The organism is Asanoa sp. WMMD1127, assembly GCF_029626225.1.
Lineage (GTDB): Bacteria > Actinomycetota > Actinomycetes > Mycobacteriales > Micromonosporaceae > Asanoa.
Window position 1 is genome coordinate 3,416,604 of record NZ_JARUBP010000001.1, and the last position, 113,272, is coordinate 3,529,875.

Here is a 113,272-nt window from a genome sequence, read left to right on the forward strand (position 1 = left end):
CGCCGCGACCATGGACACGCTGATCTCGATCGGCACCCTGGCCGCGCTCGGCTGGTCGCTCTGGGCGCTGTTCTTCGGCATGGCCGGCGAGCCCGGCGTACGCCATGGCTTCTCCCTGACCCTCGAACGCGGCGCCGGCACCGACGCGATCTATCTCGAGGTGGCCGCCGGCGTCACGGTCTTCGTGCTCGCCGGCCGTTACTTCGAGGCCCGGGCCAAGCGCCGCGCCGGCGCCGCTCTCGAAGCGCTCGCCGACCTCGGCGCCAAGGAGGTCACGGTCCTCGAAGGCGGCCAGGAGCGCACCCGCCCTGTCGGCGAGCTCAGGAAGGGCGACCGCTTCGTCGTGCGGCCCGGCGAGAAGATCGCCACGGACGGCGTCGTCCACGAGGGCGCCTCGGCCGTCGACCAGAGCCTGCTGACCGGCGAGTCCATGCCGATCGAGGTCGGGCCGGGCGACCCCGTCACGGGCGGCACGGTCAACGCCGACGGCCGCCTGGTCGTCACCGCGACCAAGGTCGGCGCCGCCACGCAGCTCGCGCAGATCGCCCGCCTGGTCAGCCAGGCGCAGAGCGGCAAGGCCGAGGTGCAGCGCCTCGCCGACCGGATCTCCGGGGTGTTCGTCCCGATCGTCCTGGTGCTGGCCGCGGGCACCTTCGGCTACTGGTGGGGGACCGGTGGCGGGCTCGCCGCCGCGTTCACCGCCGGCATCGCCGTCCTGATCATCGCCTGCCCGTGCGCGCTCGGCCTCGCCACGCCGACGGCGCTGCTGGTCGGCACCGGGCGCGGCGCGCAGCGCGGCATCCTGATCAAGGGCCCCGAGGTGCTGGAGTCGACCCGCGCCGTCGACACGATCGTCCTCGACAAGACCGGCACCGTGACCACCGGCAAGCTCGCCGTCGTCGGCGTCGAGGGTCCCACCGAGATCCTGCGGTACGCCGCCGCGGTCGAGGCCGGCTCCGAGCACCCGATCGGCCGGGCCGTCGTCGCCGCCGCCACCGCGCCGCTCCCGCCGGTCACCGACTTCCGGTCCACGCCCGGCCGGGGGGTCCGCGGCATCGTCGAGGGCCGCGAGGTGCTGGTCGGCCGGGCCGACTTCACCGGCACCGAAGCCACCACCGCCGAGCCCGGCCACACCGTGGTCACCGTCGCGATCGACCAGGGAACACGCGGTCAGCTCGTGCTCGCCGACGAGATCCGCCCCAGCAGCCGGGCCGCCGTGGCCACCCTGCGCGGTTTGGGCCTGCGGCCCGTGCTGCTGACCGGTGACGGGGCCGCCGCCGCGGAGACCGTCGCCCGCGAGGTCGGCATCGACGAGGTGATCTCCGAGGTGCTGCCGGCCGACAAGGTCGACACCGTCAAGCGGCTCCAGGACGAGGGTCGCGTGGTCGCGATGGTCGGCGACGGTGTCAACGACGCGGCCGCCCTGGCGCAGGCCGACCTGGGGCTCGCGATGGGCGCGGGCACGGACGTGGCGATCGAGGCCGCCGATCTGACGCTGGTCCGCGACGACCTGACCGCCGCGGCCGACGCGATCCGCCTGTCCCGGCGTACGCTGCGGGTCATCAAGGGCAACCTGTTCTGGGCCCTGGCCTACAACGTCGGCGCGCTACCGTTGGCCGCGGCGGGACTACTCAATCCGATGATCGCGGGTGCCGCTATGGCGCTTTCGTCGGTATTCGTGGTATCCAACAGTCTTCGGCTGCGCAGCTTCCACTGACCCTGGAGGTCCCGGGTGCTCGACACGCGCCTCTACCACCACCTGGTGACCTGGTTGGGTCAATGGCCCAGCCGGCAGGCGCTGCAGATCGTCGGCTCCGAGCGCCGGCTGCGCCCGGCCTGGGACGGCGCGATCCGGCCCGCGGCCGGCGTCGGCACACCCGACGGCGTGCTGCTGTCGGTGCCGCCGCAGCGGGTCGAGACCGTCCGTGCCCTGGCCGATCTGCCGCTGCCCGACCTCCTCGACAAGCTGCCGGGCGCGGTCGGCTACGACGGCTGGCGCGCCTACGGCGCGGTGTTCCGGTGGTCGACCGATCCGGCGCCGCTGCCCGACGCGGGGGAGTGGATCCCGGTCGACGACCCCGTCGTGCCGCCCTGGCTGCGCCCGTTCGGCGGCGACGCGCTGATCGCCCGGGACGACGCCGGCGCCTACCTCGCCGGCGTCGGCGTGAAGCGGCACGACCCGCACGGCCACGAGATCGCGGTCGGCACCGAGCCCGCCGCCCGCGGCCGCGGCCTGGCCCGCCGCCTCGTCGCGCAGGCGGCCCGCCGGATCCTCGACGACGGAGCCGTGCCGACCTACCTGCACGACCCGGCCAACCTGGCCTCCGCCAAGGTGGCCGCCGCGGCCGGTTTCCCGGACCTGGGCTGGGTCGCCTACGGCGTCGCCGGCCCCGACGGGCCCTAACCGGTCGTAGAGCCGAAAACCTCGTCGCGTACGGCGTCCAGGGCGGTCAGCAGCGCCCCGCGCAGCACCGGCTCCTCGTCGACCTGGGTGACGACGACCTTCGGCGAGACCAGCGTGATGGCGGCGACCTCGTGCTGCACCCGTTCGGCGAGCGCGCTGCCACCCGCCTGCCCGACCTCGCCGGCCAGCACCACCAGCGGCGGGTCGAGCACCACGCACGTGCTGGCCACGCCGAGCGCGAGGCGCCGGGCGATCTCGTCGAGCACCGGGCCGCCCTCGGTGCCGGCCGTGATCGCGGCCCGGATCGCGTCGGCGGCCGACGAGCCGCGGAAGCCGTGCTCGCGGGCCACCGCGCGCAGCGCCGCGGCGCCGGCCAGCTGGCCGAACGGCGGCTGGGAGCGGCGCGACTGGTCACGGTTGACCGGCATGCCCGGCACCGGCAGGTAACCGATCTCGCCCGCCGCCCCGCTGCTGCCGTGGTGCAGCCGGCCGCCGATCACGATCGCCAAGCCCACGCCGACGCCGGCCCAGACGAGCACGAAGTCGTCGATGCCGGCGGCCGCGCCGAACTCGGCCTCCGCGCAGGCCGCCAGGTTGACGTCGTTCTCGAAGACGACCGGGGTGTGCAGGTCCTCGCGCAGTGCGGCGAGCAGGCCCCGGTGCCAGCGCGGCAGGTTGAAGGCGAACGTGATGTCGCCGGAGCCCGGGTCGACGAGACCCGGCGTGCCCAGCACGACGCGGCGCACGCTGGCCAGTTGGGCGTGCGCGTTGCTGGCCGCCTGCACCACGGCCTCGTGCACCACGCCGACCGGGTCGTCGTTGTCCTTCGTGGACATCTCGACCTGGCCGATCACCTTGCCGGTGATGTCGGCGCACGCGGCGACCACGCGGTCGGCGGCGACATCCACCCCGACGACGTACGCGCTGCCCGGTCGCACCGCGTAGAGCTGCGCGTTGGGGCCCCGCCCGCCGGCCTGCTCGCCGACCCGGGAGACCAGGCCCCGTTCCTCGAGCCGCTCGACCAGCTGCGAGGCCGTCACCTTGGACAGCCCGGTCAGCTCACCCAGTTGGGCGCGGGTCAGCGGGCCACGCGCGAGCAGCAGCTCGAGCGCCGCGCGGTCGTTGAGCGCGCGCAACAGGCGCGGGGTTCCGGGCAGGCGGGTCGACCCCATACGGCATCCTCTAGCAATAAGGAATCTTTACTAATACATTAGTCGCCTTACGAGTAGGCGTAGCGTACTGGGAAGCGAATGGTGCGACGATCACACAACCCGGCAGCAGCTGGTCACAAGAGGGTGAGAACCGATGGCGATTGATCCCACTCTGCGCCGGCTCGCCCTGCGCACGCTGCTCGCGGCCTACCCCGGCAGCACCCCGCCGCCCTGGGCGCTCGACCTCGTCGGCGAAGGGCTCGCGGGCTACACCCTCTTCGGCTTCAACATCGTCGACCGTGACCAGGTGGCCGCCAGCACAGCCGCGCTGCGCGCCGCCAACCCGCGGGTGATCGTGGCGATCGACGAGGAGGGCGGCGACGTCACCCGCCTCGCGCACCGCACCGGCAGCCCCTATCCCGGCAACGCCGCGCTCGGCGCCCTCGACGACGTCGAGGTGACCCGCGCGGTCTACCGGGCCATCGGGGCGGACCTGGCCGCGGTCGGCGTGACCGTCGACCTCGCGCCGACCGTCGACGTCAACACCGCCGACGACAACCCGATCATCGGCACCCGCTCGTTCGGCGCCGACACCGCGCGCGTCGCCGCGCACACCCGGGCCGCCGTCGAAGGGCTCCAGGAGGCCCGGGTCGCGGCCTGCGCCAAGCATTTCCCGGGCCACGGCGCGACCGTCGCCGACTCGCACCTCGAGCTGCCCACTGTGGACGTTCCGCTGGCGGTCCTGCGGGAGCGCGACCTGCCGCCGTTCGCGGCCGCGGTGGCGGGCGGCACCAAGGCGATGATGACAGCGCACATCCGGGTGCCGGAGCTGACCGGCGACGCGCCCGCCACGTTCAGCCGGGCGGCGCTGCACGACCTGCTCCGCGGCGAGCTCGGCTTCGACGGCACGCTGATCACCGACGCGCTGGAGATGAAGGGCGCCGCCATGGTCGCCGGCGGCACGGCCCAGGCCGCCCCGCTGGCGCTGGCGGCGGGGGCCGACCTGCTGTGCATCGGCGCCGACATCGACGCGGAGCTCGTCGAGGAGACGGCCGCCGAGATCGTGGCGGCGATCCAGGAGGGCCGGCTCGACGTCGCGCGGGTCGAGGAGGCGGCCGAGCGTACGGCCGCGCTCGCCGCCTGGGCCGTGCCCACCGTGCCGGCCGGGTCGGCGCCCGAGAGCCTGGGCTACGACGCGGCCCGGCGGGCGGTCCGGGTCGAGGGCGACCCGCTGGTCGACGGCGCGCCGCTGGTGGTCGAGCTGGCCACCACGTCGACGATCGCCGAGGGTCGGGTGCCGTGGGGCCTGCGGGACCACGTCGACGGCGTCGAGCAGATCCGCGCGGTGGCCGCCACGACCGGCGCCGACGAACTCGTGGCCCGGGCCGGGGGCCGGCCGATCGTGGTGGTCGCACGGCACGCGCACCGGTTGGCCAACGCGACGCGGCTGATCGAGGACCTGGCCGCGCGGCACCCGGTCACGGTGGTGGAGATGGGTTGGCCGTCGAGCTGGCGTCCGGCCGGAGTGCGGGCGTTCGTGACCACCTACGGCGCCAGCCACGCCAACGGGCGAGCGGCTGCGGCGGTGCTCGGACTGCGCTGATTGAACGTGTTCAAGTCTCGCGTACGATGAGGCTCGCGCCAGTAAGTTGAACGTGTTCGACACCGCGGTGCGGAGTCGGTACGGTGTGAACGATGACCGACCGACCCGTTCCGCGGCCCGCCGACGCCGGTGGCGCCGCCGAGCAAACGGGGGTCGGCGGCGCTGCCGGCGCCGAGCCCGCCACCGCCCGGGGTGAGCAGACCCGCCAGCTCATCCTCGACACGGCACTGCGGCTGTTCCGCGAGCGGGGCTACGCGCAGACCACCATGCGGGCCGTCGCCAAGGAAGCGGGTGTGGCGGTCGGCAACGCCTACTACTACTTCGGCTCCAAGGAACACCTGATCCAGGAGTTCTACGCCGAGACGCAGGTGGAGCACCGGGCCAGGGCCGCCGGCGTGCTGGCCACCGAGACCGGGTTCGCCGAGCGGCTGCGTGGCGTGCTGCACGCCGGTGTCGACACGCTCGCGCCGTCGCACGAGTTCGCCGCGACGTTCTTCAAGACCGCGGCCGAGCCCACCTCGCCGCTGAGCCCGTTCTCGGCCGAGTCCTCGGCGCCGCGCGACGCGTCGATCGCGCTGTTCCGCGAGACGCTGGTCGGCTCGACGGCCAAAGTGGACCCCGAGCTGCGCGACGACCTGCCGGAGCTGCTCTGGCTCGCCTACATGGGCGTCATCCTCTACTGGGTGTACGACCGTTCGCCCGACCAGGCCAAGACGCGCGCGCTGATCGACGGCGCGGTGCCGCTGATCGACCGCCTCGTCGGCCTGTCCCGGCTGCGGGTGCTGCGTCCGGTGACCCGTGACGTGCTGGGGCTGATCCGTACCCTCCGTCGATAATGGATTGCTGAGCGTGCCGGTCACCACCGACCATCGATGGCATGGACGTGTTGACGGTCACCGCGCTGCGCAAGCGGTTCGGCGCCGTCGACGCGGTCGACGGGGTCAGCTTCACCGTCGGCGCGGGTGAGGTGGTGGGCCTGCTCGGTCCCAACGGCGCGGGCAAGACCACGACGCTGCACATGGTGCTCGGCCTGACCCGGCCCGACTCGGGCACGGTCGAGATGTTCGGGCACGACATGACCCGCGACCGGGCCCGTGCGTTGGCGCGGGCCAACTTCGCCGCCAGCTACCTGCACCTGCCGGCGGTGCTGCGGGTCGAGGAGATCCTCACCGTCTACGCCTGCCTCTACGGGCTGCGCCGGCCCGCGGCCCGGGTCGCCGAAATGGTCGAGCTGTTCGACCTCGGGTCGCTGCGCCGGCAGCAGTTCGCCCGGCTCTCGTCGGGGCAGCAGACCCGGGTGCTGCTGGCCAAGGCGCTGCTCAACGACCCCGGCCTGCTGATCCTCGACGAGCCGACGGCCAACCTCGACCCCGACGCGGCCGACCGGATCCGGCGGCTGCTGGTCGACCAGGCGGCCGCCGCGGGCCGGGCGATGCTGATCACCTCGCACAACATGCGCGAGGTGGAGCGGATGTGCGACCGCGTGCACTTCGTGGCCGGCGGCCGGATCGTGGCCACCGGCAGCGCGGACGAGCTGGCCGGGGCCTACGGGGTCGACGACCTGGAAGCGGTGTTCCTGCGAGTGGCGCGAGAAGGTGTGCCGGGATGACGCTCGCCTACGACGTCAGCAGCGGCGTCGCCGCCCGCCGCCGGGTGGCCGGGGTCGTGCTCCGCGACTGGTACGCGCTGCACCGCAACGGCGGCCGCCTGCTCGACATCTTCTTCTGGCCCGTGCTGGAGCTGGTGACCTGGGGCTTCGTCTCGGTGTTCCTGCGCGCCAACGACGTCCCGATCGCGGTGTCGATGCTGCTCGGCGCGGTGCTGCTCTGGCACGGGGTGGCCCGCGCCCAGGCCGAGCTCGCGATGGTGTTCATGCAGGACGTGTGGAGCCGCAACCTGCTCAACGTGTTCACCAGCCCGATCTCGCTGGCCGAGTTCCTGGCCGGCCACGTCTCATCTTCGGCGCGGGCCTCATCGTGGCTAGCACAGCGGTGCTGTCGACCCTGGCGTTGCTGCTCTACGGCTTCGGCGTGACCGTGATCGGCCCCGCGCTCGTCCCGTTCCTGCTCGTGCTGATCGTGATGGGCTGGGCCCTGGGCGTCGTCGCGATCGCGGTGGTGATCCGCTTCGGCGAGGGCTCGCAATCGGTGGCCTGGGTCCTCGCGGCCGCCTTCCAACCCTTCGCGGCGGTGTTCTACCCGGTCTCGGTGCTGCCGCCGGTGGCGCAGGCGATCGCCCACGCGGTGCCGGCCAGCTACGTCTTCGAGGGCCTACGCGGCGTGCTCGACGGCCGCGGCGTCGACCTGGCCGGCCTCGCGACGGCGGCCGCGCTCGACGTCGTGCTGGTGGCCGCCGCGCTGGCCTTCCTGGCATACGCGTTGCGGCACGCCCGCCGCACCGGCCGCCTCTCCAAGTTCGGCGAGTGACGGCCGAACCCGGCGAATGCGTGCCGGGAATCGGCCAGCGTGGCCGGGTCCAACCGAGTGTGGGACGGAATTGGCCAGTGCGGCCGGATCCGGCGAGTGCGGGCCGGTTTCTCGCTGGTCCGGGCAGCGATCAGGCGGCGGGCACGGCGAGCAGGGCGACGCCGATGGCCACCGCCACGCTGGCCGCGACCCGTACCCGGCCCATGGGTTCCTTGAAGGCCAGCATGCCGATCACGGCCGCGACCACCACGCTGCTCTCCCGCAGCGCCGCCACCGCGGCCAACGCGCCCCGGGTCTGCGCCCACAGCACCAACCCGTAGGCCATTGTGGACATCACGGTGACGGCGGCCGCGGCCAGCCAGGCCCGGCCGCCGGCCGCCAGGATCGGGACGCCGGCGCCCCGCCGGGTCCGCAGGGCACCCACCAGCACCACCGTGGCGGCGCACTCCAGGCCGACCAGCCAGAGCGTGTAGCCGGCGGCGCTGCCACTGGCCCGCACGCCGACGCCGTCGACCAGGGTGTAGCTGGCGATGGTCAGCCCGGTGAAGAGCGCCGCCAGCACGGCCGGGCGGTTCGCGCGGACGCGGCGCCACGGGGTCAGGCCGAGCACGCCGATCGCGGCCGCGATGACCAGGACGCCCACGGCCGGCACCGGCGCCAGCGGCTCGTGCAGCGCGAGCGCCGCGACCACCGCCACGACCACCGGACCGAGACCACGGGCCAGGGGGTACGTCTGGTTGAAGTCACCGAGCCGGTACGCCGCGAGCAGGCCGAGGTTGTAGCCGACGTGGATGACCACGGAGGCGATCAGCCATGGCCATGAGCCGCCGGCCGGCATCTCGACGAACCACAACCCGGCGGCGCACATGACCACACCGACGAGGCTGGACCGGCCGAAGATGCCGATCTGGTCGCCGGAGCCCTTGACCACCGCGTTCCAGGACGCGTGCAGCACCGCCGCGACCAGGACCGCGACCACCGCCGCGGGCCCGGCCCAGGGACTCATACGACGTTGGCGGCGGCCACCCGGGCCGGATCGGGGTTGGCCCAGCTCCAGTTGGGGTGTGCGCGGTTGGTCAGCAGCACGAAGACCAGCTTGCGGGCCGGGTTGACGACGAACGAGGTGCCGGTGAAGCCGGTGTGCCCGAACGAGCGCGAGCCACCGAGGCGACCCATGAACCACGGTTGGTTGAGCACCACGCCGAGGCCGTGGTCGGCGGTCCGGTGTGGACGCTCCGGGTCGATCGCGGGCTTGCCCTTGTTGGCGTTGGTCAGCATCCGCTTGACGATGTCGGCGGACAGGATCCGCTTGCCGGCGTGCGTACCCCCGTTGAGGAGCAGCTGCCCGATCACCGCGACGTCGGCGGCGGTGCTGAAGACCCCCGCGGACCCGGCGATGCCGCCCATGATGTTGGCGACGTCGTCGTGGACGGTCCCGCGCAGCAGGCCGCGCGAGGTGCGGGCGTCGGTGGCGACGAGGCGGGCCCGGCCGGCCGTGCTCAGCCAACCGGCGGTCAGGGGGTTGAAGCCCGTGTCACGCAGGCCCAACGGGTCGGTGAGATCCCGCTTCAGCGCCGCATCCAGGCGCAGACCGGTGGCCTGCTCGACGAGGTACGCGGCGATCATCAGGCCGACGCTCGAGTAGCGGAACGTGTTGCCCGGCACCGCGCCTTTGACCAGCGGCGTCTGCTGCACGGCGCGGCGGCGGGCCGCGTCGTCGGGCAGCCCGGTCACCGCGGCGCCGACCGGCAGCCCGCTGGTGTGGGTCAGCAACATCTCTACGGTCACCGCGGCCTTGCCGGCGCCGGTGAAGTCCTGCAGATAGGAGGCGACCGGGGCGGCCAGGTCGATCCTGCCCTTGTCGACCTGCTGCAGGAGCAGGATCGAGGTGTAGACCTTGGTGAGCGAGGCCAGGTCGAAGATCGAGTCGGCGCGCATCTTCACGCGCTGCGACGTCGGCAGCTCGACCGGGCCGGCCTTGTAGCGCAGCGCGTCGCCGACCGCGACCTGGGTGGTGACCTTGCCGTCGACGACGACCAGACCGACCGCGCCGGCGTAGGTGGGGTGGTTCGGGTTCGCGCTGGTGGGCTTGAGGTATTGGCTCAGCGTCGCGGTGAGCTTGGGTGGGTCCGGCGGATGCACCACGACGGACTCGCCCGGCCGGCCCGAGGGCTTGACGGGGCCGCCGGCGCCGACGCCCGGGGCGGGCTCACCGCTGCCGGGCCGCCATCGGTTGGTGGACGGGTCGGCGCAACCGGTCACCGCGCCGACTGCGGCGGCCAGGCCACCCGTCAACACCACTCGCCGCGAAACAGACACGGCGCCGATCGTCACACGGATCCGCCCACCGTGCCACCCCGTGCAAAGGAACGGTCCGTTGTTAACGCTATGCGTTAACAACGGACCGTTCCTTGCGCTCAGGTCTCGGCCGCGGTCGGCCAGGTGCCGAAGAAACGGAGTCCGCGGTCCTCGTCGACCAGCCGGGCCGACGCGCCGAGACCCTGCAGCCACGACGGTGCCAGGACGCCGCGGGCCAGGCTCGCGTGGGCCACGGCGGCCGCGCGCAGGGCGGAGAAAGCGGACACGGTGGCCGTACGCCAGACGGGTCGCGCGGCATGGCCGGTCTCCGGGTCGACGATCTGGTGCACCAGCTCCTCGGCGGTGTCCCAGTGCCGGTGGTGGCTGCTCGCCGTGGACACGGCGGCCCCGCCCGGCAGCGCCACGCGGGCGGCCGGGTCGACCGGTCCGTCGCGCACCAGCAGCGGCCAGCCGCTGCGCGGGGCCGGGCCGGCCGTCGCGATGTCGCCGCCGACCGCGACCAGCACGCCCATGTCGAGCGTCGCGGCGACCAGGGACGCGCAGCGGTCGACAGCGCGGGCCCGCATGGTGACCGACAGGTCGAGCGTGACACCCTCCGGGATGGTCAGCCGCCGCCCCTCGAGGCGCACCTCTTCCCAGCTCGGCGCCCGATAGACGGCGAGCGGGCCGACCTGCACGTGCCGGGTGGCGCCGGTGGTGACCAGCGCGCCGAAGTCCGGGTCGTACCCGAGGCTGGTGAGCATCGCGCCGACGGCCGGGTCGACGTCGCCGTCGGTCTCCCGGGCCGCGGTGAGCGCGACCGAGACCAGCTCGGCGAGCAGTGGGCTGACCTCGCTGCCGTCGCCGGCCGAGGCCAGCTCGGAGTCGGGCCGCAGCCGGCTCGCGGCCACGTCGATCGCGCGCAGCTCGCCGTCGACCAGCTGGGCGGCCCGGTCGAGCTGCTCCCGGTCGGTGACCTGGACCCGGACCGGCTCGTCCCAGAGTGTCCACTGTGCAGTGGCCACGGTGGGCGGCGCTTCCGGCGCGACCGACAGCATGGGCCACTGGGTGAACGCGGGCGGTGGCGCCGGCGGCGACGGTGGAGGCGCGGCCCCGGGCGGGGGGCCCTGCCCGGAACCGCGCGCGGACCCCGGCGAGCGGCCGGAGTTGCCGAAGACGCTGGCCACAAGCGCAACAAGCAGCACACCCGTGAACACCATCGCTGCCCCCTCAGTGACGGATCTCTCAGGCTTAGCGCGCTTTCCTGGACGTTTCCTGAGAGTCCGGGGCAGGTGGGACCTAAGCGGCGCGTGCGGTGTAGCGGCCGGCCGTCTGCTCGACGACGAGCAGCTGCCCGAAGGTGTCGGACAGGTGTGGGGCGGTGATGGTCTGCTCCACCGGGCCCTGCGCCACGATCGCGCCCTCGCGCAGCAGCAGCGCGTGGGTGAACCCCGGCGGGATCTCCTCGACGTGGTGGGTGACCAGCACCAGCGCGGGGGCGTCCGGGTCGGCGGCCAGCGCGGTGAGGCGCTTGAGCAGGTCCTCGCGGCCGCCGAGGTCGAGGCCGGCGGCCGGCTCGTCGAGCAGCAGCAGCTCGGGGTCGGTCATCAGCGCCCGGGCGATCTGCACCCGCTTGCGCTCGCCCTCCGAGAGGGTGCCGTAGGTGCGCTCGGCCAGGCCGGCGACGCCGAGCTGGTCGAGCAGGGTGCGGGCGCGGGCCTCGTCCATCGGGTCGTACTGCTCGCGCCAGCGGCCGACCACCGACCAGGCGGCGGTGACGACGGCATCGAGCACCCGCTCCTCGCCCGGCACGCGCTCGGCCAGCTTCGCGGTGGTGATGCCGATGCGGGTACGCAGCTCCCAGACGTCGGTGCGGCCGATCTTCTCGCCGAGCACGATGGCGCTGCCGGTGGTGGGGTGGAGCTGCCCGGCCGCGATCGACAGCAGGGTGGTCTTGCCGGCGCCGTTGGGCCCGAGCACCACCCAGCGCTCGTCCGGGTAGACCGTCCAGGCGACGTCGCGCAGCAGCTGGTTGCGGTCGCGCGTCACCCCGATCCCGTCGAACGAGAGCACCGCGTCGTCGATCATGTCAGTCGGCACGCGGTCATCCAATCACGCAGGCCGCGAGAGGTGCGGTGCGCCCCGCGGCCGGGCGACGGCGCGCACACGTCAGCCACCCAACAGGGCTTCGGCGGCCAACGTGAGGTGCGCGACCGACAGGTCCGCGTCGCGCGGCGGCACGAAGACGACCGCGTCGGCGCCGGCGGCGGCCAGCCGCGAGACCGCAGCCCCGCAGGTGCCGGCGTCGCCGACGACGGCGTAGCGGTCGACGATCTCGTCGGGCAGCGCGGTGGCGAGGGCTTCGAGGTCGCCCCGGGCATCGGCGACCAGCTTGGCCAGGATCTCGGCGTCGGCCGGGTCCGACGGCTGCACCGGCGCGCTGAACTGGGCTGCCAGCTCGGCCCGGGCGCTGCGCGCGGCGTCGTCGAAGTCGAGGTGCGCGTACACCGTTACCCGGTGGGGGTCGGTGCGGCCCGCCTCGGCCCGGCCCTCGTCGATCCGCTCGCGGGCCCACGCGATGTAGGCCGGCGCCGCGCCCTCGGCCAGGATCGTCCCGTCGGCGACGCGGCCGGCCAGCCGCAGCGACTTCTCGTTGCGCACGCCCGCCGACAGCAGCGGCGGCTCGGCGGGCGGGAAGGCCAGCGTGACGCCGTCGAGGTCGACGTGCCGGCCGTGGGTGGTCACCGTCTCGCCGTGCAGGAGTGCGCGTACGGCGGCGATGGTCTCCTCGAGCACCGACAGCGGCGAGGGGTGGTGGGCGCCGACCTGGCGCACCCAGGCCGGCACGCCGTGGCCGAAGCCGGGCAGGATCCGGCCGGGGAACAGCCGGCTGAGGTTGGACAGCTCCATCGCGGCCAGCGCGGGGTTGCGGAAGGCCGCCGGCAGGATGCCGATGCCGATCTTCAGTGACTCGGTGCTCGCCGCGGCGACCGCCGCCGCCGACACCGCGCCGGTGAAGAAACAGTCCTCGACCACCCACAGCTCGTCGTAGCCGAGCCGTTCGGCCAGCTGCGCATAGGCGGGCAGGTTCTCCGGCGGGCTGTCGCAGCGGAACATGACACCGATCGGTGGGTTGTCCATGGCAGCAGCCTGCCAGACGGCCAATAGACTCGCCGACTATGGATCGGGCTGTGGTGGCGGTCGTCGGCAGCGCCAACATGGACCTCGTGGCCAAGGCGGCCGTGCTGCCGAAGCCGGGCGAGACCGTGCTGGGCGACGAGTTCGCGACGATCCCCGGTGGCAAGGGCGCCAACCAGGCGATCGCCGCCGCGCGTGCCGGCGCGACGACCCGGCTGCTCGGCGCGATCGGCTCCGACGCGTTCGGGGTGACGCTCAAGGCCCGGATCGACGCGGCCGGGGTCGACACCGGGTTGGTCCGGGTCGTCTACGGCGCGTCCGGCGTCGCGCTGATCACTGTGGACGCTGCCGGCGAGAACACCATCGTCGTGACGCCCGGCGCCAACGGCAGCTTCACCGACCTGCGCGAGCCGGAACGGGCGGCGCTGGCCGGCGCCGACGTGATGGTCGCCCAGCTGGAGATTCCCGTGGCGACCGTGACGGCGGCCGCGGTCGCCGCCCGGGCCGCCGGCACCCGGGTGGTGCTCAACGCCGCGCCGGCCCGGTCCCTGCCCACCGAGCTGCTCGACGCGGTCGACCTACTCGTGGTCAACGAGACCGAGGCCGAGGCGATCAGCGGCGAGCGCCGCCCCGAGCCGTTGCTCGCCATGGTGCCCCGGGTGGTGCTGACGCTGGGCGCGGCCGGCGCGTGGTACGTCGACCGCGACGGCGCCTCGGTGCGCGTGCCCGGCTTGCGGGTCACCACCGTCGACTCCACCGCCGCCGGCGACGCGTTCACCGGTGCGCTGGCGGTCGCCTGGGCCGAGGGTCGCGAGATCGTCGAGGCCGTCGGGTGGGCGTGCGCCGCCGGGGCCGCCTGCGTGCGCAAGCTGGGCGCGTCGACCGCGCTGCCGACCCGGGCCGAGATCGACGAGCTGTTTCAGTCGTCGAGCTCCTGACCGCGCTTCGTGAGCAGCCGCAGGCCGGGGATGCCCTTGACGGCCAGCCGCAGTTCGCGGGTGACGTCGAGCAGCTCGTGGATGTCGGGACCGACCCGGTCGAGGGTGGCCAGGATCGGCAGGATGTCCTCGTCCATGTGCTTGGTGAACCGGGGCAGCTCGTCGATCAGCTTGATGGCCGCGTCGACCTCGTCCTCGGAGAGCTGCTCGACGAAACGGTGGGCCATGGGGGCGCCCCGGCGCAGCGCCGGGGCGTAGCCGCCGAGCAGCTCGTCGGCCGTGCCCGCGGTGGCCTCGGCCTTGTCGACCACGCCGTTGGCCTTCAGCGCGACGGTCTCCGCCTCGGTGATCACGGCCCGGGCGTCGGTGACCGTGCCGCCGGCCGCGGCGGTCAGCCGCTGCACCTCGTCGACCAGCAGGCCGGCGGCGGTGACCACCCGGGTCACCCGCTCGACCTGCGCGGTCGCGGTGGTGCTGACCGCGCGGGTGCGTTCGAGCACGGCCTCGGCGTCGGTGACGGCCGCGTCGACGCCGTCGATCAGCGCGCCGGCCCGGTCGGCCAGGGTCTCCAGTCGGTCCAGAAACGCCTCGGCCCGGTCGGCGATCCCGCCGACCCGCTTGACCAGCGCCTCGATGTCGTCGATCACGCGCAGGGCGCGGGCGGGCACGGTGACGGCGGACCGGGTCAGGCCGATCACGTCACTGGGCGTCGGGATGGGCAGAGCCATGCCGACCATTGTCACCCGGCGAGGCCAGCCCGGCTTTTCAGGCCAGGTTCGACGAGCGGGGGTACGCGTCCGCGGGGTCGGTGAGCACGTTCACGAGGTAAGGCACGCCGGACGCGAACGCCCGCTCCAGCGCGCCGCCGAGGTCGGCCGCCTTGCTGATCGTCTCGCCGGCGCCGCCGAGCGCCTTGACGACGTCGTCGTAGCGCAGGCCCGGCTGCAGGTCGGCGGCCACGTCGTAGCCGTACATCGCCTGCATGGGGTGCTTCTCCAGGCCCCAGATGCCGTTGTTGCCGACCACGATCACGACGGGCAGCCGCTGGCGCACCAGGGACTCGACGTCCATCAGGGAGAAGCCGGCGGCGCCGTCGCCCATCAGCACGCAGATCTGGCGGTCGGGGTAGGTGACCCGGGCGCCCATCGCGTAGCCCATGCCGGTGCCGAGGCAGCCGTACGGGCCGGGGTCGAGCCAGCTGCCGGGGACGGAGGGCTCGAGGTAGCGGCCGGCGTACGAGACGAAGTCGCCGCCGTCGCCGATGGTCACCGCGTCGGGGGCCAGCACGCGGCTCAGCTCGCCGTAGACCCGGGCCGGCTTGATCGGGTCGGTGTCGGCCGCCATCTCCTGCGCGTCGCGCTCCTTGCCCGCGTCCTCCGCGGTGCGCAGGTCGGTGATCCAGTCCTCGTGGTCGGCCCGCGTGCCGGTGTAGTCGGCCAGCGCCGAGAGGATCAGCCGCAGGTCGCCGGCCGGTGCGACGGTAGGCGTCACGTGGGTGGCCCGCTGGGTCGGCGCGTCGACGATGTGCACGACCTGGGCCGAGCCGAAGTCGCCGAAGCTGAGCCGGAAGTCGAGCGGCGTGCCGATCACCACGACCACGTCGGCGCCCTTGAGCGCGGCGCGGCGGGCCTTGGCGAACGCGAGCGGGTGGGTCGGCGGCAGCGCGCCCCGACCCATGCCATTGGCGATCACGGGGATGCGCAGCGTCTCGGCCGCTTCGCGCAGCGCGGCGACGGCGTCGGAGGCGTAGACGTCGGAGCCCGCGATGATCACCGGGCGGTGGGCCTCGGCGATGAGCTGGGCCGCCCGGGCGACGTCGTCCGGGTCGGGCTCGATGACCGGGACGTCGGGGGCGCTCGGCGCGTCCGCCTCGTCGTGCGAGAACACGATCTCCAGCGGGAGGTCGAGGAAGACCGGGCCGCGATGCGGTGTCAGCGCGATGCCGAGCGCGTTGCGGACCGCGCCCGGGATCTCGCCGGTGGCGAAGACGGTCGCGGCGTGCTTGGTGACCGGGGCGACCAGCGGCACGTGGTCGAGCTCCTGCAGGCTGCCGGCGCCCCACCGCATGGCCGGCGCCCGCCCGCCGATCACCATCACCGGCGAGGCGTTGAAGTGGGCCGAGGTCAGGCCGGAGATGCCGTTGGTGACGCCCGGGCCGGCCGTCAGCACAGCGAGGCCGGGGCGGCGGCGCAGCTTGGCGACCGCCTCGGCGGCGAACACGGCGGACTGCTCGTGGCGCACGTCGTAGATCGGGAAGCCGGTCTTGTGCGCCGCGTCGTAGAGCGGGAAGACGTGGCCACCGGAGAGCGTGAACATCTCCTCGACACCGGCCGCCCGCAGTGCCGCGAGGGCGAGCTCGCCGCCGTGACCCTCGATCCGCTCGCTCATCGCCACTCCTGTCGCTTAGTCCGCTGCGAGCACCTTACTAGCCGGTAGGTGTCAAACGTGAGGCTGGTTCACCTCAGCTCGCTGAGCCAGCGACGGATCCCCTCGATGATGTCGGTGTAGGAGTCCCCGGTCGCGTAGTGGAACGCCACGACGGCCGAGACGATCGGGGTGGCCATGAGCAGGAGGAACATGATCAGCCGGCGGAGGAACCGGCCGAACCCGCTGCCGCTTCTGCCGCGCGTCGGGCGTGGCGTGTCCCAGACGGGTGGGCGGTCGTCACGCGGTCGTTGCGGGGCCGGTTCCCGGTAGACCCGCGGCTCGTCGTGGCCCGAGAGCGCGCGGATGTCGGCGACGAGCGCCGGCTCGGCGAGGGTGTCGCGGCCGAAGCGGGAGGGACGTTGGGCGGGCTTGGCCGGCTTGACCGGGACGGCGGCGCGGCCGGGCGGGAAGGCGGGGGCCGGTTCCGGCAGGGGGTCGGTGGTCGGCTCGCGTTTCGGAGCGTGGCCGTTGCGCGTCGGGGCGTTGGCTACGGCGGCGGCGCCGCGGGCCACGGCAGCCGAACCGGCCGGCGCCGGGTTGGCGGCTGCCTGCGCGGTGCTGTGGGCCACGGCGGCCGAGCCGGGCGGTGTCGGGCTGGCGGCGCTCGGGCCGCCCGGGGTGGCGGCCTCGCGGGCCGCGGCGGCCGCTTGCACGGCGCCGGGATCCTGAGCGGCCGAGGCGGGTTGGTTGGTGCCGGGCGCCGGCGGGCTCGAGGTGGGCCGGATGCCCGCGGGCGCTTCGGCGGTGCTCGGTGTGGCGGCGCCGTTGGGTGCGGGGGAGATGGGGGCGACCGCGGTCGGTGGCGGGATGGCGCCGTTGGCCGGTTCGACGATCTTCGGGAACTGGCCGGTCACCGGGACCGCGCCGGGGGCGCTGGCGAGCAGCGCGGTGGCGGAGAGCACGGCGCCCTCGGCGACCACGAGCTCGGGCTGCTCGATCACGACCGGCGGCTCGCCCAGCTCGCGGTGCAGCAGGGTGGCCAGCAGCGGGATCCGGCTCGAACCGCCGACCAGGAACACGCCGGCCCGGTTGCCGGGCGGCAGGGCCGCGGCGTCGATCACGGCCTTGGTCACCTGCACGGTCTGGGCCAGGATCGGCAGCGCCACCTTTTCCAGCTCGGTGCGGGTCAGGTGGGCCTCGACGTCGCAGATCGGGACGACCAGGTCGGCCGAGGGGGAGCGGGAGAGTCGCTCTTTCGCGACGCGTACGTCGTCCCAGAGTTGACGCTTCGCCCGGCGGTCCTCGACCGTGGCGGGGTTGCGCAGGCGCTCCCAGGCCTCCGGGTGGGTCGGCGCGTAGGTCGCCGCCAGGTGCTCGACCAGCGCCGCGTCGACGTCGAGCCCGCCGAGGTCCGCGCGACCGTCGACGGCCAGCACCTCGAAACCGGTCGACCGGCGCACCACCACGCTCGCGTCGAACGTGCCGGCGCCGAAGTCGTGCACGACCACGGCCGAGCCGATCGGCACGTCGCGGCCCAGCACCTCGGCGAAGTAGGTGGCCGCCGCGACCGGCTCGGCCACCAGCCGCCCGTCGCCCAGCCCCGCGTCGGCCGCGGCCCGGGAGAGCAGCGCCCGCCGGGTCGCGCCCCAGGTCGCGGGGCAGGTCAGGGTCAGCGCCGGCGGGGTCTCGGCGGTGACCTCGCCCGTCGTCAGGTCGCCGATGGTGCGGCGCCACTCCTCGGCCAGGCGGCCCAGCACGGCGCTGACCAGGTCGGCCACCGGCACGTCGCGTTCGCCGAGCAGCACGCTGCCGTCGTCGACCCGGCGCTTCGGGTTGGGCTCGAAGCGGGCGGGGTCGAGCCGGGCGCTGTGCACCGCGTCGCGGCCGGCCACCAGCGGCGCGTCGGCGCCGGGTGGGGCGTAGACCGCGGACGGGAGCAGCGGGGAGCCGTCGACGAGCAGCGGGCGGGCGCGACCGTCGGGCCACCGCACCACGGCCACCGTGTGCGAGGTCCCGAAATCGACCCCCAGCGCGGCCCCCGGCGACATGCGCCGAGCCTACCGGTGTCGCGCCGGTTCCTCAGCGTGCTCGGGCGGCGACGCTCGGTCAGCGACCGGTGAAGTCCGGCTTGCGCTTCTCGACGAACGCGGTCATGCCCTCGCGCCGGTCGTCGGTCGCGAACAGCGCCGCGAAGAGCTGGCTCTCCCAGGCCAGACCGGAGTTGAGGTCCATGTCGAGACCGCCGTCGATGGCCGCCTTGGCCGCGCGGATCGCCTGGGCCGGACCATTGGCGTAGGGGCGGACCAGCGCGACCGCCTCCGCGTAGACGTCGGCGGCCGGCACCACCTTGTCGGCGAGCCCGATCCGCAGCGCCTCGTCGGCGTCGACCATGCGGCCGGAGAGCACGATGTCCTTGGCCCGCGCCGGGCCGACGAGCCGGGCGAGCCGCTGGGTGCCGCCGGCGCCGGGGATGATGCCCAGCTTGATCTCGGGCTGGCCGAGCTTGGCGTCGTCGGCCACGACCCGCCAGTCGCAGGCCAGCGCGAGCTCGCAGCCGCCGCCGAGCGCGTACCCCGTGATCGCCGCGACGACCGGCTTCGGGATGCGGGCCACCGCGCCGAGCGCCGCGGACAGGTTCGCCGCCCGGCCCGCCATGTCCACGTACGACATCGCGGTCATTTCCTTGATGTCGGCGCCCGCGGCGAAGACCTTCTCGCCGCCGTAGACGACGACGGCCCGGACGCTGTCGTCGTCGGCCGCTTCGAGGGCCGCGGCCCGGATCTCCTCCTGCACCTGGGTGTTGAGCGCGTTCATCGGCGGTCGCTCGAGTCGGATCGTGCCGATTCCGTCGTGCTTGTCGAGCCGGACGAGCTCGCCCACGTCACACCTCCATGTGCTTCTGGCGTCCGGCACACATTACGGGGTCCGCGATTGGGTAACTTGGTGATGGGTCCTTTCTGGTGGTAGGGATGATCACTTACTACAACGACCGTGCGGTGCAGGTCACGTCGCAGGCGATCAGGGTCGCCGGGCGCAGCTACCCGCTGGCCACGCTCTCCCGGGTGTGGCACCGGCGGGGCGAGCGCTCGTGGGGCACGATGGCCGGCCGCGGCGCGATCGGTGTCGCCCTCGTGGTCCCGCTGGTCACCGCCGCGTGCGGCATCGCGCTGGCGCTGCGCCTGCACACGTCGACGGCGACCACCGTGCTGATCGTCGGCGTCTCGGTGCTGATCGGCCTCGCCGCGGCGCCGCTGGCCGACTTCCTGCTGGGCCGCCTCGACCTGTCCTATTCCAAGGGCGCGCGGGCGCTCGAGATCTGGGCCGAGGTCGGCGGCCGGCCCACGCTGCTCGTCCGCACGGGCGACGCGCTGACGTTTGGTCAGATTTACCGAGCGCTGCAACGCGCCCTGGAAGCGGCGCCGAGATATTGACCGCAGCGGTTTTCCTGAAGAGGTGACCGTCTACTACCGCGACCAGCACGTGCAGGTGACGTCCGACGCCGTGCGGGTCGACGGGGTGCTCTATCCGGTCGCGGCGCTGGAGATGGTCTGGCACAAGCGCGGCTCGGGTACGACCGGCACCAGGTCCCGCCGCCTCGGCCGGGGTGCCCTCATCCTGATCATCTCGATCCTGCCCCTCGCCGCGATCGTCTGCGCCATCTCGCTGGTCTATTCCGCCGGCGACCGGGCGGCCTGGGGCCTGGCCGCCGCGGTGCTGGGCGCGGGCGTGATCGGCGCGCTGGTGCTGCTGCCCTTCGCGGAGCTGCCGCTGAGCTGGCTGGACCGCTCCTACGACGAAGGCACGGCGGTCAACGAGATCTGGATCCGGTACGCGGGCCACGACCAGCTCCTCCTCCGCACCACCAACACGCTGCGCTTCGGGCAGATCTACCGGGCCGTCCAACGCGCGGTCGAACGGCACGGCTGACTCTCCTCTCTGCGTCAGACGCCGAGCCGCGACTGGGCGTCGACGACCCTGGGGGAGGCGAGGTCGGCGTACAGGTCGCGGGCTTTGATCCACATCTCGGTGCCGGTCTCGATGTCGCCCCACTCGACCAGGACGTCGCCGAGCAGCAGGAGCGCGGCGGCGATGCCCGGCCGGTGGCCGCTGTCGCGGAAGATCTTCAAGGCCGTGCGTACGTCGTGCATGGCGCTGGCCCGGTCCCCACGGTCGTGGGCGCAGCTCGCCAGCACCCACAGCGCGCGGCCTTCGACGATCCGGAAGCCGGCGGCCCGCGCCTGGTCGAGCGCGGTCTCCGCGAGCTCCCGGGCGGCGTCCGGCCGACCCTGCTCGCGACGCACGTCGGCGAGCAGCACGAGAGCGCTCACCTCGGTGTGCGGGTAGGCCGCCCGCCGCGCCAGCCGGATCGCCTCGTCCAACGCGTCGGCGGCCGGACCGAGGTCGCTGTTGGCGGCGTGCGCGACGCCGAGGGCCTTGTGCGCGTCGGCCAGCAGTCGGGCCCGCTCGGTCTCGACGCCGACCTCGATCGCCCGCCGCGCCATCCGCAACGCCTCGGCACCCTCGCCACAGGCGGCGTGCACCTGAGCGATCGCGCAGAGGATGTCACCCTCGGTGCGCCGGTTGGCGTGCCGGACGGCCATCCGCAGGGCGCCGTTGAGCGTGCGCCGGGCCTGCCGGTAACGACCCTGCTCGGCCCGGATGAGCCCGAGCCCGAGGAACGCGATCGCGGACGACTGCGGCCACCCCGCGGCCCGGTGGAGCCGCAGCCCCCGCTGCAGCACGGCGGCCGACTCGTCGAGCCGCCCCAGCGCCCAGTAGAGCCCGGACAGGTTGCCGAGCACGGTCGCCTCGGCCGACGGGTTGGCGTTGCGCTGCGCGACCTCGATGCTGCCCTCGAACAGCTCGACGGCGTCGGTCAGCCGCCCGTTGCGCCAGTGCAGCAGAGCGAGGTTGCCCATGACGCCGCCCTCGCCGGTGCGCCAGCCACTGGACCGCGCGAGCTCCAACGCCCGCAGGTAGTGCGGTTCGGCCGCCGCCGCGTCGGACCGCTGGGCGTGCAGGTCACCCAGGCTGATCTCGGCGGAGGCGGTGCCCATCGGATCACCGTCGGCGGTGGCCGCGGCCAACGCGGCCTCGGCGATCGCCTGCCACTCGGTCGGACTACCGGCCGACCACAGGAACGGCCGCAACGCGTCCGCGAGCCGCACGGCCGCCCACCGCGGCCCATGCTGCGCCGCGGCCGCCACGGCCGGCACGAGGTTGGGCAGCTCAGCCGTGATCCAGTCGACCGCCTCGCCCGCGTCCTGGAAGGTGCCGGTCGTGGGCTCCTCCGCGGGCTCCGGCTGAGCGGGAAGCCCGGGCTCGGGTAGCTCCCCAACCTCCGGACCTATTGGATCCTTCTCACCCGATCCGCCCCTGAGGTCGGACGCTCCGGCCGACTGCTCGGCCGGCACGCCAGAGGACGCGGCGTCGGCCTCGCCGTCCGACTTGGACGCGGTCGACGGCGCGCCAGATAGCCAGCCTCCGCGCGCGAACCGATCGGAGATCGTCCGATGACCGCCGTCGCGCGCGGCCCTCTCAGCCGCGGGCCGCCCGTTCTTGTCCTGGACCGGGTCGCTCGCCGCCTCCGCGTCCGCACTCTCGTCGATGAGAACTGCGACCTTGTGGCCGGCGTGCACCACAAGATCTGGCGCCGCCTGGCCCGAGTTGGTCTTTCCCGTCACGACGTCCTGAACCGGCTTGCCCGCGGCCCCCGCGGCCGCAGGCTGACCGACTGGATCTCGTCCGGCAGCCGCCGACATCGGGCCGGCCCCCGAAAGGCCGACCCGGCCGGTATGGCTCGCCGCTCGGCCGTCGTCGGCGGCGCGGATCGCGTCGGGCGCGGTCCAGCGCATGCCCGGATCCAGGTCGGACGGTGGTGGTAGCCGTGAGAACTCCGGGTAGACGAGGCGGCTCGCGGTGTCGACGTGGTCGAGGTAGTAGCCGTAGAGGCGGTCGCGGGCGGCCTGGTGGTCCGCCTCGTCGGCGACCAGCCGTCCCCGGGCGTATTCCGCGACCAGGTCATGCAACCCATGCCGCCCCGCGCCGCGGTCCGTGACCAGGTTGGCCGCGACCAGCGCGTCCAGGGCCGGCGACACATCCGGCAGGTCGGCCAGCGCCGCCGCCAGCCCCGACCCGAACTCGGCGCCCGGGACCAGCGAGAGCAGGCGGAACAGGCGCCGCGCCGGGTCGGGGAGGGCCGCGTAGCTCAGGTCGAACGCGGCCGAGACGGTGGCGGCCGTGTCGTGTTCGATGCCGAGGCCGGCCAGCCGGTCGCCGTCGCGGAGGCGCTGGTTGTAGGTGGCGATCGGGTCCGGAACCGCCGGGTCGATCTGTGCGGCGGCGATCCGCAGCGCGAGGGGGAGATGGCCGGTCAGCTCGGCGAGCTCGGCGGCCGCTGCCGGCTCCCGCCCCAGCACCTCGGGCCCGAGCAGGCGGCCGAGCAGGGCGCTCGACGTGCTCGGCCGCAGCACGTCGAGCGGCACCGGGACCGCGCCGTCGACCGCGACCAGGCCCGCCAACCTGTTGCGGCTGGTCACCAGCGTCACGCTGCCGTCGCCGGCCGGGAGCAGCGGGCGCACCTGGTCGGCGTGCTCGGCGTTGTCGAGCAGCACGAGCAGCCGCTTGTCGGCGGTGAGCGTGCGGTAGAGCTGGATCGCGTCGTCGAGGTCGACCGGTGTGTTGGCCGTCGGCACGCCGAACGCGGTCAGGAACCGGCCGATCACCTCGACCGGCCGCATCGACCGGCTCTGAGCCCAGCCGCGCAGGTCGACGGCGAGCTGGCCGTCGGGGAAGCGGCGGCGGACCCGATGGCCCCAGTGGACGGCCAGGGTGGTCTTGCCGACGCCGGCCATGCCGGAGACGACGACCACGACGGGGCCGGCGGTTTCGGCGGCGGCCAGCGCGTCGAGCCGGCGCAGCGGCTCGTCACGGCCGAGGAACGTGCGCGCCGGCGGTGGCAGCTGTGCCGGCGCGGTGCGCTCGTGCACGGCGGCCCGCAGGATGCGCCGGTGCAGCTCGCGCAGGTTGTCGCCGGGGTCGACGCCGAGCTCCTCGGCGAGGAGGCGGCGCGTGCGCTCGAAGGCGGCCAGCGCCTCGCCCCGCCGGTCGGCCCGGGCCAGCGCGGTCATCAGCTGGCCCTGCAACCGCTCGCGCAGGGGGTGCTGCTCGGCCAGCGCGCGCAGCTCGCCGCCGATCTCGCGGTGCCGGCCCAGCTCGAGCTCGAGCTCGAAGCAGTCCTCGTAGGCCGCCAGCCGCAGCTCGTGCAGGCGCGCCGCCTCGGCCCGCACCCGGTCGCCGTAGTCGTCGCCGTCGTAGGCGGTGGGCCCACGCCACAAGCCGAGCGCCTTGCGCAGCGCCCGGCGGGCCTCCTCGGTCTGGCCGTCGGACCGCAGCCGACCGGCGCGGACGACCAACGTCTCGAACGTCTCGGCGTCGAGCTGGCCCGGCGTCACGGAGAGCAGGTAGCCGGCCGGCGCCCGGCGGAGCACCTCGTCGCCGAGCGAGCGGCGCAGGTGGTGGATGAGCACGCGGATGGCGCCGCGCCGGCTCTCCTCGACCGCGCTCTTCTCCCACAGCGCCTCGGCGAGCACCGCGACGGAGACCGCGCGGTTGGCCTCGGCCAGGAGGTTGGCGAGCACCACCCGGTGCTGGCGCGCGGCCAGCACGATGGCCTCAGGGTCGGCGCGGTCCGTGCGCAGTGCGCGCAGCGGGCCCAGAACCTCGAACCGCATGGCATCTCCCGTTGTTACCATGGCAAAGACGGTTATTCACGTTAGTGCACGAACGCCATACCTCGCTGGTTCAGCCAACGCAGATCCAACACAGCTTCTGCACAGTAGGCACCGGCCGCAGCCGCCGTGTGCGCAGTCGGCCGCCGAGGGGGGTGAACGCGGCCAACGGGGGGCCGCGTCCTCCCTCCCGTCGGGCCGCTGCCCCGTCAGGCATCGCCGCCGGCGTCAGCCTCGGCCCGGGTCGTCCTTTTCCTTGCGTAGCTCTTCCTCGCGCCGACGTAGGTCGGCCTCCCACTGCTCGAACAGCTCCGCGTCTTCCTTGCGCCGCTGGTTGAGCGACTTGAGGAACTCGGGGTCGTCGTCGGGCGCCTTCTGCCGCGGCCGCTCCGACTCCGGGAAGCCGCTGCCGGGCCGCCACTGACCGGCCGCCCGCCGCGGCTCGGGCCGGCCCGCGACGAACCAGGCCACGCCGCCGACCAGCGGGAAGAACAGGATGATGAGCACCCAGGCGATGCGCGGCAGGGCCCGGATCTCGCCCTCGTCGGCGGACAGGCAGCTGATCAGCGCGGCCACCGCGAGCACGAGTTGGGCCACGAAGAGCAGACCGTAGAGGCGCACCATGCGGACATGATGGACCGTTGGTGCCCGCCGGGGCCACCCCGTGGCGTTGACAAAACGTTGGTCAGAGAGTCAACAGCATCAACAAGCCGAGGATCGCGTACGCCGGAGCGATCAGCGCGGCCGCCATCAGCACCCGCGGCGTGGCCGCCGACACCGGCCGCGAACGGCCCGAGAGCTGCCGCAACCGGCGCATCACCCACAGCCCGGCCACCGCCCAACCGGCCACCGCCACCGCGGCGTACACCCCGCCCAGCAGGCCGTGCCGCACGCCGAACCGGGCGGCCAGCACGGCGACCACCGACAGCGTCAGCACCGTGCGCCCCCACGCCAACCGGGTGCGGATCCACGCGACCCCGGTGTCGGCGACCCGGAAGTCGGGTGGCTCAGCCACGGGCGGCCTGCACCAGCACGGCGGCCACCAGCAGCAGCGCGCCCAGCGCGACCAGAATGGACAGCAGGGCGGGGAACCGCGACGGCGGCAGGTCGCGGCGCTGCCGCATGGCCCGCTCGGCCCGGGCCCAGTGGTCGACGGCCCGCAGCGCCACGACGGCGCCGAGCACCAGCAGCGCCACGGCGATGACCTCGCGCAGATGGGCGACTCCGAGCACCGGCAGGAACTGTGCCGCGGCCAACCCGCCCGCCACCAACGCCAGCGCCGTGCGGATCCAGGCGAGGAACGTGCGTTCGTTGGCCAACGAGAACCGGTAGTCCGGTGTCTCACCGACGTCCTGCGGGTCCCACCACCGCTTGATCACATGCCGATTATCGTTCGACGCGTCGCCTACCCTGGGCCGCATGGGCGACCTGGACATCTCCGCACTGCGTTCCGCGTACGACAGCCAGCTCCGGGCCTATGATCCGGAACTCCCGGGCATCACGGTCGAGTTCGACGGTCCGCTGAAGCGGGCGTCCGGGATGATGGGCGGCGGTTACATCGTCTACGAGTCCCTCGGTGGGCTCGACGGTGCCGACCTCGACGCGCTGATCGCCCGCCAGCGCGACATCTTCCGCGACCGCGGCGAGCAGGTCGAGTGGAAGCTGCACGGCCACGACGAGCCGGCCGACCTGGCGCACCGGCTGACGGCGCACGGCTTCGAGCCGGAGGAGCAGGAGACCGTGGTGATCGGGCCGGTGGCGCCGCTCGCGGCCGCCCTGCCCGTGGTCCCGGCCGGCATCCGCCTGCGCGACGTCACCGACCGCGCCGACTTCGACCGCATCGTGGCGATGGAGGAGGCGGTCTGGAGCGACGACCGCGGCTGGATCGCCGACATGCTGGAGCAGGAGATCACCGCCCACCCGAGCGACATCGTGGTCACCGTCGCCGAGGACGAGCAGACCAACGAGGTCGTCAGCGCCGGCTGGGTGAGGTTCGTCCCGGGTACGGCCTTCGCCACGCTCTGGGGCGGCTCCACCCTCCCGGCCTACCGGCGGCGCGGCATCTATCGCGCCCTGGTCGCGCACCGCGCCCGCATGGCCGACGCCAACGGCTTCACGCTGCTCCAGGTCGACGCGTCCGACGACAGCCGGCCGATTCTCGAGCGGCTGGGCTTCGTGGCGGTCACCACCACGACGCCCTACGTCTACCATCCGTGAGCGTGGCTGTGCTGAACGATCACGAGCGGGCGACCCTGAAACGCGCCGCCTTCGGCGTGGTCTACCTGGTGTCCCACGCCGATCCCGGCTTCCTGTCGATGCTCCGGGAGAGCGCCGCCGCCGCCGAGGCGTTCACCGGCGCCCGCGGCCTGGCCCGCGACGTGCTCACCTCCGGCGCCCTGCCCAAGTTCCCCCGCCGCGACGTCGACGGCGTCGAGGCCGAGGTGTTCCCCGCGCTCGGCCAGTCGCTGGCGATTCTGCGTTCCAAGGCACCCGACGAGGTCGACAACTACCGCGACGCGGTGCTGTCGGCGGCGCAGCGGGCGGCCGAGGCCGCGCACGGCGTCAACGCCTCCGAGGCGGCGGTCCTGGCCAAGGTGCGTGCCGCGCTCGCCTCACCTGCGTGAGCCGTGTCACGCTGACAGTCTGCGGAGCGGAAGCTACTCGCGGGTAAGTTAGCCGTGGGCAACTCCACACCGCCCTGCGATTGACCGGGCGTTAAGGCGCCCGGCAGGCTGCGGCCTGAGTGCGCGTCAACCAACCAGGAGGGTCGTCGAAACGCGATGAACATCGTCGTCCTCGTCAAGCAGGTGCCCGACTCCGGCTCGGAGCGCAACCTCGCTGGCGACAACACGGTCGACCGTCAGTCGGCCAACAACGTCATCAACGAGATGGACGAATACGCCATCGAGGAGGCGTTGCGGATCCAGGAGGCGCACGGCGGCGAGGTCACGGTGCTCACGATGGGCCCCGAGCGCGCCGCGGAGTCGATCCGCAAGGCGCTGTCGATGGGCCCCGACAAGGCCGTCCACGTGATCGACGACGCCCTGCACGGGTCGTGCGCCGTCACCACCTCGAAGGTGCTGGCCGCCGCGCTCGGCACGCTCAACGCCGACCTGGTGCTCGCCGGCGCCGAGTCGACCGACGGCCGCGTCCAGGTCATGCCGCACATGCTCGCCGAGCGGCTCGGCATCGCGGCGCTGACCGGCGCCCGCAAGCTGACCGTCGAGGGCGGCACGCTGACCATCGAGCGGCAGACCGACGAGGGCTACGAGGTGGTCACCGCCGCGACGCCCGCCGTGGTGTCGGTCTGGGACACGATCAACGAGCCGCGCTACCCCTCGTTCAAGGGGATCATGGCCGCCAAGAAGAAGCCGGTGCAGACGCTCGCGCTGAGCGACCTGGGCGTCGAGCCGAGCGAGGTCGGTTTCGCCGGCGCCACCTCCGAGGTGGTCGAGCACGCCAAGCGCCCGCCGCGCTCGGGTGGCCAGAAGGTCACCGACGACGGCAACGGCGGCGTCGCACTGGTCGAGTTCCTGTCGTCCGAGAAGTTCGTCTGAGGAGGCGCAGTCATGGCTGAGGTACTGGTCCTGGTCGAGGCCACCCGCGACTTCACCGTCAAGAAGGTCACGCTCGAGCTGCTCACCCTGGCCCGCCAGATCGGCACGCCGGCGGCGGTGGTCTTCGGCGCCAGCGGCGCCACGGCGGCCCTGACCGACAAGCTCGGCGAGTACGGCGCGGAGAAGATCTACGCCGCCGAGGGTGAGGACATCGACGGTTACCTGGTGTCGCCGAAGGCGACCGCGCTGGCCGAGCTGGTCAAGCGGGTGCAGCCGGCCGCGGTGCTCCTGCCGTCCACCCAGGAGGGCAAGGAGATCGCCGGCCGCCTGGCCGTCAAGCTCGACAACGGCCTGCTCACCGACGCGGTCGAGCTGACCGCCGACGGTGTCGCCACGCAGCCGGCCTTCGCCGGCCAGGTCATCGTCAAGTCGAAGGTGACCCGGGGCATCCCGATCGCCACCATCCGCCCGAACTCGCTCGCGCCGACCCCGGCGCCGGCCACTCCCGCCGTCGAGCAGCTCGAGGTCAGCCTCGGCGCGGCCGACACCCTGGCCAAGGTGGTCGACCGGGTGACCGAGACGAAGGGCTCGCGCCCGGAGCTCACCGAGGCGTCGGTGGTCGTCTCCGGCGGCCGCGGCGTCGGCAGCGGCGACAACTTCAAGCTGGTCGAGGAGCTGGCCGACCTGCTCGGCGGCGCCGTCGGCGCGTCCCGCGCGGCGGTCGACTCGGGTTTCTATCCGCACCAGTTCCAGGTGGGCCAGACGGGCAAGACGGTCTCGCCGCAGCTCTACATCGCACTCGGCATCTCCGGCGCGATCCAGCACCGGGCCGGCATGCAGACCTCGAAGACCATCGTCGCGGTCAACAAGGACGGCGAGGCGCCGATCTTCGAGCTGGCCGACTACGGCGTGGTCGGCGACCTCTTCAAGGTCGTCCCGCAGGCCGCGGAGGAGATCCGCAAGCGCAAGTGAGTGGTCGGGACAGGGGCCCTCGTCGTGACGAGGGTCCCTTTCCGTACGTAAGGACCGCACGGGGCTACGCTGAACCGTGATGGCATACCTGGACCACGCCGCCACGACGCCGATGCTCGACGAGGCCATCGAGGCCTACGCCGCCACGGCCCGGGAGGTCGGCAACCCCTCGTCGCTGCACGCCGCCGGCCGGTGCGCGCGCCGGCACGTCGAAGAGTCGCGTGAGCGCATCGCGGCCGCCCTCGGCGCCCGGCCCTCCGAGGTGATCTTCACCGGTGGCGGGACCGAAGCCGACAACCTGGCCGTCAAGGGCATCTTCTGGGCGCGCCGGGCCGAGCGGCCGGGCCGGGTCCGGGTGATCGCCAGCGCGGTCGAACACCACGCGGTGCTCGACTCCGTCGAGTGGCTGGTCCGGCACGAGGGCGCCGCCGCGACCTGGCTGCCCGTCGACCCCAGCGGGCGGCTCGATCCCGCGAGCCTGGCCGAGGCCCTCGACGACGACGTCGCGGTGGTCACCGCCATGTGGGCCAACAACGAGGTGGGCACGCTCCAGCCGATCGCCGAGCTGGCCGCCCTGGCCGCGGCGAAGCAGGTCCCGTTCCACACCGACGCCGTGCAGGCCGTCGGCCAGGTGCCGGTCGACTTCGCCGCCAGCGGCGCCGCCGCGCTCACCGTCACCGGGCACAAGCTGGGCGGCCCCGTCGGGGTCGGCGCGCTGCTGCTCGGCCGCGACGTGACCGCCACGCCGCTGCTGCACGGCGGCGGCCAGGAGCGCGACGTGCGCTCGGGCACGCTCGACGCCCCCGGCATCGTCGCGTTCGCGGTCGCGGTGGAGACCAGTGTCAAGACCCAGCGGGAATATGCGGCCCGCGTCGCCGCCCTCCGTGACGCGCTGGTCGACGGGGTCCGGGGCGTGGTGCCCGACGTGATCTACAACGGCGACCCGGTCGACCGCCTGCCCAGCAACGCGCACTTCTCCTTCCCCGGCTGCGAGGGCGACGCGCTGCTGCTGCTCCTCGACGCCCAGGGGGTCGCCTGCTCGACGGGCTCCGCCTGTTCGGCCGGAGTGGCCCAGCCGTCGCACGTGCTCCTCGCGATGGGCAACGACGACGACCGCGCGCGCTCGTCGCTGCGCTTCACGCTCGGCCACACCTCGACCCAGGCCGACGTCGACGCGCTGGTCGCGGCGCTGCCGGCGGCGGTGGAGCGGGCCCGGCGGGCGGGCATGATCAAGTCCTCGAGGTGAGGCACCGCGTACCCTTGCGACCGTGAGGGTTCTAGCAGCGATGTCCGGCGGGGTCGACTCCGCCGTCGCGGCCGCGCGCGCCGCGGCGGCCGGGCACGACGTCACCGGCGTGCACCTGGCGCTGTCGCGCAATCCGCAGACCTACCGGTCCGGCGCCCGGGGCTGCTGCACGCTCGAAGACTCGCGCGACGCCCGGCGCGCGGCCGACGTGATCGGCATCCCGTTCTATGTCTGGGACATGGCCGACCGGTTCCACGAGGACGTGGTCGACGACTTCGTCGCGGAATACCGGGCCGGTCGCACCCCCAACCCCTGCCTGCGCTGCAACGAGAAGATCAAGTTCGCGGCGGTGCTCGACCGGGCGATCGCGCTCGGCTTCGACGCGGTGGTCACGGGGCACCACGCCCGGCTGGGCCCCGACGGCCTGCTGCGGCGCAGCGTCGACCTCGCCAAGGACCAGTCCTATGTGCTGGCCGTGCTCAACCGCGAGCAGCTCGACCGGTCGATGTTCCCCCTCGGCGACACGACCAAGGCCCAGGTACGCGAGGAGGCGGCGGCCCGCGGCCTGTCCGTGGCCGACAAGCCCGACTCGCACGACATCTGCTTCATCGCCGACGGCGACACCCGCGGCTTCCTGGCCGACCGGCTGGGGGAGGAGCCCGGCGACATCGTCGACGCGCTGACCGGCGCGGTGGTCGGGTCGCACGCGGGGTCCTACGGCTACACGGTCGGGCAGCGGCGTGGCCTCAACATCGGCGTCCCGGCGCCCGACGGCAAGCCGCGCTACGTGCTGTCGATCACGCCGGTGACCAACACCGTCACGGTCGGCCCGGCCGAGGCGCTGGACGTGTCCACCGTGGCCGGTGAGCGTCCGGTGTGGACGGGCGGCGCGGTGCCGGACGGCCCGGTCGAGTGCGAGGTGCAGCTGCGCGCGCACGGCGCGCCGGTGCCGGCCGTGGTGTCCGTCGCGGGCGGCGAGCTGGTGGCGGAGCTGCGCACGCCGGTCCGCGGTGTGGCCCCGGGCCAGGCGGTCGTCGCCTACCGCCCGGACCCGGCCGGCGACATCGTGCTGGGCTCAGCCACCATCCGCTAGCTACGCCGCGCAGCCGTTACAGGGCCGCCGCCACAGCCGGCCGGCCCGGCCGTACCCCGCCCGCCGGGCGGGCGTTAGCAACGGGCCGTTCCTCCGCGGAAAGCGTCAGCAACGGGCCGTTGCTTGCTCAGTCGCCCGCCAGGGCGAACCTTTCCGCGTGCACCTGGCGCTTGGGGACCCCGATCTGGCGCAGCGACTTCAGCACGCTGTCGGTCATCGCGGGCGGCCCACACACGTACACGTCGCGGTCCATGATGTCGGGCACCAGCGCGGTCAGGTTCTCGGGCGCGAACGGCAGGTTGGGTGGCTGGCCGGCGCCGGTGCGGCCGGTCAGCAGATGCAGCGTCACACCCTGCGTGGTCACGTAGTGCTCGAGCTCCGCCCGCAGCACCGCGTCGGCCTCGGTCGGCACCCGGTAGAGCACCGTGACCGGGCCGGTCAGCTCGCCGAGCAGCGATCGGATCGGGGTGATCCCGACTCCGCCGGCGATCAGCAGCGTCGCGTCGCGGGTGCGGTGCAGGCTGGTGAACGCGCCGTAGGGCCCCTCGACGAAGACCTTCGCCCCGACCGGCAGGTGCCGCAGCCCGGCGCTGGTCTTGCCGACCGCCCGCGCCGTCAACCGGAGCACCTCGCCGTCGGGCGTCGACGAGATCGAGAACGGGTTGGACTGCCACCAGCGCCCGCGGGTCAGGAACCGCCAGATGAAGAACTGCCCGGCCCGCGCCTCCAACCCCGCGAGGTCGCGCCCGGTCACGTAGATCGAGGTCACCGTGTCGGACTCCGGCACGACGGCAGCCACCCGCAGCCGGTGCCGGGCGTTGCGCAGCAGCGGCGTGACCACCCGGCCGTGCAGCAGGGACACGATCACCAGACCCCAGAGTCCCCACCAGTACGCCGTGGTCAGCGCGTTGGCCCGGAACGTGCTGCCCTCGTAGAGCTGGTGCAGGACGGCCAGCGTGACGGCGGCGTAGAGCAGCAGGTGGATGGCGTGCCACAGCTCGTAGGAGAGGCGGCGCCGGGCGAACCGCACCGAGAGCGCCACGACGACCACGATCAGCGTGACGGCCAGCATGCCGAGCAGTGTCGGGAACACTCCGAGGAAGACGTCGATCTGGGCCGGCACCGAGATGTCGGCCAGTTGCGCGTAGCCCGTCAGCACGAAGCTCGCGTGCAGCACCACGGCCCAGAACAGGGCGATGCCGGTCCACCGGTGCCACGCGGTCAGCTTGTCGGTGCCGATCCACGTGTCGAGCCAGGGGAGCCGGGCCACCAGCAGCAGCTGCAACATCATCAGCAGGGCGGCGTGCAGCGCGATGAACTTCGCGATGCCGATCAGGTCGTTCTTGGCCGGGTCGCCGGTGAAGAACAGGATTTCGACGATCAGCACGTTGAACGCCAGCCCGACCCACACCGCCAGCCGGGCGGCGCGGGCCTGGTTGGTGGTGGCGCGGCCGGCCTGGTCCGTCGGTGACGCGGTCGCGGTCATCGGCGCTCTCCCACTTGTCGGTCGTGCTTCCCGATATGACTACGGGATTCCGGCGAGAGTAGTTCAGCTAGGGTCGCTGCATGCTCACCCGCGCGTGGGGAATCGCCCGATCGTTGGTTATCTATCACGGCCAGCCCGGTCGACACCGGCGGCTCGTCCGCTTCTACGGCCAGTTTCTCGGCCCCGGCGACGTCGCCTTCGACATCGGCGCGCACGTCGGCAGCCGGGTCCGGGCCTGGCGGTCGCTCGGCGCCACGGTGATCGCCGTGGAGCCGCAGCCCGACCTGCTGCGCGTACTCCGGGCGTTCTTCGGCCGTGACGACCGCGTGGTGATCGCCCCGATCGCGGTCGGCGCCACCCCCGGCACGGCGCAGCTCGGCATCTCCACGGCCACGCCGACCGTCTCGACGCTGTCGACCGCCTGGCGCGAGACCGTCTCCGGCGACCGCAGCTTCGCCAAGGTCCGCTGGGACCGCTCGGTCGAGGTCCGCGTGACGACCCTCGACGACATGATCAAGGAGTACGGCGAACCGGCGTTCTGCAAGATCGACGTGGAGGGCTTCGAGGCCGAGGTGCTGGCCGGGCTGTCCCGCCCGGTGCGGGCGCTGAGCTTCGAATACCTGCCGATGGCGCACGAGGCCGGGCTGGCGGTGCTGGGCCAGGTCGAGTCGTTGGGCGACTACGAATACAACTACTCGCCGGTGGAGACCATGCGCTGGGCCCGCGAGTCGTGGCTGAGCGCGGCGGAGCTGGTCGCGCTGCTCGGCGAGGTGCGCCCGACGGGCCGTTCCGGCGACGTCTACGCCCGGCTCCGCGCATCGTGAACCAGGCCGTCATCCTGCTGACCGGGGTGCAGGCGGCGGGCAAGTCGACCGTGGCCCAGGCGTTGGCGGAGCGGCTGCCGCGATCGGTGCACGTACGCGGCGACGTGTTCCGCCGGATGGTGGTCGGCGGCCGGGCGGAGATGACGCCCGACCCGTCGGCGGAGGCGCTGGCCCAGCTGCGCCTGCGCTACGGGCTGGCCGCGCAGGTGTCCGACGCCTACTTCGACGCCGGGTTCACCGTCGTGGTCCAGGACGTGATCCTGGGCGAGTTCCTGCCCGAGACGGTCGGCCTGATCCGCAGCCGGCCGCTGCTCGTGGTGGTGCTGGCGCCGTCGCCGGCCGCGATCGCCGATCGGGAGGCGGGCCGGGGCAAGGTCGCCTACGGCACGTTCGGCATCGAGGAGCTCGACCGCGGTCTCCGGGACGGCACGCCGCGGCTCGGGCTGTGGTTGGACACGTCCGGCCAGTCGGTGGCCGAGACGGTCGACGAGATCCTGGCCCGGGCGTGGACCGAGGCCGTGGTGGAATGACGGCGCGTGGCCGCCCGCCGGCGCGCTCGGCAGGCGGCGCCTCACCCCTAGCAGTCGCAACCGCATCCGCATCCGCAGCTCATTCGTCGATCACCTCCGCTCCTGGTCGCTGGGCGGGCACCAGGTGCCCGGCTCGGGTGGCGGGCAGTCGTTCGACGGCAGGGCCTCGATCATCCGGACCATCTCGGCCCGCAGTGCCGCGAGCCGGGCCAGCTCCGCGTCGAGCTCGTCGAGGCGCCGCTTGAGCAGCTCCTCGGCCGGCTCGCAGGGACACACGCCGGTGTCCCGCACGGCCAGCAGCTGAGCGATGTCCCGCAGCCGCAACCCGAGCCGCTGACCGCCCTGGATGAACCGCACCCGGTCGGCCGCGCTCTCGTCGTAGGCCCGGTAACCGGACGCCGTCCGCGGCGGCGGTGGCAGCAGCCCCGCCCGCTCGTAGTACCGCACCGTGTCCGCGGAAACGCCCGCGACCTGCGCCAACTCGGCAACCCGCATGCGATTCACGGTAAACCTTGGAGTGCGCTCCAAAGTCAAGGCTCTGGTCCGCTCTGGTCCGCCGCCGGTACGGTCGGCGCCATGGACCCGCTGCCGCGCACCATGTGGACGCTGTTCGAACCGATCCACGCGGTCACCTACTTCACCCCCGAGGCCCGAGCGGCGTTCGAGGCGGCCAACCTGCGCGGCTTCTGGCGCGGCTACTTCGCCGGACGCGCGGCCCCGCTCGGAGCGGTCGGCGCGGCCCCGGTCGAGGCGCTCTTCTTCGGCTTCGCGCCCGGCATGGTGGCCCGGGCGTTGCCCGACGTCTGGTCGCGGGCGACCCCGGCGGAGGCGCTCGCCGCCCGCCTGGCCGGCGCGCGGTCGGCGCTTTCGTCGCTGCTCGCGGAGGCAGGCCCGATCGACGAGGCCGCGGAACTGCTGCGCGCGGCCGCCTCGGCGGTGCCGACGTCGGGCCGGGCGCTGGGCGCGGCCAACGCGGCGCTGCCCTGGCCCGACGACGCGCTCGGCGTGCTCTGGCAGGCGGCGACGATCCTGCGCGAACACCGCGGCGACGGCCACGTGGCCGCCCTGCTCGTGGCGGGCCTCGACGGGGGTGAGTGCGCGGTCTGGCGCACGGCCATCGACCAGCGGCGCGAATACCTGCAGCCCGCCCGGGGCTGGACCGACGACGACTGGTCCGCCGCGGCAGACCGGCTGCGCGACCGCGGCTGGCTCGACGAGTCGGGCGCGACCAAGGTCGCCCTGGACGCCCGCGACGAGATCGAGGCGATCACCGACCGGTTGGCGGCGGCGCCGTGGGAGTCGCTCGGCGAGGCCCGCACGGCCCGCCTCCGCGAGGTGCTCCGCCCACTCGCCGTCCGCGCCAGAAGCGCCCTGCCGGCCGAGACACCGATCGGCCTGCCAACTTTGAAATGAAGCAGTGCCGCCGTCCCGTGTGAGCGGGGAGACAGCCCCGAAGGGCATGTCTGCGCAGGTCAGGAGGTTTCACAAATCGGGCGCCGCGGATGGTCGCGGGACCCGACGAGCCGTCCCGGGTGCGCCCGTTACGACCCGCCTCACCGCAGCAGTTGGCGTCACGCGGGGGCGTGACGCCGGGAGGTGTCAGTCATGAAGCTCACGCCACGCTTCGCATTGGACATGTCGTACCTGGCCGGGGGTGTCTTCCTGCTGGTCGCCGCGATCGCCTTCGCGCCGGCCACCGCGGGTTGGCTCGCCTTCGGCGTGGCGACCGGCCTGACCGCCGTCGCCGGGCTCAGCGCCATCCGGGCCACCACGCCTGGAGTGAAGCTCGGCCACTCGGCGATCGCGGTCGCCGGCCTCTGGTCCCTGGTCGCCGCGCTGACCTTCACGGGCGCGACCCTGACCTGGCTGGTCTTCGCCAACGCGGCCCTGCTCGCCGCGCTCGCCGTCGCCGACCTGGTCAGCCACGAGGTGACGACCGAGCGGGTGGTCCACGAACTGGTCGTCAAGAACGACCGGCACGCGACCGAGCCACTCCACACGACCTGAACAAACGCGAGCCGAAGGGTGACGGGCTGAGGCCCGCCACCCTCGCGTGCTCCGCCACGACCGTTAGGAACGGACCGTTCCTATGCGGAAAGCGTTAGTAACGGGCCGTTCCTTGCTCCAAGCCGGGCTAGTTCGGGTTGAGGGGGCGGTAGCGGCCCAGCCATTCGACGAGCTCTTCGGCCGGCATCGGGCGGGCGTAGAACCAGCCCTGGGCCACGTGACAACCGACCGAGCGGAGCAGGCGCCAGGTGCGCTCGTCCTCCACGCCCTCGGCGACCACCCGCAAGCCCAGGGCGCCGGCCAGGTCGATGACCGTGCGGACGATGGCGTGGTCGTCGGCGTCGGTGGCCATGCCGAGCACGAACGAGCGGTCGACCTTGACCTCGGTCAGCGGCAGCCGGCGCAGGTGTTGCATCGACGAGTAGCCCGTGCCGAAGTCGTCCAGGGCGATCGCCACTCCCAGCTTCGCCAGCTCGGAGATCGTGGCCAGCACCCGCCGCGGGTCGGCCATCAGCGCGCCCTCGGTGATCTCGAGTTGGAGCTGGTCCGGGGCGACAGCGAAGCGGGTCAGCCGCTCCTTGATCTGGTCGACGATCTCCAGCGTGTGCAGGTCGCGGATGCTGACGTTGACCGCGGCCCGCAGGCAGACGCCGGCCGCCTGCCACTTCGCCAGCTGCTCGACGACGTCGTCGACGACCCTGCGGGTCAGCAGGCGCATCACGGCGCTCTGCTCGGCCACCTTGATCAGTTCTTCGGGGTCGACCATGCCGCGCTTGGGGTGGCGCCAGCGCAGCAGCGCCTCGACGCCGACCACCTCGCCGGTCTGGATCTCGATCTGCGGCTGGTAGTACATCGTGATCTCGCCGGACCCCGGCGCCGCCACGTCGGGGTCGAGGGCCAGGCGCAGGTCGCCCAGCAGGCTCAGGCGCTCGGGCGTGTTGTGGTCGGACTCCGGCGCGTAGACGACGACGGTGTCGCGGCGGTGCTTCGCGTCGTACATGGCGACGTCGGCGTGCCGCATCAGCGTCGCGAAGTCGTCGCCGTGTTCGGGGAACAGCGCGATGCCGATCGAGCCGGCGACGTCGAGCGGCAGGCCGTCGAGGGCGACCGGCTCGGCCAGCGTGGCCACGATGCGGTCGGCCAGGTCGCGGGCGCCGGACGCGTCGGCCAACCGGGGCGTGAGGATGGCGAACTCGTCACCGCCGAGGCGGGCCACGACGTCGTTGGGGCCCACGGCCTCGACCAGGCGGCCGCTCACCTCGATCAGCAGCTGGTCGCCGACGGCGTGCCCGAGGGCGTCGTTGACGTGCTTGAAGCGGTCGAGGTCGAGCAGCAGCAGCGCGAAGTGCCGGTCGGCCGCGCCCGCCGCGGCGCGCTCGGTGTGCAGGGTGGCCTGCTCGTGCACCTCGGCCAGCAGCGCCTTGCGGTTGGCCAGGCCGGTGAGCGGGTCGAGGCGGGCCAGATGCTCCTGTTCGGACGAGAGGCGCGACATCCGGTAGACCGCGAACAGCGGGACGAGCATCAGCGGGATGAGCGCGACGCTGCGCGAGGCCGGGCCGCCGACCAGGAGCGGGGCCAGCAGCAGCAGCGCGCCGATCGACACCGACTCGAACGCCACGCCCTGGCGGAACGTGGCCCACCAGTTGCCGCCGGCGTGCAGCCGGACGGCGATGGTGACCGTGCCGTACTTGACGAGGAACCAGGCCCCGGCGGCCGTCGCCACCGCCACCACGTCGATCCAGCTTGGACTGACACCGGCCGCGAACGCCGTCTCGCCCAGGCCCCGCAGCACCGCTTCGGCCGCGCCCAGCGCCAGCGCGTACTGGGCGACGTTGAACACCGCCCGCCAGGGCGCGTGATGCAGGCGCCACGAGGAGACGGCGACGGCGGCGGCCTGCACCAGCAGCGCCGGGCCGAGACCCCACGCGAGCAGGATGGCGAACGTGAAGCAGATCGAGGGGAAGACGGCGGAGCTCTGGCGGCGACCGGGCGGCGCGAACGGCCGGTAGTCACATAGGACGGCCAGGGCCGCCATCACCCAGAAGGCGAGCGGCAGATCGGGAAGCTGGCCCGGCAACCGGCCGACGGGCACGGCGGACACGAGAGCGGCCACCGCGATGACCGCTCCGACGAAGGTGAAGAACGACGGCGCCCGCTCGGTGGGAACGGAATTACGCCGCACGGCAGCGTCCATCCCACCTCCCCGCTCGCCCCACCACGCCCCCCAGCGCCGGCCCGATCGTCCACTAAAGATCCCACCCTATGGGCGCGATGTGCCAACCGAGCGAAAGGGACAGAGTCGTGATTAAGTTGGTATACACGGCAACCGGGCAGCTTTATGCCGATAGCACTCAGCTCAGGAGTCGTCACTCAGTGCAGCCGCGCGCGCTGCGTCGGGGCCGTCGGAGAGCAGAATCCGCAGGCCAGCCTCGTCGAGGACCGGCACCTTGAGGGACACCGCCTTGTCGTACTTGGAGCCGGGATTGTCGCCTACGACGACAAAGTCCGTCTTCTTGGATACTGAACCGGTGACCTTGCCGCCCCGGCTCGCGACGGCTTCGGTGGCCTGGTCGCGGGAGAACTCGGCCAATGTCCCGGTCACGACGACCGTCAGACCCTCCAGCGGGCGCGGGCCTTCGTCGGTGCGCTCCTCGGCCATCCGTACCCCGGCCGCCCGCCATTTGCGGACCACCTCGCGGTGCCAGTCGACCGCGAACCACTCCTTGAGACTCACCGCGATCGTCGGACCGACGCCCTCGACGGCGGACAGTTCCTCGACCGACGCCTCGTCGATGCGCTCGACCGACTCGAACTGGCGGGCCAGCGCCTGGGCCGCCGTGGGCCCGACGTGGCGGATCGACAGCGCCACGAGCACCCGCCACAACGGACGCTGCTTGACCTCTTCGAGGTTGTCGAGCAGCTTGACCGCGTTGCTGCCGAGCGTGCCGTCCTTGTTGACGAAGAACGGGCAGTCACGCAGGGCGAGCCCGTCGATGTCGAACAGGTCGCCCTCGTCGGTGATCACGCCGCATTCGAGCAGCGCCGTCGCCGCCTTGTAGCCGAGCACCTCGATGTCGAGCGCGCCCCGGCCGGCGAGGGCGAAGACGCGCTCGCGGAGCTGGGCCGGGCACGACCGGGCGTTGGGGCAGCGGATGTCGATGTCGCCCTCTTTGGCCGGGGCGAGCGTCGTGCCGCAGCTCGGGCACTCGGTCGGCATGACGAACGGTCGCGCGTCGTCGGGCCGCAGCCCGATCACCGGGCCGAGCACCTCGGGGATCACGTCGCCGGCCTTGCGCAGCACGATCGTGTCGCCGATCAGCACGCCCTTGCGCTCGACCTCGCGGGCGTTGTGCAGGGTGGCCAGCGCGACCGTCGAACCGGCCACCTTGACCGGCTCCAGCACCGCGAACGGGGTCACCCGGCCGGTGCGCCCGACGTTGACCTGGATGTCGAGCAGCTTGGTGTTGACCTCTTCAGGCGGGTATTTGAAGGCGATCGCCCACCGCGGCGCCTTGCTGGTCGAGCCGAGCCGGCCCTGCAGCGCGATCTCGTCGACCTTGACCACCACGCCGTCGATCTCGTGCTCGACGTCGTGGCGGTGCTCGCCGTAGTAGGCGATGTAGTCGTCGACCCCGGCCAGGTCGTCGACCACCTTCCAGCGCTCGCTGGTCGGCAGCCCCCAGGCGCGCAGTGACTCGTAGGCGTGGGACTGCGACGTGGGCGTGAAGCCCTTGCGGGCGCCGATGCCGTGCACCACCATGCGCAGCGGCCGCGAGGCGGTGATCCGCGGGTCCTTCTGCCGCAGGCTGCCGGCGGCCGCGTTGCGCGGGTTGGCGAACGGCGCCTTGCCCTGCTCGACCAGCCCGGCGTTGAGGTCGGCGAAGGCCGAGACCGGGAAGTAGACCTCGCCGCGCACCTCGAGCAGTTCGGGGACGCCCTTGCCGGTCAGCTTCTCCGGGATGCCGTCGATCGTGCGCACGTTGCCGGTGACGTCTTCGCCGGTGCGCCCGTCGCCCCGGGTCGCGCCGCGGACCAGCTTGCCCTTCTCATAGGTCAGGTTGATCGCCAGGCCGTCGACCTTGAGCTCGCACAGGAACCGCACCGGCCCACCGGCGTCGCGGACCGTGCGCTCGGCCCAGACGGCCAGGCCATCGGCGCTGAACACGTTGTCGAGGCTGAGCAGGCGCTCGAGGTGCTCGACCGGCCGGAACTCGGTGGTGAACCCGCCGACGCGCTGGGTCGGCGACTCCGGCGTGCGCAGGGCGGGATATTCGTCCTCGAGCGCCGTGAGCTCGCGCATCAGCGCGTCGAAGTCGGCGTCGGAGATCGTCGGCGCGTCGAGCACGTAGTAGCGGTAGGTGTGACCGTCGATCTCGTCGGCCAGCGCCGCGTGCCGCTCACGGGCCCGCGCCGGTGGCTCCGCGCCCGCCGCCGCCTCCTGCGCACGCGTCACCCGCTGATCGGGAACGGCTTCTTCGGACACCGCGACGAACCTCCGTGCTAGGCGCTACTAGAGCAACCTAGCCCGGACGTACGACAAAAGCTCAGACCTCGAACACAAGACAGAACGGGTGCCCCGCCGGATCCTCGAACACCCGGAAATCTTCGCCGTCGCCCGGCAACCGCTTCGCCCCGAGCGCGATCGCCGCCGCCTCGGCCGCGTCCACGTCCTCGACCATCACGTCGAGGTGCATCTGCTGCGGCCGCTCGGGGTCGGGCCAGCGGGGCTCGCGCAGGTCGGAGGCCGCCTGGAAGGCGATCCGGACCTGGTCGTCGGAGATCACCACCCAGCCCTCGCGCGAGGTGACGACGGGCATGCCGAGCAGCTGGCTGTAGAACCCCGCCAAGGCGGCAGGATCCGGACAGTCGATCACGACGTTGTAGAGGCGGCCGATCATGCCGGCCATCTTTCCCTACGCGCGTCGCCGCTACTCCTCGACGAGCCGCCGCCCGGCGTCCCGGCACGCGGCGAGCACGTCCCGCGCGTAGGTCGCGGAGGCCCCGGCCAACCCGCAGGTCGGCGTGACCACGACCTGCCGGGTCAGCAGGTCGCGCCCGAAGCCGAGCTGGTTCCAGACCGCCCGTACCCGATCGACCAGCTCTTTCGAACCGGGCGCCCGCGAGCCGGACGTCGGCGCGACCCCCGCGAGCAGCCCGACCCCGGCGTCGATCGCCTCACCCAACGGATCCAGCGACGACACCAGCGACAGGTCGATCGACAACGCCGCGGCGCCGGCCGACACCAGCAGCGCGATCGGTACGTCCGCCGCGCAACAGTGGAACACCACAGGCGCCCCGACGGCGGCGACCAGCGAGCGCAGCGCGTCCGTCGCGTCCGACGACTCGACCGCCCGGTAGGCGCTGAACCCGCTCTCGGTCGGCACCCGCCCGGCCAGCACCGTCGGCAGCGCGGGCTCGTCGACCTGGAGCAGCACGGTCGCGCCGGGCAGCCGCCGCCGCACGTCCTCGACGTGCCCCCGCAGCCCTTCGGCCAGCGACGCGGTCAGGTCCCGGACGGCGCCCTCGTCGCGCAGCAACCGCCCACCGACCGGCAGGTCGACGTTCGCGGCCAGGGTGTACGGCCCGGCCGCCTGCACCTTGACCACGCCGGTGAACCCGTCGCCCTGCTCGGTGAGCTGGTCGAGGTCGCGTTCCAGCAGGTCGAGCGCCCGCCGCAGGTCACGCCCGGGCCGCGCCGCGATCCGCCAGCGGCCGACGTAGAGCTCGACCGGCAGGTCGACGAGGAACGCCGAGGTGCGCCCGATGATGTCGGCGCCGGGGCCACGCTCCGGCAGCTCCGGCAGGTGCGGCAGGTCGGGCAGCTCGCCCAGCACGATCCGTTGCGCCTCGGCGATGTCGGCGCCGGGCATCGAGCCGACGCCGGTCGCGCTGCCGGCCGGCCACGGCCAGCGATCCTGCTCACTCACGAGGGAGGAGCCTACCGATCACCCGGGTACGGGTGACCGGGTGACCGTCCCGCCAGAGCCAGAGCACGTCGCGGCCGAACGACTCGACCAGCAGCGCGAAGGCGACCAGCAGCAGCACGAGGTTGACCCGGAACGGCAGGATGCCGGCGGTCGCGGTGACCAGCGCGACGCCCTGGGTCGCGGCGACCACCTTGCGCCAGTAGCGCGGCGGCAGCGTGCCCCGCATCCAGCGGGTCGACCAGATGCCGAGCATGAACGCGTACCGCATCCCGCCGATCGCCAGCACCCACCAGCCGGCGTCCCGGGCGACATAGAGGCTGAGCACCAGGACCAGGAACGAGTCGGCCTCCATGTCGAACCGCGCGCCGAATGCCGATGTCGTGCCGGTCCGCCGGGCGACCTGCCCGTCCACGCCGTCGAGCAGCAGCGCGACGACCACCAGGCCGACGATCGCGGTGACCGCCGGCGGCTGCCGGAGCGAGTCGACGACGAGCGCCGCGACGACCCCGATCAGGGTCGTCCGAGCGGCCGTCACCCAGTCGGCGGGGCCGTACGTCTTGAGTCCGGATGATGACAGTCCGTGTTGAAGAAGAATCGCCGTGACGATGGCGTACGCCGCGCCGGCGAACCAGCCGACGGCACCGATACCGACCGCGGCCCCCACCGCAGCAAGCACTGTGAACTGGGCAAACATGCCGACCAGGGGGCCGGATCGAACCAGGCGCATCGTTCCTCCGTGTCATGAAGCGGCACCGGGTGGCACGGGAGATGGGATCGTTCGGTTCATGAACATGACGGAGAGCCACGAATGATCCTGTCGGAACGCGCGTTCTGGGTGGTCACACCCGGCGCCGGTGAGATCCGTCCGGCCACCGTGCCCGCGCCCGGCCCGCAGGAGGTCCGGGTCCGCACGATCCGCTCCGGCGTCAGCCGGGGCACCGAGACGCTCGTATTCCGCGGCGCGGTGCCAGCAAGCCAGCATACGGCCATGCGGGCGCCCCACCAGGAGGGTGACTTCCCGGGCCCGGTGAAGTACGGCTACCTCAACGTCGGTGTGGTCGAGGATGGCCCCGACGACCTGCGCGGTCGCACGGTGTTCTGCCTCTACCCACACCAGACGGGGTACGTCGTCCCGGCGTCCGCTGTGGTCCCGGTGCCCGACGACGTGCCACCGTCGCGCGCGGTGCTGGCCGGCACGGTGGAGACCGCGGTCAACGCCCTCTGGGACGCCCCGCCGCTGGTCGGCGACCGGGTCACGGTGGTCGGCGCGGGAATGGTCGGCTGTGGCGTCGCCCGGCTGCTGGCCCGTTTCCCGGGCGTGGCGGTCGAACTGGTCGACGTGGACTCCTCCCGTGCGCGGACGGCCGCCGCGCTGGGCGTGGATTTCGCCCATCCGGACGACGCCGCCGGGAGCCGCGATCTCGTGTTCCACGCGAGCGCGTCGGAGGCGGGGCTGCGTCGAAGTTTGGAGTTGCTGCGTCCAGAGGGCACCGTGGTCGAGCTGAGCTGGTACGGCGACCGCGAGGTCAGCGTCCCGCTCGGTGCGGGGTTCCACTCCGGACGCCTGGCCATCCGGGCGAGCCAGGTCGGCATGGTCGCGCCGGCCCGGCGGTCGACACGGTCCTATTCGGACCGGTTGGCGCTCGCCCTCGACCTGCTCCGCGACCCGGCGTTCGACGCGCTGGTCACCGCGGAGCACCCGTTCGAGCGACTACCGGAGATCCTGCCGGAGCTGGCTTCTGGCAGCCTGGCCGGGTTGTGCCACGTCATCACCTACGGAGAGTAGAGAAACGCATGTTCAGCGTCACGGTGCGCGATCACATGATGGTCGCCCACAGCTTCCGCGGCGAGGTCTTCGGGCCCGCCCAGCAGCTGCACGGAGCGACCTTCCTGGTCGACGCCACCTTCCGTCGCCCGGAGCTCGACGCGGACGGCATCGTCGTCGACATCGCCCGGGCGTCCGAGGAGCTCAAGGCCATCGTCGGGCAGTTCAACCTGCGCAACCTCGACGACGACCCGACGCTGGCCGGCACCAACACGACGACCGAGGTGCTGGCGAAGGTGATCGCCGACCGGCTGGCCGAGAAGGCGGCGGCCGGCGACCTCGGTGACGGGGGCCGTGAGCTGGCCGGCATCACCGTGACACTGCACGAGTCGCACATCGCGTGGGCGAGCTACGAGCGATCGCTGTGAACCATTCGCCGCCGGGCGGCGTACACGTCATCGTGCCGGCCGACATCGACGACCCAGCTTTCCCGAGCGGCGGGAACGCGTACGACCGGCGGGTCCTCGACGGTCTGGCGACGCTGGGCTGGACGGTGCGCGAGCATCCGGTCCCGGTCGGCGCCGCGCTCGGTCCGGTGCTCGACACGCTGCCCGACGGCGCGCTCGTGGTGGTCGACGGTCTGCTCGCGCCGGCCGTCCCGGTCGAGCGGGTCCGCCGGCTGCGGCTCGTCGTGCTGGCGCACATGCTGTTCGGCGTCCCCGGCGAGCGCGAGGTGCTCACCGCCGCCGACGCGGTGCTGACCACCAGCGAGTGGTGTCGCCGCGAGGTGACGCGGCGTTACGGCGTGGCGGCCACGGCGGCCCCGCCCGGCGTCGACCTCGGGCCGCTGGCCGAGCCGAGCGAGACCGGCGAACGGCTGCTCTGCGTGGCGGCGCTGCTGCCGCACAAGGGCCAGGACGTGCTGGCCGACGCGCTGGCGCTGCTGCCGGCCGGCGGTTGGCGCTGCCTGTGCGTCGGCTCGCTCGAGCGGGCGCCGGAGTTCGCCGCCGAGGTGCGGGACCGGGCGCCGGCCGGGATGCGGTTCGCCGGCCCGCGGGTGGGCGCCGACCTCGACGCCGCGTACGCCGATGCCGACCTGCTCGTCCTGCCGTCCCGGGCCGACTCCTACGGGATGGTGGTGACCGAGGCCCTCGCCCGCGGCATCCCCGTGCTGGCCACCACCGCGCAGGGGCTGCCCGAGACGCTGGGCCGCGCGCCCGACGGCAGCCGTCCCGGGATGCTGGTCCCGCCCGGCGACGCGCCCGCCCTCGCCACCGCGCTGCGGCGCTGGCTGGCCGAACCGTCCGCCCGCGCCGCGCTCCGCGCGTCGGCCCGCCGGCGTCGCGAGACGTTGACGGGCTGGCCGGTTACCGCGGCACTGGCCTCCGAAGTCCTGTCCACGGTCGCTACGCGGGAGAGCACGAGCAGATGACGGATGTCCTGATGCCCAGGGTGAGCCCCAACTGGTTGCGTCTGCGGGAGGCCGCCGACGCGGCCGCCCGCTCGGCCGAGCTGGTCGCCGAGCTGCGGGAGCGGTTCGCGGGCGCCGAGCGGTTGGTGATCCACGACCTGGGTTGCGGCACCGGCGCGGCGGCCCGCTGGCTCGCGCCGCAGCTACCGGCGGCCCAGCACTGGATCATGTGGGACCGCGATCCGGACCTGCTGACGGCGGCCATGGTCGGCAAGCCCGACCAGGTCACCGGCGCGGTCCGGCAGCGCGACATCGGCACGCTGAGCGCCGCCGATCTCGCCGGCGCGGACCTGGTCACCGGCTCGGCCCTGATCGACATCCTGACCGTGGACGAGATCGCCGCGATGGCCTCGGCCTGCGCCGACGCCGGCGTGCCGCTGTTGATGACGCTCTCCGTGGTCGGCCGGGTCGAGCTCGGGCCGGCCGACCCGTTCGACGACGAGGTCGCGGCCGCGTTCAACGCCCACCAGCGCCGCACGGTTGGTGGCCGCCGCCTGCTCGGACCCGACGCGGTCGCCGCGCTGGAGGACGCGTTCGCCGAGCGCGGCGTGCCGACCACGCTGCGACCGAGCCCGTGGCGGCTCGGCGCCGACCACCGGGACCTCGTCGCCGCCTGGTTCCAGGACTGGCTGGCGGCCGCGGTCGAGCAGGTGCCCGCGCTGAGCACACCCGCGAGCGGGTACGCCCGGCGCCGGCTGGAGGAGATCGCCGAGGGCCGGCTCACCGCGACCGTTCACCACGTCGACCTGCTGGCGGCGCCGTGACCAAGGCACAGCTGCTGGGCTGGGGCAAGCTCGCGGTCGGCGGCGCGGTGCTGGCCGTGCTGGTCTGGCGGCTGGGCAGCGGCCCCTTCCTCGACGGCCTGCGCGGGGTCGACGCGACGGCGGTCGCCACGGCCTTCGCGATCGGTGTGGTCACCACGGTGGCCTGCGCCTACCGGTGGGCGTTGGTGGCCCGGGCGCTCGGCGTGACGCTGCCGATGCGCGAGGCCGTCGGCGCCTACTACCGGGCCCAGTTCCTCAACACCACGCTGCCGGGCGGGGTGGTCGGCGACGTGCACCGCGCGGTCCGGCACGGCAAGGACATCGGTGACGTGGCCCTCGGCGTACGCGCGGTCGTGGTCGAGCGGATGGCGGGCTTCGTGATTACGATCGCGCTCTCGGTGGTAACGCTGGCCGTGTTCCCTTCACCCGTCCGCCGGCACATGCCGCTCGCGGTGCTGGCGCTGGCGGTGCTCGGCGGCATCGCCTTCCTGGTCAAGGGCCGGCTGCGGCTGCGGACCGGGCTGACCTCGGCGCGCACCGGCGTCGGTGTCGTGCTGACCACCGCGGCCGTGCTGGCCGGCCATCTCATCACGTTCCTGGTGGCCGCCCGGACGGCCGGCGCGACGGCGCCGCTGCATCTGCTCGCCCCGCTGACCCTGCTGGCCCTGCTCGCGATGGCGCTGCCCTGCAACATCGCCGGCTGGGGGCCGCGCGAGGGCGTCGCCGCGTGGGCATTCGGCGCGGCCGGACTGACCTCCGGCCAGGGTGTGGCCACCGCGGTCGTGTTCGGCGTGCTGGCGCTGGTGGCGAGCCTGCCGGGGGCGGTGGTGCTGGTGCTGCGCTGGGCCGACGGTCGACGCGCTGCGCGGGAGCCGGTCATGCTGGACCATGAGCTACGGGACAGCGGCGTCCACCGGCAACCGGAGTACAGCCATGGCTGAGCGACCCTACATCCTGCTGAGCTGCGCGATGTCGATCGACGGCTACGTCAACGACACCGCAGACGAGCGCCTGCTGCTCTCCAACGAGGTCGACTTCGACCGGGTCGACGACGTGCGCGCCGGCTGCGACGCCATCCTCGTGGGCGCCGAGACCGTCCGCCGCGACAACCCGCGCCTCGTGGTGAAGTCGCCGGCCCACCGGGCGGCCCGGGTGGCCCGGGGCCAACACCCCACGCCGCGCAAGGTGACCGTCACCGAGGGTGCGGGCCTCGAACCCGAGGCGGCGTTCTTCCAGTCCGGCGACGCCGAGAAGCTGGTCTACTGCGCCAGCTCCACTGTGGACCAGGCCCGGCGCCGGCTGGGCGCGCACGCCACCGTCGTCGACGGCGGGCAGCCGGTCAACCTGCGCCAGGTCACCGAGGACCTCTACGCTCGCGGTGTCGGCCGGCTGATGGTCGAGGGCGGCGGCACCATCCACACCCAGTTCCTGACCGAACAGCTCGCCGACGAGCTGCACCTCGTGGTGGCACCCTTCTTCGTCGGCGACTCCAAGGCTCCCCGCTTCGTCGGCGACGGGGACTTCCCTTGGAACCAGGAGCGCCGGGCGACGCTGGCCGAGGTCCGCCAGGTCGGCGACGTGGTGCTGCTGCGCTACGCGCTCTCGCCCCGGTGCACCGTCTGATGAGGAGATTGATGGACGACGCGACGATACGCACCGAGGTATCCGTCCCCCTTCGGTTCCCCGACGGCTACGCCACCAAGGCCGAGGTGTTCACCTTCGACGGGTTGGTCGACGGCCGCGAACACATCGCCTTCGGCCTGGGCGAGTGGCGCGACACCCTGGCCCGCGACGAGGCGCCGCTGGTGCGGCCGCACAGCGAGTGCCTGACCGGCGACGTGTTCGGCAGCGAGCGCTGCGACTGCGGGCCACAGCTGCGCGAGGCGGTCGAGCGGATCACCAACGCCGGCGGGATCCTGCTCTACCTCCGGCAGGAGGGGCGGGGCATCGGCCTCTACGCCAAGCTCGACGCCTACGCGTTGCAGGACACGGGAATGGACACGTACGAGGCGAACCTCGCGCTCGGGCATGCGGAGGACGAGCGCGACTACACCGCCGCGGCCCAGATGCTGCGCGCCCTCGGCGTCTCCCGGATCGCGTTGCTGAGCAACAACCCTGACAAGGAGAAACAGCTCACGGAGTTGGGTGTGACGGTCACCGAGCGGGTGCCGACCCGGCTGCACCTGTCGGCCGCCAACGCCGGCTACCTCGCCGCCAAGGCCCGGCACGCCCGGCGCACCGTGGAACCGGACTGGCTCGCGTCGTGAGGAGCCGGATCCTCACCGGCCTCGCCGCGTTCTTCGTGCTCCTACTGCTGCTCGTCCCCGACGACTTCGCCGCGCTGAGCCCGTGGGCGCTCGTGGTGATCCCGCTGGAGGCGCTGGTCGGAGTCGCGGTGGTCGTGCTGCTGCCGGCCCGGGCGCGCACCGTCGTCGGCATCGTCGCCGGCGTGGTGCTCAGCGCGCTCACCCTGCTCAAGCTGCTCGACCTCGGTTTCGGCGTCACGCTGTCGCGGCAGTTCGACCCGCTGTCGGACTGGTCGCTGTTCCGCGCCGCCTCCGAATGGGTGTCGGAGTCGTTCGGCAAGACCGGCGCCGTCGTCGCCGTGGTCGTCGCGATCCTGCTGGCGCTGGCCCTGCCGGTGCTGGCGACGCTGTCGATCCTGCGGCTCTCGAAGGTGGTGGCGGTCCGGCGCGCCCTGGCGTTGCGGGTCGTCGCGGTGCTCGGCGTGGCCTGGGTCGCGCTCGCCCTGCTGGGTGTGCACGTCGTGCCGGGCGTGCCGATCGCGGGCCGGTCGACCACGGCCGCCGCCTACGGGCACGCGGCCCAGTTGCGGGCCGACATCGCCGATCAGGCGGCGTACGACCGGGAGGAGTCCACCGACGCCTTCCGCGACGTGCCGGGATCCCAGCTGTTGCAAGGGTTGAAGGGCAAGGACGTCATCTTCGCGTTCGTGGAGAGCTACGGCCGTGACGCGGTGAACTATCCGCAGACGGCGGCACTCCTGTCGGCCCGGTCCGCGTCGCTGACGGCCGCCGGCTTCCAGACCCGCAGCGGCTGGCTGACGTCGTCGACGATCGGCGGCGGGAGCTGGCTCGCCCACGCGACGTTCCAGTCGGGGCTCTGGATCGACAGCCAGCGGCGCTACGGCAAGTTCGTCGAAGGCTCGCGCTACACGCTGACGACGGCGTTCTCGAAGGCCGGCTGGCGCACGGTCGCGGTGATGCCGGCCAACCGGCGCGACTGGCCCGAGGGCCGGATCTATGGCTTCGACCACGAGTACGACGATCGGACGCTCGGCTACAAGGGCCAGGGCTACGCGTTCTCCTCGATTCCCGACCAGTTCACGCTGCACTCGTTCCGGCGGTCGGAGCTCGCCCGCCCGGTGTCGGCGCGCCAGCCGGTGATGGCCGAGATCGACCTGCTGTCCAGCCACGCGCCGTGGGACCCGGTGCCGCCGATGATGGACTGGGACACCCTGGGCGACGGCTCGACCTATCCCGGCAACGGTGGGCGGGGTGGCAACCCCAACGAGGTCGACGGCGAGGACGTGTCGAAGGTCCGCGACAACTACCGGCGCACGGTCGAATATTCGGTCGACAGCCTGGTGTCCTACATGGAGAAATACGGCGACGCGAACACCGTGCTGGTGATGCTGGGCGACCACCAGCCGTCGCCGGTCATCACCGGGCCGAACCCCAACCGCGACGTGCCGATCACGGTGGTTGCCAAGGACCCGGCGGTCCTGCCGAAGATCGACAGCTGGGGCTGGTCGCCGGGTCTGGCGCCGGCGGCCGACGGTCCGGTCTGGCGCATGGACGCGTTCCGCGACAAGTTCCTGAGCGCCTTCGCGACGCCCTGATTCGGTTGCCGGCCGCTGGGTAACCGGACGGGCATGAGCGATCGACGTGAGCTTTTCGGTGACCAGTACGGCGAGGACGTGCTCGACGAGGTGACAGTGCCCCGGACCGACCCGGTGCGGGAGGCGAAGGACCGCGACCTGGCCGACCCGGTCGACCCGGAGGTGCTGCGCAACGGCGGCCCGACCCGGTCGGGCGGAGCGGTGACCACCACCGGCGGCACGGCCGGGCCGGCGAGCGTGCGCCGGGTGACCAACCCCGACGCGGCGCCCACGACGACCGGCGACGCCACCACCGGCGGCATGGAACCCCCGATCGGTGGCTCGACCAGCGACGCCTCGACTGGCGCCAACGAGGCGGGTCAGTTCACGGAGCGGTGAGGCCATCCGCCAGCAGCCCGGTCAACAGGCTGCGGACGGCGCGCTCGAAGAGATCGGTTCCCGGCGGCGGTCCTGGCTCGGCCAGGGCCGCCGCCAGGTTCTGGTGGCGGGCCGGTTCGAAGGCCGCGAACGAGGCCGCGCCGCCGCCGGCGCCGCTGGTGCTGAACAGGATCACCGTGCCCGTCATGACGGCGATCGCCTCGAACCTGGTCGCGGTGGGCGCCTTCAGCGGCGCCAGGACGCCCAGGCAGTGGTCGAACCAGTCGAGGGTCTGTGGGCCGATGCCGGTGGGTCGCTGACTGACCTCGCCGAGCCAGCGGTGCCGGCGGTGCAGGTCGAGCTGCTGCCGGGCCAGCTCGACCATCTGGTCGAGCCAGTCGCCCTTCGTCGCCGGATAGGGCTTCAGCGTGCCGACCGCGCGGTCGGTCATCAGGTCGAGCAGGTCGTCCCGCGACGAGAGGTAGCGGTAGAGCGAGCCCGCCGTGGTGCCCAGCCGGGCGGCGACGGCGCGCATCGAGACCGCGGCGAGTCCCTCGGTGTCGGCCAGCGCGATCGCCGCGCTCACGATCTCCTCGCGGCTGTGGCTCGGCGCCGGGCCGCGCCGGCCGCGTTCCGGCCGGGTCCAGATGGGTTGTGCGTCGCTCACCGATCTACTGTAAACTGCAAACGGCGTTCGCAGTTATGGGAGGGGTCGGGACATGGAGCGGGTCAACGACATCGCGGTGCACTCGATGGGGGTCGGGCCGGGCATCGTCGTGGTGCACGGCGGCGGGGTGACGATCGACGTCTACCGGCGGTTCGCGACCGCGCTGGCCGACCGGTTCACGGTGCACCTCTACAACCGCCGCGGCCGGGCCGACGCGCCGCCGCGGCTGCTGCCCTACACGTTCGAGCAGGAGATCGACGACCTCGCCGCGATCCTGGCGCATACCGGCGCCACCAACGTGATCGGTCACAGCAGCGGCGGCTTCATCGCGCTGTCGGCGGCGCTCCGGCTGCCGATCGCTCGCCTGGCCCTCTACGACGCGGCCATCTCGGTCGACGGCAGCGCGCCCGCCGGGTGGCTCCCCGCCGCCCAGGCGGCGGCCCGGGCCGGCGACCTCCCGCGCGCCCTGGCCATCACGGCCGGCGGCATCAACACCCACCAGGCGTCGTCGCGCTGGCCGCTGTCGGTGCGGGTGGCGATCGTGCGGCTGTTCATGCGCACCCCGATCGGCCGCACGATGGGCGACCTGGTCCCGATGACCCTCGACGAGACGGCCCTCATCGAGGCGGCCGACGGCCCCGCCGAGGCCTGGTCCGGGGTGACCGCCGAGGTGCTGCTGGCCTGCGGGGCGAAGGGCCCGCGCCACTACGCGGTCGCGGACGAGGCCCTGGCCGCGGCGCTCCCGCACGCCCGCGCGGTCGAGATCGCCAACTGCGCCCACGACGGCATCAACCGTGCGCCGCGACACCTGGTCGACGAGTTCGCCGACTTCTTCGCGTCCCCCATCACGCAACGCCCCGGCGAACCGGCCCGCTGACGCGGGCAAACGCCCGTTGCGCGCCAGCCCTACCGGTGACTTCTAAGGTCGGGGCATGGCGACCACGCACGAACTGCGCATCGTGGGCGGCCTGGTGGCCAAGCGCTACACGTCGTGGGGGCGCGGCGAGCATCGGCGTGAGTGGGCGACCCTGCGCCGGATCCACCGGGACGCGGCCGGCTTGGCCCCGCAGCCGGTCCACGCGGCGCTCGCCGCGACACCGCCGACGGTCACGATGACGTTCGTGCCGGGAGAGCCGCTGGCGGGCCGCCCCAGCGATCCGCAACTGACCACGCTGGCGACGGCTCTCCACACACTGTGGACGGTGGGCATCGACGGCGGCGTCGACGGCTGGGCGGACGACCTGGCCTTCGGCAATGCGCTGCGCGATGTCGACTGGCCGAACCCACCCCGCGAAGTGGCCGCGGCGCTCGCGGCCGCGGCCCGCTGGTGGGACGGGCCCGACCCGGACCTGCTCCGCGAGCGGCCGTCGCGCCTGGTGCTGGGCCACCGGGACCCGAACCTGGCGAACTACCTGTGGGACGGGCGCCGGATCCGGATCGTCGACTTCGAAGACGCCCGGGCCAGCGATCCGGCCACCGAGGTGGCACTCCTCGCCGAGCACCTGTCGGCCCGCGACCTCGACTTCGACCGCCTGGCAGCACTTTTCGAGGTCGACGAGCGCCGACTGCGAGCCGCCCGCCGTTTGTGGGCCATGTTCTGGCTCGCATTGCTGCGACCCGGCGGTCCGGCGAGCGCGCGCAACCCGGCGGACAGCGCCCGGCGCCAAGCCGACCGACTGCTAGATCTCCTGCGCTAGTCCCAGCAGAGGCAGAACGGTTTGCCGGCCGAGTCGGCATAGACCCGCCAGCCGTCGCCGCCGGCATTCAGCGACGTGGCGCCGAGTTTCAGCACCGCGGCCTCGGCCGCCTCGACGTCGTCGACCGTGACGTCGAGGTGGAACTGCTGCGGGTAGGCCGGGTCGGGCCACCGCGGCGCGCGATAGTCGGCGACCTGCTGGAACAGCACGGGTCGCGCCCCGTCCTCGCCGAGCAGCTCCGCATAGAACGCGCTCAACGACCGCGCGTCCGGGCAGTCGAGCACCACGGCCATCAGCGACGGCTCCGCCGGAGACAGGCACAGGTCGAACGGGTGCCCGGCCGGGTCGGCCAGCGTGTGCCAGTGCTCGTGCTCGCGCAGCGGCGTCGCGCCGAGGGCGATCGCCTTCGCCGCGCCGGCGGCCAGGTCGGGGACGCGCAGGTCGAGATGGGCCTGCTGCGGGTACGCCGGATCGGGCCACCGCGGCGCCACATGGTCGGGACTGTTCTGGACGGCGACACGCCAACCGCCCCCGGCGTCCAGCGCGATGAAGTCGTCCTCGGCGTAGAGCTCCGTCCAGCCGGCGAGGGCCCGGTAGAAGGCGGCCAGCCGCCGGGCGTCGGGCGCGTCCAGCACCACGGCGCGCAAGGTCCCGATCAAGCGCAGCTCCTTCCCGCGGACCTGGCAGCGAAGCGGAGCGAGCGGTCCCCGGCGGGAGCGACGGTCGTGCCCCCGACGGGCCCGGGAACCGCTCTTCGCGCTCCTAGGATTCGACGCCCAGGCGCTGCAGGATCAGCTCCCGGACGGCCTTCGCGTCCGCCTGGCCCTTGGTGGTCTTCATGACCGCGCCGACCAGCGCGCCGGCCGCGGCCACCTTGCCGTCGCGGACCTTGGCGGCCACGTCCGGGTTGGCGGCGATGGCCTCGTCGACCGCGGCCGTGAGCGCGCCCGTGTCGGAGACCACCGCGAGCCCGCGGGCCTCCATCACGTCAGCGGGTGAGCCCTCGCCTGCGACGACGCCCTCGAGCACCACGCGGGCCAGCTTGTCGTTGAGCTTGCCGCTGTCGACCAGCGTCTGCAGCTCGGCGACCTGGGCCGGCGTCGCGCCGACGGCGGCCAGCTCGATGCCGGCCTCGTTGGCGCGCCGGGCCAGCTCGCCCAGCCACCACTTGCGGGCGGCCGCGGCCGTGGCGCCCGCCGCGACCGTCTCCTCGATCAGCTCGACGGCGCCGGCGTTGACCACCGACTGCATGTCCAGATCGGACAGACCCCAGGCGTCCTGGAGGCGCTTGCGGTGGACGCGCGGCGGCTCGGGCAACGCGTCGCGCAGCGCCGAGACCCACTCCGGGTCCGGTGCGAGCGGCACCAGGTCGGGCTCGGGGAAGTAGCGGTAGTCGGTCGCCGTCTCCTTCGAGCGGCCCGGGCGGGTGTCGCCGGTCTCCTCGGAGAAGTGCCGGGTCTCCTGCACGATCCGGCCGCCGGCCTCGAGCACCGACGCCTGCCGGATGATCTCGGAGCGGACGGCCCGCTCGACGGAGCGCAGCGAGTTGACGTTCTTGGTCTCGGTGCGGGTGCCCCATTCCTCGCCGGCGCGGTTGAGCGACGTGTTGACGTCGCAGCGCAGCGAGCCCTCCTCCATGCGGACGTCGGACACGCCCAGGCCGCGGATCACGTCGCGGAGCTCGGTGACGTAGGCGCGGGCGACCTCGGGCGCGAGCGCGCCGGCGCCGGGGACCGGCTTGGTGACGATCTCGACGAGCGGGATGCCGGCGCGGTTGTAGTCGACCAGCGACTCGGTCGCGCCGTGGATCCGGCCGGTGGCCCCGCCCACGTGCAGCGTCTTGCCGGTGTCCTCCTCCAGGTGGACCCGCTCGATGCCGATGCGCACCGTGCGACCGTCGACCTCCACGTCGAGGTAGCCGTCCACGCACAGCGGCTCGTCGTACTGGCTGATCTGGAAGTTCTTCGGCATGTCCGGGTAGAAGTAGTTCTTCCGGGCGAACCGGCACCAGCTCGCGATCGAGCAGTTGAGCGCCAGGCCGATCCGGATCGTCGCCTCGATCGCGGCCTTGTTGGCCACCGGCAGCGAACCGGGCAGGCCGAGGCAGACCGGGCAGACCCGGGTGTTGGGCTCGCCGCCGAAGTCGGTGCGGCAGCCGCAGAACATCTTGGTCCTGGTGCCGAGCTCGACGTGGGTCTCGAGGCCGATCACCGGCTCGAAGGCGGCGATCGCCGCGTCGTAGGTCGGCAGCGTCGTGGTGGTCATCAGCCCTCCAGGGACGGCGGGGTCAGCGTGCCGACGGCGGACTCGAGGGCGGCGGCGACCCGGTACATGCGGTCGTCGGCCATGGTCGGCGCCATGATCTGGAAGCCGACCGGCAGCCCGTCGGAGAGCCCGCAGGGCACCGAGATGCCCGGACCGCCGTACAGGTTGGTGGGGATGGTGAAGAGGTCGGCGAGGTACATCTGGTAGGGGTCCGAGGTGCGGGACCCGAACGGGAACGCCACGAACGGGGTCGTCGGCGAGACCAGCACGTCGACCTGCTCGAAGGCGCTGGCGAAGTCCTGCGTGATCAGCGTGCGGACCTTCTGCGCCTGGCCGTAGTAGGCGTCGTAGTAGCCACTGGACAGCGCGTACGTGCCGAGCATGATCCGGCGCTTGACCTCGGGGCCGAAACCGGCCTCGCGGGTCAGCGACATGACCTCCTCCAGCGACCGGGTGCCGTCGTCGCCGACCCGCAGGCCGTAGCGGACGCCGTCGAACCGCGCCAGGTTGGAGGAGCACTCGCTCGGCGCGATCAGGTAGTAGGCCGGCAGCGCGTACTGGAAGTGCGGGCAGGAGACCTCGACGACCTCCGCGCCGAGCTTGGTCAGCGCGGCGAGGGCGTCGCGGAAGGCGGCCATCACGCCCGGCTCGGCGCCGTCGCCGGCGTCGAACTCGGTGACCAGGCCCAGCTTGACGCCGGTCAGGTCGCCGGTCATGCCGCGCCGGGCGGCCTCGACGACCGGCGGCACCGGCTGGGGGATCGAGGTGGAGTCGCGCGGGTCGTGGCCGGCCATCACCTCGTGCAGCAGGGCGGCGTCGAGGACCGTGCGGGCACACGGCCCCGGGGTGTCGAGGCTCGACGAGAACGCGATCAGGCCGTAGCGGGACGTGCCACCGTAGGTCGGCTTGGCGCCCACGGTGCCGGTCACCGCGCCCGGCTGGCGGATCGAGCCGCCGGTGTCGGTGCCGATCGCCAGCGGCGCCTCGTAGCCGGCGACCGCCGCGGCGCTGCCACCGCCGGACCCGCCGGGGATCCGGCCGAGGTCCCACGGGTTGTTGGTCGGCCCGTAGGCGGAGTATTCCGTCGACGAGCCCATCGCGAACTCGTCCATGTTGGTCTTGCCGAGAATCACGGTGCCGGCGCGCCTCAACCGCTCGACGACCGTCGAGTCGTACGGCGGCCGCCAGCCCTCGAGGATCTTGGAGCCGGCCGTGGTCGGCACGCCGCGGGTGGTCAGCACGTCCTTGACGGCGATCGGCACGCCGGCGAGCGGGCCGAGCTCCTCGCCGGCGGCGCGCTTGGCGTCGACCGCCCGCGCGGCCTCGAGCGCCCCGTCGGCGTCGACGTGCAGGAAGGCGTGGACCTTGCCGTCGACGGCGGCGATCCGGTCGAGGTGCGCCCGGGTCACCTCCTCGGCGGAGGCGTCGCCGTCACTGATCCGCTTCGCGATCTCGCTGGCGGTCAGCTGGGTGAGCTCGCTGGACATCACGCCTCCTCGTCCAGGATGCGCGGCACCCGGAACCGGTCTTCGGCGACATCGGGCGCGCCCGCGAGGGCCTCTTCCCGAGTCAGGCAGGGGGTTTCGACGTCTTCCCGCAGGACATTGGTCAACGGCACGGAGTGCGAGGTCGGCGGGATGTCCGCCGCCGCGACCTCACCCACCCGTGCCACGGCCTGGAGAATCACGTCCAGCTGGCCGGCGAACGTGTCGAGCTCCTGCTCGGTCACGGCGAGCCGCGACAGCCGCGCGAGATGCGCGACCTCATCGCGGGAAATGGCAGCCATCAGTGCCCCCTTGCGTCGTGTGGGCGATTCCCATTGCGCTCCGCCGGCGAGCGTGACACGCCCACGGCGACCCGAGCGAGTCTATTTGTCCCGCCGAGGTGGCCCGCCGCGGGCCCTCTGGCTGTAAGCCATTCATTTCTACGCCCGAGACGTTTCTTCCCGGGTCCGTCGTGGGCGCGACCGTCGCTCCCGCCGGAGACCGGGCCGGGCCCCGGGGGGCCCGTCCCTGCCAGGTCCGCGGCCGCGCGCGGTCAGGGCCGATCGTCCGGTTGTTCGGCGCCGCCCGAGAGGTTCGGACTCGGACGGCGCCGTCCGCGGGACTCTCTCCGCGAGCCGACATGCTTTCGCACGTACGCACATGCCGAGGCATGTGCGGCCGCAGAAACACCCCCCACCGCTGCCGGGAGCCGCGCGCCGTTCGATGGGTGACCCAGGGCGGACCTGGCAGTGAAGCGGAGCGAGCGGTCCCCGGCGGGAGCGACGGTCGTGCCCACCGCGTACCCGGGACAGCTTGATCGGCTCTTAGTTCGGTTGGGTGAGGCGTTCGGCGAGGAAGGCCTCGAAGCGTTCGGCCGGCGCCGGGTGGGCGAGGGCGAAGCCTTGCCCGAGTTGGCAGCCGGCGGTGCGGGCCTGTTCGATCTGGGTGCCCGATTCGAGGCCTTCGGCGATGATCTCCATGCCGAGCCGGCGGCCCACGCTGACCACGACGTCGATCAGCGGCTTGGAGATGCCGCCGTTCTGCCGGCTGGTGCCGTGTTCGCCGACCAGCGCCCGGTCGACCTTGAGGATGTCGATCGGCAGGCGGCGCAGGTGGGCCAGGCTCGCCTGGGCGGCGCCGAAGTCGTCGAGGGCGGTGCGTACGCCCAGTGCCCGCAAACCGGCCAGCTGCGTCACGACCGTCGGGGTGTCGGCGCCGACGCGGCCCTCGGCGATCTCGATGACCAGGCGTTCGGGGGAGAGGCGGCTGCTGACCAGCGTGGAGGCCACATTGTTGACGAAGTCGGGGGCGGCCAGCTCGGCCGGGGAGACGTTGATCGACATCCAGAGTCGCGGGTCCCAGCCGGCCATGCGGCGGCACGACTCCTGCAGCACCCACTGGCCGATCTCGCAGATGACGCCGAGGTCCTCCGCGACCGGGAGCAGCTCGCTGGGCAGCACCGTGCCGAGTGCGGGGCTGCGCCAGCGGAGCAGGGCCTCCGCGCCGACCGGTTGGCCGTCGTGCAGGCCGAGGATCGGCTGGAAGACCAGGTCGAGCTCGCCCCGGTTGGCGGCGCCGGGGAGTTCGCGCTCGAGGTCCATGCGGCGGACGAGCTGCTCTTCGAGGTAGGCGTCGTACCACTCGATGCGGTTGCGGCCCAGCTGGCCGGCGCGGCGGCGGGCCAGGTCGGCGCGGCGCAGCACGTCGTCGACGCCGTCGCCGCCCGCGAGTTCGGCCAGGCCGACGCTGACATAGAGGTGCACGGTGGCGCCGGGCAGCAGGTAGGGCTCGGTGAGCGCGGTCAGCAGCCGGGTGCCCAGGGCGTAGGCGACGACCGGGCCCTCGACGGTGACCACCGCGAACTCGTCGCCCGCCAGCCGGGCCGCCACGTCATCGGCGCCCACCGTCGCCCGCAGGCGGCGGCCCACCTCGATCAGAACGGCGTCGCCGACCTCGCGCCCGCGGGCGTCGTTGACGCCGGCGATGCCGTGCACGTCGATCACGAGCAGGGCGCCGGTGTGCCCCTCGACGGAACGCTGGGTGGCGATCGTGCGCATGAGCTCGCGGCGGTTGGCCAGGCCGGTCAGCTGGTCGGTGAACGCCAGCTTGTGCAGCGTGCGCTCCAGGCGGCGGCGCTCGCCGACGTCGCGGATGTGCACGACGAGCGCGGACACCTCGGGGACGCCGCGCTGGTCGCTGACCGTCGACTCGGTGTCGCGCCAGGCGCCGTGGCCGTCGCGCAGCCGGGCCGGCACGAGGGTGGGACGGGCGCCGTCGGGATCGTCCTGTTCGGACAGTGTCTGGTTGAGCACCGCGAGCACGTCGGCCGCGTCCTCCGGGTGCATGAGATCCGGGAACGGGCGGCCGACGACGTCCGCATCGGACAGACCGAAGAGGCGCGCGGCGGCGGGCGACTGCCACCGCACGAGCAGGTCCTCGCCGACCACCATGGTGAGGTCGCCGGCGCCCGACACCAGCGAGCGGAAGTGTGCCTCCTGTGTGGACAATCGCTTGGCGTAGCGCCGGACGTCGGAGACCGCGAACACCTCGCGCGCGACGACGGTCGGGATCACCGACAGGCCCAGCACGATCGACGTCTTGTCGAACTGCCCGACGGTGACCAGGTGCCACGCGGCGGCCAGGGTGGCGACGACGGCGGGGATGGTCAGCAACGGGTACGCCGACAGGTGCGACTCCGGCTCGCCGGTGGCCGGTGGGTCCACGCCCGCCTCCGTGAGCGCCGCGCCGCCGAGGATCAGGCCGGGGCTGACCACCACCGGCACGCCGGCGACGAGCAGCGCCCACGTCGGGCCGCCGTACGCCAGGATGATCGCCAGCGCGCCGACGCCGCCGAGGGCGATGCCGACGCCGGCGCCGCACAACCAGGCCGCCCGCCGGTAGCTGACCACGCGCAGCACGATCACCGTGGCGGTGGCCAGTCCGAACGACCCGAGCAGGGCGGCGGTCAGCGCGGCGGCCGGCATCGGACCCTGGGGCGGCAGCAGCCAGACCGCGAAGGCGATGCTGATGCCGAGGCTCACGCCGTCGAAGCAGCGGCGCAGCCGGGCGTGCGTGCTGGTGGCGGCGCCGGGCAGGAGCAGGAGGCCGATCACGTACAACACGGACGCGAACGCCAGCCCGATCGCGGCGATCAGCGCGCGGCCGCCCGCGGGCGCGACCGGCAGCAGCACCACGGACAGGCCCGTGGCCAGCGTGCCCATGCCGAGGTAGCCGGCGCCGCGACACGGCCCGAACGAATGCACGCGGGCGTGGATGCGCAGCGCCAGCCGGACCAGCCGGGTCGTGCCGACGGCGGCGGTCAGCGCCGTCGCGGCCGCGAGCGTGGGCAGCGCCGGCAGGACCCCGAAGCCCGCGCAGATCAGCGCCGCCAGGGCCGCCGTGGGCGGCCCGACTATGGCGACGATCCGCACGAACCGGGGCAGCTGTGGGGACCTAGATGACACGGCGGTCATCCCCTTGGGTGGAGGGGCCGAGGGAGTCGCGGCGACAAGATACCGCGCCTCACACCGTCAACGAGCGCACCTGGCGGAAAGTTACGCCGACAGATACAGCGAGTCAGCCGAGGAGGGCGTAGACGGTGTGCGCCTGGGCCGCCGGGGCGGTCGCGCCGTCGGGGGTGAGGGCGATGTCGGCGAACGCCAGCGTGCGGCCGAGTTTGGTCACCCGGGCCAGCACCCGCACGTCGACGCCGGCGATCGGCCGCTGGAACGTCGTCGAGAGCTGCACGGTGGTCATCGGCACGAAGCCCGACCGGGCGGCGGAGATCGCGATGACGGTGGCCGTGTCGGCGGCGGCCATCAGCGCCTGTCCGCTCAGCGCGCCGCCCTCCCGGGCGAGCCGGTCCGACCAGGGCAGCCGCAGCGTCGCGACACCGGGCTCGATGTCCTCGACGACCAGGCCGAGGTCGCGGACCCACGGTGCGAAGTTGTCGGCCAGGACCGCGTTCGCGTCTTCGACACTGAAACCCACGACCCGAGCGTACGGGTTGCGCGGGGCGCGAACCGGTTCAGCGGCTGGTGTGGGGTGGGGCGGGTGGCCCGTCGCCGGACGCGGCGAGAGCGGCGCCGAGCGGGGTGTGGCGGTAGAGGACCGAGCGGCCGCTGCGGGCGCGGGTGACGAGGCCGGCGTCGCGGAGGACGGCCAGGTGGTCGCCGACGGCGCCGAGCGTCATGTCGAGGGCGCCGACGAGCTGGGTGGTGCTCGCGGGCTCGGCGAGGGCGCGGAGCAGGCGCGCCCGGGCCCGGCCGACCAGGCGGTCCAGGCCGTCGCCGGCCGGTGTGTCCGGCGGGGCGGCGATGCCCCGGGCCGGGTAGACCAGGGCATAACCGTCGGGCGGGTTCGCGCCGATCCAGCCACGGCCGAAACCGCCGGGCACGAGGACGAGGCGGGCGCCGGCGACGACGTACGGCGGCGAGTTCCAGTCGTTGATCCTGATCGCGCCGGTGTCGAGCCAGCGGAAGCCGTCGCGCAGGCCTTCCAGCGCGCCCGCCCAACCGTAGGTCGCCAGCCGCCCGGCGCGCTGCACGACGTCGCGTTCGAGCAGGGCCCTGCGCAGCGGCCACTCCGGCGCCAGCGTCCGCTCCCAGACGAGGGCCAGCGCGTCGGCCAGGCGGTCGAGCGCGCCCGGCGCGGTGAACGCCGCGGGCGGCTGCGCGCGGTCGATCCGGCCGGCGTTGTGCGGGTTGGCGTGCGCGGTGAGGACGAGATCGCGATGCACCCGCTTCAGCTCGGTGGCTCGGACCCGGGCCAGCTCGGCCTCGATCGTCGTGTCCATTCCGGACGGCGTCGGCAGGAGGAAGTCCGGTGTCCAGCGGGCGCCACGCAGCGCGGCCAGCAGGGCGGCGAGCGTCGGCTCCTCCGCCGCCACGGCGGCGAAGGTCGGGCGGTGCCGGTCGACCCAGGGCGCCAGCCAACCCGGACCGCCGCCGGGCTCGGCCACCGTGGCCAACGCGCCCACGAGCTCGACCATCGGCGACAGCGCGAAGCGCGTGTTCGCCAGGTCGGTCGGGTCGACTTTCACCACGGTCATTTTCGGCTCCGGACGAAACTCTACCGGTTCAGCGCGCGGGCGGCCGAGTGTGCGGGGCGTGACGACGTACCGCGAGATCTTCGGCAACCGCGAGTTCCGCGCGCTCTTCGCCGGCAACGCCGCCTCGGTGTCCGGCAAGACGATCCAGATGCTGGCGCTGTCCGCGCTGGTCTACGCCTCAACCGGTTCACCCCTGCTGTCCGCGCTGGCGTTCCTCGGCGGCCTGCTGCCGCAGGCGTTGGGTGCGCTGACCCTCCTGGCGTACGCGGACCGCGTGCGTCCCCGCGGCTTCCTCGCGGCATGGGACCTCGCCAAGGCGGTCGCGGCGGTCGTGCTGGCCACCGGCGTGCTGCCGGTCTGGGGCATGCTCCTGCTGATCATGGCCTTCGGGGCGGTCGACGCGCTGAGCGGCGGCGTGCGCAACGCGATCATCGTCGACGTGCTGCCCGGCGGCTTCGTCCTGGGCCGGGCGACGCTCAACGTCTCGGTCGGCGCGATGCAGATCCTCGGCTTCGCCACCGGCGGCACGATGATCGCGACCCTGGGCCCGCACCGCGCGCTCGCGGTCGCCGCCGCGCTGATCGCGGTCTCGGCCCTGGTCACCTTCACCGGCCTGCGTACCCGCGCGCCGCGCGCGACCGGCCGGGCCGGCGTCGCCGCGACCTGGCACGGCAACCGGACGCTCTTCGCGAACCGGTCCACCCGCGCGATCCTGCTCGCCAGCTGGGTGCCGAACGGCCTGATCGTCGGTGCCGAGGCCATGTACGTGCCGTACGCCGGCGACCTGGCCGCCGTCCTGTTCGTCGCGGCCGCCGCCGGAATGCTCGCCGGCGACCTGGTGATCGGCCGCTTCATGCCGGCCGCGGTGCTGGACCGGTTCATCACCCCACTGCAGGCGTTGCTTGCCGTGCCTTATCTCGTGTTCTTCCTCCACCCCGGCCCGGTCGTCGGGTCGGTTGCGGTCTTCGTGGCGTCGTTCGGCTACGCCGGGACGCTCGGCCTGCAGCAACGGCTGGTCGACCGCACTCCCGACAACCTGCGCGGCCAAGCCCTGGGCCTGGACAGCAGCGGCCGGATGACGTTCCAGGCGGTCGGCGCGAGCGCGGTCGACGTGGTGGCGGAGGCCACCGGCGCGGCGATCGCGATGACGGTCGCGGGCCTGGCCAGCCTGGCCGTCACGGCGCTGCTCCGCCCCCAACTCCGGCCGAGCGCCCGCTCGTCGAGCGTGATCGCCGAACCGGCCGATGCCGGCGCCCGCATCCCCTAGGGCGGCCAAGATCAGTTCTGGCACCGGGTGGGTGTCGGAGCGTCGCGCGCGTGAGAGACTGCCCCGCGTGGCGATCCTGACCGGTGCGGAGACCTCAACGCCCGCGGCGTCGCCCAGCACGGCCGGGCGGCGGCCCGGGGCGGCGGCGGTCACCGCTTTCCTCATCGGGCTGGCGGCGCTCGGCTACCGGATCGCGATCCTGCTCGCCGGCGCGCCCCCGACCAACAGCGACGAGGGCACGATGGGCCTCGCGGCGCTGCACATCGGCCAGGGTCGCGGGCTGCCGGTCTATTTCTACGGCCAGAACTACATGGGCACGCTCGAGGCCTACCTCGCCGCGCCGCTGGTCGCGCTGGCCAACGGGTCCGTGCTCGCGCTGCGGCTGCCCAACCTGCTGCTCTTCGCCGCGTTCCTGGCGGCCATGTGGGCGTTGACGAAGCGGCTCTACACGCCGTGGTTCGCGACCTTCGTCGTCGGACTACTCGCGCTGGGGTCCGACCGGGTCCTGAAGAACCAGCTCATCTCCGGTGGCGGGTACCCCGAGATCAACCCGGCCGGCGCCGCGCTGATGCTGCTCGCGGTCGCCCTGGCCATGCGCTCGCGGGACGAAGCGCGCGACGATCGGTCGGCCCTGGCTGGTTACGCGGCGTTCGGGCTGCTCACGGGCCTGATGGTGTGGATCGACTGGCTCGTCCTGCCCTACCTGGCCGCCGCGGCGTGCGTACTCCTGCTGAAGAAGCCGGCGAGACGGGCGTGGATCGCGCTCGCGGGCGGCCTCGTGGTCGGGGCCGCGCCGCTCCTGATCCACGACCTGACCTCGTCGTGGCGGCACAGCGCGATCCCGACGTTCCTCGGCCTCAACGGCGGCGGCGTCGAGGCGTCGTGGGGCGACCGCCTGCACGGCGGCGTGCTGACCGGCGTCCCGCTCGCGACCGGCATGTGCGCGCCCGGCCGCTGCGAGCCCTGGCAGCTCTGGTGGGCGCCGGCCTGGCTGGCCCTGCTCGCCGTCGCCGGTTACGCCGCGTGGCGGATGATCAGGACCGATCGCGTACGCGCCGCCGGCCGCCTGGCCCTCGTCGGCGCCGCCCTGGTCAGCCTCCTGGTCTACGCGCGCAGCAACGCCGCCGGCAACACGCCCATGGAGAGCGGCCGCTACCTGCACTGCCTGCTGATCTCGACGCCGGCCGTGCTGTGGCCACTGTGGACCCTCCGCGGCCGGGTGACCCGCTGGCTCGGCGCGACCGGACTGGCCGCCGTCTGCGCGCTGGCACTGGTGGCGACCGGCATGGTGGTGTGTGAGCTGCCCCGGATCGCCGCCCTCGACGACAAGCAGGTGGGCCTGCTGGCGGAGCTCGACCGGCGCGGCGTGACCCACGTCTACTCGGAGTATTGGACCTGCAACTCAATCGCCTACATCTCGGCCGAGCGGGTGCGCTGCGCGGTGATCGCCGAGGACCTGACGCCGGGTTTCGACCGCTACCAGCCCTACAAGGAAGAAGTGGCGGCCGCGTCGACGCGGACGTTCGCGCTGCCGTCGGGGTCCGGTGAGAGCCGGGCGGTGCGGGCCTACCTCGACGCCCACCACCTGACCTACGTCGCGGCCGAGGCTTCCGGCTACGACCTCTACCAGCCGACCACCCACGTCGACCTCCCGCTGCCCGACTAGCGGGTCGTCCGGTCCCCGGTAGCGTGAGCGGCGTGAAGGTCTGGATTCCGAATCCGAACGGCCGTGCGCTGCTGGGCGACGTGCCCGACGGGGTGACGCTGGAGATCGCCGAGCGGCCCGACAGCCTGCCGTCCGATCCGGCCGACCTGGAGTTCTGGGTGCCGCCGTTCCTCGCGCAGGCCGACTCGGTGCGGCTCGCGGCCAAGATGCCCGCGCTGCGGGTGGTGCAGCTGCTCAGCGCCGGCGCCGACGCCTGGTACGGCCAGCTGCCGGCCGGCGTCAGCCTCCACGACGCCCGCGGCGTGCACGACTCGTCGACGGCCGAGTGGGTGCTCACCGCGATCCTGTCCTACCTGCGCGCTTTCCCCGGCTTCGCCCGCGCCCAGGCGCGCCACGACTGGGCGTACGCGGCCTACGCCCCCACCGACGAGCTCGCCGGCAAGCATGTGCTGATCGTCGGCGCCGGCTCGATCGGCGCGGCGGTCAAGGCCCGTCTCGCCCCGTTCGAGGTGACCGTGACCTCGGTCGCCCGGTCGGCCCGCGACGGCGTGCACGCGGTGTCGGAGCTGCCCGACCTGCTGCCGCACGCCGACGTGGTCGTGGTGATCGTGCCGCTCACCGCCGAGACCCGCGGCCTGATCGACGCCGACTTCCTGGCCGCGATGAAGGACGGCGCGCTCCTGGTCAACGCCGCCCGCGGCCCGGTCGCCGACACCGCCGCCCTGGTCGACGCGGTGGCCACCGGCCGGATCGGCGCGGCCGTCGACGTGACCGAGCCCGAGCCGCTGCCGGCCGACCATCCGCTCTGGGACCTGCCGAACGTGTTGATCACCCCGCACGTGGCGGGTTCGGTGCGCGGCCTGCACCCCCGCGCCTACAAACTGGTCGGCGAACAACTCCGCCGGTACGCGGCCGGCGAGCCGTTGGTCAACGAGGTCGTCGGCGGCTACTGACGGCGTATGTGCCGGTGGCCGCCGGTCGCTCGATCGGGTGTGGTGCCGGGCTTGCTACGCGGACCTGGCTCGAAGCGGAGCGAGATTTCCCCGGCGGGAGCGACGGTCGTGCGCCCGACGGACCCGGGTCCGTCAGGTGTTCTTCTGCCGGACGATCCCTTGGCCGCTGGCTTCGATGAGGCGGTTGACGTCGTCGCGGCGGACCGAGGAGAGCGTCACCGCGTAGCCGTCGCGGAGCAGGACCACCGCGCGCCCGCGGTCGTCGGTGGCCAGCTCGCGCACCTCTGACCAGGGGATTCGCTTGGTGCCGAGGAGGCCCCGGACGCGCAGGCCGCTGGCGTCGGCGTCGGTCCCGGAGCGCAGAACCCAGACAAAAACGGCGATCGGGATGAGCAGCAGAGGTACGAAGATCCACCGCACGTCGGAGCTCGGCTCGGTCACGTTCGTGTCGGACGGCAGGCTCGGCCCGAAGGCGATCGGGAGGATGCCGACGAAACCGATGAACGCGGCGATCAAGATCGACTGGTGTGGACGGAAACGTACCCTGTTCATGTCGGCCATCTTCCCACCATCCGTGCGGGCACTTTCTGTCGGTGGTCGGGCGCATACTGTCGCCCATGACCGTCCTCCTCGCGATCGGCACAAGCAAGGGTCTGTTCCTCGCGACCAGCGGCGACCGGTCCGCCTGGGAGATCAGCGGGCCGCACTTCCCGATGACATCGATCTACGCCGTGGGCATCGACCGGCGCCGGGCCACCCCGCGGCTCCTGGCCGGGGTCGACAGCTCCCATTTCGGCCCGAGCGTCGCGACCAGCGACGACCTGGGCAAGACCTGGTCGGAGCCCGACCACGCTCCCGTCTCGTTCCCGGCTGACACCGACACCTCGTTGACCCGCGTCTGGCAGCTGGCCCCCGGTCCGGCCAGCGAGCCGGACGTGGTCTACGCGGGCACCCAGCCGTCGGCGCTGTTCCGTTCCGAAGACGGCGGGCAGACGTTCACGCTGGTCCGGTCGCTGTGGGACCACCCGCACCGGCCCGACTGGGGCGCCGGCTTCGGCGGCCAGGCGATCCACACGATCCTGCCGCACCCCGACGACCCGGCCCGGGTGCTGGTCGCGATGTCGACGGGCGGGGTCTACCGCACCGACGACGGCGGCGAGACCTGGTCGCCGGCCAACAAGGGCATCCGGGCCGGCTTCTTCCCCGATCCCTACCCGGAGTTCGGGCAGTGCGTCCACAAGGTGGCCCGCGACCCCGGCGACCCGGCCCGGCTCTACGCGCAGAACCACGGCGGCGTCTACCGCTCCGACGACGAGGGCGCGAGCTGGTCGTCGATCGCGGAGGGGCTACCCAGCGACTTCGGCTTCCCGGTGGTCACCCACCCCGACCGGCCGGCGACGCTCTGGACCTTCCCGCTGGCCGCCGACAGCGACCGCTACCCGGTCGACTTCCGGTGCCGGGTCTTCCGCTCCACCGACGCCGGCGGTTCGTGGGAAGCGATGTCGGCGGGCCTCCCCACGGAGCCGTTCTACCCGACCGTCCTGCGCGACGCGATGTGCACCGACGACGCCACCCCGGGCGGCGTCTATTTCGGCACGCGGTCCGGTGAGGTCTGGGCGAGCCGCGACGAGGGCGAGTCGTGGGCGCGGGTGGCGAGCCACCTACCCGACGTGCTGTCGGTCAAGGCGGCCGCCCTATGACGGTGACGATCCTGTTGCCGGGGGTGCTGCGGGCCGAGGCCGCGGGGCAGAGCCGGCTGACGGTCGACGCGTCGGGGTCCGTGCGCGCGGTCCTCGACGCGGTGGCCGCCGACTGGCCGCGCCTGGAGCGACGGCTGCGTGACGAGCGGGGCGATCTGCGGCGCTACGTCAACATCTACGTCGACGGTGACGACTGCCGTCGATCGGGCGGGCTCGACGCCCCGGTCCCTGCCGGCGCCGAGATCCAGGTGCTGCCTTCGGTCGCGGGCGGCTGAGGAACGGCGGCACGCCGGTCTGTGGCCGGCGTGCGGCCCCGACGTGCCGGCCTGTGGCCGCCGTCCCAACGAGCTTGTGGCCGGCGTGCTGTCCCGACGAGCCGGCCTGTGTGGCCGGCGTGCCGACGAGCTTGTGGCCGGCGTGCTGTCCCGACGAGCCGGCCCTTTGTGGCCGGCGTGCCGACGAGTCTGGGGTCGTGCGCGTTTCTTCCAATACGGGCCCTGTCGGCGGCGGGACGATGGCGGCATGGAACTCGTGACTGAAGTGATCCCGCGCCTCGTGGTTGCGGATGGAGCCGGCGCCGTCGACTTCTACCAGCGGGCGCTCGGCGCCGCCGAAGGGAAGCGCTACACCGACGACGACGGCCGGATCGTCCACACGGAACTCACCATCGGCAGCTCGCGGATCCACCTCAAGGAGCAGGGCGACGGCGACCCCGCCCCGACGTCGCTCGGCGGCACGCCCGTGATCATGCATCTCGGTGTCACCGACGCCGACGCGGTGGCGAAGGCGCTCGTCGACGCCGGCGCGACGGTGGTCTTTCCGGTGGCCGACCACGGCTACGGGCTGAAGGATGGCCGGGTCGCCGACCCGTACGGACATCTCTGGATCGTGTCCGAACCCATCGTCGAGGCATAGGGGGTGCCGGCACCCCGCCGGGCCCAGACGGCGTCCGACCGCACGCGGAGGTGGGCCGGATTCAACACAGGTATCCGACCCACCTCGGCGCACGCCCCGACGCCGTCTGGACCTCGCCGGGGCACCACCCTGATCCACCAGACACCCCCTGACCCGGAACCGCGCGACCACGACGGGGCTCCGTTGATGCGTGCACACCGTCTTGTCAGGGAGCCCCGCTAGGCTTTGCCGGGTGACGGGCCATCCCTCGTTCCGCCGACGCCGACGCCGCGGGTTTGCCGGCGTGGTCGTGGCTGCGTTGTTGTTCGCCGGTGGCTGCGCGTTCGGGCCGCCCGAGCCCGACGCGGCCGGCAAGCCGCCCAACCTGCCGACACCGTCGACCGACCCGTCGAAGTCCAGCGGGGGCGGCCTCGACCAGTCGATCGCCGTCTCGGTCGTCGCCAAGGGGCTCGAGGTGCCGTGGGGCATCGCGTTCCTGCCTGACGGTGCCGCCTTGGTGACCGAGCGCGACACCGCGCGGATCGTCAAGGTGGGTCCCGAGTCCGACAACAACGGCCTCAAGGTGACTCCGGTGCAGACGTTGGCGGCGGTCGACGCCCAAGGCGAGGGCGGGCTGATGGGTATCGCCGTGTCACCGAAGTACGAAACCGACAAATCCATATTTGTCTACTACTCCACCACCGAGGACAACCGGATCGCCAAGCTGACGCTGGGCGGCGAGCCCAAGCCGATCGTCACCGGCATCCCCCTCTCCGGCATCCACAACGGCGGCCGGCTCGGCTTCGGCCCCGACGGCTTCCTCTACGCCACCACCGGCGACGCCTCCGAGCGCGGGCTCGCCCAGGACAAGGCCAGCCTCGGCGGCAAGATCCTCCGGATGACCGCCGACGGCAAGCCCGCGCCCGGCAATCCGTACCCCAACTCGCTCGTCTGGTCGATGGGCCACCGCAACGTGCAGGGCATCGCCTGGGACGCGGGCAAGCGGCTGTGGGCGACCGAGTTCGGGCAGAGCACCTGGGACGAGATCAACTTGATCCAGCCCGGCAAGAACTACGGCTGGCCGACGGTGGAGGGCAAGGCCGACGGCGCTGACGCAGGCACGTTCGTCGACCCGCTCGTCACCTGGCCGACCAACGAGTCGTCGTGCTCCGGCGCGGCGATCATCGACCGGGTGCTGGTCGCGGCCTGCCTACGCGGCGAGCGGCTGTGGGCGATGGAGCTGACCGAGTCCGGCACGATCCTCGGGGCGCCGCGCCCGCTGTTGCAGGGGGAATACGGCCGGCTGCGGGCCGCCGTCGCGGCGCCCGACGGCTCGTTGTGGATCAGCACCTCCAACAAGGACGGGCGCGGCGACCCCGGGCCCGACGACGACCGCATCCTCCGGCTCGTCTTCTCCGGCGGCGGCGCGGGAAAGAGTTGACCGCGCCGCGGGCGGGTAAAGATGGATCACGTGACTGAGGAGGGCGAGGCGAAGCCGTCGCGGCGGGCCAGGGTGTGGTCGACCGTCCGGCGGGGCGCCCGTTCCGGTTTCACCCGGCGCACCGGCGTGCTGTTCGCGGTCCTCGGCGTCGCCCTCGTCGGCCTGATCATCGGCGTGCTGCTCGGCGCCCGGGCACAGACCGACATCGGCCCGTTCCAGGCGGAGATGTCGGTGCGCCCGGCGGCCAGCGGTGAGACCGAGGTGGTCGTGCCGCCGCTGGGCGCCCTGCACCTCGACAGCCACGACGGGCCGCTGCGGCTGACGGTCCGGCTCGGCGCCCTCGACCAGGGCCGCACCCAGGCACTGATCAGCGACCCGTCCGGCATCACGCGGGCCAGCCAGACCGTCGTCGACGATCTGCAGGACGGCCTGCTGCGCCTCGGCTTCCGTACGGTCGCCGTCTCGATCCTCGGCGCCGTCGTCATCGGGCTGCTGGTCTTCCGCAGCACGCGCCGCGCGGCCTGGTGCGGCGGCGTCGCGATGCTGGTCACCGCCGGCACGTTCGGCATCGCGGCCGGCACGCTCAAACCGGATTCGATCGAGCAGCCGAGGTACGAGGGCCTCCTGGTCAACGCGCCCGCCATCGTCGGTGACGCGCGGCGGATCGCGCAGGACTACGGCAAGTACGCCGAGCAGCTCAAAGCCATCGTCGCCAACGTCAGCCGGATCTACACGACGGTCAACAAGCTGCCGATCTACGAGCAGGTCGACGGCGGCATCCGCATCCTGCACGTCTCCGACCTGCACCTGAACCCGTCGGCCTGGCCCACGATCCGCACGGTGGTCGAGCAGTTCGACATCGACGCGGTGATCGACACGGGCGACATCACCGACTGGGGCTCCGAGCCGGAAGCCAACTACGTCGGCTCGATCTCGCTCCTCGGCGTCCCCTACGTCTACATCCGCGGCAACCACGACTCCGCCGTCACCGCCGCCGCCGTGGGCCGCCAGCGCGGCGCAGTCGTACTCCAGAACCAGGTCGTCGACGTCGCCGGCCTCCGCATCGCCGGCATCGGCGACCCGCGCTTCACCCCCGACAAGGAGACCTCCCCGGCCGGCTCGGGAAGATCACGACAGGTCATCGAGCAGGTGTACGACGCCGGCGCCCGACTGGCGACCACCATCCGGGCGAGCGGCAAACCGGCCGACGTGTGCCTGGTGCACGACCCGGAGTCGGCGCCGGCCCTCAACGGCGTCTGCCCGACGATCCTGGCGGGCCACATCCACCACCGCGAGGTCCGCGCGCTCCCGTCGGCGCCGGGCATCACGAAACCCAGCCGCGTGCTGGTCGAAGGCTCGACCGGGGGAGCGGGCCTGCGCGGCCTGGAAGGCGAGCAGCCGACGCCGCTGCAGATGTCGGTCCTCTACTTCGACGACGCGAAAACCCTGCAGGCGTACGACGACATCCAGCTCGGCGGCACCGGCCAGGCCCAGGTCACCCTCAACCGCACCGTGATCGCCCGCCCATCCCCGACGGGCCCGCCGTCACCGACCCCCACGCTGCCGACCCCGACCCCCACCGCCACCACACCACCGCCGACGCCAACCCCGCAGGGCGACTGACCGGACCGGTGGTGCAGAGCGACCGAGCGGCGGCAGCACGCCGCCGCCCGGCCGTTGCTCGGATCAGGCGGCGCGGTAGCCCGGCATCGGGAACGCGGCGAGCAGGTCGCGGACCTCTCCGGCGACGCGTTCGATCGACGCCTCGTCGTCCTTGAGCGCCGCCGTCACGGCCTCGTCCATCCACGCCGCCACCTGGGGCATGTGCTCCTCGGTGAGGCCGCGCGTGGTCAGCGCCGCGGTGCCCAGCCGGATGCCGGACGGGTCGAACGGCTTGCGGGTGTCGAACGGCACCGTGTTGTAGTTGAGCTCGATGCCCGCCCGGTCGAGGGCCTGGGCGGCGGGCTTGCCGCCGATGCCCTTGCTGGTCAGGTCGGCGAGGATCAGGTGGTTGTCGGTGCCGCCGGAGATCAGCGTGAAGCCGTGCCCGGTCAGCGCCGCCGCCAGCGCCTTGGCGTTGGCGACGACCTGGTGGGCGTACCGGCGGAAGTCTTCCGTCGCCGCCTCCCGCAGCGCGACCGCGATGGCCGCGGTCGTGTGGTTGTGCGGACCGCCCTGCAGCCCGGGGAAGACCGCCTTGTCGATCGCCGTCGCGTGCTCGGCGGTCGTCATGATCATGGCGCCGCGCGGGCCGCGGAGGGTCTTGTGGGTGGTCGTGGTGATCACGTCGGCGTGGCCGACCGGCGACGGGTGGGCGCCGCCCGCGATCAGGCCCGCGATGTGCGCGATGTCGGCGACCAGGACGGCGCCGACCTCGCGGGCGATCTCGGCGAAGCCCGGGAAATCAATGGTCCGGGGTACGGCGGTGCCGCCGCAGAAGATCACCTTGGGCCGCTCGGCGCGGGCGAGGTCGCGTACCTCGTCGAGGTCGATCCGGCCCGTCTCCTGGCTGACGTTGTAGCGCACCGGGTTGAACCACTTGCCGGTCGCCGAGACCGACCAGCCGTGGGTGAGGTGCCCGCCCATCGGCAGCGACATCCCCATCACCGTGTCGCCCGGCTGCAGGAACGCCAGGTAGACGGCGAGGTTGGCGGGCGAGCCCGAGTAGGGCTGGACATTGGCGTGGTCGACGCCGAAGACGCTCTTGGCCCGGTCGATCGCCAGCGTCTCGATCGGGTCGATCAGCTGCTGGCCCTCGTAGTAGCGCTTCCCCGCGTACCCCTCGCTGTATTTGTTGGTCAGCACCGTGGAGCTCGCCTCGAGCACCGCCTCCGACACGTAGTTCTCGGAAGCGATCATCCGCAGCTTGTCGTGCTGGCGCGTGGCCTCGGCCTCGATCAGTGCGGCCAGGTCGGGGTCTTCGGCGGTCAGGTGGGGGATCGGTGGCACGTGCACGTCGTCTCCTGAAGATCTGACGAACACCACACCCAGGCGCGCGGTGCGGCGTTGCCTGCGGTCGCTCCCCGGTGGTCAGTTCCACCTCGCTGCGCCAGTCGCGAGTACCCGGAAATGCTAACCGAGCGGGCCGCCCCGCAGCCGCCCGCAACCAAGGCATCGAAGACGGCAAAAGCAACCGGTTAAGTGGGTGCGCTCCCATTCGGGTGCCTGCGAGGACTTGGGGCAGGCATGGGAGCGCTCTTGACGAAGGCATATTCGCGTGTTTCAGTGTGTCTACTTATCCGGTTAAGTGATCTACCTAACATCGCACGTCGAAGCTCCCTGCTCGGAGGAGGACGGCAATGCATAGGCGGTCGAGGTGGCTGGTGGCGGGAGCGCTCGCGCTCACCCTCGGAGTGGCCGGGTGCACCGGCGGAGACGGCGGCGGCGCGGCGCCGGGCGCCGGCGGACTGCCCGGCCCGGGCGGCGCCGGCGGGGCCTACCCGCGCAACGAGACGCTCTACACCAGCGGCACCCAGTGGGGACCGCCCAACAGCTGGAACCCGATCATCCCCGGCTACGCGATGGGCACGGTCGGGCTCGCCTACGAGACGTTGTTCCTGTTCGACCCCGAGAAGACCGAGCTCACCCCGTGGCTCGCGGAGAAGGGCGAGTGGGCCGACAAGACCTACACGCTGACCCTGCGCGAGGGCGTCACCTGGAGCGACGGCAAGCCGCTGACCGCTGACGACGTGAAATACACGGCCGAGCTGGGCAAAATCAAAGCCGTCCCGTACAGCAATCTCTGGACCTGGCTCTCCGCCGTCGACGTGGTCGACCCGCGCACGGTGCGGTTCACCTTCACCGACCCGCGGATCCAGGAGTGGGAGAACTGGCTCTTCGAGAACGCCATCGTCCCCAAGCACGTCTGGGAGACGCGCTCCGAGGCCGACATCACCACGACCGCCAACGAGAAACCGATCGGCACGGGGCCCTACGAGTACCTGACGCACGACCAGGACCGCATGGTGTGGAAGAAGAAGGCCGACTGGTGGGCGACTGAAGCGCTTAACCTCGCGGTCCAGCCGACCTACATCGTCGACATCGTCAACTCCAGCAACGAGGTCGCGCTCGGCCTGCTGCTGCAGGGCAACATGGACCTGTCCAACAACTTCCTGCCGGGCATCGCCAACCTGGTCAAGGGCGACTTCAAGGTGAAGACGTACTACCCCGACCCGCCCTACATGCTCTCCGCCAACACGGCGATGCTGATTCCCAACACCACCAAGGCGCCGATGAACGACGTCGCGTTCCGGCGGGCGCTGGCCAGCGCGATCGACACGAAGAAGATCGTCGAAGGGGTGTACGGCAACATCGTCCGCGCGGCCAACCCGACCGGTCTGCTGCCCGTCTGGGACCAGTTCGTCGACCAGGCCGTGGTCAGCCAGAACGGGTTCGGCTTCGACCCGGGCAAGGCGAAGAAGACGCTGGCCGACGCCGGCTACCGCGACGCCAACGGCGACGGGTTCGTCGAGGGCAAGGACGGTAAACCGGTCAAGCTGTCGCTGATCGTGCCGGCCGGGTGGACCGACTGGATGGAGGCGGCCCGGGTGATCAGCGCCGGTGCGCAGGCGGCCGGCATCAACGTGGTGGCCGAGTTCCCCGACGCCGGCGCGCTCGACGACGCCCGTACCGCCGGGAAGTTCGACCTCGTCCTCAACAACTGGGCCGGCCTGTCCAACACGCCGTGGCACTTCTACAACTACATCTTCCAGCTGCCGGTCCAGCAGCAGCAGTTCAACGCCAACTTCGCCCGCTACGAGAACAAGGCCGCGTGGGAGCTGGTGCAGAAGCTCGCGCGCACGCCGCAGGACGCTCCGGAGTTCAAGACCACCATGAGCGAGCTGGAGCGCATCCAGCTGACCGAGTTGCCGATGATTCCGTTGTGGTACAACGGTTTGTGGGCGCAGTTCAACACCACACATTGGACCAACTGGCCGTCTGCGGCCGCTGACGCGCCCAAGGCTCTGCCGACCACGTGGAACAACCTCTGGGAGATGGGCAGCATCAAGATGCTGACCCAGCTGAAGCCGGTCGCCGGATGAGGCGGTACTTCGGCCGCAAACTCGCGATCTACGTGCTGACCTTCGTGGTCGCGGTGACGCTCAACTGGATCATCCCCCGGTTCATGCCGGGGGACCCGGTCCTGCGGATGCTGACGCGCACGTCGGTCTCCAACCCCGAGGCGATCGCGCCGATGCGGGCCTATTACGAGAACGTCTTCGGCCTCGACGTTCCATTGTGGAAGCAGTACGTGAACTACTGGCTCGAGCTGTTCCAGGGCAACCTCGGTGTGAGCGTGTGGCTGTTCCCGGCGCCGGTCGCGGACGTCATCGTCCGGGCGGTGCCCTACACGCTCGCGCTGCTGCTGCCGTCGATCCTGCTGAGCTGGTGGGCCGGCAACAAGGTGGGCGCCCTCGCGGCCCGCCGGCGCTGGCTCGACAACACCGCCCTGCCCGTCTCGTACGCGCTGACCGCCACGCCCTACATGTGGCTCGGCATCCTGCTGGCCTGGAGCCTCGGGATCGTCGCCGGCGTGTTCCCGGTGGCCGGGGGCTACAGCTTCGAGCTGCGACCGGCGTGGTCGTGGACGTTCGCCGCCAGCCTGGCCCAGCACTGGTTCCTGCCGTTCCTGTCGCTGTTCCTGGTGGCCTTCGGCGGCTGGGCCATCGGCATGCGCAACCTGATCATCTACGAGCTGGAAGCCGACTACGCCAGCTACCTGGCCGCGCTCGGGGCGCCGCGCCGGCTGATCCGCCGCTACGCGTTCCGCAACGCGCTGCTCCCGCAGTTAACCGGTTTGGCGCTGCAACTGGGTGTGCTGGTGGCCGGCGCGTTGGTGACCGAGATCGTGTTCGCGTACCCGGGTCTCGGTCACCTGATCCTGCAGGCCATCCAGAACCAGGACTTCTTCCTGTTGCAGGGCGCGTTCCTGTTCATCGTGATCGGCGTGCTCGTGGCCAACTTCGTGATCGACGTCGTCTACGTCCTGGTGGACCCGCGCACCCGGACCGGCATGCAGGGGGCGACATGACGGACCCCGTTTCGGCGACATTGCTGGCTGAACCGGTTGAGCCACCGGTCGGTCGCCGCCGTGAGACGCTGCACTTCGCGCTGCGAAACAAGAAAGTGGTCGGCGGATCGGCGGTGATCCTGGCGTTCCTCGTCCTCGGTCTGGTTGCCCCCTTGTTCACGGACCACGGCCCCAACGAGTACGTGGGTCCGCCGGCCGCCCCGCCCTCGGCCGACTACTGGTTCGGCACCACCACGTTCGGGCAGGACGTGTTCCTGCAGTTCGCCAACGGGATCCGGTCGACGTTCCTGGTCGGCGTGCTCGGCGGCGGGCTCGCGGGGCTGGTCGGCATGACGGTCGGTTTCGTCGCCGGCTACCGCGGCGGGCTGGTCGACGAGCTGCTCAACATGCTGACCAACATCGTCCTCGTCCTACCGGCGCTGGCGGTCCTGATCATCCTGCACGCGTACGTCGGCATCACCTCCGTGCCGATGCAGGCCCTGTTCATCGGCCTGTTCTCCTGGCCCTGGGTGGCACGGGCCGTCCGGGCGCAGACGTTCTCGATCAGGTCCCGCGAGTTCGTCGACCTGGCCCGGTTAAGCGGGATGCGCCCGCTGGCAATCATTCGCCGCGAGATCGCGCCCAACATGAGCTCCTACCTGTTCATGACGTTCATCCTGCTGTTCGGCGGGGCGGTGCTGATGGCGGCGACGCTCGACTTCATCGGCCTGGGTCCGACGAACGTGGTGTCGCTCGGGCTGATGATGAACAGCGCGGTGCATTGGAGCGCCCTGCATCTGGGGCTGTGGTGGTGGTTCGTGCCGCCCGGCGCGGCGGTCACCGCGATCGTCGGCGCGCTCTACGTGATGAACGTGGGCCTCGACGAGGTCTTCAACCCCAAGCTGCGGGAGATGTGACCGTGGTGCTGAGGGTCGACGACCTGCGGGTCCACTACCGAACGCTCCGCGGCGACGTGCGCGCGCTGGACGGAGTCTCGTTCACGGTCGCCGACGGCGAGATCATGGGCGTCGTCGGCGAGTCAGGGTGTGGAAAGTCGACCCTGGGCAAGAGCCTGGTCCGCCTCGACAACCGGATGAAGCACGTCGGCGGGAAGGTCACGGTCGACGACGAGGCGCTACCCATCGACGACGACCAGGCGATGAACCGGTTCCGTTTCAAGACGGTCTCGGTCATCCCGCAATACGCGATGAGCGCCCTCAACCCGACGGTACGCATCCGCCGCCTGGTGTCGGACCTGCTGACCGCGCACGGCATCGACTTCACGGCGGCGCGCCCGGAACTGCTCCGCCGGCTCGACCTCGTCGGGCTGCCGGAGCGCGTCCTCGACAACTACCCGATCGAACTGTCCGGCGGCATGAAACAACGCGTGGTCCTGGTCCTGTCGACCCTGCGCGACCCGGCGGTCCTGGTGGCCGACGAGGTGACCTCGGCCCTGGACGTCTCGACCCAACGCGCGGTCGCGGAGACGCTGGTCCAGTTCCGCGACCGCGGCTACGTGCGCAGCATGCTGGTCGTCACCCACGACATCTCGCTGGTCTACCAGATCGCCGACACGATCATGGTCATGTACGCGGGCCGCCTGGCCGAGAAGGCACCCTCCGATGTGGTCGTAACGGAACCGCTTCACCCCTACACCCAGCTCTTGATCGGCGCGCTCCCCGAAGTCGGCGCCCGCTTCACGGACCGGAGGCTGACCGGTATACCGGGCCGACCACCGGGGCTGCGCAACCCGCCGCAGGGCTGCCGCTTCCGGGCCCGGTGCCCGCTCGCCTTCGACAAGTGCGCCGAACAACCACCCTTCGTCGAGGTAGCGAAGAACCACCAGGTCGCCTGCTGGAAGGCCGGCTCGTGACGCGCCGGCGGGATGGTCGGCAGCCGCCCCGGCTCCCGGCACATCCTGGCCGCGGCGACGTCGCCACGCGCGGAGTCCCGCGGACGGCCGACCGCTGGTCGGTCGGCGGGACACCGGCGGTCTGCGAACCGCGGCGCGCGCGCCGAGAGCAGGGCGGTTCGCTGTTGAGCAGGCCAGCGGAAGACGGGAGGTCGAGCGGCGGCCGCCGACCGGCAAGAGATCCGCGACGGAGGGTGGGCTTCGGTGTTGCGGCTTGACGGGGTTTGGAAGAACTACCGGCTCGGCGCGTTCGGGAGTCGCGAGCTGACCGCCGTCCGGGATGTCTCTCTGGAGGTGAGGCCCGGCGAGGTCGTGTCGCTGATCGGGGAGAGTGGCAGCGGCAAGACCACGATCGGGCGGATGGTTCTGGGGCTCGCGGCGCCTACGCGGGGTGAGATCACGTTCGACGGTGTCGCGGTGAACCGGTTGCGTGGTCGGGCCCTGCGCGGCTACCACCGCCAGGTGCAGGGCGTCTTCCAGGACCCGTTCAGCACCTTCAACCCCGTCTTCAAGGCCGACCGCGTCTTCACCCTCGTGAAGGACGGCTTCTTCCCGTCGACCACCGCGGCGCGGTGGCGGGAGCGGGTCGAGGCCGCCCTCGAAGGTGTGCGGCTCGAGCCCGCCGACGTCCTGCACAAATACCCGCATCAGCTCAGCGGCGGCCAGCTGCAACGAATGCTGATCGCGCGGGCGCTCCTGCTGGACATCCGTCTCCTCGTCGCCGACGAGATCATCAGCATGCTCGACGCCTCGACGCGGATCGACGTGTTGAACCTGCTCGGTGATCTCAAGGCCGGCGGGCTCGGGGTTCTCTTCGTCACCCACGATCTGGCGCTCGGCACCTATATCAGCGACCGCACCGTCATCCTGCGCGCCGGCGAGGTGGTCGAGGCCGGGCCGACGGAACAGGTCTTCGACCGGCCGCGGCACGAATACACGCGCAATCTTCTGGCCGCCGTGCCGCATTTGCACACGCGATGGAATGAACCGGTTAAGTAGCGCGCGGCGGGGCCGTGCTCGCGCGGGGTGCCAGTTTCGCCGTCGTGTCCTGGACCGAGCCGACCGGTTGCCCGGCGATGGCGGACAGCAGTTGGCGGGCGGCCAGGGCGCCGTATGCCGGGATGTCGCGGGTCAGCGCCGTCAGCGCCGGATGGACCAGGCGGCACAGCGGCGAGTCGTCGAAGGCCACGATGGACAGATCGCCGGGCACGGTCAGGCCCATCTCCTGCGCGACACCGAGCCCGGCGATCGCCATCACGTCGTTGTCGTAGATCACCGCCGTGGGCCGGTCGTCGGCGCTCAGCAGGCGGCGGGTGGCCCGCGCGCCCTCCTCGCCGGAGTAGTCGGTGCCCACCGTCAGCGAGCGCGTCACGCCCAGCCGCTTGCAGGCGCCGTGGAAGGCGCCGGCCCGCACGCGCGTGTGCCACAGGTCCGACAACCCCGCGACCCGGGCGATCCGGCGATGCCCGAGCGCGGCCAGGTACTCAACCGTTTCCACCAGCGCGATCGCGTCGTCGTTCCAGACGTGGGGCACGTCGCCGACGCCTTCCGGGCCGCCGACCACCACCGCCGGCAGGCGCAGCGACGTCACCACCGGGATCCGCGGATCGCTCACCCGCAGGTCGCAGATCAGCACACCGTCGACCCGGCGCTCGCCCCACCAGCGGCGGTAGACGGCGACCTCCGCGTCGGCGTCGGCCACGATCTGCAGCATCAGCGCGTACGAGCGGGCGGACAGCTCGGCCTCCACGCCGCTGATGAGCTCCATGTAGAACGGCTCGAAGCCCAGCACCTTGGCCGGGCGGCGCAGGGCCAGGCCGATCGTGTCGGCGGCCGCGCCGGACAGCGCGCGGGCGGCGCTGTGCGGGTTCCAGCCGATCTCCTCGGCGATGGCCAGGATCCGCCGCCGGGTGGTCTCGGAGACGCCGCGGTGGCCGTTGAGCGCGTAGGACACCGCGCCCTTGGAGACGCCCGCCCGCTCGGCGATGTCAGCGATCGTGGGCCGTTTCAACCCGCCTCCCAAGGAGAATGCCCGCCGAAGGGCAGACCTCACGGGCAAGCTACCACCGCCGTTGACAGCATTCCCGCGGCCATCGTACCGTCAATTCCACTTATCCGGTTCAGCACTACGGATCGGCGAAGGGTCGAAGCCCATGCGGAAACCGCTTCATTCCGGCTGGGCACTGACGCCCGCGAGCGCCGACGGCGTGCCCGATCGGATAACAACGATCCCCGCGACCGTGCCGGGGTGCGTGCACACCGATCTGCTCGCCGCCGGCCTGATCCCCGACCCGTTCGTCGACGACAACGAGACGGCGCTGGCCTGGATCGGCGACGCCGCATGGCGATACACCACCACGTTCGACTGGCACGGGCCCGGCGGCCACGACCGGGTCGACCTCGTCTGCGAGGGCCTCGACACCGTCGCCGACCTCGAGCTCAACGGCGTCCCGCTGGGCAGCACGGCCAACATGCACCGGTCCTACCGCTTCGACGTGCGCGACGGCCTCCGTCCCGGCGCCAACGACCTGCGGATCACCTTCCATCCCGCCCGGGAGTACGCCCGGCACTGGCAGGAGCGGCTCGGCGACCGCCCGAACGCGTACCCGGAGCCGTTCAACTTCATCCGCAAGATGGCCTGCAACTTCGGCTGGGACTGGGGTCCAACCCTGGTCACCGCCGGCATCTGGCAACCGATCGGCCTCGACCTCTGGCACACCGCCCGCCTGGCCCAGGTCCGTCCATTGACGACGGTCAAGGACCACACCGGCCGCGTCGAGGTCCACGCCGATATCGAGCGAGCGAGCGAAGGCCCCCTCACGCTCACCGCCGCCATAGCCGGCCACCACGCCAGCACCACCGTCGACAACAGCACCGCGACGGTCACGGTCGAGGTGGCCGACCCACGCCGCTGGTGGCCCCGCGGCTACGGCGACCCGGACCGCTACGACCTCGAGGTCACCCTCACCGACGCCGCCGGCACGAAACTCGACACCTGGCACCGGAAGGTCGGCTTCCGCGACGTCCGTCTCGACACGACCCCGGACGAGCACGGCACCCCGTTCACGGTGACGGTCAACGACCAACCGATCTTCGTCCGCGGCGTCAACTGGATCCCCGACGACCCGTTCCCGAGCCGCATCACCAAGCAGCGCCTCGCGAAGCGGCTCGACCAGGCCACCGAGGCCAACGTCAACCTCCTCCGCGTCTGGGGCGGCGGCCGCTACGAGTCCGACCATTTCTACGACCTCGCCGACGAGCGCGGCCTGATGGTCACCCAGGACTTCCTCTTCGCCTGCGCCGCCTATCCCGAGGAGGAGCCGTTCGCCACCGAGGTCGCGGCCGAGGCGGCCGAACAGGTGGCCAGGCTCGCCAGCCACCCCAGCCTCCTCTGGTGGTGCGGCAACAACGAGAACATCTGGGGCCACGCGGACTGGGGCTGGCAGGAGCGCCTGCACGACAGGACGTGGGGCGCCGGCTACTACCACCGCGTCCTGCCCGAGATCGTCGAGCGACTGGACCCGACCCGCCCCTACTGGCCGGGCAGCCCGTGGTCCGGCCGCGCCGACCGCCACCCCAACGACCCGGCCCACGGCACCATGCACATCTGGGACGTGTGGAACCAACTCGACTACCACCACTACCGCGACCACGAGCCGCGCTTCGTCGCCGAGTTCGGCTATCAGGCCCCACCGACCTGGGCCACCGTCAAGGAAAGCATCACCGACGACCCACTGGCCCCCGACTCACCCGGCATGCGCCATCACCAGAAGGCCGCCGACGGCGACAAGAAGCTCCACCGTGGACTGGCGCAGCACTTCGGAGACCCGGCCACCACCGACGACTGGCACTACCTTACCCAGGTCATCCAGGCCCGCGCGATCCAGGAGGCCGTCGAGCACTTCCGCGCCCTCCGCCCGTACTGCATGGGCGCCATCGTCTGGCAGCTCAACGACTGCTGGCCGGTCACCTCGTGGAGCGCGATCGACGGCGCCGGCCGCCGCAAACCGATGTGGTACGCCCTCCGCCGCGCCTACGCCGACCGCCTACTCACCCTGGACGACCACCGCGCCGTGCTCGTCAACGAAACAGCGGAACCATGGCGCACGACCCTGACCGTCACGAGATCCACACTGGACGGCAAGCGCCTGGCCGTCACCGACGCGACGATCGAGGTGGCGCCCCACAGTAAAGCCAGCCACGACCTGGCCGACGACCTCAGCCACGCGAGCGACCCGACCGGCGAGGTCCTCTGGGCGGCGGCCGACGGTCAACGAGCCTGGTGGTTCTACGCCGAGGACAAGGACATCGCCTACCCCAAGGCGGAGTACGACGCGACCGTCCACCACCGACAGGGCGAGACGAAACTGGCGGTCACGGCCAGAACCTTCCTCCGCGACCTCACGGTCTTCCCGGACCGGCTGAACCCCGACGCCGAGGCCGACGACGCCCTCCGCACCCTCTTCCCCGGCGAGACGGTCACGTTCACGATCCGCGGAGCGACAGCAGCGGAGGACGGGCTCACCACCAAGCCCGTCCTCCGCTGCGTCAACGACTGACTACTCGGGAACCTTCCGGTACGCCCCGTCGCTGGCCGACGTCGCCATCGACGCGTACGCCCGCAAAGCCGCCGACACCGGCCGCTCCCGATCCACCGGCGTGTAGGGCTTGTCGCGCTTCTCCTGCGCCACCCGCCGCGCGTCGAGCACCTCGTCAGGCACGTTCAGCGTCAACGACCGCGCCGGGATGTCGATGACGATCTCGTCGCCCTCCTCGACCAGCGCGATCAGCCCGCCACCGGCCGCCTCGGGCGAGACGTGCCCGATCGACAGGCCGGACGTACCGCCGGAGAACCGCCCGTCCGTGATCAGCGCGCACGCCTTGCCGAGCCCGCGCCCCTTGAGGAACGAGGTCGGGTAGAGCATCTCCTGCATGCCCGGCCCACCCCGCGGCCCCTCGTAGCGGATGACCACGACGTCGCCCGGCTGGATCTCCTTGGCCAGGATCCCGTCGACGGCGGCCTCCTGCGACTCGAACACCTTGGCCGGCCCGCTGAACCGCCACAGCTCCTCGTCGACGCCGGCCGTCTTCACGACCGCGCCCTCGGGCGCCAGGTTGCCGTGCAGGATCGCCAGACCACCATCCGCGGTGTACGCGTGCGCGAAGTCCCTGATGCACCCGTCAGCGGCGTCGATGTCCAACGTGGACCACCGGTTCGCCGTGGAGAACGGCTCGGTCGTGCGCACCCCGCCCGGCGCCGCGTGGAACAGCTCCACCGCGGCCGGCGACGGCGACCCGCCCCGGATGTCCCACGCGGCGAGCCACGACGACAGGTCGGGGGAGTGCACCGAGTGGACGGACGTGTCGAGCGCGCCGCCCCGGGCCAGCTCGCCCAGGATCGCCGGGATGCCGCCGGCCCGGTGCACGTCCTCCATGTGGTATTTCTGCGTGTTGGGCGCCACCTTGGCCAGGCACGGCACCCGGCGCGAGATCGCGTCGATGTCGGTCACGCCGAAGTCGAGCTCCGCCTCCCGCGCCGCCGCCAGCAGGTGCAGCACGGTGTTGGTCGACCCGCCCATCGCCACGTCGAGCGCGACCGCGTTCTCGAACGCCGGCCGGGTCGCGATGTTGCGCGGCAGCACCGACTCGTCGTCGCCGTCGTAGTAGCGCCGCGCCAGGTCGACCACGGTGCGCCCGGCGTCGAGGAACAGCTGCCGCCGGGCCGCGTGCGTCGCCAGCGTCGAGCCGTTGCCCGGCAGCGACAGGCCGATCGCCTCGGTCAGGCAGTTCATCGAGTTGGCGGTGAACATGCCGGAGCAGGACCCGCAGGTCGGGCAGGCCGACTTCTCGATCTCGCTCAGCTCGGCATCGGTCACCTCGTCGTTGGACGCCGCGATCATCGCGTCGATCAGGTCGAGCTTGTTGCGCACGACGCCGTCGACCGCGACGGTCTTGCCAGCCTCCATCGGCCCGCCGGAGACGAACACCGTCGGGATGTTGAGCCGGAGCGCCGCGAGCAGCATGCCGGGCGTGATCTTGTCGCAGTTGGAGATGCAGACCAGGGCGTCGGCGCAGTGCGCGTTGACCATGTACTCCACCGCGTCGGCGATCAGCTCCCGGCTCGGCAGCGAATAGAGCATGCCGCCGTGGCCCATCGCGATGCCGTCGTCGACCGCGATCGTGTTGAACTCGCGGCCCACACCGCCGGCCTCGGTGACGGCCTCGGAGACCAACGCGCCCATGTTGCGGAGGTGCACATGCCCGGGTACGAACTGCGTGAAGCTGTTGGCGATGGCGACGATCGGCTTGCCGAAGTCGTCGTCGGTCATACCGGTGGCCCGCCAGAGGGCTCGGGCGCCGGCCATCGTCCGTCCGTGTGTCGAGGTTCTGGAACGCAGCTCAGGCATGTTGTCAAGTCTCGCACCAGGAAACCGGAAGAGCGCGCGTCAGGTACGCCATACGTCCACCAGACGGGACGACAGCCGACGTGATTCGCACCATATGCCGGAATGTGCGCTAACAGTTAGTACGCTACGCGTCGCACACAGAGTCCCCCATGGGTCAATTCGATCCGGCACAGTTGATGCGTGCACTTCGGGACCGGTGCCGCACTGGCCGCCGCCGCAGGCACCTTGGCGGCCGCGGTCGTCACGGTCCTGCTGGTCTCCTCCGCACGCGCCCGTGTCGGCGCGGCCCGCCAGGCTCACCTCATGCTCGCGATCGGCAGCGCGCTCGCCGCGTTGACCACCGCCATCGCGCTCGTCGGCGTCCTCACCTTCGCCGAGCACTGGAGCCACCACCAGTCGGCCCGCACCAACTTCGCGGTCGGCATCGGCATCGGCACCGCGATCAGCGCCGGCGTGATGTGCGCGGGCCTGCTCCGGCTGCCCTGGGCCGCCGGGACGCGGCGCATCGCCGGCCGGCACCTGCTCGACGCGCTGGTGATCGCGTTCGCCCTCTGGTTCGTGGGCTGGGTGCTGATCTCACCGCCGACCCAGGTCTTCGGGACAGCGACCCCGCGCCCGTGCGTCGGCATCTTCATCGCCGCCGGCGCCGCCGCGCTCGCCGTGGGCATCGTCGTGATCGTCACCATGCGCGGCGCCGGCTCGCGGCTGCGCCTGCTGCTGATGGGCTGCGGCGCGGTCTCGGTCGCCGCGTGCGGTGTCGGGCTGACCGCCGGGCTGTGCCAGGCCGGTCCGGGCCTGGCCACGCTGAGCGGCGTCGTGATGCCGATCGCGCTGATGGTCGTCGCGTTCGCCGGTCGCGGCCGCGACACCGAGGCCATCGCCGAGCTCGACGTGATCCGCCGCGGCACCACCTACGCGTTCGTGCCGATGATCGCGATGGCGGTCGCCGGCATGGTGCACGTGATGACCGGCGGCCAGATCACCGCGATGGGCATCGCGCTCGGCAGCCTCGAGGGCTTCGCGCTGGTCGTGCGCCAGATGGTGGCGCTGCGCGACGTGCGCAGCTACGCGATCCGCCTCCAGGACCGCGAGGCGCACTTCAAGGAGCTGGCCCACACCGACCCGCTCACCGGGCTGGCCAACCGGCGCGGCCTGCTGCGCGCGCTGGCCGAGGAGGTCGGCCCCGACAAGCCGTGCGTGCTGCTCGGCCTCGACCTCGACGGCTTCAAGAACGTCAACGACATGCGCGGCCACGACGTCGGCGACGACGTGCTGGTCGAGGTCGGCCAGCGGCTCCGGATGAACCTGCGCCCCGGCGACCTGGCCGCCCGGCTCGGCGGCGACGAGTTCGCGGTGCTGATGTGGGCCAAGCCGCACGAGGCCCAGGGCGCCGCCGAACGCCTGCTCGGGGTGCTCAACAAGCCCTACGAGCAGGAGTCCGGCCGGGTCTTCCTGAGTGTCAGCATCGGCGTCGCGGGCGCCGACACCGCGGCCGACGACGCCACGCTGCTGCAGCACGCCGACCTCGCCCTGCGCTACGCCAAGCAGCGCGGCAAGAACCGGGTCGAGCGCTACCACGCCTCCTACGACCAGCTGCTGCGCCGGCGCACCACGCTCGAGCACGAGATGCGCGGCGCGATCGAGCGCGGCGAGCTCCACCTCGCGTTCCAGCCTGTCGTGATCATGCCGTCGGTCCGCCCGGTCGGCGCCGAGGCCCTGCTCCGCTGGCACCACCCCGAGCTCGGCGCGGTGCGGCCCGACGAGTTCATCCCGATCGCCGAAGAGTGCGGGATGATCGCCAAACTCGGCGCCTGGGTCCTGCACCAGGCCTGTCACCAGCTCTCGCGCTGGTTGGCCGACGGGCACGACGTCTGGGTCAGCGTCAACGTCTCGCCGCGCGAGCTGCACGCGCCCGTCTACGTCGACCAGGTCGCCGAGGCGCTGCGGGCCCACCGCGTGCCGCCGCAACGACTGGTGCTCGAGGTGACCGAGCACGCGGTCGCCACCGACCTCGACGAGCTGATCAAGCGGCTGCGGGCGTTGCGGGCGATCGGCGTACGCATCGCGCTCGACGACTTCGGCACCGGTTACTCCTCGCTGGGCCAGCTGCGCCGGCTGCCGATCGACATCCTCAAGATCGACCACAGCCTGGTCGCCGAGAGCGACCCGGCCGACGACGGGTTCCCACCGCTGGTGACACTGGCGGGCGGCCTCGAGCCGCTGGGCCGCAACAAGGCCGTCCGCCCGCAGGGTGGTCCGCTCGTCGACATCGTCGTGCGGCTCGGCCATCGGCTCGGGCTCGAGGTGATCGCCGAGGGCGTCACCAACCAGCGCGAGCAGGCGGCGGTGGTCGGCGCCGGCTGCCGCTTCGGCCAGGGTCAGCTGTTCGGCTGGGGCGTGCCGGCCGAGCACCTGGAGGCCATGCTCGACGCCGCGACGTCACCCGGCGCGCGCCCCGACAAGGTCAAGCGGACCCCCACCGAGAAGATTGCTGATCGCCCTGCGTGTGGGGAGCTCGCGCCGCCCGCCCAGCGACCCGCCCCGACACCCGTCGCCCAAGATGTGGGATCAGTTGACTCATCCCGCGAGATACGCCAGAGTTAACCGCATGTCGCCACGCTGGTCGTCTCGAGTACTTACCTGAGCGCACTCTCGTTCCTGGAGAGTGCGCCGGCCCCGTGCATCTGCACGAGGGCCATTTTTGTGCCCGGACACACGTGACCCCCATCACGGGCGGTCACCACAGACCGCCAACACCACACGAGCGCAGCACCGAGCGAAGGCACCCGCCATGACGAGACCCACTCCCGAGACCGTCGCCCACCGGATCCACGCCACTCCGGCGACCGTCGCCGCCCAGGCCGCACACGGCCACGCCGAGCGTCAGGCCGAGCGCACCCCGCCGGCCCAGCCCGCCCCGGTCAAGCTCACCGGAGCGCAGTCACTCGTCAAGTCGCTCGAGTCGCTCGGCGTCGACGTCGCGTTCGGCATCCCCGGTGGGGCGATCCTCCCCGCGTACGACCCGATCTACGACTCGTCGGTCCGCCACATCCTCGTCCGCCACGAGCAGGGCGCGGGGCACGCGGCCACCGGCTACGCGCAGGCCACCGGCAAGGTCGGCGTCTGCATCGCCACCTCCGGGCCGGGCGCGACCAACCTCGTCACGCCCATCGCCGACGCGTACATGGACTCGGTCGCGGTCGTGGCGATCACCGGTCAGGTGGCGCGGCCCGCGATCGGCACGGACGCCTTCCAGGAAGCCGACATCCAGGGCATCACGCTGCCCATCACCAAGCACAACTTCCTCGTGCAGAACGCCGAGGAGATCCCGCGGGTCCTGGCCGAGGCGTTCCACCTCGCCAGCACCGGCCGTCCGGGCCCCGTCCTGGTCGACGTGCCCAAGGACGTGCTGCAGGCGCAGACCACGTTCGCCTGGCCGCCGACCCTGGACCTGCCCGGCTACCGGCCCACGCTGCACCCGCACGGCAAGCAGATCCGTGAGGCCGCGCGGCTGATGAGCGGCGCCAAGCGCCCCGTGCTCTACGTCGGCGGCGGCGTGCTCAAGGCCGGCGCCACCGACGGCCTGCGCAAGCTCGCCGAGCTGACCGGCATCCCCGTCGTCACCACGCTGATGGCCCGGGGCGCGTTCCCCGACTCGCACCAGCAGCACCTCGGCATGCCCGGGATGCACGGCAGCGTCGCGGCCGTCTACGCGCTGCAGAAGGCCGACCTGCTGGTCGCCCTCGGCGCCCGCTTCGACGACCGGGTGACCGGCAAGCTCGACTCGTTCGCGCCCGACGCGGCGATCGTGCACGCCGACATCGACCCGGCCGAGATCGGCAAGAACCGCGCCGCGGACGTCCCGATCGTGGGCGACGCGAAGTACGTCATCGACGAGCTGATCGGGGCGATCACCGCCGAGCAGGCCGCCGGCCGCAAGGGCGACCGCACCGCCTGGTGGGCCCAGCTCGACGACCTGCGCCAGCGCTACCCGCTCGGCTACGACGAGCCGTCCGACGGCACGCTCGCGCCGCAGTACGTGATCGAGCGGATCGGCAAGATCGCCGGCCCCGAGGCGATCTACTGCGCCGGCGTCGGCCAGCACCAGATGTGGGCGTCGCAGTTCATCCAGTACGAGAAGCCGTACACCTGGCTCAACTCCGGCGGCGCCGGCACGATGGGCTACGCCGTCCCGGCCGCGATGGGCGCGAAGGTCGGCCTGCCCGGCACGACGGTCTGGGCGATCGACGGCGACGGCTGCTTCCAGATGACCAACCAGGAGCTGGCCACCTGCGCGCTGGAAGGCATTCCGATCAAGGTCGCCGTGATCAACAACGGCAACCTCGGCATGGTGCGCCAGTGGCAGACGCTGTTCTACGGCGAGCGCTACTCCAACACCGACCTGGGTACGCACAAGCACCGCATCCCTGACTTCGTGAAACTCGCCGAGGCGTTGGGCTGCATCGGGCTGCGCTGCGAGACCAAGGAAGACGTCGACAAGACGATCGAGGCGGCGATGGCGATCAACGACGCGCCCGTCGTCATCGACTTCGTGGTCGGCAAAGACGCCATGGTGTGGCCGATGGTGGCCGCCGGCACCAGCAACGACGAGATCATGTTCGCCCGCGGCGTCCGCCCGGCCTTCGACGAGGATGAGTTGTGATGTCCAAGCACACACTGTCGGTGCTCGTGGAGAACAAGCCCGGTGTCCTGGCCCGGGTGTCGGGGCTGTTCTCCCGGCGGGGCTTCAACATCGACTCGCTGGCGGTCGGGGAGACCGAGCACCCCGAGATCTCCCGCATCACGATCGTGGTCAACGCCGACGAGTCGCCGCTCGAGCAGGTCACCAAGCAGCTCAACAAACTGGTCAACGTGCTCAAGATCGTCGAGCTGGACCCGGTGCAGTCGGTGCAGCGCGAGCTCGTCCTGGTCAAGGTGCGCGCCGACCGCGCGATCCGCTCGCAGGTGCTCGAGACGGTCAACCTGTTCCGCGCCCGCGTCATCGACGTGGCTCCGGACACGTTGACTATCGAAGCGACCGGCACCGCGGACAAGCTGGACGCGCTCCTGCGCGACCTCGAACCGTACGGGATCAAGGAGATGGTCCAGTCCGGGATGGTCGCGATCGGGCGCGGCTCCCGTTCCATCACGACCGGCCCGGCGCTTCGCGCCGCCTGACACAGCACCACCACGCGAGAGGGAAGTTCATGACCGCAGAGGTTTTCTACGACGACGACGCCGACCTGTCGATCATCCAGGGCAAGAAGGTCGCCGTCCTGGGCTACGGCAGCCAGGGGCACGCGCACTCGCTGTCGCTGCGTGACTCCGGCGTCGACGTCGTGATCGGTCTGCCGGAAGGCTCCAAGAGCCGCGAGAAGGCGCAGGAGCAGGGCCTGCGGGTCGAGACTCCGGCCGCCGCCGCGGCCGAGGCCGACGTCATCATGGTGCTCGCGCCCGACACCGCGCAGCGCAAGCTCTACGCCGAGGCGATCGAGCCGAACCTGAGCGCGGGCAAGGCGCTGTTCTTCGGCCACGGCCTCAACATCCGGTACGGCTTCATCGAGCCACCGGCCAACGTGGACGTCGCCATGGTCGCGCCCAAGGGCCCCGGACACCTCGTGCGCCGCCAGTACGTCGACGGCAAGGGCGTGCCGGTGCTCGTCGCCGTCGAGCAGGACGCCACCGGCAACGGGCTCGCGCTCGCCCTCTCGTACGCCAAGGCGATCGGCGGTCTGCGGGCCGGCGGCATCAAGACCACCTTCAAGGAAGAGACCGAGACGGACCTCTTCGGCGAGCAGGCGGTCCTTTGTGGAGGCGCGTCGGCGTTGGTGCAGACCGGCTTCGAGGTCCTCACCGAGGCGGGCTACGCACCCGAGATCGCCTACTTCGAGTGCCTGCACGAGCTCAAGCTCATCGTCGACCTGATGTACGAGGGCGGCATCGCCCGCATGCGCTACAGCGTCTCGGACACCGCCGAGTACGGCGACTACTCCCGCGGCCCGCGCGTCATCGACGCCCGCGTCAAGGAGGAGATGAAGCGCATTCTCAGCGAGGTGCAGTCCGGCGAGTTCGCGCGCGAGTGGATCGCCGAGGACGACAACGGCCGGCCCAACTTCACCAAGTGGCGGCAGGAGGGCGCGGCTCACCCGATCGAGGAGACCGGCCGCAAGCTGCGCGGAATGATGAGCTGGGTCGACCGCCCGATCACCGAGACCGCGTGAGCCCGACCACCCCCTCCGGGGCGAAAGCTCCCGTTGTGAGCCCAAACACGCCATAGGGAGAACCTGGGGCGCGGGCCGGCCGCCTACCATTTCAGTGGTAGGCAGCCGCTGCCGGCGCCCCTTCCCTAATTTACGAGGACCTATGACTCCCGTCGTTCTTATCGCCGAAGAACTGGCCCCCGCCGCCATCGACGTGCTCGCGCACGACTTCGACGTCCGGCACGTCGACGGCTCCGACCGCGAGGCGCTGCTGCCGGCGCTCGCCGAAGCCGACGCGGTGATCGTCCGCAGCGCCACCCAGATCGACGCCGCCGCCATCGCGGCCGCGCCGCGCCTCAAGGTCGTCGCCCGCGCCGGCGTCGGCCTCGACAACGTCGAGGTGCCCGCCGCCACCGCGCGCGGCGTCATGGTGGTCAACGCGCCGACGTCCAACATCGTGTCCGCGGCCGAGCAGGCGGTCGCCCTGCTGCTCGCGGTCGCGCGCAACACGGCGAGCGCGAGCACCGCGCTCAAGGCGGGGGAGTGGAAGCGGTCCAAGTACACCGGCGTCGAGATCCAGGGCAAGACCGTCGGCGTGGTCGGCCTCGGCCGCATCGGCGTGCTGTTCGCCCAGCGGATCGCCGCGTTCGGCACGCGGCTCATCGCCTACGACCCCTACGTGCAGCCCGCCCGGGCCGCGCAGCTCGGCGTGCGCCTCGTGGGTCTGGAGGAGTTGCTGCGGGAGAGCGACTTCATCTCCATCCACCTGCCGAAGACGCCCGAGACCGTCGGCCTGATCGGTGAGAAGGAGCTGGCGCTGGTCAAGCCGGGCGTCCGCATCGTCAACGCCGCGCGCGGCGGGCTGATCGACGAGCAGGCGCTGGCCGACGCGATCGCGGAGGGCCGGGTCGGGGGCGCCGGCATCGACGTGTACGCGAAGGAGCCGTGCACCTCCTCGCCGCTGTTCGCGTTCGACAACGTGGTCGCCACCCCGCACCTGGGCGCGTCCACAGCCGAGGCCCAGGACAAGGCCGGCCTCGCCGTCGCCCGCTCGGTCAAGCTGGCGCTGCAGGGCGAGTTCGTGCCCGACGCCGTCAACGTCCAGGCCGGCGGCGTCGTCGCCGAGGACGTGCGGCCGCTGCTGCCGCTCGCCGAGAAGCTCGGCCGCGCCTTCACCGCCGTCGCGGGTGGCGTCGCCGCCAGCGTCACCGTCGAGGTGTCCGGCGAGATCCTCGGCAACGAGGTGTCGGTGCTCAAGCTCGCCGCCACCAAGGGGCTGTTCGCCTCCGTCGTCGAGGAGCAGGTCACCTACGTCAACGCGCCGCACATCGCGGCCGACCGGGGCGTCGAGGTCGACCTCGTCACGCTGGCCGACACCGCCGAGCAGCCCACGCTGGTCACCGTCCGCGGCGCGCTGCCCGACGGCCGCACCGTCAGCGTCTCCGGCACCGTCACCCTCTCGGGCAGCCGCGAAGTCGCCAAGCTGACCGAAGTGGACGGTTTCGCGCTCGAGCTGGCCGCCGACGGCATTCTGTTGTTCTTCCGCTACGCGGACCGGCCCGGCGTGGTCGGCGCGATCGGCTCGATCCTCGGCGAGGCCGGCGTCAACATCGCCGCCATGCAGGTCGCCCGGCGTGAGGCCGGCGGTGAGGCGCTGATGACGCTGACCGTCGACAACGCCGTCGACGCGGAACTGCTGGCCGTGGCTCAGGAGAAGATCGGCGCCGGCTCGGCGAGCGCGGTCGACCTGCGCACCGAATAGGTCACACGCACGAAAGCGGGACGGGCCTGGCCCGTCCCGCTTGCGTTTGTCAGTCCTCTCAGGACGTCATGGCGCCGGGCGGGTAGACCGTGTTGCCCTGGGGGTCGAACAACATCAGGCCGTGCTTGCCGGCGAGCTCCTCGACGGCCAGCAGCACCTCGTCCGGGCAGTCCTCGTCGAGCTTCATCTCGACGTGGTCCGTCGCCACGTGCAGGGGCGTGACCGCCCAGGGCGAACCGTTCGCATCCCGGTCCGGGTACGACGCCGTCACCGCGGCGTAGAAGTCGGCGATCCGCGGGTGCGGCGCACCGTCATCGTGCTCGCCCTGTTGGCACAGCTCGAACGCCGCGCCCACATCGTCTGCCGAGGCGCCCGGGTCCATCGCCCAGACCACCAAATCGAAACTCACATCCCGTACTGTGCCATATGGCTTGGGCGCTTCGTGGCGCCGAGTAGGTCGTGTTCCGCGCCGCCGGGCCGCCCTTGCTTCGCTTGGCGGCCCGGCGGCGCGGAACACGACCGCGCCACTACGCTTCCTCGCGTGTGCAGGCACCGCGGCGGGTGCCCACTAGTCGCCACGGTTTGCGGTTGACCGTCTTGGGTCTGGGACTCGCAAGGGCTTGTCGACTTTCGCCGCGTTGATCTGTGCGGGTGGTCTTTGGGTTGCGCAGTGGTCGCATCGCCGTTGACTAACAGTGCGGCTGGTGGATGCACTTTTCTTGCCCTAATGCGATCAGCTCCCCCGACCGCCTCGGCAACGGCGGTGGGGGAGCTGACCTACGTTCGCGTGCGCTGGTTGCGCACTACGGAGGGTGGTTACGAGCACGGCTTGGAGATGGTCACCCGAAGACCTTTCCTCGCCGAGAAACCTCACTGCGTAACCGCTCGAACACGCTATCGATTGTGCGCTCGGGGGCGCAAGGGTCAGTTGTGGTGCGCGTGTCGCGACGCTACTCGGCCAACAGGCTCGCGGTGTAGCCCGTGGGCGTCGGGAACCAGGTCATTCCAGCCTCGCCGGCCGCGTAGAGGGCCGTGGCGTAGGCGTCGGCCACCGCCAGGTCAGGGCCCATCACCGTGGCGGCGCGGACCTCGTCGACGGGGGCGGCGCTGTGTGGGTTGATCACGTGGCCGCGGCGGCCCGTTACGCCGCTCGTGCCGATGGCGCCGGCCGTCAGCTCCAGGTGCACCGGCTTGCGGCGCGCCTCGTACGGGTGGTGCACCGCCACTCGCCACGGGCCGCCGTGCGGGGCGTTTCCGCGTACCGTCAGGTCTCCGCCGCTCGCGACCGCGTAGTCGGTGATGCCCGCCGCCCGGACCCGCGCGGCGGCCCGCTCCATCGCCCAGCCCTTGACCAGGGCGCTGGGGTCGAAGCCGCCGGGGGCCGACCAGGCGTCGAACCAGCCGTCGGTGGCCGCGCGCATGGCGTCGCAGCGGGCGACCAGATCAGCCAGCGGCGCGTACGCGTCGGCGGAGACCTCGCCGCGACGCAGGCGCGCGACCAGGCTCGACTCTCTGATCGGGCTGTAGGCGACGTCGATCGCGCGGAGCTCGCCGACCGCGTCGGCGATGGCGGCCGCCAGGTCGCGGCGGCTCATCGCGGCCGGACTGACGAGCGTCAGCGTGAAGCCCGCGGTCGAGGTCTGCACGGTGTGGTGTGCGACCAGGCCACCGTTGGCGGCGGCGGGGTGGGCGATGGTGGTGGCCGAGCCGCCGCCGAGGCGTAGGTCTGGGCGCATTGGGCCCCCTTCCGGCGTGGACTCCACTAAACCTAGGATTTGCAAGTGACGGGGGCATGAGCACCGGCTGAGAGTTTCCTGAGCGCATTGGCCGGATTCGGCGGCGCCTGGGCCCGATTCCGCATCGTGGGAGCCGCATACCGGTTGTCGGGACGATGGCTTAACGTTTGTTAGACCTTTCGCAGACGAAGGAGCTTTGACGTGTCAGTGGCGCGGATCGCGGTGGTGGCCGGCGACGGCATCGGTCCCGAGGTGATCGGCCAGGCGCGCAAGGTGCTCGACGCGGTGCTCCCGGGAGTCGAGGCGACCGAATACGACCTCGGCGCCGCGCGCTACCACCGGACCGGCGAGGTGCTGCCGGACTCGGTCGTCGACGAGCTGCGGGGGCACGACGCGATCCTGCTCGGCGCCGTCGGCGACCCGACCGTGCCGCCGGGCGTGCTCGAGCGCGGGCTGCTGCTCAAGCTCCGGTTCGTCTTCGACCAATACGTCAACCTGCGCCCTTCGCGCCTCTTCCCGGGCGTGGCAAGCCCGCTGGCCGGGGTCAAGCCCGGCGAGATCGACATGATCGTCGTGCGTGAGGGCACCGAGGGTCTCTACGCCGGCGCCGGCGGCGGCCTCCACCGGGGCACGCCCGCCGAGATCGCGACCGAGGAGAGCCTCAACACCCGGCACGGCGTCGAGCGGGTCATCCGTGACGCGTTCGCCCGCGCCGAGCGCCGCCCGCGCCGCAAGGTCACCCTCGTCCACAAGACCAACGTGCTCACCCACGCCGGATCGCTGTGGTCGCGCACCTTCGAGGCCGTCGCCGCCGAGCACCCCGACGTGGCGACCGAATACCAGCACGTCGACGCGGCCGCGATGTTCCTCGTGACCCAGCCGCAGCGCTACGACGTCATCGTCACCGACAACCTCTTCGGTGACATCCTCACCGACATCGCCGCCGCCGTGACCGGTGGCATCGGCATGGCCGCCAGCGGGTGCATCAACCCCGAGCGGACCCACCCGTCGATGTTCGAGCCGGTGCACGGCTCCGCGCCCGACATCGCCGGCAAGGGCGTGGCCGACCCGGCCGCCGCCGTGCTCTCCGTGTCGCTGCTGCTCGACCACCTCGGGCACGCCGACGCGGCACACCGAGTAGCCGAGGCGGTCGCCGCCGAGCTGGCCGGGCGCACGTCCGGCACGCCGCTGCGTACCGCCGAGGTTGGTGATCGGCTCGCTGCCGCGGCGGTCTGAGCCCATTCTTCGCCCGCACCGGGTGACCGGTGCCCTCTCGCCCTTGAACGACCGTTCGGGGTAAGTTTCTTTCGCAGCCTTTACTGAGCGTTGCCGGCGCGCGCCGGCTTACCTGGAGGTCCAACGCGATGAGCGGTGGTGACAAGCTCGACTTCGAGATTCGCCCGAATCCCCAGCCGGTACCCGCCGCCGAGCGCGCCGCGCTCATGGTCGACCCCGGTTTCGGGCGGGTCTTCACCGACCACATGGTGACCGCCCGTTACGCCGACGGAAAGGGTTGGTACGAGGCCCGCGTCGAAGCCCGCGCGCCGATCCAGATGGACCCGGCCAGCGCGGTGCTGCACTACGCGCAGGAGATCTTCGAGGGCCTCAAGGCCTACCGCAACGCCGACGGCACGGTCACCATGTTCCGCCCGGAGGCCAACGCGGCCCGGTTCACCACGTCGGCCACCCGCCTGGCGATGCCCCACCTGCCCGAAGGCGCGTTCGTCGACTCGCTGCGCCGCCTCATCAGCATCGACCGCGAATGGATCCCGCGGGACGACGAAGGCAGCCTCTACCTGCGCCCGTTCATGTTCGCCAGCGAGGTCTTCCTGGGCGTCCGCCCGGCGATGGAATACCTCTATGTCGTCATCGCGTCGCCGGTCGGCTCCTACTTCAAGCACGGCATCAAGCCCGTCAACGTCTGGGTGAGCCCGAACTACACGCGTGCGGCGCCGGGTGGCACGGGCGCGGCGAAGTGCGGCGGCAACTACGCCGCGTCGCTGCTGCCGCAACAGGAGGCCGCCGCCAACGGCTGCGACCAGGTGGTCTTCCTCGACGCGGTCGAACAGCGCTGGATCGACGAGCTCGGCGGGATGAACATCTTCTTCGTCCACGACGACGGCACCCTCGTCACCCCGCCGCTCGGCACGATCCTCCCAGGCATCACCCGCGAGGCCATCATGCGACTGGCCAGTGAGGACGGTCGCGCGGTGATCGAGCGACCGGTGTCGTTCGACGAGTGGCGCGCCGACGCGGAGGCGGGCCGGATCCGCGAGGCCTTCGCGTGTGGCACGGCCGCGGTCATCACCCCGATCGGCGAGGTCCGCTTCGAAGGCGGCTCCTTCAAGCTCGGCGACGGCGGCTCGGGCGAGGTGACGATGGGGTTGCGCAAGCGCCTGGTCGACATCCAGCGGGGGCGCGTCGCGGATCCCTACGGTTGGGTGCACAAGGTCCTCTGAGGAATGTCGCTGCGGCGCGTCGGGAAGCTTTCCCGACGCGCCGTTTGCTGTGCCCGGGTTCGCGGTGGGCACGACCGTCGCTCCCGCCGGAACGCGGCGCCCGCGCCGGGTAGCGCTCAGATCTATTGTGGACTTTGACGGCCGCGGTGCCCGGCCGCCGATGACTCGACCTGCGGCGCGCGGCGTGGGGTTCCCCTGGAGGGAGGGCTTCGCGCGGTGCGTTCGCCGGGTCCGCGCCATGTTGCTCCTCGCTGACCCTCCCACCACCCGTTGGCCGGCGCGGGCCGGCTGCCGCATTAGAGCCCAAGTCCAAGCGTTCGGCGGGCACCGCGCTTGGCTTCGAGGTCGCTGACACCTCATTAGGGCCGTCGGTGGTGAGCTATTCAACATTGTGGCTGCGGCGATGGCTGGCTGCGTCCCCTCGTCGCCTGGCGATGCGTTGTGGCGCGGCTGTCATCCGAGCAACCCCGTCTTGCCAAGGTTGGGTCGCCGTTGGGCGGGGGCCTAGGTTGGCGGAGCGTTGCATTCGAGGTCGGCCCAGGTGGCGGGCTATTCGCGTTGGGTGCTGGTTGGCTCCTCGCTTGCGAGGCCGGTGATCGCATCGGGGCAAGCAGGCCCGATGATGGCCGTCCGAAGTGGTCGGTCGCGCCGCGTTGCCGCTTCCCTACTCGTGCCGTGACCTAATCATTCGGGCAGGTGCATCCGCACCGAACGGATGAGAAGGCGGGGCGACAGCCGTGCCGGGCATGATCTAGCGTCTCCCGTCGGAATCCATCGAAAGGAATATTCGTGTCCGACGAGGTCACCACCCCTCCGCCCGCCGCACCGGTCGCTGCCCCGCCCGCCACCGGCCCGCAGCCCGGCGCGCCGGCCCCTGAACCGGTCAAGTCCGGCAAGGGCAAGCAGATCCGGAACCTCATCCTGCGCATCGTCGCGGTACCGGCGGTCCTGATCGTGGGCGGCATCATCTGGGCGTTCGCCAGCGGCGACCCCACCATGGCCAAGTCCGGCGACTGCCTCATCGGCCAGCAGGCAGACGACATCAAAATCGTCGGCTGCGACGACGCGACCGCCGAATGGAAGGTCGTGGGCAAGGTCGAGGGCGTCAGCGAAGCGGACTACAACGCGACGCAGGACGACACCAGCTGCACCTCCTACACGACCGCAACGGCATCGTTCTGGTCAGGCAAGAAGGGCGGCAGCGGCGACGTGCTCTGCCTGGAGCCGCTCAAGAAGTGATACCGACCGACGCCGGCCATCTACGGATGGCCGGCGTCGCGCCGTCAGTGCGGCCCGGGCCTGTCGACCGCCGCCTACGGCGCCGCTGTGCCAACCTCGGTCACATAGGTCGCGGTGCGTCCTTTGCCGCAGGGGGCTGGGCGGCTGGGCGATGGTCTTCTGAGTTGCGGCTTGGCCGGTGGCTGCGCTTTGGTCTGGTGGGTTGCGGTGCGTGCCTTTGCGGCGGCTTGGCTGGGCGGCTGCGCCTCGGTCACTTAGGTCGCGGTGCGTGCCTTTGCGGCGGCCTGGCTGGGCGGGCGCGCGTTGGGATTCGTGGTTTGCGGTGCGTGCCTTTGCGGCAGCCTGCTGGGTGGCTGCGCCTTGGTTTTGCGGGTTGCGGTCCGTGCCGCTGCGGCGGCTTGGCTGGGCGGCTGCGCCTTGGTTTCGTGGGTTGCGGTGCGTGCCTTTGCGGCAGCCTGGCCGAGCGTCTCGGCCTCGGTCACGTCGGCCGCCGCGATTGCCTCCACGACAGCGCTGTAGCGGCCGGCGCCATCGCCCAGACCGGTGCGCCGGGCGCTCCCGACCGGCAACACTTCGAACCAACCGCGCCATCCACTGATGTATCAATTTGAATGTAAGCGGCTGGTGCTCAACGCTTCCACGACCCTGATGCGGACGACGCGACCGTAATACACGCCGAATCCGGGTGGCGGATCGCAGGGCGGAAGCGCGACCGAGCGCTCCCGGGGGCGTCGGCGACGCGCGACCGGCACGCAGACGCGGCATCGACCTCATCCGTTAGATGGCTGATGTTCGCCGAATAGATGATCAACCCGGTGCGGCGCGGTTGGGATTGATCATCTAGCCTCCCGTTCGGAGTTTGATCTTCGAGAGGAACATCGTGTCCGAGCAGTCCACGACCCCGCCGCCCGCGCCGCAGCAGCCGCAGCAGCCGGCGGGGGCGCCTACGCCGCCGCCCGGCGGTACGTTGCCCACCTTCACCCCTCCGCCTCCCGGCGCGTTTCCCGCGGATGGGCCGCAGATGGCCGATCCGACCAGGCCGAGCAACAAGCGGATCGCCCTTCGGAAATTCCTGTTCAGCATCGTCGGGCTGGTTCTGGTGTTGGTGGTCGGCTTCATCTGGTCGGTCGCGACCGGTGACCCGTCGATCGCCTCGACCGGTGACTGTCTGGTCGGGCAGGAGTCGGACAAGATCAAGGTTGTCGGTTGCGACGACGCGGCCGCGGAGTGGCGGGTCGTGAGCGAGGTCGAAGACGTCCGCGAGGAGGACTTCGACGCCGCCGGCGAGAACTTCAACGGCTGTGTCGCTCAGCCCAGCGCGACCGCGTGGTTCTGGTCGGGGACCGAGGGCGGCAAGGGCGACGTGCTCTGCCTCGAGCCCATCAAGAAGTAACGCCAGGACGGGGAGCGGCGCGGCTACGGGCGCTCCCCGTCTGTCAACAGGTGCGACCGCAGGGCGGCCAAATCTTCGGGAGTCAGGCCGGCGTGACGGGCGTACGCCTCGACCGAGCCGTGCCGATCCCGCAGCTCCTTCAGGAACAGCAGCATCGCCGCCGCGGGGGAGGCCATGAACGGGGCCGGCAGCGGCTCCGACGTCGGGATTGTCGAGCGTATCCACGCCGAGAAGCGTTCCGACGCCTCGGTGCTCAGGGCGTAGTCCGCCGCCACGTCGTCGTCGCTCACGCCGAGCAAGGACAGCGTCAGCGCGCACACCACGCCGGTGCGGTCCTTGCCGGCCACGCAGTGGACGAGCACCGGCGCCGCGTCGGGGTCCGCGATCACCTTCAGCGCCGCGCCGATGCCCGCGGTGCCCAGCTCCGCGAGCTCCCGGTAGCGGTCGGCGATGAACCGGTCAACCTCTTCCGAAGGCCCCGACACCGCCCACTCGGGGTGCTCCGGGTGGATGTGCCGGTAGGACAGGCCGGGATAGTCGACCACCCGGCCGTCGCGGGCCACCTCGCGTGGGCGGCGCAGGTCGAGGACCGTGCGCACGCCCAGCGCGGGCAGCTCCGCCGAAGACACGCGGTGCACCGAGTCGGATCGGAACACCCGCCGCCACCGGACGGTGCGGCCGTCCAGGGCGGCGTAGCCACCGATGTCGCGGAAGTTGAAGACGCCGTCGAACGAGTAGGACCGGTTCAGCTCCATGCCGAGCAGATTATCCCACCCGGCACACTCCACATCGGACACGAACAACGGCGGCTACAGCCCGCCGTACGTCCCGCCGTAGTAACCACCGACCCGGTTCCGGTAGGTGTCGTCAGCGGGCGCCGACTCGTCGTACTCCGGCGCGTCCTTGATCTGGTCCTTGCTCCGGTCGACGTGCACGCGCCGCTCCGCGTGGTCGACGCTCTTGACCACACCGGCGGGCAGCATGACCTTCTTGCCGAAGATCCACGTGCCGGTGTCGACCACCAGGAAGCTGGCGGCCACCTCGTCGCTCGCACTGTCGATCTTGCCAGTGTCGCCGTCGCTCGCCGACACCTTGTAGCCCACCAGGTCCGAGCCCGTCACGCCCGCCTCGTCGCGGAACGACCACGGGTCGAAGGCGCCGGTCGGTACGCCACCGGAGGCGCCGGACGGTGGGGTCGGCGAAGGGTTAGTGGAATCCATCGCAAGCTCGTACCCGGCACACCAAGGGCGAAAACCACCAACGGGTGATCCCGACATGTGGTCAACCGTTTGGTGTCACGGCGTGGCCATGGCAAAGTACGGAGCGTGACACCGCTTGCCCTCATTATTGGCAGCTAGCGCGCCGGCATCCCACACCGCCGAGCGCGCAGACCTCCCGCATTCGCGGGGGGTCTTTTTGTTGCGGCGCCAGGCCCCACCGCTTCCGGAGAGGAACCAGGACCATGCCCTACCAGGTGTACGACACCACGCTGCGCGACGGGGCACAGCGCGAGGGGATCAGTTACTCGGTGGTCGACAAGCTCGCCGTCGCCCGCCTGCTCGACGAGTTCGGCGTCGGTTTCATCGAGGGCGGCTGGCCCGGCGCGATGCCCAAGGACACCGAGTTCTTCCAGCGCGCGGGCAAGGAGCTCGACCTCAAGCACGCACAGCTGGTCGCGTTCGGGGCCACCCGCAAGGCCGGTGTCGGTGTCGACGAGGACCCGCAGGTGCGCGCGCTGCTCGACGCCGAGACGCCGGCCGTCTGCCTGGTCGCCAAGTCCGACATCCGCCACGTGGAGCGGGCGCTGCGCACCACCGGCGACGAGAACCTCGCGATGGTCCGCGAGACGGTCGCCCACTTCGTGAAGAACGACCGCCGCGTCTTCCTGGACTGTGAGCACTTCTTCGACGGCTTCCGGCACGACCCGCAATACACGGCGGCCGTCGTGCGGGCCGCGTTCGACGGCGGCGCCGAGCGGGTCGTCATGTGCGACACCAACGGCGGGATGCTGCCGAGCCGGATCACCGCCGCGATCGAGGACCTCTCCGCGCGCCTGGGCGTGCGCCCGGACCAGCTCGGCATCCACTGCCAGAACGACACCTCCTGCGCGGTCGCCAACACGGTCGCCGCGGTCGAGGCCGGCGTCGAGCACTTCCAGTGCACCGCCAACGGCTACGGCGAACGCCCCGGCAACGCCGACCTGTTCGCCGTCGTCGCGAACCTGCAACTCAAGCTGGGCCTGCCTGTCCTACCGGAGGGCTGCCTGGAACAGGCGATGCGGGTCTCCCACTCCATCGCCGAGATCGCCAACATCGCACCCGACACCCACCAGGCGTACGTGGGAGCGGCGGCGTTCGCCCACAAGGCGGGCCTGCACGCGAGCGCGATCAAAGTGGATCCCCTGCTCTACAACCACGTCGAGCCCTCGGTCGTCGGCAACGACATGCGGATCCTGGTCACCGAGATGGCCGGCCGGGCCAGCATCGAGCTCAAGAGCCGCGAGCTCGGCATCGACCTGGCCGGCCATCCGACCGAGCTGTCCCGGGTCACCCAGCGGGTCAAGGACCTCGAGGCCGGCGGCTGGTCGTTCGAGGCCGCCGACGCGAGCTTCGAGCTGCTCGTCCGCGGCGAGCTCGGCGAGGTGCCGCGGCCGTTCGCGCTGGAGTCCTACCGGGTGCTGGTCGAGCACCGCGAGGACGGCGCGGTGGTTTCCGAGGCGACGGCCAAGGTCCGCGTACGCGGCGAGCGCGTCATCGCCACCGCCGAGGGCAACGGCCCGGTCAACGCGCTCGACGAGGCGCTGCGGCTGGCCCTGTCGAAGCACTACCCGGAGCTGGCCAGCTTCGTGCTCGCCGACTACAAGGTGCGCATCCTCGAAGGCTCGCACGGTTCCGAGGCGGTCACCCGCGTGCTGGTGGAGACCCACGACGGCAAGGGCCGCGACTGGACCACGGTCGGCGTGCACGAGAACGTGGTCGAGGCGAGCTGGCACGCCCTCGTCGACGCGCTCACCTACGGCCTCAACCGGCAACCGGCCGCCAACAACAGCTAGGCCGGCGGCAACGAGACTTCCGCGAAGACGGCGCTGTGGTCGCTGCCCGGCAGCGGCCACACCTCGTAGGAGCGGACGGCCAGGCGTGGGTCGATGAGGATGTGGTCGATCGCGATCGGCGGCAGCGAGAAGCCGTGGTCGATCGGTCGCCACGTCCCGCGCAGGCCCCGCCCGGTGTTCGCCGCCGCGTCCTCGTAACCGGTGGCCAGCAACGCCCGCATCGGTGAGTGGTCCAATGTGGCGTTGAAGTCGCCCATCAACAGCCGCACCGGACCGTCCGGTGTGGCCGGTTGCTGGCCGCGCAGCCCGGCGAACCAGCACGGCACGTCGGCCAGGCTCAGCGGCGCGCAGGAGTGCACCGACTCGATCACCAACGGCGCGGCACCGTCCACAGTGACCGTCGCGTAGGCCTGCGTGAAACCCGAGTCGTCCTTGTGCACCCCGACGCCCGTCAACGGCAGCCGGGAGTAGAGCCCACCGTTGACGTAGATCGCCGGGTCGTCGACGATCCGGTGCGGCAGCACAGATTGGATCCCCGCCGCGTCGAACGCCTTGATGAACTCCGCGTTGAGCTCCTGCACGGCGAGCACGTCGACCCGGTGCCGGCGGACCAGCTCGACCAGCGCCGCCGGATCGGCCTCACCGTGCTTGATGTTGGCGGTCAGCACCCGCAGCCGCGGCCCGCCCACATCGGCCGCCGTCCCCGCCACCGCCCGCGGCAGCACCACGCCGGTCAGCGCGACCAGTGCGGCCGCCGCCACCGCGGCCGCCCGCCACCGCCGCATCGCCAGCGCGCCGACAAGTGGCAGCACGCTGAGCCCCGCCGCGTACGGCGTGTAGGCCACCAGGTGCACCAGCGGGCCGCGCTCGAGCCCGGCGAGTCGTACGGCCGCCAGCGCCGCACCCGGTGTGACGGCGAGCCAGCAACCCACTGTCGCCGCGACCGACCGCCCCCGCTGGTCGGGCGCGGCGCCGATCTGCTGGCCCGTCGTCCACACACAGAGCACGCTAACCAGCCCGTGTGGAGGAATGGTGCGCTTCCAGGGAAGATCCACCCTGCGGATGTGGCGGTATGGTCGCCCGGTGCCCGTCGAGGTGGAAGCCGTCTGCGCCGCCTTCGGCCTGCCCGCCGAGCGCGCCACGCTCCGCCCGCACGCGTACTCCAGCAGCCGCACCTGGCAGCTGACCACTGACGGCCGACAGTTCCTGGTCAAGGACGTCCCGGGGGACTGGCCGGCCGAGCGCGCGGCGGCGATGGCTTTCGAGAAGGACGCCGCCGCGGCCGGCATCCCGGTGCCGCGCCAGCTCGCGCCCCTGAGCCCCGCGTTCGGCTGCGCCACCCGCCTGCCCGACAACAGCCTGGTACGCGTGTCCGAATGGGTCGACGGCCGCCCGGCGCGGCCCACGGACGACCTGGCCGACTGGCTCGGCACCACCCTGGCCCGGCTGCACGCCCTGCGCCCCCTGCCGGAGGCGGAGCCGGTCGTCTACGGCATCCACCCGCCCGAGCGTTGGGCCCAGTGGCTGGCGGCCGGCCGGCGCCGCCCCTGGGCCGACATCCTCGCCCGCCGGCTGGACGACCTCGCCGAGACGACGGACTGGGTGGCCGCCGCCTTCCGCGCCGCCGGCGACTACGTGTTCACCCATCGCGATCTCGAGCCTTGGAACGTCCTGCTCACCCCGACCGGCCCGGTGATCATCGACTGGGACGGCGCCGGCCCCGACAGCGCCGGCCTCGTCGCCGCCCACGCCGCGTACTCCTTCGGTGTCGACGCCAACGCCTACGAAGCCCATGGCGGCCGTCTCCCGCCGGTGGGGGACCGCCTCGCCCGGCGGGCCGGACTCATGCTGAGCCGCCTCGCCGAGCGTCTCCAACGGACGCTCGGCGACCTTGATCCAGGGCCGTTCGCCATCGACGACCTCGACCGCACGGCCACCGAGCGGCTGCGCGATCTGCCGACTTTCGTGGCTGAGCTGCGCAAATTAAAATGATCACCAACAAATTGGGCTAAAAGGGCTACCAAGCCGGTGGTCAACCGGGAGTCTCGACATCATGACGCCCAGCCTGCCGCCTCCGTCCGAGTTCGACTTCGCGGAGGAGACTCCCGACGAGGCATACGCGGCCGGCTCCGACCCGGCCGCCGCGCACCGCACCGGCGCCGTGCTGGAAGAGGTGCTCTTCGAGGTCAAACGGGTGATCGTCGGGCAGGACAAGCTGGTGGAGCGCTTGGTCGTCGCCCTGCTGGCCGACGGGCACTGCCTGCTGGAGGGCGTGCCTGGCGTGGCCAAGACGCTGGCGGCGCAGACGCTGGCCGAGACGGTCGGCGGCACCTTCAGCCGCATCCAGTTCACCCCCGACCTGGTCCCGTCCGACATCGTCGGCACCCGGATCTACCGGTCGTCGACCGAGTCCTTCGACGTCGAGCTCGGCCCGGTGATGGCCAACCTCGTCCTGGCCGACGAGATCAACCGGGCCCCGGCCAAGGTGCAGTCGGCGCTGCTGGAGGCGATGGCCGAGCGCCAGGTCTCGATCGGCGGCCGGAGCTGGCCCGTACCCGAGCCGTTCCTGGTCCTGGCGACCCAGAACCCCATCGAGTCGGAAGGCGTCTACCACCTCCCGGAGGCGCAACGCGACCGCTTCCTCATGCGGGTCGTCGTCGGCTACCCGACCGACGAGGAGGAGCTCGGCATCCTCTACCGGATGAGCGGCGAGCGGCCTCAGCCCCGCCGCGTGCTCGACCCGGCCCGCCTGCGCGAGCTGCAGGGCCTCAACCGCAAGGTCTTCGTGCACCACGCCATCGCCGAGTACGTCGTCCGCCTCGTGCTGGCCACCCGCGAGCCGACGCGGTTCGGCCTGATCGAGGTGGCCAAGCAGCTCGCGTACGGCGCGAGCCCGCGGGCCACCCTCGGCCTGGTCGCCGCCGCCCGCGGGCTGGCCCTGCTGCGCGGCCGGGACTACGTGGTGCCGGACGACGTCCGCGAGCTGGCCACCGAGGTGATCGCCCACCGGCTGGTGCTGTCCTTCGACGCCGTCGCCGACGGGGTGTCCGCGGAGTCCGTCGTGGACAAGCTCGTCGAGGTGGTCCCGCCGCCGCACCTGGCCACGGAGACCGACGCGGAGCTTCGGGGACTGGCGGCGGCGTGAGCGGGCGCGCGGCCGCGACGACCGTGCGGCAGCTGGCGCCGGAGGAGCGGCTGCGCCGGCTCGAGCTGATGGTCACCCGCCGGCTCGACGGGATGTTGCAGGGCCAGTATCTCGGCCTGCTGCCGGGTCCTGGGTCGGAGTTCGCGGGGTCGCGGGAGTACCGGCCGGGTGAGGACGAGGTGCGCTGGATGGACTGGGCCGTCACGGCTCGGACCAATGTGCCGCACGTGCGGGAGGTCGACGCCGACCGGGAGCTGACCACCTGGGTGCTGGTCGACGGTTCGGCCAGTATGGACTTCGGCACCGCCGAGGTGGAGAAGCGGGAGTTGGCCGTTGCGGCCGTGGCGGCGGTCGGCTTCCTGACCGCCGGCGCCGGCAACCGGCTCGGCGCGCACGTGCTGCGGCGCGACGGCATCCGGCGGGTCCCGCCGCGCACCGGCCGCGTGCACCTCCAGGCCCTGCTGCACGACCTGCTCGGCGCCGACCGGGACGCGGCCGACACCGTGACGACCAACCTGGCCACCGCCATCGAGGGGCTGCAGCGTTCCGCGATCCACAGGGGACTGGCCGTGGTCGTATCCGACTTCCTCGACGACGACCTCGGTTGGGAACGACCGCTCAAGCTGCTCGCCGCGCGCCACCAGGTGCTGGCCGTCGAGGTGACCGACCCGCGCGAGCTCGACCTGCCGGACGTCGGCCTGATCACGCTCGTCGACCCGGAGACCGGCCGCCGGCGCGAGGTCTCGACGGGCAACCGCAAGCTGCGCGAGCGCTACGCGGCGGCCGCCAAGGAGCAGCGTGCGGCGGTGGCCGCCGCCCTGCGCCGCACCGGTGCCAGCCACCTTCCACTGCGGACGGATCGGGACTGGGTCGCCGACATCGTGCACTACGTGCTCCACCAGCGCCGGCGGGCCGCGGCCGCGCCGGCCCGCCCGCGGCCCGCCGGAGGTGCCGGGTGAACGGCGTGCCCGACGTCGCGTTCCTCAACCCCGGCCGGCTCTGGCTGCTGGTCGGCGTGGCCGCGCTCGCCATCGCGTACGCCGTCATGCAGCGGCGGCGCAGCCGCTATGCCGTGCGCTTCACCAACCTGCGGCTCCTCGACAAGGTCGCGCCGACCCGCCCGGCCTGGCGCCGGCACGTGCCGGCCGCGCTGTTCCTGTCGATGCTCGCGCTGCTGGTCGTCGGCTTCGCCCGCCCGACCGACGAGGTGCGGGTGCCCAAGGAACGCGCGACCGTGATGATCGCGGTCGACGTGTCGGCGTCCATGCTCGCCACCGACGTGCATCCCGACCGCCTGCAGGCGGCCAAGGAGGCGGCCCGCGAGTTCGCCGACGAGCTGCCCGGCCACTTCAACGTCGGCCTGGTCGCGTTCGCCGGCAACGCCACCGTGGTCGTGCCGCCCAACACCGACCGGGACGTGTTCAAGGCCGGCGTGGACCGGCTATCCGAGACCACGGCCGGCCTCGGCGGCACCGCGATCGGCGAGGCGATCACCACCTCGCTGGACGCGATCCGCAGCATCGACGCGCGCGCCGACAAGGACCCGCCGCCCGCCCGCATCGTGCTCCTCTCCGACGGGGCCAACACGTCCGGCCGCGACCCCGACGAGGCGGCCGTCGAGGCCGACACCGCGGGCATCCCGGTCGACACCATCTCCTTCGGCACCACCGCCGGCGAGATCGCCCGCCGCGGCGGCGTCGCGATGTCGGTGCCCGTCGACGGCGAGACGCTACGCGGCGTGGCCGAGAAGACCAACGGCAGCTACCACGAGGCCGACTCCAAAGAGGAACTGCGCGCGGTGTACGCCGACATCGGCACGTCGGTGGGCTACGTGCACGAGCGCGCGGACGTCTCGGCGCGCTACATCGGACTGGCGCTGATCCTGGCGATGATCACCGCGCTCGCGTCGATGCTCTGGTTCTCCAGGATCCCGTGAGGAGGAGCGAGGCGATGACGACCACACCGACGAGACCACCGGGTCTTGGCGAGCCGCGCGGCCCGGAGTACGTCTCGCCCGACCTCGACTGGGCCGGCGGCGGGAGCGGTCGGCCGCCCGTACCCGGGAAGCGGCGGTCGTTCTCGACCTCCGGTTGGCGACGGGCGGCGCTGGCGGGCGCGGCGGTGCTCGTGGTCTCCGCGGTGTCCGGCGGGCTCGCCGGCGGTTACGTCGCCCGTGAGGACGGCCGCGACGGCGCCCAGCCGTCGCCCACGCCCAGCGCGGCGGCCGGCGGGGTGCCGGGCGACATGATCGCGGCGGCCAACAACACCCTGGCGGGCGTGGTGTCGGTAGAGGTCCGCGAGGCCGACGGCAGCGCCTCCGCGGGCTCGGGGTTCGCGCTGGACGGCAACCAGAACATCGTCACCAACGACCACACCCTCGGGGCCGGCGAGCCCAAGGCCGTCTACGTGGAGACGCCGTCGGGCCGGCGCATACCGGCCACATTGGTCGGTCGTGACCCCGACCGCGACATCGCGGTGCTGAAGGTGCCGCCGACCACCGGGCTCAAGGCACTGCCGCTGGCCAAGCCCGGCACGACCCAGGTCGGGGAGCCGGTGATCGCGGTCGGCACGCCGCTGGGCCTGTCCGGCACAGTCACGGCGGGCATCGTCAGCGCGCTCGACCGGGTGGTCAAGCTGGGCAAGAGCGGCCGCAGCCAGACGGCCATCCAGACCGACGCGTCGATCAACCCCGGCAACTCGGGCGGGCCGCTGGTCAACGGGCGCGGCGAGGTCGTCGGCGTGAACACCGCGATCGCGTCGCTGGAGGGCGGGGGCTCGATCGGCATCGGGTTCGCGATCCCGATCGAGCAGGCGTCCCAGGCGGCCGACCGGATCATCGCCGGGGGCGGCTAACCCGCCAGCTTCGCGGTCAACCAGGCCTCCCGGTCGGCCCGTGCGGCCGCGTCGAGCTCGTGGCCGGCGCCCGGGTAGAGGCGGCAGTCGGTGGGCGGCGCGGCCACCGACAGGAGCGCCCGGCGCGTGGAGTCGGGCACGAACGGGTCCGGCACGCCGAACTGGAGCAGCAGGGGCACGCCGCCGCGGTCCGCGAGGAACCGGATCGGGTCGACCGCCGTGAAGAGCCGCTCGTAGGCGACCGTGGCGTCGGCGGCCAGGCCCAGGAAGTAGGTCGCGAACCAGTTGCCGAAGGTGGCGTCGACGTTCATCGCGACCACGGCGCGCAGCTGCTCGGGCGCGGCGGAGGCCAGCAGCAGCCCGTACATGCCGCCGTAGTCGTGCCCCACGATCGCCACCCGGTCGACGTCGGGCCGGGCGGTGAGCAGGTCGAGGCCGGCCCGCAGCTGGGCCGTCTGCGCCAGCACGCCGTCGAGGTCGCGCTGGTCGCCGACCACCTCTCCGGCCCACGGGAAGCGCAGGTCGGGCAGCAGCGCGACGGCGCCCTGCCGGGCCCGGGCCACCGCCTCGTCGAGGAACTCCTGGCGGCTGCTGGTCGGGTTGGGTGGCTCGTACCAGTGGAGGTAAAGCACCCCCGGGTAACGGCCCGGCGCCGCCGGCTCGACCAGCCAGGCGTGGACGGGCTCGCCGGTCGGTCCCGGATAGCTGACGTCCTGGATCAGGACGTCGCCTTCTAATGAGCGTGACGTCGAATACACGTTAGGGACGGTACGGCTCGCCGGTTTAACAGGTCAAGCCTCCTAGACTCGTTAGGGTGTTGAGCGTCGAACTGCGGCCCGCCCGGCCGATCGCGCACGCCCTGGGCGGCCGGCTGTCGCTGGCGTTGGTCAACAGCGTGCTGTGGCGCCGCTCCGGCGAGCCGATCGAGCGGCTCGCCGACTACCACGGGCTCGCCGGCTACGTGCGCGACGCGGGCGGGATCGACGACGCCGCCCTGGCCGCCCTGGAGGCCGAGGCGACCGCCGACCCGACCGCTGCCCGGGCCGCCCTGGAGAGGGCGCTCAACCTGCGGGAGGCGCTGTTCCGGCTCTTCTCCGCGGTCGCGGCCGGCGTGGAGCCCGACGGCGCCGACGTGGCCGTGCTGGACCGGGCGTTCCGGGCCGGCCTGCGCCAGGTGCGGGTGGGCGTGGGCGCCGGGCGCGGCTTCCGCCCCGGCTGGACCGGGCTCGACGTGCCGGCCTGGGAGGCGGCCGTGGACGCGGTGGCGGTGCTCGGCTCACCCGACGCCCCGCCGCTCAAGCAGTGCCCGGGGGAGACCTGCGGCTGGCTGTTCGTCGACGAGAGCCGCAACCACAGTAGACAGTGGTGCGACAGCCGGATGTGCGGCAACCGGGCCCGGGCCCGGCGGCACTACCAGAAGCAGCGGGCCGGCTAGATCGCGTCGATCGCGGCGACCAGGCGGGCGCGCAGGCTCGCGGCCGCGTCGGCGAACGCGCGTTGGGCGGTGGCGTACTCGGCCCGCCCGGCCGCGGTCTCGATCCGCACCGGCGCATAGCCCAGCTCCGCCAGGTCGTACGGACTCGCCCGCATGTCCAGGGCCCGGATGTCGCGGGCCAGCGCGAAACAGTCGGCCACGAGCTCGCTGGGCACCAATGGGGAGAGCTTGTAGGCCCACTTGTAGAGGTCCATGTTGGCGTGCAGGCAGCCCGGCTGCTCGAGCTCATGCTGGCGCTCGCGGGTCGGGGTCAGCACGTTGAGGGGCCGGGCCGGCGCCGTGAAGAACCGGTACGCGTCGAAGTGGCTGCACCGCACCCCGCGCTCCTCGACCACGGCCGCGGTGGCCGCGGGGGAGAGCCGCAGCGGCCAGGCGTCGTGCCGGATCTCCTGCTGGGTCTGCCGGTAGACCATCGCCCACTCGTGCAGCCCGAAACAGCCCAGTTGGGCCGGGCGGGCGGCGGTGTTGGCGAGCAGGGCGCGGATCCAGGGGATCGAGTCGGCCCGCCGCGCGCGTACCCCCTCGATGTCGACGGTGACGCCCGCGGGCCCGGCGACGTAGTCCCGGCCGAGGTCCTCGACGGTGGCATCGGCCAGCACCACGCCGGCGCCCGGGTGCCAGCGGCGCAGCTGGGCCGGCCGGTGGGAGTAGTAGGTGAACAGGAAGTCCTCGACGGGATGCCGGCGGCCGGCCTTGCGGCGGCTCAGGTGCGGGCCGGTCCACCCGTCGACCCGCTGCTCGTGCGCGTGCCGGCGGGCGACCCAGATGTGCCGCGCCAGAACCGTCATCGGCCCAGCGTAGCCAGCGGTGGCGCCGCGTCCTGGAGTGCCCGCGGCGCCACCGCCGACGCTCGGGTCAGGCGCCCAGCGCGGACCGGATCTTGTTGATGGTGGCCATCTCGTTGCCGCTGACCCCACCCTGCGCGTTCGCGACCTGGTCGCAGACGTTCATGATGGTGCTGCGGAAGTTCTGCAGGTCCTGCGGCGACTTCGCCAGGATCTGCTGCGACTGCTGCAGCATCGACATGACGTTGTTCTCCATGTCGGCCGACGAGCCCTTGGGCATCTTCGGCATGCCGCCGCTGCCCTTGAAGATCTCCTGCATCTCGGGGGAGGCGCTGCGGAGGGCCTTGCCGCCCGCCATCATCTCCTTGATCGTGCTCATGATCCCTGGATCGGACTTGGAAACCAGCATCATCGCGCCCATCGCCGCGTTGCGCAGGGTGTCGCGCTCCTGGTCGGTGTAGCGCATAGCTTTGTCAGTCATGCCCAGATCCTCACGTGGCCGGAGTGCCCCGGGTGCGAAAACCGAACAAGGTCGATGTGCCGCCCCGGATGGGAGCGCTGGGCCCGGCCGCTAGATTTGAGGCGTGCGTATCGCTTTGTTCGCCCATTCCAACGGGCAGTCCTTCGGCGTGGTCGAGGGTGAGGCCGGCGCGGGACCCGAGGCGCTGACCGTGGCCGAGATCGAGGGCCTGCCGTTCGGCGAGATCAAGTTCACCAACCGGCGCTGGGCCCTGGCCGACGTGCGGCTGCTGCCCCCGATGCTGCCCCGCAAGATCATCGCGGTGGGCCGCAACTATGTCGAGCACGCCTCCGAGCTGGGCAACGAGGTGCCCAAGGAGCCGCTGCTCTTCCTCAAGCCCCCGTCGTCCGTCATCGGGCCCGGTGACGCGATCGAGCTGCCGATCCAGTCCAAGCAGGTCGAGCACGAGGCCGAGCTGGCCGTGGTGATCGGCCTCCAGGGCGCCCGCCGGGTCGACCGGGCCGGCGCCGAGCGGGCCATCTTCGGCTACACCTGCGCCAACGACGTGACCGCGCGCGATCTCCAGCGCACCGACGGCCAGTGGACCAGGGCCAAGGGATTCGACACCTTCTGCCCGATCGGCCCGTGGATCGTCACCGACCTGGACGTCAGCAACCTGGAGGTCCGCTGCGAGGTCGGCCGGCCACCGGAGGAGCTCGAGGTCCGCCAACTCGGCAACACCCGCGACATGGTCTTCGACATCCCGACGATCGTGTCCTACGTCTCCCACGTGATGACCCTCGGCCCGGGCGACGTGATCCTGACCGGCACACCCGCCGGAGTCAGCCCCATCCTCGCCGGCGAAACCGTCTCGGTGCGGATCGAAGGCATCGGTGAGCTGGTCAACCCGGTCACAGCCATCGAATGACGTCGACCCGGGGGGTGGTGGATTTGGCGGCCGCCACCCCCTCCGGTAAAGTTCTCACTCGGCGCTTCCAGCGCCATTGGGGTATGGGGTAATTGGCAGCCCAACTGATTCTGGTTCAGTTAGTCTAGGTTCGAGTCCTGGTACCCCAGCAACGATGCCGAGATGGCACCGGTGTTGGACTCTGGTAGAGTTCGGCTCCGTCGCCACCGCGACATCGGAAGTCCTGGCCCCGTCGTCTAGCGGCCTAGGACGCCGCCCTCTCAAGGCGGTAGCGTGGGTTCGAATCCCATCGGGGCTACACAGGGAAACCCTCCGAGATTGCTCGGGGGGTTTTGCTTTTGTCTTGGATCCAGATCAAGAGCGGGCTTTCCCGGGTCCGCCGTGGGCGCGACCGTTGCTCCCGCCGGGGATCGCTGCGCTTCGCTCCGCTTGCCAGGCCCGCGGTAGCCGTGCGCACCTGAACCTTGGCCATGATCGTGTGCAATTGGTCTGGCGGCTGGCCCATTGCCTTCATGATCAAGTGCAGCAGGTCTGGGCGACGCGCCGTGAAGCATCCCGGTGAGCTTCACACGATCATGCGAATCGCCCCCACGTGTCCTGGTGCGATGCACATGATCTGTGAAGAGCCCGGCGCGTCCGGAAGCCACCGCCAGCGCAGTCAGACCGTGCACCGCAGGAGCCAGCGCGCGCCACCCGCGCAGCCAGAGCCTTGCCCGGTGAGACCGACCACCACCGCGCAGCCGCAGCCAGACCGCCCCAACCGGCGCTCGCCTGGCAACCTCGTGATCCCGGCCCCGGCGCCGCCGCCCTGCGGGGCCTTGCCACGCGATCGGCCTTACAGCGCCGCGGCTTTGTCGCTTCGGGGCCTTGGCGGCGTCGCCGGCCTACCGGCCCTGCCCTACAGCACAGTTCCGCCGCTTAGGCAGCCGGAAGGTCAGGGCGATTCGCCGCCTCGCCGCCCCCGCTGGCCGCGTGATCGACCGGCTCATGACCTTTCCGGTCATAACGTTTGCGGCGACGCTGCGGGCCACGTGCTCGCGGCTTCGCGGCTCCGCTGTCCCGTAGCCTCGCCGCCGTGCGGGTCGCGGGCTGGCTGCCCTGCTGCCCTGCCGCCCTGCCGCCCTGCCGCCCTGCCGCCCTGCCGCCCGCGGGCTCGCTGCCGCACGGCTTCGCGGCCCCCACCACCTTGCGGTGTTTGTGGCCCGCCGCCTCGCGTCTCCACCGCCTTGCGCCCCCGGGCCGTCGTATCGCGGCTGTGCGGCCTGCACCACCGCTGCTTCGCGGCCCGCCAACATGCGGTCTTATGACCCGCCCCCTCGCGGTCCTGAAGCCTTCCGCCTTGCGGTCCTGAAGCCTTCCGGCTTGCGGCACCGCCGTTTCGTGCCGCGCCGCGGTTTGAGCGCTTGCGGCCTTGCGGGTCCTGCGGTCCGCCGTCTCGCGTCCGCGACAATGCCGCCTTGCGGCTCGTCGTCTCGCGGCCACGCGGTCCCGTCGTCTCGCGCCAGTGCCGCGTTGCGGTCCGCAGCCTTGCGGTGTTGCGGCGTGCCGCGTCGCGGCCCTGGCGGCGTGTGGGCCCGCGGTCCTGCGGCTGCCGCCTCGGGCCGTGTGGCCCCGCCGCTTTGCGGTTCTCGGGGCCTGCGGTCCTGCAGCCCGCCGCCTCGCGGGTCCTGCTGGAGCCGTGGCACGGCCGGTCGCCTCATCTCGTCAGCAGACTCGCCTTGTGCAAGGGAAATCGCTAAGCGGGCCCTGTCCTAAAAGGTCAGAGGCCGGAGAGGCGTTGGCCGGCGCGGACCACAGCCATCGCGTGGCGGTCGCCGGGGCGGCGGCCGAGCCGCTCGATGGGTCCCGAGACGCTGATCGAGGCGATCACGCGCCCGGTCCGGTCACGGATGGGGGCCGAGACGCTGGCCACGCCAGGCTCCCGCTCGGCAACGCTCTGGGCCCAACCGCGACGCCGGACCTCCGCGAGTGTCCTGCCGGTAAACTTGCAGCGTGGCAGCAGGGGCATGACCGCCTCCGGCGGCTCCCAGGCGAGCAGGATCTGGGCGGCCGAGCCGGCCGTCATCGGTAGGACCGAGCCGACCGGCACCGTGTCGCGCAGGCCACTGGCGCGTTCCGCGGCGGCGACGCAGATCCGTTCGTCGGCACGGCGCAGATAGAGCTGGGCGCTCTCGCCCGTCGCGTCTCGCAATGCGGACAGCAGCGGCTCGGCGGCGGTGAGCAGCACATCGGGCGCCGCGTTGGCCAGCTCGCCCAGGCGGGGGCCGGGGCGCCAGCGTCCCTGTGTGTCGCGCACGAGCATGCGATGGATCTCCAGCGCCTGCGCCAAGCGGTGGGCGGTGGCCCGGGGCAACCGGGTCCGCTCCACGAGTTCGGCCAGGCTGGCGCCGTCGACACAGGCCGCGAGGATCACCACCGCCTTGTCGAGGACGCCGA

General features: G+C 72.3%; 104 protein-coding genes, 2 tRNA genes, 1 pseudogene and 1 riboswitch (2 of these 108 only partly in view). Of the genes and pseudogenes, 64 read left to right on the plus strand and 43 right to left on the minus strand.

Features of this window, described 5'->3' with window-relative positions; translation table 11 throughout:
- Both O7635_RS16250 and O7635_RS16255 read left to right on the plus strand, forming a co-directional pair.
- Positions 1 to 1,717, plus strand: partial view of a heavy metal translocating P-type ATPase gene (locus O7635_RS16250; protein ID WP_278081272.1) — the 3' portion only. It extends 419 nt beyond the left edge of the window; the window shows 1,717 of its 2,136 coding nt (coding positions 420-2,136); its start codon lies beyond the left edge, outside the window; its stop codon occupies positions 1,715 to 1,717.
- A gap of 15 nt (positions 1,718 to 1,732) precedes the next feature.
- The gene (locus tag O7635_RS16255; protein ID WP_278081273.1) at positions 1,733 to 2,404 is read left to right on the plus strand and encodes a GNAT family N-acetyltransferase; all 672 of its coding nucleotides are present in this window, start codon (positions 1,733 to 1,735) and stop codon (positions 2,402 to 2,404) included.
- Here O7635_RS16255 and O7635_RS16260 read toward each other — a convergent pair.
- Positions 2,401 to 3,576 carry an ROK family transcriptional regulator gene (locus O7635_RS16260; protein ID WP_278081274.1) on the minus strand — a complete coding sequence of 392 codons (1,176 nt, stop codon included), beginning with the start codon at positions 3,574 to 3,576 and terminating at the stop codon, positions 2,401 to 2,403. The two genes, O7635_RS16255 and O7635_RS16260, sit on opposite strands and share 4 nt — an antisense overlap.
- Before the next feature lie 133 nt (positions 3,577 to 3,709).
- Here O7635_RS16260 and O7635_RS16265 point away from each other — a divergent pair, with 133 nt between their 5' ends.
- From O7635_RS16265 to O7635_RS16285, 5 genes are all read left to right on the plus strand, one after another.
- Positions 3,710 to 5,158 (plus strand): glycoside hydrolase family 3 N-terminal domain-containing protein, encoded by a 1,449-nt coding sequence (locus O7635_RS16265; RefSeq protein ID WP_278081275.1) that lies wholly within the window; start codon positions 3,710 to 3,712, stop codon positions 5,156 to 5,158.
- Positions 5,159 to 5,250: 92 nt separating this feature from the next.
- Positions 5,251 to 5,994, plus strand: a complete 744-nt coding sequence (locus O7635_RS16270; protein ID WP_278081276.1) for a TetR family transcriptional regulator — start codon at positions 5,251 to 5,253, stop codon at positions 5,992 to 5,994.
- Between the two features lie 41 nt (positions 5,995 to 6,035).
- Positions 6,036 to 6,767 carry an ABC transporter ATP-binding protein gene (locus O7635_RS16275; RefSeq protein WP_278081277.1) on the plus strand — a complete coding sequence of 244 codons (732 nt, stop codon included), beginning with the start codon at positions 6,036 to 6,038 and terminating at the stop codon, positions 6,765 to 6,767.
- Entirely contained in the window at positions 6,764 to 7,192 is a 429-nt protein-coding gene (locus tag O7635_RS16280; protein WP_278081278.1) for a hypothetical protein, read from the plus strand. Before O7635_RS16275 ends, O7635_RS16280 begins: the two co-directional genes overlap by 4 nt.
- On the plus strand, positions 7,135 to 7,584 hold the full coding sequence (locus O7635_RS16285) for an ABC transporter permease (RefSeq protein ID WP_278081279.1): 450 nt from the start codon (positions 7,135 to 7,137) through the stop codon (positions 7,582 to 7,584). The genes O7635_RS16280 and O7635_RS16285 overlap by 58 nt, the downstream gene beginning before the upstream one ends.
- Positions 7,585 to 7,714: 130 nt before the next feature.
- Here O7635_RS16285 and O7635_RS16290 read toward each other — a convergent pair whose 3' ends face one another.
- From O7635_RS16290 to O7635_RS16310, 5 genes are all read right to left on the minus strand, one after another.
- Positions 7,715 to 8,590, minus strand: coding sequence for a hypothetical protein (locus tag O7635_RS16290; RefSeq protein ID WP_278081280.1), 876 nt, complete (start codon positions 8,588 to 8,590; stop codon positions 7,715 to 7,717).
- A complete protein-coding gene (locus O7635_RS16295) occupies positions 8,587 to 9,903 on the minus strand; it encodes a serine hydrolase domain-containing protein (protein ID WP_278081281.1) in 1,317 nt (438 codons plus the stop codon). Before O7635_RS16295 ends, O7635_RS16290 begins: the two co-directional genes overlap by 4 nt.
- A gap of 98 nt (positions 9,904 to 10,001) precedes the next feature.
- The gene (locus O7635_RS16300; RefSeq protein WP_278081282.1) at positions 10,002 to 10,940 is read right to left on the minus strand and encodes an FAD:protein FMN transferase; all 939 of its coding nucleotides are present in this window, start codon (positions 10,938 to 10,940) and stop codon (positions 10,002 to 10,004) included.
- A gap of 241 nt (positions 10,941 to 11,181) precedes the next feature.
- Positions 11,182 to 11,970, minus strand: coding sequence for an ABC transporter ATP-binding protein (locus tag O7635_RS16305; RefSeq protein ID WP_278085494.1), 789 nt, complete (start codon positions 11,968 to 11,970; stop codon positions 11,182 to 11,184).
- A gap of 81 nt (positions 11,971 to 12,051) precedes the next feature.
- The gene (locus tag O7635_RS16310; RefSeq protein WP_278081283.1) at positions 12,052 to 13,023 is read right to left on the minus strand and encodes an LLM class flavin-dependent oxidoreductase; all 972 of its coding nucleotides are present in this window, start codon (positions 13,021 to 13,023) and stop codon (positions 12,052 to 12,054) included.
- A 38-nt stretch (positions 13,024 to 13,061) separates the two neighbouring features.
- Between O7635_RS16310 and O7635_RS16315 the strand changes: the two genes are divergently transcribed.
- Positions 13,062 to 13,958 carry a ribokinase gene (locus O7635_RS16315; protein WP_278081284.1) on the plus strand — a complete coding sequence of 299 codons (897 nt, stop codon included), beginning with the start codon at positions 13,062 to 13,064 and terminating at the stop codon, positions 13,956 to 13,958.
- Here the strand turns inward: O7635_RS16315 and O7635_RS16320 are convergent.
- From O7635_RS16320 to O7635_RS16335, 4 genes are all read right to left on the minus strand, one after another.
- A complete protein-coding gene (locus O7635_RS16320) occupies positions 13,940 to 14,686 on the minus strand; it encodes a hypothetical protein (RefSeq protein ID WP_278081285.1) in 747 nt (248 codons plus the stop codon). The two genes, O7635_RS16315 and O7635_RS16320, sit on opposite strands and share 19 nt — an antisense overlap.
- Positions 14,687 to 14,723: 37 nt before the next feature.
- Complete coding sequence (locus tag O7635_RS16325; RefSeq protein ID WP_278081286.1) at positions 14,724 to 16,346, minus strand: acetolactate synthase; 1,623 nt, start codon at positions 16,344 to 16,346, stop codon at positions 14,724 to 14,726.
- 68 nt (positions 16,347 to 16,414) lie between these two features.
- Positions 16,415 to 18,373 carry an Hsp70 family protein gene (locus O7635_RS16330; protein ID WP_278081287.1) on the minus strand — a complete coding sequence of 653 codons (1,959 nt, stop codon included), beginning with the start codon at positions 18,371 to 18,373 and terminating at the stop codon, positions 16,415 to 16,417.
- Between the two features lie 58 nt (positions 18,374 to 18,431).
- Entirely contained in the window at positions 18,432 to 19,205 is a 774-nt protein-coding gene (locus O7635_RS16335; RefSeq protein WP_278081288.1) for an enoyl-CoA hydratase-related protein, read from the minus strand.
- 89 nt (positions 19,206 to 19,294) lie between these two features.
- Here O7635_RS16335 and O7635_RS16340 point away from each other — a divergent pair, with 89 nt between their 5' ends.
- Together O7635_RS16340 and O7635_RS16345 are read left to right on the plus strand one after the other, a co-directional pair.
- A complete protein-coding gene (locus tag O7635_RS16340) occupies positions 19,295 to 19,756 on the plus strand; it encodes a DUF6232 family protein (RefSeq protein WP_278081289.1) in 462 nt (153 codons plus the stop codon).
- A gap of 22 nt (positions 19,757 to 19,778) precedes the next feature.
- Positions 19,779 to 20,252: a DUF6232 family protein gene (locus tag O7635_RS16345; protein ID WP_278081290.1), complete on the plus strand. Its 474-nt coding sequence runs from the start codon at positions 19,779 to 19,781 to the stop codon at positions 20,250 to 20,252.
- Between the two features lie 14 nt (positions 20,253 to 20,266).
- On the opposite strand, the gene O7635_RS16350 is transcribed toward O7635_RS16345, so the two are convergent.
- The 4 genes from O7635_RS16350 to O7635_RS16365 form a co-directional block, all read right to left on the minus strand.
- The gene (locus O7635_RS16350) at positions 20,267 to 24,058 is read right to left on the minus strand and encodes a BTAD domain-containing putative transcriptional regulator (RefSeq protein WP_278081291.1); all 3,792 of its coding nucleotides are present in this window, start codon (positions 24,056 to 24,058) and stop codon (positions 20,267 to 20,269) included.
- Between the two features lie 225 nt (positions 24,059 to 24,283).
- Positions 24,284 to 24,679, minus strand: a complete 396-nt coding sequence (locus O7635_RS16355) for a PLD nuclease N-terminal domain-containing protein (RefSeq protein ID WP_278081292.1) — start codon at positions 24,677 to 24,679, stop codon at positions 24,284 to 24,286.
- A gap of 61 nt (positions 24,680 to 24,740) precedes the next feature.
- Entirely contained in the window at positions 24,741 to 25,070 is a 330-nt protein-coding gene (locus O7635_RS16360; protein ID WP_278081293.1) for a DUF202 domain-containing protein, read from the minus strand.
- Positions 25,063 to 25,476 (minus strand): DUF202 domain-containing protein, encoded by a 414-nt coding sequence (locus tag O7635_RS16365; RefSeq protein ID WP_278081294.1) that lies wholly within the window; start codon positions 25,474 to 25,476, stop codon positions 25,063 to 25,065. The genes O7635_RS16360 and O7635_RS16365 overlap by 8 nt, the downstream gene beginning before the upstream one ends.
- Between O7635_RS16365 and O7635_RS16370 the strand changes: the two genes are divergently transcribed.
- From O7635_RS16370 to mnmA, 6 genes are all read left to right on the plus strand, one after another.
- A complete protein-coding gene (locus O7635_RS16370; RefSeq protein WP_278081295.1) occupies positions 25,475 to 26,272 on the plus strand; it encodes a GNAT family N-acetyltransferase in 798 nt (265 codons plus the stop codon). The genes O7635_RS16365 and O7635_RS16370 overlap by 2 nt on opposite strands.
- 2 nt (positions 26,273 to 26,274) lie before the next feature.
- A complete protein-coding gene (locus O7635_RS16375) occupies positions 26,275 to 26,679 on the plus strand; it encodes a hypothetical protein (RefSeq protein WP_278081296.1) in 405 nt (134 codons plus the stop codon).
- A gap of 156 nt (positions 26,680 to 26,835) precedes the next feature.
- Positions 26,836 to 27,612 (plus strand): electron transfer flavoprotein subunit beta/FixA family protein, encoded by a 777-nt coding sequence (locus O7635_RS16380; protein ID WP_278081297.1) that lies wholly within the window; start codon positions 26,836 to 26,838, stop codon positions 27,610 to 27,612.
- A gap of 12 nt (positions 27,613 to 27,624) precedes the next feature.
- Positions 27,625 to 28,584, plus strand: coding sequence for an electron transfer flavoprotein subunit alpha/FixB family protein (locus O7635_RS16385; RefSeq protein ID WP_278081298.1), 960 nt, complete (start codon positions 27,625 to 27,627; stop codon positions 28,582 to 28,584).
- 79 nt (positions 28,585 to 28,663) lie between these two features.
- A complete protein-coding gene (locus O7635_RS16390) occupies positions 28,664 to 29,830 on the plus strand; it encodes a cysteine desulfurase family protein (RefSeq protein WP_278081299.1) in 1,167 nt (388 codons plus the stop codon).
- 22 nt (positions 29,831 to 29,852) lie between these two features.
- Positions 29,853 to 30,923, plus strand: coding sequence for a tRNA 2-thiouridine(34) synthase MnmA (gene mnmA, locus O7635_RS16395; protein WP_278081300.1), 1,071 nt, complete (start codon positions 29,853 to 29,855; stop codon positions 30,921 to 30,923).
- Between the two features lie 127 nt (positions 30,924 to 31,050).
- Here mnmA and O7635_RS16400 read toward each other — a convergent pair whose 3' ends face one another.
- On the minus strand, positions 31,051 to 32,409 hold the full coding sequence (locus O7635_RS16400) for a ferredoxin reductase family protein (protein WP_278081301.1): 1,359 nt from the start codon (positions 32,407 to 32,409) through the stop codon (positions 31,051 to 31,053).
- An 80-nt stretch (positions 32,410 to 32,489) separates the two neighbouring features.
- Here O7635_RS16400 and O7635_RS16405 point away from each other — a divergent pair, with 80 nt between their 5' ends.
- Together O7635_RS16405 and O7635_RS16410 are read left to right on the plus strand one after the other, a co-directional pair.
- Complete coding sequence (locus tag O7635_RS16405; RefSeq protein ID WP_278081302.1) at positions 32,490 to 33,233, plus strand: FkbM family methyltransferase; 744 nt, start codon at positions 32,490 to 32,492, stop codon at positions 33,231 to 33,233.
- Positions 33,230 to 33,763, plus strand: a complete 534-nt coding sequence (locus O7635_RS16410; RefSeq protein WP_278081303.1) for an AAA family ATPase — start codon at positions 33,230 to 33,232, stop codon at positions 33,761 to 33,763. The genes O7635_RS16405 and O7635_RS16410 overlap by 4 nt, the downstream gene beginning before the upstream one ends.
- Before the next feature lie 90 nt (positions 33,764 to 33,853).
- Here the strand turns inward: O7635_RS16410 and O7635_RS16415 are convergent, their stop codons facing one another.
- Entirely contained in the window at positions 33,854 to 34,258 is a 405-nt protein-coding gene (locus tag O7635_RS16415; RefSeq protein ID WP_278081304.1) for a heavy metal-responsive transcriptional regulator, read from the minus strand.
- A gap of 102 nt (positions 34,259 to 34,360) precedes the next feature.
- Between O7635_RS16415 and O7635_RS16420 the strand changes: the two genes are divergently transcribed.
- Both O7635_RS16420 and O7635_RS16425 read left to right on the plus strand, forming a co-directional pair.
- On the plus strand, positions 34,361 to 35,176 hold the full coding sequence (locus O7635_RS16420; RefSeq protein WP_278085495.1) for a hypothetical protein: 816 nt from the start codon (positions 34,361 to 34,363) through the stop codon (positions 35,174 to 35,176).
- 192 nt (positions 35,177 to 35,368) lie between these two features.
- Positions 35,369 to 35,770 (plus strand): hypothetical protein, encoded by a 402-nt coding sequence (locus tag O7635_RS16425; RefSeq protein ID WP_278081305.1) that lies wholly within the window; start codon positions 35,369 to 35,371, stop codon positions 35,768 to 35,770.
- A 127-nt stretch (positions 35,771 to 35,897) separates the two neighbouring features.
- On the opposite strand, the gene O7635_RS16430 is transcribed toward O7635_RS16425, so the two are convergent.
- The 5 genes from O7635_RS16430 to O7635_RS16450 form a co-directional block, all read right to left on the minus strand.
- Entirely contained in the window at positions 35,898 to 37,964 is a 2,067-nt protein-coding gene (locus tag O7635_RS16430; protein WP_278081306.1) for an EAL domain-containing protein, read from the minus strand.
- Between the two features lie 162 nt (positions 37,965 to 38,126).
- On the minus strand, positions 38,127 to 40,253 hold the full coding sequence (gene ligA, locus O7635_RS16435) for an NAD-dependent DNA ligase LigA (RefSeq protein ID WP_278081307.1): 2,127 nt from the start codon (positions 40,251 to 40,253) through the stop codon (positions 38,127 to 38,129).
- Between the two features lie 61 nt (positions 40,254 to 40,314).
- Positions 40,315 to 40,668: a VOC family protein gene (locus O7635_RS16440; protein WP_278081308.1), complete on the minus strand. Its 354-nt coding sequence runs from the start codon at positions 40,666 to 40,668 to the stop codon at positions 40,315 to 40,317.
- A gap of 30 nt (positions 40,669 to 40,698) precedes the next feature.
- Positions 40,699 to 41,697 carry a methionine synthase gene (locus O7635_RS16445; protein WP_278081309.1) on the minus strand — a complete coding sequence of 333 codons (999 nt, stop codon included), beginning with the start codon at positions 41,695 to 41,697 and terminating at the stop codon, positions 40,699 to 40,701.
- A complete protein-coding gene (locus O7635_RS16450) occupies positions 41,690 to 42,424 on the minus strand; it encodes a CDP-alcohol phosphatidyltransferase family protein (RefSeq protein WP_278081310.1) in 735 nt (244 codons plus the stop codon). The genes O7635_RS16445 and O7635_RS16450 overlap by 8 nt, the downstream gene beginning before the upstream one ends.
- An 81-nt stretch (positions 42,425 to 42,505) precedes the next feature.
- Between O7635_RS16450 and O7635_RS16455 the strand changes: the two genes are divergently transcribed.
- From O7635_RS16455 to O7635_RS16495, 9 genes are read left to right on the plus strand one after another with little or no spacing between them, the layout of a single operon-like run.
- Positions 42,506 to 43,483, plus strand: coding sequence for a zinc-binding alcohol dehydrogenase (locus tag O7635_RS16455; RefSeq protein ID WP_278081311.1), 978 nt, complete (start codon positions 42,506 to 42,508; stop codon positions 43,481 to 43,483).
- 8 nt (positions 43,484 to 43,491) lie between these two features.
- On the plus strand, positions 43,492 to 43,890 hold the full coding sequence (locus O7635_RS16460) for a 6-carboxytetrahydropterin synthase (RefSeq protein ID WP_278081312.1): 399 nt from the start codon (positions 43,492 to 43,494) through the stop codon (positions 43,888 to 43,890).
- Positions 43,887 to 44,894, plus strand: coding sequence for a glycosyltransferase family 4 protein (locus O7635_RS16465; protein ID WP_278081313.1), 1,008 nt, complete (start codon positions 43,887 to 43,889; stop codon positions 44,892 to 44,894). Before O7635_RS16460 ends, O7635_RS16465 begins: the two co-directional genes overlap by 4 nt.
- Before the next feature lie 11 nt (positions 44,895 to 44,905).
- Positions 44,906 to 45,697 (plus strand): class I SAM-dependent methyltransferase, encoded by a 792-nt coding sequence (locus O7635_RS16470; protein ID WP_278081314.1) that lies wholly within the window; start codon positions 44,906 to 44,908, stop codon positions 45,695 to 45,697.
- On the plus strand, positions 45,694 to 46,638 hold the full coding sequence (locus O7635_RS16475) for a lysylphosphatidylglycerol synthase transmembrane domain-containing protein (protein ID WP_278081315.1): 945 nt from the start codon (positions 45,694 to 45,696) through the stop codon (positions 46,636 to 46,638). Before O7635_RS16470 ends, O7635_RS16475 begins: the two co-directional genes overlap by 4 nt.
- Positions 46,631 to 47,320, plus strand: a complete 690-nt coding sequence (locus tag O7635_RS16480) for a dihydrofolate reductase family protein (protein WP_278081316.1) — start codon at positions 46,631 to 46,633, stop codon at positions 47,318 to 47,320. The genes O7635_RS16475 and O7635_RS16480 overlap by 8 nt, the downstream gene beginning before the upstream one ends.
- Before the next feature lie 11 nt (positions 47,321 to 47,331).
- A complete protein-coding gene (ribA, locus tag O7635_RS16485; RefSeq protein WP_278081317.1) occupies positions 47,332 to 47,964 on the plus strand; it encodes a GTP cyclohydrolase II in 633 nt (210 codons plus the stop codon).
- Positions 47,961 to 49,559 carry a sulfatase gene (locus O7635_RS16490; RefSeq protein ID WP_278081318.1) on the plus strand — a complete coding sequence of 533 codons (1,599 nt, stop codon included), beginning with the start codon at positions 47,961 to 47,963 and terminating at the stop codon, positions 49,557 to 49,559. The genes ribA and O7635_RS16490 overlap by 4 nt, the downstream gene beginning before the upstream one ends.
- Positions 49,560 to 49,592: 33 nt before the next feature.
- Entirely contained in the window at positions 49,593 to 49,937 is a 345-nt protein-coding gene (locus O7635_RS16495) for a hypothetical protein (protein WP_278081319.1), read from the plus strand.
- Here the strand turns inward: O7635_RS16495 and O7635_RS16500 are convergent.
- Positions 49,924 to 50,583: a TetR/AcrR family transcriptional regulator gene (locus O7635_RS16500; RefSeq protein WP_278081320.1), complete on the minus strand. Its 660-nt coding sequence runs from the start codon at positions 50,581 to 50,583 to the stop codon at positions 49,924 to 49,926. The two genes, O7635_RS16495 and O7635_RS16500, sit on opposite strands and share 14 nt — an antisense overlap.
- Before the next feature lie 52 nt (positions 50,584 to 50,635).
- On the opposite strand from O7635_RS16500, the gene O7635_RS16505 reads away from it, so the two are divergent.
- The gene (locus tag O7635_RS16505; protein WP_278081321.1) at positions 50,636 to 51,460 is read left to right on the plus strand and encodes an alpha/beta fold hydrolase; all 825 of its coding nucleotides are present in this window, start codon (positions 50,636 to 50,638) and stop codon (positions 51,458 to 51,460) included.
- A gap of 55 nt (positions 51,461 to 51,515) precedes the next feature.
- Positions 51,516 to 52,280, plus strand: coding sequence for a phosphotransferase (locus O7635_RS16510; protein WP_278081322.1), 765 nt, complete (start codon positions 51,516 to 51,518; stop codon positions 52,278 to 52,280).
- On the opposite strand, the gene O7635_RS16515 is transcribed toward O7635_RS16510, so the two are convergent.
- The 7 genes from O7635_RS16515 to O7635_RS16545 all read right to left on the minus strand — a co-directional run bounded on the left by O7635_RS16515 (position 52,277) and on the right by O7635_RS16545 (position 61,079).
- Entirely contained in the window at positions 52,277 to 52,939 is a 663-nt protein-coding gene (locus tag O7635_RS16515; protein WP_278081323.1) for a VOC family protein, read from the minus strand. The genes O7635_RS16510 and O7635_RS16515 overlap by 4 nt on opposite strands.
- 103 nt (positions 52,940 to 53,042) lie before the next feature.
- Positions 53,043 to 54,545, minus strand: a complete 1,503-nt coding sequence (gatB, locus tag O7635_RS16520) for an Asp-tRNA(Asn)/Glu-tRNA(Gln) amidotransferase subunit GatB (RefSeq protein ID WP_278081324.1) — start codon at positions 54,543 to 54,545, stop codon at positions 53,043 to 53,045.
- The gene (gatA, locus tag O7635_RS16525; RefSeq protein WP_278081325.1) at positions 54,545 to 56,032 is read right to left on the minus strand and encodes an Asp-tRNA(Asn)/Glu-tRNA(Gln) amidotransferase subunit GatA; all 1,488 of its coding nucleotides are present in this window, start codon (positions 56,030 to 56,032) and stop codon (positions 54,545 to 54,547) included. The genes gatB and gatA overlap by 1 nt, the downstream gene beginning before the upstream one ends.
- The gene (gene gatC, locus O7635_RS16530) at positions 56,032 to 56,331 is read right to left on the minus strand and encodes an Asp-tRNA(Asn)/Glu-tRNA(Gln) amidotransferase subunit GatC (protein ID WP_278081326.1); all 300 of its coding nucleotides are present in this window, start codon (positions 56,329 to 56,331) and stop codon (positions 56,032 to 56,034) included. Before gatC ends, gatA begins: the two co-directional genes overlap by 1 nt.
- Before the next feature lie 522 nt (positions 56,332 to 56,853).
- Positions 56,854 to 59,493 carry a GGDEF domain-containing phosphodiesterase gene (locus O7635_RS16535; RefSeq protein WP_278081327.1) on the minus strand — a complete coding sequence of 880 codons (2,640 nt, stop codon included), beginning with the start codon at positions 59,491 to 59,493 and terminating at the stop codon, positions 56,854 to 56,856.
- A gap of 112 nt (positions 59,494 to 59,605) precedes the next feature.
- Complete coding sequence (locus tag O7635_RS16540; RefSeq protein ID WP_278081328.1) at positions 59,606 to 60,019, minus strand: PaaI family thioesterase; 414 nt, start codon at positions 60,017 to 60,019, stop codon at positions 59,606 to 59,608.
- 37 nt (positions 60,020 to 60,056) lie between these two features.
- Positions 60,057 to 61,079 carry a helix-turn-helix domain-containing protein gene (locus O7635_RS16545; protein WP_278081329.1) on the minus strand — a complete coding sequence of 341 codons (1,023 nt, stop codon included), beginning with the start codon at positions 61,077 to 61,079 and terminating at the stop codon, positions 60,057 to 60,059.
- A gap of 58 nt (positions 61,080 to 61,137) precedes the next feature.
- On the opposite strand from O7635_RS16545, the gene O7635_RS16550 reads away from it, so the two are divergent.
- From O7635_RS16550 to O7635_RS16560, 3 genes are all read left to right on the plus strand, one after another.
- Positions 61,138 to 62,346 (plus strand): hypothetical protein, encoded by a 1,209-nt coding sequence (locus tag O7635_RS16550; protein WP_278081330.1) that lies wholly within the window; start codon positions 61,138 to 61,140, stop codon positions 62,344 to 62,346.
- A gap of 67 nt (positions 62,347 to 62,413) precedes the next feature.
- Positions 62,414 to 64,012 carry a hypothetical protein gene (locus tag O7635_RS16555; protein WP_278081331.1) on the plus strand — a complete coding sequence of 533 codons (1,599 nt, stop codon included), beginning with the start codon at positions 62,414 to 62,416 and terminating at the stop codon, positions 64,010 to 64,012.
- 32 nt (positions 64,013 to 64,044) lie between these two features.
- Positions 64,045 to 64,965 carry a 2-hydroxyacid dehydrogenase gene (locus O7635_RS16560; RefSeq protein WP_278081333.1) on the plus strand — a complete coding sequence of 307 codons (921 nt, stop codon included), beginning with the start codon at positions 64,045 to 64,047 and terminating at the stop codon, positions 64,963 to 64,965.
- A 132-nt stretch (positions 64,966 to 65,097) separates the two neighbouring features.
- Here O7635_RS16560 and O7635_RS16565 read toward each other — a convergent pair whose 3' ends face one another.
- Entirely contained in the window at positions 65,098 to 65,517 is a 420-nt protein-coding gene (locus O7635_RS16565; protein ID WP_278081334.1) for a PH domain-containing protein, read from the minus strand.
- A 65-nt stretch (positions 65,518 to 65,582) separates the two neighbouring features.
- Here O7635_RS16565 and O7635_RS16570 point away from each other — a divergent pair, with 65 nt between their 5' ends.
- The 5 genes from O7635_RS16570 to O7635_RS16590 all read left to right on the plus strand — a co-directional run bounded on the left by O7635_RS16570 (position 65,583) and on the right by O7635_RS16590 (position 70,623).
- On the plus strand, positions 65,583 to 66,665 hold the full coding sequence (locus O7635_RS16570; protein ID WP_278081335.1) for an exo-alpha-sialidase: 1,083 nt from the start codon (positions 65,583 to 65,585) through the stop codon (positions 66,663 to 66,665).
- Positions 66,662 to 66,940, plus strand: a complete 279-nt coding sequence (locus tag O7635_RS16575; RefSeq protein WP_278081336.1) for a ubiquitin-like small modifier protein 1 — start codon at positions 66,662 to 66,664, stop codon at positions 66,938 to 66,940. The genes O7635_RS16570 and O7635_RS16575 overlap by 4 nt, the downstream gene beginning before the upstream one ends.
- 247 nt (positions 66,941 to 67,187) lie before the next feature.
- Positions 67,188 to 67,580, plus strand: coding sequence for a VOC family protein (locus tag O7635_RS16580; RefSeq protein WP_278081337.1), 393 nt, complete (start codon positions 67,188 to 67,190; stop codon positions 67,578 to 67,580).
- Between the two features lie 232 nt (positions 67,581 to 67,812).
- The gene (locus O7635_RS16585) at positions 67,813 to 69,000 is read left to right on the plus strand and encodes a PQQ-dependent sugar dehydrogenase (RefSeq protein WP_347405283.1); all 1,188 of its coding nucleotides are present in this window, start codon (positions 67,813 to 67,815) and stop codon (positions 68,998 to 69,000) included.
- Between the two features lie 21 nt (positions 69,001 to 69,021).
- A complete protein-coding gene (locus O7635_RS16590; RefSeq protein ID WP_278081339.1) occupies positions 69,022 to 70,623 on the plus strand; it encodes a metallophosphoesterase in 1,602 nt (533 codons plus the stop codon).
- Positions 70,624 to 70,686: 63 nt separating this feature from the next.
- On the opposite strand, the gene glyA is transcribed toward O7635_RS16590, so the two are convergent.
- Positions 70,687 to 71,955: a serine hydroxymethyltransferase gene (gene glyA, locus O7635_RS16595; protein WP_347405284.1), complete on the minus strand. Its 1,269-nt coding sequence runs from the start codon at positions 71,953 to 71,955 to the stop codon at positions 70,687 to 70,689.
- Positions 71,956 to 71,978: 23 nt separating this feature from the next.
- Positions 71,979 to 72,067: riboswitch (ZMP/ZTP riboswitch) on the minus strand.
- A gap of 256 nt (positions 72,068 to 72,323) precedes the next feature.
- Here glyA and O7635_RS16600 point away from each other — a divergent pair.
- The 5 genes from O7635_RS16600 (at position 72,324) to O7635_RS16620 (ending at position 77,921) form a co-directional block, all read left to right on the plus strand.
- A complete protein-coding gene (locus tag O7635_RS16600; protein WP_278081340.1) occupies positions 72,324 to 74,042 on the plus strand; it encodes an ABC transporter substrate-binding protein in 1,719 nt (572 codons plus the stop codon).
- On the plus strand, positions 74,039 to 75,031 hold the full coding sequence (locus O7635_RS16605; RefSeq protein WP_278081341.1) for an ABC transporter permease: 993 nt from the start codon (positions 74,039 to 74,041) through the stop codon (positions 75,029 to 75,031). The genes O7635_RS16600 and O7635_RS16605 overlap by 4 nt, the downstream gene beginning before the upstream one ends.
- Positions 75,028 to 75,927, plus strand: a complete 900-nt coding sequence (locus O7635_RS16610) for an ABC transporter permease (RefSeq protein ID WP_278081342.1) — start codon at positions 75,028 to 75,030, stop codon at positions 75,925 to 75,927. Before O7635_RS16605 ends, O7635_RS16610 begins: the two co-directional genes overlap by 4 nt.
- Positions 75,924 to 76,883 carry an ABC transporter ATP-binding protein gene (locus tag O7635_RS16615; protein ID WP_278081343.1) on the plus strand — a complete coding sequence of 320 codons (960 nt, stop codon included), beginning with the start codon at positions 75,924 to 75,926 and terminating at the stop codon, positions 76,881 to 76,883. Before O7635_RS16610 ends, O7635_RS16615 begins: the two co-directional genes overlap by 4 nt.
- A 243-nt stretch (positions 76,884 to 77,126) precedes the next feature.
- Entirely contained in the window at positions 77,127 to 77,921 is a 795-nt protein-coding gene (locus O7635_RS16620) for an ATP-binding cassette domain-containing protein (RefSeq protein ID WP_278081344.1), read from the plus strand.
- Here the strand turns inward: O7635_RS16620 and O7635_RS16625 are convergent.
- The gene (locus tag O7635_RS16625) at positions 77,914 to 78,933 is read right to left on the minus strand and encodes a LacI family DNA-binding transcriptional regulator (protein WP_278081345.1); all 1,020 of its coding nucleotides are present in this window, start codon (positions 78,931 to 78,933) and stop codon (positions 77,914 to 77,916) included. The genes O7635_RS16620 and O7635_RS16625 overlap by 8 nt on opposite strands.
- A 142-nt stretch (positions 78,934 to 79,075) precedes the next feature.
- On the opposite strand from O7635_RS16625, the gene O7635_RS16630 reads away from it, so the two are divergent.
- A complete protein-coding gene (locus O7635_RS16630) occupies positions 79,076 to 81,481 on the plus strand; it encodes a glycoside hydrolase family 2 TIM barrel-domain containing protein (protein WP_278081346.1) in 2,406 nt (801 codons plus the stop codon).
- On the opposite strand, the gene ilvD is transcribed toward O7635_RS16630, so the two are convergent.
- Positions 81,482 to 83,329: a dihydroxy-acid dehydratase gene (gene ilvD, locus O7635_RS16635; RefSeq protein WP_278081347.1), complete on the minus strand. Its 1,848-nt coding sequence runs from the start codon at positions 83,327 to 83,329 to the stop codon at positions 81,482 to 81,484. It abuts the gene before it with no gap.
- Positions 83,330 to 83,509: 180 nt separating this feature from the next.
- Between ilvD and O7635_RS16640 the strand changes: the two genes are divergently transcribed.
- The 5 genes from O7635_RS16640 to serA all read left to right on the plus strand — a co-directional run bounded on the left by O7635_RS16640 (position 83,510) and on the right by serA (position 91,291).
- Positions 83,510 to 85,933, plus strand: coding sequence for a bifunctional diguanylate cyclase/phosphodiesterase (locus O7635_RS16640; protein WP_278081348.1), 2,424 nt, complete (start codon positions 83,510 to 83,512; stop codon positions 85,931 to 85,933).
- A 187-nt stretch (positions 85,934 to 86,120) separates the two neighbouring features.
- Positions 86,121 to 87,992 carry an acetolactate synthase large subunit gene (locus O7635_RS16645; protein WP_278081349.1) on the plus strand — a complete coding sequence of 624 codons (1,872 nt, stop codon included), beginning with the start codon at positions 86,121 to 86,123 and terminating at the stop codon, positions 87,990 to 87,992.
- Positions 87,992 to 88,507, plus strand: a complete 516-nt coding sequence (gene ilvN, locus O7635_RS16650; protein ID WP_278081350.1) for an acetolactate synthase small subunit — start codon at positions 87,992 to 87,994, stop codon at positions 88,505 to 88,507. Before O7635_RS16645 ends, ilvN begins: the two co-directional genes overlap by 1 nt.
- Before the next feature lie 29 nt (positions 88,508 to 88,536).
- Complete coding sequence (gene ilvC, locus O7635_RS16655; RefSeq protein ID WP_278081351.1) at positions 88,537 to 89,550, plus strand: ketol-acid reductoisomerase; 1,014 nt, start codon at positions 88,537 to 88,539, stop codon at positions 89,548 to 89,550.
- 142 nt (positions 89,551 to 89,692) lie between these two features.
- The gene (gene serA / locus O7635_RS16660; protein ID WP_278081352.1) at positions 89,693 to 91,291 is read left to right on the plus strand and encodes a phosphoglycerate dehydrogenase; all 1,599 of its coding nucleotides are present in this window, start codon (positions 89,693 to 89,695) and stop codon (positions 91,289 to 91,291) included.
- A gap of 58 nt (positions 91,292 to 91,349) precedes the next feature.
- On the opposite strand, the gene O7635_RS16665 is transcribed toward serA, so the two are convergent.
- Together O7635_RS16665 and O7635_RS16670 are read right to left on the minus strand one after the other, a co-directional pair.
- Entirely contained in the window at positions 91,350 to 91,700 is a 351-nt protein-coding gene (locus tag O7635_RS16665; protein ID WP_278081353.1) for a hypothetical protein, read from the minus strand.
- A 541-nt stretch (positions 91,701 to 92,241) separates the two neighbouring features.
- A complete protein-coding gene (locus O7635_RS16670; protein ID WP_278081354.1) occupies positions 92,242 to 93,027 on the minus strand; it encodes an FAD:protein FMN transferase in 786 nt (261 codons plus the stop codon).
- A 207-nt stretch (positions 93,028 to 93,234) separates the two neighbouring features.
- Between O7635_RS16670 and O7635_RS16675 the strand changes: the two genes are divergently transcribed.
- The 3 genes from O7635_RS16675 (at position 93,235) to O7635_RS16685 (ending at position 96,725) form a co-directional block, all read left to right on the plus strand.
- Positions 93,235 to 94,263 (plus strand): 3-isopropylmalate dehydrogenase, encoded by a 1,029-nt coding sequence (locus tag O7635_RS16675; protein WP_278085497.1) that lies wholly within the window; start codon positions 93,235 to 93,237, stop codon positions 94,261 to 94,263.
- A gap of 128 nt (positions 94,264 to 94,391) precedes the next feature.
- The gene (locus O7635_RS16680) at positions 94,392 to 95,486 is read left to right on the plus strand and encodes a branched-chain amino acid aminotransferase (RefSeq protein WP_278081355.1); all 1,095 of its coding nucleotides are present in this window, start codon (positions 94,392 to 94,394) and stop codon (positions 95,484 to 95,486) included.
- 789 nt (positions 95,487 to 96,275) lie between these two features.
- Entirely contained in the window at positions 96,276 to 96,725 is a 450-nt protein-coding gene (locus O7635_RS16685) for a hypothetical protein (RefSeq protein WP_278081356.1), read from the plus strand.
- Positions 96,726 to 96,979: 254 nt separating this feature from the next.
- Here O7635_RS16685 and O7635_RS16690 read toward each other — a convergent pair whose 3' ends face one another.
- The gene (locus tag O7635_RS16690; protein WP_278081357.1) at positions 96,980 to 97,231 is read right to left on the minus strand and encodes a hypothetical protein; all 252 of its coding nucleotides are present in this window, start codon (positions 97,229 to 97,231) and stop codon (positions 96,980 to 96,982) included.
- A gap of 374 nt (positions 97,232 to 97,605) precedes the next feature.
- On the opposite strand from O7635_RS16690, the gene O7635_RS16695 reads away from it, so the two are divergent.
- Positions 97,606 to 98,118, plus strand: a complete 513-nt coding sequence (locus tag O7635_RS16695; RefSeq protein ID WP_278081358.1) for a hypothetical protein — start codon at positions 97,606 to 97,608, stop codon at positions 98,116 to 98,118.
- Positions 98,119 to 98,141: 23 nt separating this feature from the next.
- Here the strand turns inward: O7635_RS16695 and O7635_RS16700 are convergent, their stop codons facing one another.
- The gene (locus O7635_RS16700; RefSeq protein ID WP_278081359.1) at positions 98,142 to 98,873 is read right to left on the minus strand and encodes a tyrosine-protein phosphatase; all 732 of its coding nucleotides are present in this window, start codon (positions 98,871 to 98,873) and stop codon (positions 98,142 to 98,144) included.
- 54 nt (positions 98,874 to 98,927) lie between these two features.
- The gene (locus tag O7635_RS16705) at positions 98,928 to 99,338 is read right to left on the minus strand and encodes a PRC-barrel domain containing protein (RefSeq protein WP_278081360.1); all 411 of its coding nucleotides are present in this window, start codon (positions 99,336 to 99,338) and stop codon (positions 98,928 to 98,930) included.
- Between the two features lie 242 nt (positions 99,339 to 99,580).
- Between O7635_RS16705 and cimA the strand changes: the two genes are divergently transcribed.
- Complete coding sequence (gene cimA, locus O7635_RS16710; protein WP_278081361.1) at positions 99,581 to 101,170, plus strand: citramalate synthase; 1,590 nt, start codon at positions 99,581 to 99,583, stop codon at positions 101,168 to 101,170.
- Here the strand turns inward: cimA and O7635_RS16715 are convergent.
- On the minus strand, positions 101,167 to 102,102 hold the full coding sequence (locus O7635_RS16715; protein ID WP_278085498.1) for an endonuclease/exonuclease/phosphatase family protein: 936 nt from the start codon (positions 102,100 to 102,102) through the stop codon (positions 101,167 to 101,169). The two genes, cimA and O7635_RS16715, sit on opposite strands and share 4 nt — an antisense overlap.
- 151 nt (positions 102,103 to 102,253) lie before the next feature.
- On the opposite strand from O7635_RS16715, the gene O7635_RS16720 reads away from it, so the two are divergent.
- The 5 genes and pseudogenes from O7635_RS16720 (at position 102,254) to O7635_RS16740 (ending at position 107,168) form a co-directional block, all read left to right on the plus strand.
- Positions 102,254 to 103,162 carry an aminoglycoside phosphotransferase family protein gene (locus tag O7635_RS16720; protein ID WP_278081362.1) on the plus strand — a complete coding sequence of 303 codons (909 nt, stop codon included), beginning with the start codon at positions 102,254 to 102,256 and terminating at the stop codon, positions 103,160 to 103,162.
- Between the two features lie 184 nt (positions 103,163 to 103,346).
- Positions 103,347 to 104,315, plus strand: a pseudogene (locus O7635_RS16725) (MoxR family ATPase); the annotation flags it as partial.
- Positions 104,312 to 105,274, plus strand: coding sequence for a DUF58 domain-containing protein (locus O7635_RS16730; RefSeq protein WP_278081363.1), 963 nt, complete (start codon positions 104,312 to 104,314; stop codon positions 105,272 to 105,274). The pseudogene O7635_RS16725 and the gene O7635_RS16730, both read left to right, overlap by 4 nt.
- Positions 105,275 to 105,279: 5 nt before the next feature.
- Positions 105,280 to 106,251 carry a VWA domain-containing protein gene (locus O7635_RS16735; RefSeq protein ID WP_278085499.1) on the plus strand — a complete coding sequence of 324 codons (972 nt, stop codon included), beginning with the start codon at positions 105,280 to 105,282 and terminating at the stop codon, positions 106,249 to 106,251.
- Positions 106,252 to 106,265: 14 nt separating this feature from the next.
- Positions 106,266 to 107,168 carry a trypsin-like peptidase domain-containing protein gene (locus O7635_RS16740; RefSeq protein WP_278081364.1) on the plus strand — a complete coding sequence of 301 codons (903 nt, stop codon included), beginning with the start codon at positions 106,266 to 106,268 and terminating at the stop codon, positions 107,166 to 107,168.
- Here O7635_RS16740 and O7635_RS16745 read toward each other — a convergent pair.
- Positions 107,165 to 107,926 carry an alpha/beta fold hydrolase gene (locus tag O7635_RS16745; RefSeq protein ID WP_278081365.1) on the minus strand — a complete coding sequence of 254 codons (762 nt, stop codon included), beginning with the start codon at positions 107,924 to 107,926 and terminating at the stop codon, positions 107,165 to 107,167. The genes O7635_RS16740 and O7635_RS16745 overlap by 4 nt on opposite strands.
- Positions 107,927 to 107,982: 56 nt before the next feature.
- On the opposite strand from O7635_RS16745, the gene O7635_RS16750 reads away from it, so the two are divergent.
- Positions 107,983 to 108,603, plus strand: a complete 621-nt coding sequence (locus tag O7635_RS16750; protein ID WP_278081366.1) for a CGNR zinc finger domain-containing protein — start codon at positions 107,983 to 107,985, stop codon at positions 108,601 to 108,603.
- Here the strand turns inward: O7635_RS16750 and O7635_RS16755 are convergent.
- Positions 108,600 to 109,451 carry a 3-methyladenine DNA glycosylase gene (locus O7635_RS16755; protein WP_278081367.1) on the minus strand — a complete coding sequence of 284 codons (852 nt, stop codon included), beginning with the start codon at positions 109,449 to 109,451 and terminating at the stop codon, positions 108,600 to 108,602. The genes O7635_RS16750 and O7635_RS16755 overlap by 4 nt on opposite strands.
- 67 nt (positions 109,452 to 109,518) lie before the next feature.
- Positions 109,519 to 109,929 (minus strand): hypothetical protein, encoded by a 411-nt coding sequence (locus O7635_RS16760; RefSeq protein WP_278081368.1) that lies wholly within the window; start codon positions 109,927 to 109,929, stop codon positions 109,519 to 109,521.
- Between the two features lie 103 nt (positions 109,930 to 110,032).
- Here O7635_RS16760 and O7635_RS16765 point away from each other — a divergent pair, with 103 nt between their 5' ends.
- The 3 genes from O7635_RS16765 to O7635_RS16775 all read left to right on the plus strand — a co-directional run bounded on the left by O7635_RS16765 (position 110,033) and on the right by O7635_RS16775 (position 111,134).
- Positions 110,033 to 110,836 (plus strand): fumarylacetoacetate hydrolase family protein, encoded by an 804-nt coding sequence (locus tag O7635_RS16765; RefSeq protein WP_278081369.1) that lies wholly within the window; start codon positions 110,033 to 110,035, stop codon positions 110,834 to 110,836.
- Between the two features lie 77 nt (positions 110,837 to 110,913).
- A tRNA-Gln gene (locus tag O7635_RS16770) sits at positions 110,914 to 110,985 on the plus strand.
- 76 nt (positions 110,986 to 111,061) lie between these two features.
- Positions 111,062 to 111,134, plus strand: a tRNA-Glu gene (locus tag O7635_RS16775).
- Positions 111,135 to 112,595: 1,461 nt separating this feature from the next.
- On the opposite strand, the gene O7635_RS16780 is transcribed toward O7635_RS16775, so the two are convergent.
- Positions 112,596 to 113,272, minus strand: the 3' portion of a protein-coding gene (locus O7635_RS16780) for an IclR family transcriptional regulator (protein WP_089254997.1). 10 nt of this gene lie beyond the right edge of the window; only the last 677 of its 687 coding nucleotides appear in the window; its start codon lies beyond the right edge, outside the window; its stop codon occupies positions 112,596 to 112,598.

Coding starts and splice junctions, on each gene's coding strand:
- O7635_RS16390 (WP_278081299.1), top strand. CDS start 28,664: ATGGCATACCTGGACCACGCCGCCACGACGCCGATGCTCGACGAGGCC.
- O7635_RS16305 (WP_278085494.1), bottom strand. CDS start 11,970: ATGATCGACGACGCGGTGCTCTCGTTCGACGGGATCGGGGTGACGCGC.
- O7635_RS16580 (WP_278081337.1), top strand. CDS start 67,188: ATGGAACTCGTGACTGAAGTGATCCCGCGCCTCGTGGTTGCGGATGGA.
- O7635_RS16545 (WP_278081329.1), bottom strand. CDS start 61,079: ATGACCGTGGTGAAAGTCGACCCGACCGACCTGGCGAACACGCGCTTC.
- O7635_RS16370 (WP_278081295.1), top strand. CDS start 25,475: ATGGGCGACCTGGACATCTCCGCACTGCGTTCCGCGTACGACAGCCAG.
- O7635_RS16575 (WP_278081336.1), top strand. CDS start 66,662: ATGACGGTGACGATCCTGTTGCCGGGGGTGCTGCGGGCCGAGGCCGCG.
- ribA (WP_278081317.1), top strand. CDS start 47,332: ATGGACGACGCGACGATACGCACCGAGGTATCCGTCCCCCTTCGGTTC.
- O7635_RS16330 (WP_278081287.1), bottom strand. CDS start 18,373: ATGTCGCCGGGGGCCGCGCTGGGGGTCGATTTCGGGACCTCGCACACG.
- O7635_RS16495 (WP_278081319.1), top strand. CDS start 49,593: ATGAGCGATCGACGTGAGCTTTTCGGTGACCAGTACGGCGAGGACGTG.
- ilvC (WP_278081351.1), top strand. CDS start 88,537: ATGACCGCAGAGGTTTTCTACGACGACGACGCCGACCTGTCGATCATC.
- O7635_RS16325 (WP_278081286.1), bottom strand. CDS start 16,346: ATGAGCGAGCGGATCGAGGGTCACGGCGGCGAGCTCGCCCTCGCGGCA.
- O7635_RS16700 (WP_278081359.1), bottom strand. CDS start 98,873: ATGGAGCTGAACCGGTCCTACTCGTTCGACGGCGTCTTCAACTTCCGC.
- gatC (WP_278081326.1), bottom strand. CDS start 56,331: ATGGCTGCCATTTCCCGCGATGAGGTCGCGCATCTCGCGCGGCTGTCG.
- O7635_RS16645 (WP_278081349.1), top strand. CDS start 86,121: ATGACGAGACCCACTCCCGAGACCGTCGCCCACCGGATCCACGCCACT.
- gatA (WP_278081325.1), bottom strand. CDS start 56,032: ATGTCCAGCGAGCTCACCCAGCTGACCGCCAGCGAGATCGCGAAGCGG.
- O7635_RS16385 (WP_278081298.1), top strand. CDS start 27,625: ATGGCTGAGGTACTGGTCCTGGTCGAGGCCACCCGCGACTTCACCGTC.
- O7635_RS16430 (WP_278081306.1), bottom strand. CDS start 37,964: ATGGACGCTGCCGTGCGGCGTAATTCCGTTCCCACCGAGCGGGCGCCG.
- O7635_RS16455 (WP_278081311.1), top strand. CDS start 42,506: ATGATCCTGTCGGAACGCGCGTTCTGGGTGGTCACACCCGGCGCCGGT.
- O7635_RS16355 (WP_278081292.1), bottom strand. CDS start 24,679: ATGGTGCGCCTCTACGGTCTGCTCTTCGTGGCCCAACTCGTGCTCGCG.
- O7635_RS16450 (WP_278081310.1), bottom strand. CDS start 42,424: ATGCGCCTGGTTCGATCCGGCCCCCTGGTCGGCATGTTTGCCCAGTTC.
- O7635_RS16340 (WP_278081289.1), top strand. CDS start 19,295: ATGATCACTTACTACAACGACCGTGCGGTGCAGGTCACGTCGCAGGCG.
- O7635_RS16570 (WP_278081335.1), top strand. CDS start 65,583: ATGACCGTCCTCCTCGCGATCGGCACAAGCAAGGGTCTGTTCCTCGCG.
- O7635_RS16310 (WP_278081283.1), bottom strand. CDS start 13,023: ATGGACAACCCACCGATCGGTGTCATGTTCCGCTGCGACAGCCCGCCG.
- O7635_RS16265 (WP_278081275.1), top strand. CDS start 3,710: ATGGCGATTGATCCCACTCTGCGCCGGCTCGCCCTGCGCACGCTGCTC.
- O7635_RS16565 (WP_278081334.1), bottom strand. CDS start 65,517: ATGAACAGGGTACGTTTCCGTCCACACCAGTCGATCTTGATCGCCGCG.
- O7635_RS16315 (WP_278081284.1), top strand. CDS start 13,062: ATGGATCGGGCTGTGGTGGCGGTCGTCGGCAGCGCCAACATGGACCTC.
- O7635_RS16755 (WP_278081367.1), bottom strand. CDS start 109,451: ATGACGGTTCTGGCGCGGCACATCTGGGTCGCCCGCCGGCACGCGCAC.
- O7635_RS16705 (WP_278081360.1), bottom strand. CDS start 99,338: ATGGATTCCACTAACCCTTCGCCGACCCCACCGTCCGGCGCCTCCGGT.
- O7635_RS16680 (WP_278081355.1), top strand. CDS start 94,392: ATGAGCGGTGGTGACAAGCTCGACTTCGAGATTCGCCCGAATCCCCAG.
- O7635_RS16365 (WP_278081294.1), bottom strand. CDS start 25,476: ATGCGGCCCAGGGTAGGCGACGCGTCGAACGATAATCGGCATGTGATC.
- ilvN (WP_278081350.1), top strand. CDS start 87,992: ATGTCCAAGCACACACTGTCGGTGCTCGTGGAGAACAAGCCCGGTGTC.
- O7635_RS16630 (WP_278081346.1), top strand. CDS start 79,076: ATGCGGAAACCGCTTCATTCCGGCTGGGCACTGACGCCCGCGAGCGCC.
- O7635_RS16470 (WP_278081314.1), top strand. CDS start 44,906: ATGCCCAGGGTGAGCCCCAACTGGTTGCGTCTGCGGGAGGCCGCCGAC.
- O7635_RS16590 (WP_278081339.1), top strand. CDS start 69,022: ATGGATCACGTGACTGAGGAGGGCGAGGCGAAGCCGTCGCGGCGGGCC.
- O7635_RS16510 (WP_278081322.1), top strand. CDS start 51,516: ATGGCGACCACGCACGAACTGCGCATCGTGGGCGGCCTGGTGGCCAAG.
- O7635_RS16350 (WP_278081291.1), bottom strand. CDS start 24,058: ATGCGGTTCGAGGTTCTGGGCCCGCTGCGCGCACTGCGCACGGACCGC.
- O7635_RS16760 (WP_278081368.1), bottom strand. CDS start 109,929: ATGACTGACAAAGCTATGCGCTACACCGACCAGGAGCGCGACACCCTG.
- O7635_RS16275 (WP_278081277.1), top strand. CDS start 6,036: ATGGACGTGTTGACGGTCACCGCGCTGCGCAAGCGGTTCGGCGCCGTC.
- gatB (WP_278081324.1), bottom strand. CDS start 54,545: ATGACCACCACGACGCTGCCGACCTACGACGCGGCGATCGCCGCCTTC.
- O7635_RS16290 (WP_278081280.1), bottom strand. CDS start 8,590: ATGAGTCCCTGGGCCGGGCCCGCGGCGGTGGTCGCGGTCCTGGTCGCG.
- O7635_RS16400 (WP_278081301.1), bottom strand. CDS start 32,409: ATGACCGCGACCGCGTCACCGACGGACCAGGCCGGCCGCGCCACCACC.
- O7635_RS16670 (WP_278081354.1), bottom strand. CDS start 93,027: ATGCGCCCAGACCTACGCCTCGGCGGCGGCTCGGCCACCACCATCGCC.
- O7635_RS16405 (WP_278081302.1), top strand. CDS start 32,490: ATGCTCACCCGCGCGTGGGGAATCGCCCGATCGTTGGTTATCTATCAC.
- O7635_RS16740 (WP_278081364.1), top strand. CDS start 106,266: ATGACGACCACACCGACGAGACCACCGGGTCTTGGCGAGCCGCGCGGC.
- O7635_RS16425 (WP_278081305.1), top strand. CDS start 35,369: ATGAAGCTCACGCCACGCTTCGCATTGGACATGTCGTACCTGGCCGGG.
- O7635_RS16260 (WP_278081274.1), bottom strand. CDS start 3,576: ATGGGGTCGACCCGCCTGCCCGGAACCCCGCGCCTGTTGCGCGCGCTC.
- O7635_RS16505 (WP_278081321.1), top strand. CDS start 50,636: ATGGAGCGGGTCAACGACATCGCGGTGCACTCGATGGGGGTCGGGCCG.
- O7635_RS16415 (WP_278081304.1), bottom strand. CDS start 34,258: ATGCGGGTTGCCGAGTTGGCGCAGGTCGCGGGCGTTTCCGCGGACACG.
- O7635_RS16270 (WP_278081276.1), top strand. CDS start 5,251: ATGACCGACCGACCCGTTCCGCGGCCCGCCGACGCCGGTGGCGCCGCC.
- O7635_RS16380 (WP_278081297.1), top strand. CDS start 26,836: ATGAACATCGTCGTCCTCGTCAAGCAGGTGCCCGACTCCGGCTCGGAG.
- O7635_RS16420 (WP_278085495.1), top strand. CDS start 34,361: ATGTGGACGCTGTTCGAACCGATCCACGCGGTCACCTACTTCACCCCC.
- cimA (WP_278081361.1), top strand. CDS start 99,581: ATGCCCTACCAGGTGTACGACACCACGCTGCGCGACGGGGCACAGCGC.
- O7635_RS16610 (WP_278081342.1), top strand. CDS start 75,028: ATGACGGACCCCGTTTCGGCGACATTGCTGGCTGAACCGGTTGAGCCA.
- O7635_RS16280 (WP_278081278.1), top strand. CDS start 6,764: ATGACGCTCGCCTACGACGTCAGCAGCGGCGTCGCCGCCCGCCGCCGG.
- O7635_RS16480 (WP_278081316.1), top strand. CDS start 46,631: ATGGCTGAGCGACCCTACATCCTGCTGAGCTGCGCGATGTCGATCGAC.
- O7635_RS16300 (WP_278081282.1), bottom strand. CDS start 10,940: ATGCTGTCGGTCGCGCCGGAAGCGCCGCCCACCGTGGCCACTGCACAG.
- O7635_RS16605 (WP_278081341.1), top strand. CDS start 74,039: ATGAGGCGGTACTTCGGCCGCAAACTCGCGATCTACGTGCTGACCTTC.
- ilvD (WP_278081347.1), bottom strand. CDS start 83,329: ATGCCTGAGCTGCGTTCCAGAACCTCGACACACGGACGGACGATGGCC.
- O7635_RS16440 (WP_278081308.1), bottom strand. CDS start 40,668: ATGATCGGCCGCCTCTACAACGTCGTGATCGACTGTCCGGATCCTGCC.
- serA (WP_278081352.1), top strand. CDS start 89,693: ATGACTCCCGTCGTTCTTATCGCCGAAGAACTGGCCCCCGCCGCCATC.
- O7635_RS16320 (WP_278081285.1), bottom strand. CDS start 14,686: ATGGCTCTGCCCATCCCGACGCCCAGTGACGTGATCGGCCTGACCCGG.
- O7635_RS16460 (WP_278081312.1), top strand. CDS start 43,492: ATGTTCAGCGTCACGGTGCGCGATCACATGATGGTCGCCCACAGCTTC.